Genomic DNA, 115,343 nt, shown 5'->3' with positions numbered 1-115,343 from the left:
AAGTTACTTTGCAAAAATAAACATCAATGTTCAGATACAGCCATACGACCACTCACTCATTTTGTCACAATCGATGAGTATTTTTCGGCATTAAACTAAAAATTTCTTTCGCAAAATGTGTAACTTTAGTTTAAAACCAATTGTTTAACGGACCCACTTATCAATACCGACGTCTTTTAATAGTTCCTCATGACAGCCTACAAAATCTTTAAAGTATCGACTTGGTGGTCGACGGCCACCTTAATTCGTCGTACCGAAAATACCCTCAGTGTAATCGAAGAGCAAGGACATGAAATTGTCACGGTTTCTTTTGGGGTAGATATCCTCATGCGACCTACTGCCTTTATTACCATTCGAATCAAAACATAACTTTATTTAAGGGCGAGCAATCGTCCTTTTTTATTGCTACGCCATTAGTTTTTTCGTGATTTTATTAGAAATTCTTTTAGCTTACGGCATATAGCTTAATGCCTATTGCAGGTAAAATTTCATTTTGCCCACTAACTTATCTCATTGTTTTCTACAAATCATTTTCCTACTTTTACCCCACTTGAAAAATCACTATTTATTCTTTTGAAAAGACTACTTTCTATATTTTTAGTATTATTACTTCTCTACAATATGGTAGGATTTAGCCTTCTATATTGCTGGGAAGAGTATGGAATGCCAAATTCTCAAGAGATAAATATTGAAGAATCAAGTGATTATTACTGGATTAAGCAACCATTACAGTTGCCTTATCAGAGTAACTGGAATGAGAGCCGCCCCATTGAAGGGAAAATCAAACATGGCGAAAACCACTATGATTTAGTAGAACAACGATATCAAAATGATACTTTATATACCCTTTGCAAGATAGACGATAACGCTCGTTTTCGCTTCATGGAACTGGCAGAACATATCACCAACCATGTCAAAGAGCATTCGTCACAAGCACCATCTGGAAAAAGTAGTTTTTTATTAAAGCATTTTTTGAAGGAATATGCCTCTCTTCAACGCTATACAATTTTGTATGTTTTGGAGTGGTCAAGCCCTTCCATGCGCATTTTTCACCAATATCAATTATCAGAAGGTTATTTCAACAACACCTCTCCCCCTCCTGCCGTAGTTTGTTAATTTTCATATAGTAATCACGACTTGGTATCTCAATATCAAGCCCAATGACCGTATTCTTTATGTTGATAATTAACCCAGCTTGTGAAATACAAGCCTAAAAAACTATAGCCATGGATTTATCCAATACAAATACCCAAAACACTACCGTACAATGGTTGAATAGAATTGCACTTTTTGTTGTCTTCTTCTGGTTTGGTACGCTGAAGGTAGTAGGCGTATCTCCTGCAGAGCAAATCGTTAGTCAGCTACATGCTTTGACCTTAGCAAGGTATATTTCTATCAATACATTCTTGCCATTTTTAGGGTATTTAGAATGCTTTATTGGCATTATTTGGTTGGTACCTCGACTTACCAAATTGGCATTTTTCTTATTTTGTTGCCAAATGGCAACCACTTTTTTACCCTTATTACTCATGCCTAACGAAACATGGCAATCTCTATTTGCATTAAGTTTGCCGGGTCAATATATCATCAAAAATGTAGTTCTAATAGCCTCAGCTTACACTATTTATCATGCTGAAGGTGGACAACGTATAAAATTAAGTCCTTTGTCAGTAGACTAATATCCAAAAACAAAGCTCTCATATCTATTGATTTAGAATATGAGAGCTTTGAACAATTAAGTCAAGTTACATCTGCTAATTTTTTGAAGGTCCTCCGCCTCCACCATTTCCTCCATCATTGGACTGTATGGCTTGTTTTACGTTTGTGTTGCCAAAATTATAGGTAAGCGAAATTCTAAATCTACGGTTGTCCCAACGATAAGTTCCTACGCCTGTGAGCGTTGCGGTCTCAACATTATTTCTGTAACTATTAAAGTTGAATGGATCTTGAACTAAGAATTTCACGGTAGCTTTTTTGTCCCAAAGCATTTTTTTCAAGCCAAAATCAAGACCTCCTTGTGGTTTTGATGTTTGGAAGCCCCATGTTTCACCTGAGCTGTACCAACCCGAAATCTCACCAGAGAGTGTCTTGTTTAAGGTAAAAGTATGCTGCATATAAGCACCATGATAGAGTTGACTAATATCTACAACTGTACTTTCTCTTTTATAATTATAGACATTGATACCTCCCCAATAATTCAAATTTACACTCCACCATTTTGTTGGGTTAAATGGTACTGAGGCATCAACACTCCACCAGCCAATTTTGCCATTGACATTTTCCATCGACTCACGAATGACACGACGACCTGGAATCAAGACTGTGTCAACATCAAAAACTTCAGTTGAAAACTGATTAACAGATACATAGTTTAAAGAAAAACTGTATTTGTCTTTAATCGTATTGGTCAAACTAACCGTGTTATTGAGCGATGGCAAAATGGTTGGGTTACCTGCCACATAGCTTTGTGGAGAGAAAAATCTTTTGAAAGTATTAAATACATCATCGTTTGGTCGGTTAATGCGACGGCTATATCCCAACGAAATGGCGTAATCTTTCGAAACCTTTTGGTTTAGGGTTAATGTAGGGAAAAGGTTCAAATAATCTTGCTGGGTCAATTTATTCCCTTCTCTATTCAACCCTTGGTTATTGGTTTGTTCAGCTCTCAAACCAGCTTGTAAGCTTAAGCTTTTAGTCAACTCACTGTTTATCATCACATAACCCGCCGAAATTAACTCGTTGAACTTAAAGAATGAACTCACCAAAGCTCCATTGTCACGGAAGTTGTCGCTAAAGTCATTGGTCTTTTTCGAATAACTAGTCTTAATTCCTGTTTCTATTTTAGTTTTAGCCGTAAGTTTTTTGATAAAATCTGCCTTCAAAACAAAGGTTTTATTATTGGTAGGAAATAGTATCTGGTTGTTTGCCACAGAAGGATTAGCATCGTTTTGTGTGGTAGTAGTCACAAATCTATCATCCCAACTTTTCGAGTTCAAAATCACGTCAAAATCAACCGTCAACTCTGTACCTGAAGTATCAATTTTCTGCTTGAGATGAGTATTAAAAGTATAATTATCAAAAGTCGCTTCACGACTTCTATCCATCTGCAAACTTTGGCGTATTGCTTCCGATACCGATTGCTGATTATAAGAACGATTCATGGGGCTAGAAGTATTTGCCCACTGTCCAGAAAAGCCAACGGTTGTTTTTTTCGACAAATCATAGTCAAAACCAATTTTGGCACTCAAGTTTTCAAAACTCCCTTTTGCCAAACCCGTAATTACCCTTTTTTCTAGTACCGATCCCGTTGCTGATAGAAAGTTTTGGACTTGGTCTTCGGAGTTATACCAAGCTGTGTATTGTCGGTTGATATTTCCAAAAATAACATATTTTTCACGACGAGAATTAATCGTAAGTCCTTGTCCATTTTTTGGCAAACCACCGATACCCTTATAGTGGCTGTATCCAGCGTTGAGGTCTAAGATATAATTTGTCCCAAAGTTTTTACCTTTTTTTGTCTTAATATTGATAATACCACTCGAACCAGAAGCATCAAAACGGGCAGAAGGGTTGGCAATAATTTCAATTTTTTCGATGTCCTCACTTTTGAGTGTTTTCAAGAAATTGGCCAACTGTTCATCAGTAAGGTAGGTTTTGCGGTCATCAATCATGATGAGCACGCCATCTTTTCCTTTAAGCTTGATAGTTTCGGTATTACGGTCTACAGTTACACCAGGCACTTTTTCCATTAGCTCCAACCCATTGAGCCCTGTCGCGGTTGGACTAGCCTCTACGTTCATAATCATTTTGTCACCATCACGCTCAATCAGTTGTTTTCGAGCAGTTACTTGCACTTCGCCCAAAGTTTGAGTTTCGGCTTTGAGTTGGATGATACCCAAATCCAATGCTTTTGCAGATTCGAGGTTAATTACCTGATAGGATTTCTGGAAACCTACTGCTGACACTTGCAATAGATAGGCTTGAGGCTTTAATCCAGAAATTTCAAATTTTCCATCTACATCGGCAGCTTCACCTTTCACTAGGCTCGAATCTTTTGTGTTTAATACCAAAATATTGGCAAAAGAAGCTGCTTGTTGTTTGTCATCTACAATTTTACCTTTAATCTGTCCTAAGCTTGAATAGGTTATAAAGAGGCTTAGCATTAAGTTGATGAGGTTTTTCATTATTTAGAGAAGTTTAATTTCTCCAACAGACGCTTAAGCTTGGACATATGTTGCATTGGTTTCGGTAAAATTTTACGTCATCCTCAAGAATATCAAACAACCCTTTAGAAATCAAAGCATTATTTTTTTGAAATAGAGCATAAAAAATAGTGCAAATAAACAGCCTAATACCTTTTTTCGTATCCTCTATCTCTTAAAAACTAAAGAACTTCCTTTGTTTTATTGCCACCTAAATTGAGCCTAAATTTTAGGGCTACGGTATAAAACGACTGTTTTTCGAAGCCTTCTGTTGGGTTTTCGCCAATGACATAGTCAAAACCAATTTGGCTCATTTTCTTCCCATCAGCAGAAGTAAAAAATGTATAATTGAGACTGGTATTTAAAAACTGCTGCGTACTATTTTTCACATCCGAAACCGTTTGGTAATAATTGTAGCGGTATTGCCAGTCGAGGGATAAGTCCAACTTTCCTTTTAGACTATTGTTGGAAGGATAAAACGTAATATCCGTCGAAATACGCCCGAATGCTCGATATATGTTACCTGCGGAAAGACTATTGTCAGCATAGGTACGATTTTCGTTTTCGATACCGATATAGGGCGTGTACACAAAACTCAGTCTACTTCCAAGACTCACAGGGTGGTTGGGAATCCAAAAATATTTAGGATTCATATCCTTAAATGCAAAAACGGGTGTCAAATAAAAGTTACTTTGAAAAGAAGCATTTTGCTTGATTTTATCCTCCATAAACTTGAAAGATTGTACCAAAACTGGAGACCATTTTTTGTGCTCCAAGCTATTCATTCGCCATTCGGTTGCCACACCCCCAATCCAAACACTTTGAGGCTTGTCAATCAAGGTATTTCGATGAAGCTCCATGTACGGTATTACCGACACTGTACCTTTGGGATGGTGATAAGCGCTATAACCAATGGCCATATCCAGCAACCAAGACGCAGATTTTTCTTGTGGTTTGGTAAATGTGATAACAGCAGGTTTTGCCCAATCTTCTTTCGTTTGAAAAGATTTTCGAATCGTAAAACGGTCCACGATATGGTTTTGAGCTTGGGTAGAAAAATGAGCCGAAATACCACTTAAAACGATAATTAATAAACGTAAATTTAGTTTGTTCATGTGCAACGCAATTTTGGAAGATTCTGGGCAATTGCGTGATTTATTAAAATTTCCTTAAAAATGAATTGATAGACTAAAACGAAAAATGAGCAGTTGATAAATCACTAAAAATTCTCCATGTTTCACAAATCTATCTTCATAAGATACAATTACCCGATACCTCAATACCTTCTTTTCTTGAAAATACAGTTGCTAGGTGGATTTGGCAAACCCCAAGGTACCTTTTAATATCTTTCACTATAAATTTTAAGCCCGCTTTAAGTGAGATTAAGAGGGAATCAATGTCTTCACCTGAATCTTATATTACTTCCAAAATCACATAAAAAAGAGCTTTCACCACGAAGTAAGAATTATTGATAACAAAGTATTGGTGGACATCATAGTAGTTAGTAGCTTCAAACCGATATTACACGATTTGAAAGACATTAATCAAACATGTTTTAAAACTATCATACCAAATGAATCGATTCTTTACAATTCTATTACTTATGGCGGCCTTTTACACACAGGCACAAAATGAAGTTGATTTGATGGATACAACCAGAGCAAATTTTTCTACCAAAAGTATTCCTCAGCTTAGAATAAGCATTGGGGTACCGTCTTCTGGTTGGGAGTTTATTTCTTTTCCACGGTTAGAATCATACTTAGAAACCTACAATGCTAAACCTAATTTGTTTTGTGGATATATTCCGCTACAAGTTAACTTGCTATACAATCGCTTTAAATTTGATTTAGGTATCAATTACAGTACTACGGGTGGAGACAAATCTTATGGTTCATTTGTAAGTAAATCAAGTGCCAATACAGCAACATTTACCTTTGGATATGCTTTTTTGGCTGATCGAAATAATTACTTTTACCTTGATGGAGGAATCGGATATGCAAGCTATAATCAGTACATCACGAGAGTAAAATCTTCCAGTAGCAATATAAACTACCCATTACCCAACACCATAGGTCAAGGAGTAAACTTCACTCAAAATCAACCATTTATAGACTTTGGCATCGAGTATTTTAATAGAACACCTCAAAAGTCAGCAGGAAGTTCTATAAAAGCAGGATACAGGCTCGGGTTAAGTAGTACTCCTTGGGAACTAAGGTATAGCCCATCTCAAGATGGATTGCCAAGTGATAAAATCTCCAATTTTTATATCCAAGTGATGTTACATTTTGGGCATAAAAAACTTTGATCAATGAGTATGAGCTTTTACATAAAGATATTTTACACATTAGTATGGGCTAGTTTGAGATTTACCAGCACAGATACACCCAAAGCAAAGTTATTTATTTTGCGGGAAAGAGAGTTTTGGGGAAGTAGTGTTTCGATCATCATTCAGGGTAAAAAAATCGCAGAATTATCACAAAACAGATATATCGAAATTGAACTCCCTGCAGAATCTACGGTTATTGAAATATCGAGAAATATTCAGGAAAAAATAGAGGTCAAAGCGGTAATTAAGCTTGAAGCAAACAAAACCTACTATCTAAAAGTGTATCGAGAATTAGATTATTTCAAAGACCAGTTGATGCTTGGTAGGTTAGGTACACAATCAGCCCTCCAAGAGCTCAAGCACATGAAAAAATATGATTTCTCTGCAATACCATAGAATCCATGAATCCAAAAATCACCAAAAAGATTAGCTATTTTGCACCGATTGGTTTAGCTCTTTATTGGCTTATTCTTCTGAAAGCATCCGCTATGCCTGAATCCAAAGAAGGTTTCATTTTGCAAAGTGGCTATATCAAATACCTATTGGGCTGGATTAGTATCTTCTTACTGTCAGTAGGATTAGCCTATGTTCATTATAAATGGGTTTTCCTTAAAATTGTCTATCATTATTCTCCTGCTATCCGATACCTATGGAGCTCTTGGGTATCTGTGTTGGTGTGGCTTATTTTTGAGTTATTACAATTTCGCACTGGGCACTTTGGAGGATATATAGATGAAAATATTCTCATTAGCCTTCTCGTACTCATTTTGATTCTATTGGTAGCATATATAGGTGATTACATACGAACCAAACAGCTTCAAACAAAGTTACTCCAAAGCAAGTCCGAGGCAGACCTTCACGCATTGAAAGCGCAAATCAATCCTCATTTTTTGTTCAATGTTCTCAATACGGTTTATAACCAAGCAAGTCTTGAAGAAAGTCCTAATACCGCTGATATGATTCTGAAAATTTCGGATTTACTAAGATTTTCCATTGAGGAAGCTCCTAAAAATAAGATTCCTTTAGAAAAGGAAATCTCTTTTTTACAGAATTATATCGATTTACAGAAAACTAGGCTTCCGAAAAGTCCAAAAATTGAGCTAGACTTTCAATGGGAAATTTCTCCTAATAAATTCGTCGTTTCTCCTATGCTATTAATGCCCTTAGCAGAAAATGCTTTTCGCTATGGTCTCAGTCTATCACATCCCTGCTACATTCGCCTTTCTGCTATTTTAGAACAACAAACTTTGAAGTTTTCAATCGAAAATAGCAATTTTGCTGTTGGCCGAGAGGGACTTGGCACTGGTCTCAAACAAGTCCAAGAAAGACTCAAACTTGAATACAATAATCAAAATGAGTTTCATATTCAGAAAAACGACAAAACCTTTAGTGTTCAGTTGAAACTAAATCTTGGTAATTAGGCTAAAGATATTTGGCACACTAAAACCTATAACATTTCTTATGAACTGTATTATCCTCGATGACGAACCAGCTGCCGTTGCTATTCTTGAAAGATATATTCAAAAAGTACCCGATTTTCAGCACCTTCAGTCCTTCCACAGTCCGACAGAAGCATTGGCCTTTATAAAACAGCAGTCAGTTGAATTAATATTTTTAGATATCCAAATGCCCGATTTGTTGGGAACTGAACTTGTCAAACTTTTGCCTAAAGGAACACAAGTAATTTTTACTACTGCCTTTTCAGAATATGCAGTAGAAGGATTTTCTTTAAGAGCAGTAGACTATCTCCTAAAACCAATAAGCTTCCCGAGATTTCTGGAAGCCTGTAACCGTGCGCTAGAAAATAGGACTCAGCGTAATTCTACAAATGATTACATATTTGTAAAGGATGGACATGATTGGATAAAAATTATTTGGAATGATATCCTTTTCATTCAGTCAGATGGAAATTTACTTTATATCCACGAAAAAGATCGAAAAGTAATTACTAGAATGCCTTTGAAAGATATTATTCCTCAACTTCCAGTCGGTCAATTCACTAGAATACATAAATCCTATATAGTTTCTTTTACTGCTATCAAACGAATAGAGCGTCATCAATTACATGTTCAAAATGCAATCATTCCAATTGCAAACTCTTACAAGGATACCTTGGAAAAGCATTTTGGTTTAAAATAACTTTCCCAAGATACACCTAACATCTACCTCTTTGGTAAATCTTTCATTGCCTTTTCTATCCAATATTTTTGGGGGTCATGCAGTATTACTTGTGGGCTAAAACCTGTCTCATCAATTGGATGTTTGATGGTCCAAGAAGATTGACTGATTGGGATATACAGATAATAGTTACGATATGGCAACTCTGTACGATTTGACATACCTTCATAATCCATCATTCCTAAGGTATGCTGTCCATAGGTGACAACTTTTGATGATTGTTTTAGCAAATAAAAAAAGTATTCGGTCGAGCTCCCACAAAGCTCATCGAAGAGCACAGCCACTTTTTTAGGCTTTTGACTGACTGAATCTAAAGGGAACTGTACACTAGGAATTGAGTAGAATTTTTTAGTAGTCTTGGGCAGTTCCTCATAGGCTTGTCGATAAGCCTGCATAATCGTATCAGGGAAGTATTTGAGATATTCTTTGGGCAATTCTTGTATCACATAACCTGACAAATCGTTGCGTTTATGCATCACATTTTCGGGGCTAACCCTCAATTGGCTCTTTTCTTGACGAATAGGATTAGTCATCAGGTAGGGCAAAAGATGAACCCAGCCCGATTCACCTCCTCCATTTCCTCTCAAATCTAAAATCAAATAAGGGTGTTTGATAATATCTTGATGATACTGCGCCACTAAGGATTGAATGTACCCATCATTATTACCAAAACTAGGAATTCTGATATAAAAAAAGTCTTTGTTCAATGACTCAAAATGAACGCCCTGTTGGTGATTTCGCCAAGTAGAAAGTTCTTTAACCTCTTCCGTACTAGCCTTTTGAGGGGCTATTCGTGCCCAAATATTAAAATTCCAGATAAACAATAGATTTCCTTTGGTACTAACAGGGATATCATTGGACATAAAGGTATCAAACAATTCGGCGTACCAATGTTGGTTCTTTTTCACTAAAGTAAAATAAACAAATCCCTTTGGATAGGAATCTTTTCCCTCTAATTTGAGTGCTTTGTAAACATTTGGGGCGGTATTGACTATCGCAATTTTGGTAGTACTGTCTTCATTAATCCATACGCCTTCCCATAAGTTGAATTTGTTAACAAAGGATTTGGGGATGGATAAAACGACACTGTCATTGGCTGATTTTTCACGATAACTAAAGCTAAAATGCTTGTCTTTAAAGAACCTTACATATTGCTTCAGAATCCCAAAACAGGCTTTGGGATTTATCTCTTGCTTGGTTTTTTCCAATAGTGAGGTTTTGAGTTTTTCATAGACAACACCCTTCTTGGCACTTACTTTAGAGGGGAAGCCCGCATAATTTAACTCAGTTTTTTGAATCATCTTTTGCAAATTCTCTTGGCAATTACAACTAATTTGAGCAAACAAACCAAATTCTACCCCAATTAATAGGATAGCCAAATAGTATAACTTTTTCATAGGTAGTTTTTTTAGAGAAAACAACAGGATTTAGATTTTTATAAAACAAAAAAATAACATTTTGGCTCAAAAAACAATTGTAAAGTTTAAGGTACAGACTCAAAACAATCAGAAAAGTATTCTATGAATGCCAAACAAGATTAAACTTTTCGGCTGGTTATTATCTTTTTCGGAGGAATGAACGTAATTTTGTAAATACAATTTGAAGAATTGTGGGTTTACGATGCCTATCAACTCAAAAGTCATCGCAAAAGAAACAACAGATAAATTAAACGAAACGTGAAAAACATTCGTAATTTTTGCATTATTGCACATATTGACCACGGCAAAAGTACTCTAGCCGACCGTTTGATTGAATTTACTAATACTGTTCAAAAGCGTGATATGCAAGCACAGCTTTTGGATGATATGGATTTGGAACGTGAACGTGGTATTACTATCAAGTCGCACGCTATCCAAATGAATTATCAATACGGCGACGAGAGTTATACTTTTAACCTCATCGACACACCAGGACACGTTGACTTTTCTTATGAAGTTTCTCGCTCAATTGCTGCCTGCGAAGGAGCGTTATTGATTGTTGATGCTTCACAAGGTATCGAAGCCCAAACGATCTCAAACCTTTTCTTGGCCTTGAATCATGACTTGGTAATTATTCCAGTTTTGAACAAAATCGACCTTCCGGGGGCGATGCCTGAAGAAGTAAAAGACCAAGTAGTAGACCTTTTGGGTTGTGACCGTGACGAAATTATTCATGCTTCAGGAAAAGAGGGTATTGGTATCAAAGATATCTTGGATGCTATCGTTGAGCGTGTACCTGCCCCTAAAGGTAACCCAGATTCTGAATTACAAGCACTCATCTTCGACTCGGTTTTTAACTCATTCCGTGGTATCGAGGTAATTTTCCGTGTATATAATGGTACTATCAAAAAAGGAGATAAAGTAAAATTCGTAGCCACAGGCAAAGAATATACCGCCGATGAAATTGGTACACTCCGTTTTGATAAAGAACCTAAATCAGAAGTAAAAGCTGGTGACGTAGGCTATCTGATTTCAGGTATCAAAGATGCTAAAGAGGTAAAGGTTGGTGATACCATCACACACCGCGACAAACCTTGTTTGGATATGATTCAGGGTTTTGAAGAGGTAAAACCAATGGTATTTGCGGGTATTTATCCTGTAGATACAACCGAGTTTGAAGACCTTCGTGATGCCATGGAGAAATTGCAATTGAACGATGCATCTTTGGTGTGGGAGCCCGAAACTTCTGCTGCCTTAGGATTTGGTTTCCGTTGTGGTTTCTTGGGTATGTTACACATGGAAATCGTTCAGGAGCGTTTGGAACGTGAATTTGACATGACGGTAATCACTACTGTACCTTCGGTAAAATTCAAAGTAAATACTACAAACGAAGGTGAAATTTGGGTATCTGCTCCTTCCGAATTGCCAGATCCTAACAAAATCAATAGTGTAGAAGAACCTTTTATCAAAGCGCAAATTATCTCGAAATCTGATTATGTAGGTTCGATTATGAAGCTTTGTATGGACAAACGTGGTATTCTCAAAAATCAAATTTACTTGACTTCTGACCGTGTTGAGTTACAGTTTGATATGCCACTTTCTGAGGTTGTATTTGACTTCTTTGACAAATTGAAAACTATTTCTCGTGGATATGCTTCATTGGATTATGAATTCAAAGGTTACGAAGAAAGTGACATGGTAAAGCTTGATATCATGCTAAATGCAGAACCTGTTGATGCACTTTCGGCGATTGTACACCGTGAAAAAGCTTACGAATGGGGAAAACGTTTGTGTGAGAAATTAAGAGAATTATTACCTCGCCAACAGTTCGAAATCGCTATTCAGGCAGCAATTGGTCAAAAAATCATTGCTCGCGAAACTGTTAAAGCGCTTCGTAAAGACGTATTAGCAAAATGTTACGGTGGTGACATTTCTCGTAAACGTAAATTGTTGGAGAAGCAGAAAAAAGGTAAAAAGAGAATGCGTCAAGTAGGTAACGTAGAAATTCCTCAAGAAGCATTTATGGCTGTATTGAAATTAGACTAACATGAAGGTGGAGTTGTGAGTTGTGAATGATGAATGTTTTTCAAAATTTCCTTTTCTTTACAAACGACAAAAGCTCAAACGTAAGTTTGGGCTTTTGTCGTTTGTATACTACCGATTTAACCAGTATTCACCTAACTTCACTCATATACTCATCCAATCTTTCTCATTCTTCTAAGTAATAATTCCTTCTATCTTGCTATCAATCAAAACCGTAAGCAACATGGAAAAGTTAACTTTAAAAAAGCAGCTTTTTGAAAAAGCAATTCAACAGCAACAAACTTTAGTGAATGATATTCAAAAACGTCTTTCTGACTTAAAAGAAAGCATTACATCCTTGGAAGTCGGTAGCTTTGGGGGAAGTGACGATGCGCGAAGAGAAGAAGACGTTGAGGATATTCAGCAAGAAAAAATCCATTTAGCTAACGCCAAAGCAGAGCTAAATAAACTTGAAACTTTGTATCAAGTTTTGCAAATCGATTCGAAGGTCAATGTGGGAAGTATTGTCAAAACAGAGCTTTTCAATTTTATTTTTGCCATAAACATGCCACAAATTGAAGCAAATGGCGAACGATATATGCTAGTATCAGAACAAGCGCCAGTGTTTAAAGCATTAGAAGGAAAAACCCTTGGAGAAGAAGCACAAATTAATCGGCACCATTATACGATAAAGGAGATTTTTTGATCCATTATGTGTTAAACTCCTTTAAGAACCTAGTTCGAGACTTAGTCTCGGACTAGATTTTGTTTCAGTTTATAAACTATTTAAAAAATAAGTCCAAGACTAAGTCTTGAACTAGTCTTGTTTCCCTACCTTCGTTTTCCCTTCCCAAGGTACACTTTCTTCATCACTGCATCACCTACACCAGTCCGAAAATGGCTTTGCTCATAGTAGTTCTGATAAAAACTGGTCAACCCATTTTTTCCTGTAAAATCATAAACTCTTTGAGGAAATAACTTTTGTAATATCGCCAAGTCATTAGGGTGAAACTTAACTTGTTCGTACAATGGGCTCAGAATTATTTTGTAGTTAGTATGATGCTTTTTGAATATGTTGGCAATTTCTTGAAGCATTTTCTCCTGACGATATTCGATTATCGTCGACTTATCTATCTTCTGCCCTTTTCTTTGATAAAACACTTCCTTTTTTTCTTTATAGTACTCATCTGGATGTTGACTTACTAAACGCTCTTGAAAAGGCATATAAATTGTATTATTCCGAGTATCATAGAAAATAGGCTTTTCTTGAATAAACCCTTTCATCCAACTCTGGTATCCAAATAATTGATACCCATAAAAGCGAATCCAAAAGTCAGGTTGGATATATGCTTTAAAAAATAGCCACTGAAAATCTCTCATAGATTCACCCGATACCGCTGGATGCTTGATATAAAGATGCGAATCTACATTGCTACTATGCGTAAAAGTACGGTCGTGACAAATAAGGAGTAGGACATTTTTAAGTGGAATACCTTGCTGATCTAACCATTTGATTTTGGTATAAATCCCGTAAATAGACTCATTTGAAGCATCAAAAAGAAAAGGTTCAGCGTCTTGAGGCAAATACTTTTTCCAACGAGCTGGCTTAAATGCCATCGTTCTAGAACTCCCAAAAATGAACGAATTGTAATGATGATGAGGGTTATTACGAATAAACGTTTCGGTAGAAACATAGTCTCTATTGGGAACAATCACAGGTTTTGAAAAGTCCGCATAAGTACGCAATACCTTGAAGGGATCGAAATGCCAATATCCCAACAGAAACAAACAGCCTACAACAAACGGAACAATCGAAAACTTGAGAGTAGTCCTAATAAATCTACGCATGAGAAAGGAAATACCAGTGCCTTAAATTTTGTAAAGCACTGGTAATGAAGTATATTATTTCTTTTTCTGTTTCTTTTCACGAGCCACCATTTCTTTTGGTTTCTTCTCCATTTTGATTGGATAGCCCAACAAATCACGAATTACCACCGAGGCACAAACACCACCAAACGCCGCGGGTATATAAGAGATTGTTCCATAAGCAGACTTCTTAAAGTTGCTGCCATCTGTTAGCATCAATGAATCATCATCGTGTTTTTCTAAAGAAAAAACTGCTTTGATACCCGAACGAATCCCTAATTTACGCAAACGCTTGCGAACTAGCGAGGCCAAATAACATTGACGAGTTTCAAATAAATCTGCCGTGCGAAGCAAGGTTGGGTCTACTTTCCCTCCTGCTCCCATCGAACTTACAATTTTAAGACCTTTATTATAAGCTGTACTCAATAGTGTCAATTTAGGGGTAATGGAATCGATACAATCCATTACATAATCAAACTGATTTTCGCTCAAAAGCTTTTCGGCGGCTTCTGGAGATAAAAATTCTTTGATAGTAGTTAGCTTCAACTCTGGATTAATAGCCAACAAGCGTTCTGTCATAATATCGGCTTTGGGCTCGCCGTGGTTGGTTGCCAAAGCAGGCAACTGACGGTTACGGTTGGACGGGTCAACTACATCACCGTCGACAATTGTCATCGTACCAACACCCGAACGCGCAACAAACTCGGCAGCAAATGAACCTACGCCACCTAAGCCCACTACCAAAACGTGAGCGTTTTGTAATTTCTGAATTCCTTCGTCTCCAACCAACAATTTGGTTCTACCAAGCCAAGCTAAATCACTCATTTTTTATTGAAAATATCTTATTAGTAATGTCTTAAAGTTCTTCTCTGATCTGATAATCAGTAGTTCTGTCGGAATTCATGGTTAGCAATTCGCCAATAAAACCAGCCAAAAACAGTTGAGAACCTATGATTATGGCTACCAATGCCAAATAAAACCAAGTGTTGTCAGTGATATTTCTGAAAGGAATATGGTTAGCGATGCTGTAAATTTTATCACCTATCAAGTAAAGTGTAATAAATAAGCCCACCAAAAATGAGAATATTCCTAAACTACCAAATAAGTGCATTGGGCGTTTTCCAAACTTCTGAACGAAGGTAATCGACAACAAATCGAGCAGTCCATAAAGGAAGCGTTCGATACCAAACTTGGTCGTGCCATATTTACGAGCTTGGTGTTGTACCACTTTTTCGCCAATTCTCGAAAAACCATTCCAGTTTGCCTGAACAGGAATATAGCGGTGCATTTCTCCATAAAGGCGAATCGTTTTGATTACCTCCAATTTATAGGCTTTCAGACCGCAGTTATTGTCATGCAAATTGATACCCGACATCCATTTGATGGCCGCATTGTACAATTTAGTCGGAATCGTTTTAGACAAAGGATCAAAGCGCTTTTGTTTCCATCCCGAAACTAAGTCATAATCCTCGACCTTAATCATGCGATATAATTCAGGAATTTCGTCGGGACTATCCTGCAAATCTGCATCCATTGTAATAACCACACTTCCTTGTGCCTTTTGGAAACCTACATGTAAAGCAGCGGATTTACCATAATTACGACTAAATGAAACGGCTTTGATACGAGGATTTTGAGCTACCAATGATTTTAACACCTGCCAAGAGCGGTCTTTACTCCCATCATTGACAAAAATCACTTCGTAGGTAAACTGATTTTCATCCATCACACGCTCAATCCATGCACAAAGTTCAGGCAGAGATTCCTCCTCATTATATAGTGGTACTACAATCGAAATTGCTAACATAATTTTGTTTATTAGAAATGTTACCGCACAACTCGATAACGAATGATAGACAGTGTCTTTATCAAAAAATCAAATAATACTCTTTTAATAATGCGCTAAACTGCGCTGTGTACTGTTCTTGAGCGTCTTTTATGAATAATTCAGTGTTTTCCAAAAACACAGACGCAGTTCCATATTCAACGATAACTCTAAGAATTTTCGCACCTTCACGATGGCGAACAGTTAATTTTTTTTGAGGGAAAAATCCCTTTGATACGGCCAAATCTTCGAGCACTTTCGCCTCGTAGGCTGGTAATAATACTGCAAATTTACCAGAAGTTGTCCGTAACCTAAGCACCGAATCCAAAAGTTCTTCAAAACTTAAAGTTTCGGTATGATGTGCCTGATTTTTTTGCACCTTTTCAGACTTCAAATGATTCTGATAAAAGGGCGGATTAGACACGATATAATCATATTTTTTATCAGAAGAAAAATCCTGTATTTTTCCAAGAAATACCTCTACCCTATCCCCCCAATTACTTTCTGCAATATTACTTTTGGCTTGTTCAAAAGCTGGTGTATCCAATTCTACAGCATCAATGCGGGCAGTGCTTCGTTGTGCCATCATCAACGACAATAAACCTGTTCCTGCACCAATATCTAAAATATTTTCAGCCTGAGCAACATCCACCCAAGCGCCCAATATACAAGCATCGGTAGACACTTTCATGGCACACTGGTCTTGGTGTATGGTAAATTGCTTAAAATGAAACATAATATTTAATTGTGAATGTTGAATGAGTGAATTGTGAATGACTTGCAGTTATCAAAATAAAAATTCAATAAATAAAATCACCTTGTTTCCCTTTGTAAAAGTTCCTAAAAGCCGATAAAAAGATTAATCTCATAGTGCTCCCTAGACAATGAGCTGTAGATATTAGGCAAAATGTATTAATGATTTTCCTTGTCTCTTCTACTAAAGAAAAAATAATTCACCATTCACTAACTCACCATTCAAGATTTATTTCCTTCCATAATCTGCGGGGTTTTCGCCCCAGAACTCAGTTTCCCATTTGAGAACTTGATTGGAATATGTATTATTTTTTAACCAAATTAGAGCTCTGTCGACTAGTCGAAAAAGCTCTTCGGTTTTGGTATTTCGTTCTAAATTTGTTTTTATCGCTTTATTTCTGACCCAGCTCAAAGCCGTTTTTGAGTCTGAGTAAATAGGCAAATCAGAATTGTGTTTTTGCAAGAAAGACAAACCATGTACTATAGCTAAGAATTCTCCGATATTTACAGTTCCTTCAGGAAATGGCCCCATTGAAAAAAGTACCCTTTTGGTAGAGGTTTCTACTCCTTGATACTCCAAAATACCGGGGTTACCAGAGCAGGCAGCATCTACAGAAATACTATTAGCCAAAGGTTTTCCTACATTTTTCTTTGTTACCGCTTTGGCGCCAGTCGCCCCTTGTTGCACAGACTGCCAGTAGTTTCCCTTAGCAGCTTTCTCGGCTTCCGCTTCTGTATCAAATGATTTGTACTGTGCTCCTTCAAAGCCCTTTACGGCCTCCTCAGTCTCTGCCCATGAAGAAAAAACACCTGTTTTTCTTCCTTTCCACACTGCGTAATATTTTGCTTTTTTTGCCATTTCTCCTAAAAAACCGTGAAGATAATCAATTTTCGGCTTTATCTCGAAAGAATCAACATGCTTAAGCATTTCGGATTTGGGATTTCTGATTTCGGAAATACAGAAAACTACTTTTATTTTTTACAAGATATAGCAAGAAAAAACTCCCATATCCGAAATACTCCCTTCATACACAACTAATTTCAGCAAGATATCCTTTGACTTTTGCTATAAAAAACACAAAAGTGTCGAATGCCGATTTTAGTTAATTAATGTTAAATAAGCGTGCCGAGCTCTCTTTGCTATTGCTCTTCTAAAAATCACCTTTTAGCTTTGTTCAAAATTTAACACCGTTTACATCATGAAAAAACTCATTCTAACCTGTTGTGTTGCCGCGTTGTGCGCACTTTCTTTTACTTCAAAAGCACAGTTCGACCCTAATACAAAATACTGGCAGCTAGGTGGTTCATTGGCAACTAATAACACCACATTTGGCAATCTTGGAAGGGAGGGTTTACATAGTAACTCCATTTCATTAAATTTCAGAAAAGGGAAATTTGGAGAAAACAATGTAGCAAAAGGTTGGCTTTTAGACTATAGTCTTTTAACATCCTCAGGTTCAACACTTAACACGACCTATTATCAGCATCGTTTTGGAGCAGGCTATTTTGTTAGCAAATTTCAACCAATCACTCAAAATTTAGCCTTGTTTGCTGAAGCCGTTGGCAAAGCACAATACCTATACAATACCTCAAAAGGAAGCACTGGCACTGATGGCTGGGCTGCAACGATTGAGGGTAATGTTGGGCTACGCTACAGTATGAAGAACAAATGGTTCTTGGATTTAGGAACAAACGTAGGGACGCTTCAATATCAAAGTATGGGTGATGTAAAGAACTTTTCTGGTGCGATTGTACCAAGTGTTGGCACTTTCAAAATATCTATTGGCAAGACTTTTTAGATCGTAGATGTTACTGGTTAGTAGTATATCAGTTATTGGTAGATTTTACCAAAGTAGATATAAAGTGTTTCAATTCTATCTATACATTCATTTCAGAGACTATTATTTGTTTTTTATACAAAGTAAAATATTACGTTTATTCTACACCGTTTTGTTCATTTAGGATTGTTTCGCACTAAGAAACGAGTAATATAGAAGAGCGCTCTGCCATAGGTAGAGCGCTCTCTTTCTGTTAAAGTTTTGTTAATTGACTGGATATATACTAAATGATTCTTACTTTCGTACAAAATTTTTAACACCATTGACATTATGAAAGCAATTTTTCTAACCTGTTTGACTGTGATACTACTCATGGTCCACAATTCATCTCAAGCGCAGTACGAGTCAGGCACTAAAAACTGGCTTGTGGGTGGTTCTCTTAGTGGGACTTTTGCCAACGCATTTATTTCTTCGCAGACTGGACATGTTCAAAATTTGAACATTTATTTCAAATCGGGAAAATTTAGAGCCAATAAGGTTTCCAAAGGCTGGTTAGCGGATTATACGCTCATGTGGAATGAATCGGGTAATAACTTTAAATATGGTACACATAGTATTGGAGCTGGTTATTTCATCAATAAATTTCAGCCTCTTAACAAAAATATAGGCTTATATGCTGAGGCTATTGGTATGGGAAAATACCTAATTGCCAGATCAAGCCAAGGATATAAAAATGATGGTTGGGGTGCTTCCATACTAGCCAATGTAGGATTAAGATATCATTTTAAAAGTAAACTTTTTCTAGATTGTAGTGCTAACATTGGCTCTGTAAATTATCAAAGTACAGATTTACAGGTTAAAAATTGGGAGACTTTTTCTGTAGGGTTATCTCCCACTATTGGTTCTTTCAAAATTGCTATCGGTAAAACACTCTAACCTAGAAAAATCATGAAAACGTTACAATTTAGTTTATTAGTTATATCGATTTGTCTACTATCTAATTTCTATAGCTTTGGACAATACAGTGAAGGCAAAAAATACTTAGAAGGGTCTTTAGGAATAGGAATAGTTAGTTTAAAGAACTCCATTCACAGTGATGCTTTATCTTCTAACTTAAATCTTACTTACGGAAAGTTTGTAACAAAATCAAAAGCTCGTTTCTGGACTTTTGGATTTAGCCAATCTACATCAGAAAAGGGGTTTGAAAACATCCAGAAAAATTCAGAATATAGATTCTCACTAGGTTTAGGAAATGAATATTACAAACAAATATTTGGGAATTTAGGTATTTATGGAAGGCTTCAAGGAAATCTTTATGCAGGTAATACCTCCAGAACAATTAACGATGATTTTACTCCATCTAACAATCAGGAAAACAACACATTCTCCTCTGGGGTAACTTTTAGAGGTTCTGGAGGTATAAGTTACTTCGTTAATAAAAAATTAGCACTCGTTGTACCGATTGTAGGTTCAAATTTATTTGCGCTAGAATATAGTCAATCAAAAAATGTAGCAATGATGTACTCATCAAGACTTAGTTATATTTCCTACAGTATTTCGCCTTATATCTATCTTGATCTGGGTATTGGAATTCGGTATGTATTCTAAAGAAAACATGAGTCATCCCGAATTTTAAGATTGGGATTTTTTATAAGGATTTATCAAAAAAGCGTTCGAAAATTATTTCTCGATCGCTTTTTTTGATGCTATCATGCAAAATTTCACTTGGCTTCAGACGCATTTAGACGAAAGCATTGCGTCTCTACTCATTCAATCACCAAATTTGGGAGGACTCATGCTTCATCAATTCTATCAATTTTCCTCCTCTTTCAGCACTCGAATATCCGCAATCAAATTTTCTACATCTGTGGCTAAGGTACCATTATAGATTCCACGAATTCGGTTTTGGGAATCTACCAAAATAAAGTTTTCGGTATGTAAAAAATTGTTTTCGTCTTTTGCTACGCCCAAATTTTCATCCGCAAAATAGGATTTTCTTGCCAAATCATAAATCTGTTTTTTATCTCCTGTCAACAAATGCCATTGCGGCAAATTTATATTTTTTGCCTTTGCATATCGTGCCAAAACCGCTACACTGTCACGATTGGGCATAACACTGTAGGACATAATTCTGACTGAACTATCTTGGGCATACGCCTTTGCAACCTTTTGCATACTATCCATCAATCGAGGACAAAGACTTGGACAGATCGTAAAGAAGAAATTGGCAACATGAATTTTACCTTTTACAGTATTCAGACTTACCTTCTGCCCTGCTTGGTTTTGAAAACTAAAATCTGCGATATGATGTGTGACACTGTCGGAATTCCAAATAGTGGTAAAATCTGCTGAATTGTAAAAAGGAATTTTCACCTTCTTTTCTGGCGTTGAACAACCTGAAATAAGCAAATTTAGGAGGACAACAAGAGTGATTTTATTCATTATAATCCCGTTTGAAGTTTTTCGTTTTCGCCCATACAACCTTTGGCACCTAATAATCCAAATCTTCTTCCCTCAACCACCTCAAAATTGGCTTTGAGCTTTCCATTTTCATACCAAAAACTTTGTCTTCCTGCGGGTTGACCTTGTTTATTATAGTGACATAAGGAAAAAAGCTGTCCACTCTGATACCATTGCTTATGTTCACCAACAGGCATATCTTCCACAAAATGATAATCGAAGCGTTTTTGACCATTTCCCCAAAAAGCAATATGATGCCCAAACTTTTGATTATTCTGATAAAAACGTTTCTCTGACAAACGTCCATTTTCATACCATTGTGTTTCCCATCCTTCAAGCTTTCCTTGATTGTAAACTCTTTCCGAAGATTTTTGATGGTTTGGGAAAAAGGTATCGAGCACGCCTGAAAAAGGTTTTCCTTGATAAAAAAGAATATCCTGTTGATATGAAAAAGTCTTATCATCCCACTTGAAATGTGGTTGCGATTTTTCACAAGTGAACAGCAAAATATGACTTAAAAAGAGAAATAACCAATGGTAAAATTTCATAGTCAACTTTATATTAATAACAGTTTTAAACTGCTTAAAAAGTAAGTCCAAGACTAAGTCTTGAACCAGGAATTTTGATAATCACAGCCATACATTCACAATTCATCACTCACCATTCGCAACTTCTACTGACTAACTGTCCCTGCTGTTCCATAAAAACCTGAGCCATTGATATAAGGATCGGCGTCGGTGATATGATAGTGATAAACGCCTTTAGGAAACTCCGCTGTCGCGTGTGAATGTCCATGATAAGTATCCAAATCAGCATTGGATACCGCCTTGCCATTTTCTTGAGGTTCATATACTGGAAAACCATCGAGTAGAAACCCGAGAAAAGCTGATTTTCCATTTTGAGTAGTCAAGTAAGCAGGTTCCTGATGATAATGGTATTGCCCTGTCAGTTGAGGATGCCCCAAGTATTGATCAAAAGAATTAATCTCATTGGTCAAAGGCTGGTTAGGCCCTGCGTATTGATTAAAAAATGGAACACCATTGAGCGACACACCAATGGGACCTAAAGGCGTGGAAGCGTGCGTGCTAGCTTTCGCTGGATGAAGCGGTATTTTAAACACTAAATTCTGTGAAGATATACGATTGGGGTTCAGGTTAAATTTAGTATTGGTTCCGTTATAAGCTTCATATCTTGCATCTGTTGATTGAAAATACGGGCTTTTATGATTGGGAATACCATTACTTTTTATCACCATATAATTTCCCTCGACCGTAACTGATAGGCCTGAATTCGAAAACTTAGCCTGAACCACAGAAATGTCCACATCCGATGTCGTTGTGGTACCGTCGGGAGTTACCGAAGTGGTATTGTCGCTTTTACAAGAAAACATTCCTATAAAAGCCAATACGAACAATTGCTTTTTCATAGTTTTTAATAGTTAGGGCAAAAGCTTTTTGCCAGTTTGAGTAAACATAAGTTGATGTTAGCCTTCGGCTTCAGTTGAGGGTATTCGGAAAAAATTCATTAGAACAATTTAAAACTGCTCGCCTAGTGTCTGACATATCAACTAATAATTCAACATGAATAGTTATCACTATCTCGGTGGTCTTGATACCTGCTCCAATACTTCAGCAATCATATGATCAAGCGTCTTTTTTTGCTCAGAATTACAAATGCTATTTCTTACTTTTCGGAAATGCTCAAAATTGATTTTCTCCTGTTTAGCGATAAGATTTGCAATCTGATTCTGTTTTTGAGTAATTATCGAATCATTTTGCGACAAACCTTTACTGTACAAATCTCTTTTGGCTTCTTGTATGGCCTGATGAAGCGAGTCTATCTGCTGACGATGTTCATGTATGAGCACTTCATAGGCCTGTTTTTGATTTTCGTCAAAGTTCAACTTTGATTCCAGCACATGTTGAAGGCGCGGACCATTTTGAGGAGCTCCAAACGGCGGATGAGGAAATGGTGCTCCACCTCGGGGATGTCCCATCCAGATAACAACCAGTAAGGCAATATTCATGATTACCAAACCAGCAAAGACCCATGGCGAAATTGTTTTCATAAGTTATTCGTTTAATACATTATTCGTAAATCGATATTATCCCAGAATTTATTCCCAACTCAGTACCCAAATCCGACCCTGACTGTACATCCTTTGTGTTTAAGTTATTCCAAAGTGTTAGCATATTGAGTACTAGTAGAATCATTGCCAGACTCATTCCAACGACCTGCCAAACTTTTGAGATCGCTCCCTGCGTTTGGTTTGCTTGCATTCGATGTTGAATCTTCGCAAACAGAAATGGATTGTCGTTAGCCCGTGCTAAGTCGTCCAAACTCGATAATGTTTTATCTATTTCATCAGAAGATGTTTTCATGCTATTAAAAATCTTGATTATAATAATGTTGTAATTTTTTACGTAAACTCTGATTAGCTCTAAAAATCAAAGACTCTACCGACGCCAAAGTAACCTGCATAACTTCCGCAATTTCTTGATAAGGCAAACCTTCTATTTTATGTAAGGTAAAAGCCACTCTTTGCTTTTCTGGTAGGGTTTCAACTTGCTTTATGAGTATGCTAGCCCTTTCTTTATTTTCCAAGGTTAAGCCTGGGTGCTCCCAAGTAGGAATATCAGGCATTTCTGAAGAATCAGACCATCCCATAATAGACAGAAAATTCCCCCAGCGTTTCTGCCTTTTTTGTTTTCGAATATAATCCAGTGATTTGTTCACCGCTATTCTATACACATAAGTACTTAATCTAGACTCATGCTTGAACCCTTGAATTGATTCAAATATTTCAATAAAAACTTCTTGCGTTAAATCCTCAGCCTCGCTGGAATTTTTGACAAAACCCCAGCATGTATTTAATACTTTGTTCTGATATTGGTCGACAAAGTATTTGAATGTCAGCTGGTCAGCCTGCTGAAGTTTTTTGACAAGTTCTTTTTCAGTCATAGATTAAAATTTCCAAGTGATTTGGTATTTGGGAATTAGACGTTATATTTAGGATAAAACTTGCGGTTCAAACCTTAAATTTTTTCTATAACCTAAAACCCCATTCGATTAATTACAGCCCTCATTTTTGATTTTTTCTTATAATTTTTGAATTATATCATCATTTTAACACCTTTAATCAGATTTTTTTGCATTTCGTCGATTTATGAGATAGATTTAAAACTTGTTATTTGAAAAAATCAAATGCTTTATCAATTTTTTAAATTTTTATAAACAACTATTCTATGAGACAGTTCTATCGATTCTTCATGATTGTAACACTACTTTTCACAAGTATTTACGCACAAGCACAAGGTTTAAAAGGTAGTGTAAAAGACAGCAAAACAGGCCAAGGAATTCCTGGTGTATCTATTAGCGTACAAGGACGTACTACTGGTACAGTATCAGATGGTAATGGTAATTATGTATTAAAACTTCAAGCTGGTACCTACACCATCAAAGTAAGTGCAGTCGGTTATCAAGTAGTTACAGAAAGTGTCCAGATTGATGCCAATGGTACAAGTAAAAACTTTAGTTTGGTAGAAAGTATTTCTTCTTTGGAAGAAGTTGTCGTGACGGGTACACGTAGCGAAGGTCGTACTAAAATCGACACACCAGTGCCTGTAGATGTTATTCCACTTTCGCAAGTAACCAATAATGTAGGGCAAGTTGACATTAATCAAATCTTGACTTTTGTTGCTCCATCATTTCAATCATCTCGTCAGGCCATTTCGGATGGTACTGACCACGTTGACCCTGCTCAATTACGTGGACTTGGACCAGATCAGGTATTAGTTTTGGTTAATGGAAAAAGAAGACACCAATCTTCGTTAGTGAACGTAAATGGTACGGTAAACCGTGGTACAGTTGGTACCGACATGAATGCGATTCCTGCTACAGCCGTTGACAAAATCGAAATTCTTCGTGATGGTGCTGCAGCACAATATGGTTCTGATGCTATCGCAGGTGTTATTAACATCGTTTTGAAAAAACAAACAGGTTTGTCAGGTAACCTTTCAGCAGGCGAATATGTGACTTCTTATGCAAAAAATTATGCCGTTAATTTCAGTAATGGTTTGCCGAAAGATGTATCTGTTCAAGATGGTTTTACGGGACAACTTGGTTTGAACTATGGTATCAAATTAGGAGACAAAGGCTTTTTGAATATCACAGGTGAATATGTTTCGAGAGGTCGTACCAACCGTACGGGTACTTACACGGGGCAGGTATATCCAGCTGTAACAGGTCAAACAGATGACCAAATTATCGCAAGCAAAGGGCTAACTCGTGATGCTTTTGATATGCGCATTGGTAACTCTGAAGTAAAAGGTGGCGGTATTGTAGTTAATGGTGCTTTACCAATCAATGATAACCTAGAAGCTTATGTTTTTGGAGGTTACAACAACAAAAAAGGGAATGCTGCTGGTTTTTACCGTTATCCAAATGGTGTTCCAGCTGCAGTTCGTACAGGGGTATTTGCGCTATATCCAAATGGCTTTTTACCTGAAATTACTTCAGATGTAACAGATTTGTCGATTGCGGCAGGTGTACGTGGTAAAATTGCTAAAAACTGGAACTTTGATTTGAGTAATGTTTATGGAAAAAACATCTTTGATTATGGTGTTCAAAACTCTATCAACTATTCTCAAGTTGGAAGCGTAAGCACTCCACAAACTTCGTTTGATGCAGGAGGAAATACATTTTCACAAAATACGACCAATTTTGATATGAGTCGTAAATATGGAGATATCCTAGAAGGTTTGAACGTAGCTTTTGGAGCAGAATATCGCGTTGACCAATTTGGAACTCGTGCAGGTGAAGAGGCTTCATACAAAAACTATAATACCAGTTTAGGTGTGGCTGCTGGGTCACAAGTATTCCCAGGCTTCTTGCCTTCAAATGCAGGAACTCACTCTCGTAGCAACGTTGGTGTATATACCGACCTAGAATTGGATGTCACTAAAAAATGGGTAGTTTCAGGTGCTTTGCGTTTAGAAAACTATTCTGATTTTGGTAGCACGGGATTGAAATATAAAGTTGCTACTCGTTACAAATTATTAGATAAATTAGCTTTGCGTGGTGCAGTGAGTACAGGATTTAGAGCGCCATCTTTACAACAACAGTATTATTCAAAGACAAATACTTTGTTCCAGACAATCAATGGTGTTCAAACGCCAGTAGAAAGTGGTACATTCCCGAATAGTAGTCAGCCAGCGAAAATTTTCGGTATTCCTGAGTTAAAAGCTGAATCTTCACAAAGCTACAGCATTGGTGCTACAGCAGAATTGGGTAAATTGGAAGTTACAGTAGACGCTTATCAGATTGATATTAAAGACCGTATTATCTTAACCAATAACTTCACCGCAAATGGTAATGCTACTATTGCCGCTCAATTGGCTCAAGCTGGTGCAACTACGGTTAACTTCTTTACCAATGCAATCGATACTCGCTCTCGTGGTGTGGAGGCTGTTATAGCTTATGCCACTCGTTTGCCACAAGGACACTCTTTGAAATTTACGTTAGCAGGCGCATTTATCGACAACGAAGTAATCAAAGGCGCTGATGGAAAACCAGCTATTAAAGCTACTCCAACATTAATTGAAACAGGTCAATTAGGCAACTATTTCAACCGTGAAGACCAAAGCCGTATCGAGGTGGCAAGTCCAAGAAGTAAAATTACAGGTACGGTAAATTATAAGTTTGGTAAGTTTGGAGCCATGCTTCGTGCGGTGCGTTTTGGAGAGGTTGTTTATTTAGACCCAACAATGTTGAGCTCAGCGAACTTTGTAGCGAATGCTTTCAATAACAACAATAAAGAGACTTTAGACCAAACTTTTGCACCAAAAATTACAACAGACTTGACATTAAACTATCAAGTAGCAAAAGGAATTAACCTTGCTGTTGGAGCAAACAATATTTTTGACGTTTACCAAGATATCCATACACATTCGGGCAACATGAGTGCTGGTCGTTTTGTATATTCTCGTCGTGTTCAACAATTTGGATTTAACGGAAGATATGTATTTGCACGTTTAAATTTCAATTTCTAATGATGAGGTTATTTGTTAAGTAGGAAGAGGTTATTAGTTAATAGTATATTGGTTATTTGAAGATATTCATAATCAAAATGTTATATCCAAATTACACCTCAATACTGATTATTTATCTTTTCTATTACTTAATACATTAAAATCATAAAGGCAGAATTCTATTTTCCTAGACTATCGCATTCTCATTAAAAAAGGCGTTCGAAATTAGTTTTTCGAACGCCTTTTTTTTACTATCATGCTAGATATGACTCGGTTTGAGACGCAATCATTGCGTCTCAACAGTATAAATACATGTAAAAATATCTCAAAACTCATCATTCAGAACTATCCTATTCTAGTTTTGATAATCTTGATAGCAATCGCCAAAAGAATTACCCCAAATACTTTTCTGAGCACGTTTGTACCTCCCTGACCTAGCATTTTTTCAATCCATTCACTTGAGCGAAGTACTATATAAATAAAGATCAGGTTGAGAAACACCCCTATCAAAATGTTGATTTCATCATACTGGGATTTTAAAGAGAGAATAGTCGTCATTGTACCTGCTCCAGCGATAATAGGGAATGCTAAAGGCACAATCGAAGCAGCTTTTGAACCTGAAACTTCTTCCGATTTAAAGATATTTCGTCCTAAAATCATTTCGAGACCAATCAAGAAAATAATCAATGCTCCAGCAATGGCAAATGAATTAATATCGACACCAAAAAGACTCAATATAGATTTTCCGACATACAAAAATGCAATCATAATACCGCCCGACACCAAGGTGGCTTGTTCTGGGTGAATATTACCTGTTTTTTTACGTAAATCAATAATCACAGGAATCGACCCAAGAATATCGATAACAGAAAACAAAATGAGTGAAACAGAGAAAATCTCCTTTAAATTGAAATTCATGATTTGGCAGGGTTTAGTTGATGAAAAAGTAGAAGTAATATTTTAGGTTTCGGCTGTGGGCTATGAGCACTCGGTAAAATATTCTTTATGAAATGATCAATATATTTTTGCCTTCTGCCTACAGCGTATGGCACAATATTTTTTTAAACTGTTACAACCGCTTTGTTAGGTAAATGTAATAATAACTGCTCTCGCAAAGCCAAACGGTCGGCCTCAGAAATCGCAGGAAAATTGGCGATACGAAAGGTGGTATCTTTCCATGCACCATAGCCATTGCCTAATGTTATCCCTTGCGCTTCCATGATTTGCTTGATATGTTTGACTACAGCTGGTTGAGCTTCAATAGCCAATACCGTATCCGAACGTAATTCAGGATTGTGCACTAAAGGCTTTACACCACCATGTGTTAGATCGGTATCAAAATGTTCTTCAAAAAAATCGTACCATTCTTTTGCTTGAGCCTCTATCCGTGCGGAAGTTCCTGAAATATCTGGTATTTGCTCTAAAATCTTTGATAACAAATAGATTTCCAGCACATTGGGCGTATAATGAGTCTGATATTTTTTGAAATTATCATTCATAAACAACAAACTATTATAGTACTTTCGATCTCCAATCGATTCCGCATATTGCAATGCTCTGGGTGAACATACCATTACGGCCATACCAGCGGGTAAACCAAAACATTTTTGCACAGAAGCAAACCAGATATCTGCTGACTGCCAATCTAACTCAACACCTGCCATCGAAGAAGTCGCATCTACCGCAATAAGAGCGTCAGGGTATTTTGCTAAAATAGTATTCCATTGCTTCAAATGAGTTCCGTTAGAGGTTTCATTGTGAGTCAAACACACCACATCAGCATCGGAGTCTGGCAATAATATCTCTTCTATCGACTGTTCATAATCATACACAACTCTTGTTACTTGTGGTAAAATACGTCCTGCATATTCAGCCCATTTGTCGCCAAACGCTCCATTGTATAGATGTAAACTATGACGTTGAGTAAGCGATTGGGCAATAATTTCCCAAACCTCCGTAGCCGAGGATACAAAATAAATGGTATAATCTTCGGGAATATGTAGTTTTTGGTGAAGTAACTCTATAGCCGAGCGGGTAATCTGCATACAAGTCTGACTACGGTGATTGATACTAAGCACGCCCTCGTCAAAGGCTTGTTTGAGATAATGCTCAACCACTGGATAAACTTTGGAAGGTCCTGGATAAAATGTAATCATCGTAGTAAGGCCGTTAGTGTGGAGAATTGGGAGTTCAAACAAATTTGACCATTTCGGATATCGAATGCTAGATTTCGGAAGTTTAAAGCATTTTTTAAATTTCCGAAATCAGCAATCTCAAATCCGAAATAGTTCAAAACCAGTCGTGCAATCCTAATGTGAATCCATGAGTGATGAGTTTGGAATTCATCACTCCTATTTTCCATTATAAAAATGTTTGGATAGCAAAATCGTATCCTCTTAAGCCAAAGCCAATGATAATTCCGATACAATTTTTGCTCAAAAACTATGGTGACGGTACTCTTCACGAGCATGTACATTTGAAATATGTACCTCTACCGTTGGCGTTTTTACTGCTGCAATAGCATCTGCTAAGGCAATAGACGTGTGTGTTAGTCCGCCCGCATTCAAAACGATTCCATCAAAAGTAAAACCTACCTCGTGGATTTTGTCGATTAAAGCACCTTCATGATTTGACTGAAAATAGTGCAAATCTACAGGACCTTCATACTTGTCTCTTAGTATTTCAAAATACTGCTCAAATGTTTGGTGACCGTATATCTCTGGCTCACGTTTTCCCAACAAGTTCAAGTTAGGACCATTCACGATTAAAATCTGCTTTTTTGTCACAACAGTATCAATTTAAAGTTAAAAATGTAATCAGGCCTTGAAAAAGCTCCATCCAACCCGCCTGATTCTACGAATATGCCAAATATTGATTAGCTTCGCAAAATACAAGTAAAATTATATTCTAAAACAAAGCCTCAAACTCGCTAGTTCATCAATACCGCTTTGTTTTCACTTATTTTGGAAGTATCAAGATGTGGCAAATTTATATAAAAAACTTCAAAAACTACCTTACACTCGAAAGGGCACTTTCAGAGAACTCCATTGAGGCGTATATCCGTGACGTTAGCAAATTCTGGGAATATCTCGAAATCACTCACGAAGACGCCCCGTCAGTAACGGAGGTTAGCGACAAGCATATCTTCAGCTTTTTTCAGTATATCGACGAATTAGGACTAGAAGCCACTTCTCAAGCCCGTATGTTGTCGGGACTCAAAGCTTTCTATAAATACCTTGAAGTAGAGGACGTTATCAAACAAGACCCAACACTTCTGATAGCCTCGCCCAAAGTTGGCAGGAAATTACCTTCTACGCTCAGCTATCCCGAAATTGTACAAATGCTGGAGACCATCGACCTCTCCACACCTGAAGGTACTCGCAACAGAGCGATGCTAGAAGTATTGTACAGTTCAGGGCTTCGCGTGTCAGAACTGGTAGACTTAAAAATTTCAGAGTGCTATTTTGACATTGGTTTTATCAGAGTTCGAGGAAAAGGAGATAAAGTAAGGTTAGTGCCAATCGGCAGAGATGCCATGCACTACACCCAGATTTACATGGAAGAAATCAGAAAGCATCAGCCAATTCAGACTGATTTTTCAGACCATCTTTTTTTAAATCGCCGAGGGAAAAACCTTACCAGAGTGATGGTGTTTTTGATTATCAAAGATCTAGCCATGATGGCAGGTATTCAGAAAAATATCAGTCCACACACCTTTCGGCATTCTTTTGCAACCCATTTGATTGAAGGTGGCGCAGATTTAAGGGCTATCCAAGAAATGTTGGGACATTCAAGCATTACAACCACCGAAATATACACACACCTCGACCGAGCCTATCTACAACAAACCATTGTAGATTTCCATCCGAGGAATAGAGGGTTTAGGTAGTGAATAGTAGAATATTTTCTACTTTGTCGGAGAAAACTCCAACAAAGTAGAAAAACTACATTATAAGTCATAACTTTATTCCTCCAAATTAAATCTGCAGGATGAATTTAAACAGACAGACTATTCAATAAAGCTAACTAATCATCAAAGAGAAGTTACAATGTATGTTTAGGAACTACTAATATAATAGAAAAATCGCATCCAGATTAGATATCCCCAACATGTCAAGTTGATCTTTTGTATTAATTTAGATTCTTACCCAGTTCCACTTTTTATAAATCTATTTTTTTTTGTAAAATGAGTTTGGTATTTCTTTTTCAATAATTGTGTTCAACTGAGCTTCCAAGAAATACTCAAACCTAGGTTTTGAAGGAATTATAAATACTTGTGGTGAAAACTCATTATTTTCGACAGTAAGTTCATAAGTTTCACCCGAATATAGAAGAATAAGATAATCAATTTTTCGATATTTTTCATCTTTAAATCCAGTGTTCAAAATATATTTGAATATACAATCTGGTAAATAACGAGATCTTACTGTCTCTAATTTCGAATATTTTGCGTCTAAAATGATGGTTGTATCCACATATTCATTTCTAATATTAATTATATAATCAGGAGTATAATATGTACCTCTTTTCTTGTCTATTCTCACTAAATTGGTTAAAATACTTGGGTAGTGATAATTGTAATAAATATCAATTGATATTGTGTCGCTTTTGAATGAAACTCTATCTATAAAATTATCTTGTCGATTTGATTGTTCTCTTACCTCGAATAAATCGATATTCAATTTATTTTTGAAAAAATTGATAATTAGATGAAAATTATAGAACTCATAAAGTGTACTCAACCTTTTAATATTTAACAAACTTAATTCACCATCAAATACAAACTTGTAATTAAAAGTTTCTTGAATTTTTCTGAACGCTTCTCTGTAGAGACTATTTTGAAGAAAAATGTTAGTAACTCTTGGTTTTTCTACCTTGGGTTCCACGCCAACAAAAATATTACAATATCTGTTATAGAGACCTTCGATTTGTTTTTCCAAGGAATTAGCATCCTTGAAAAGCTTTAAAAAGGGAGTTTTTTTTAAATCTCTAAAATCAACATAATTTCCATACCCATATGTATAAGTATCTATTGAAGAGTCTATTATCTTTTTAAGATGCTTTAGATTTGAAAGCATCTTTATAAAAGCACCCAAAAGAATTTTATTTTCATAAGTACTAAAGCTTTCTACACTTTTTTCAGTATCAATTCTATCCAGTATTCCATATTTATTTCCAATACAAATTGAATCAGGTAATCCTGCATAAGATTCATCAAAAATCACAGAATCAATATTGCCTAAAATCCAGTTAATGGAATATTCTGAAATATCTCTAGGGGAGTAATCTATTGTACTAATTGTATTTCTAAGCACAGAATAAGGCGTATTACAAAAAGCAGGGTAAAGTCTCTGAAAAAATCATAAAAACTATTGGCGAAAGTCAATAGTTTTGAAGTGTATTCATAATTATAGCCACTATTTAATATCTTAGAATTAATTGTACTTTTAGAAAAAAAATTTTCAAAAAGTTTATTTTCGCAATTCCACAAAAATAAAAGTATGTTCTCTATTTCGACAATATTAAATTTTTCAATAAGAATATTAAATTTGAAAACTTCATTGTTAATATTTAATGATGCAAAACCAAAATAGTCTTGAAAAAATCTATTTGCTTCTTTTGAGTATATTGAATTTTCAGTGACAATATAATTTTTTCTTTCAATCTCTAAATCTTCAATGAAAATAGAAACGCTATCAATATCAATTTTACTATAATTGTTATAATAAAATTCATACTCTCCAAGCTCATTCACAGTATACAACTCATTCACAGGTAAAACTTCCTCTCTTACCTTGTTGACAACTTGATATAGTTTAAACATTTGATAGGGTCAAAAAATAGTTGAAATTATCTTGAAAAACTTCACCCTCTTCTCCTCTCTGAATTATGTCTGTCAAAATCCTAGAAGATATATCATATTTATTCTTGTCTAATATATCTTTTAATTCGTTCAACTTTGCTTTTGCAGATGAGCCCTGAACTCTAATTAATGGAAGAAGTCGTTGACTAATACAATAGTCAAGTGGTTTGTTTTTTTCATACATTATTGTATTAGCAATTTTGCAATATTGCTTTATACTTATTTGTACTCGCGGGCTAATATATATTTTTAGCTCTTCAAATTTTCTCTTTATATCATTAAACTCTCTATCGAAAGTCTCATCCATTGATATATCATGCTGATCAGAGAAATCAATTAAACCAAATATATCTATACAGTCTCTGAATGATAAATTAATATTACTTATGTCCATACTTGTAAGCCTATTTATATCCAAAGACTTATTATTATCCATTCTTATAATATTAGTTCTATCAATAACTCGTGGGGAAAGCTCTTCTGTTGTCTGGTCATAATTGATCGTTCCAATAAACCTAAGATTATTCGGATATTCAAGAACTTCGGAATCTCCTAGATTAATTTTCAAATAGTTATTCTTACTTGCATAATTATCAGTTAAATTGTAAAAAACCGACCAATAGTGTTCAAGCGGGCTAAGGTTTGCCTCGTCCAATAACACATATGCTAACGGAGAGTCCATAAAGATCTCTCTCTCTCTCTCCCAATCTAATTGTTTGAGTAAATTATAAAGGTTTGTGGGTGACGCATGAAACAATTTTGAAAGAGGGTTTAAAAATCCAATTAAATCTTTTTGAGATGTCCATCCTCTACTTACAGCAACCTCCCTAATTCTCTCTCGAGGAGTCAAAATATTGATTAGCAACCTTACTAAGGATGTTTTACCTGTTCCTGGTAAACCTGCAAATAATGTAAGAGTATTCTGATGGATTGAAAGAAGTATATTATCTAAAAAATGAGAATCTATTCTTCTATTGTTTTTGTTTAAAATTGTAAGAATATTTTCTTTTAGATTTTTGTATTTTTCAAATTTACTAAGATTTTCTCCTGTTGATTTTACAATTTGGAAAGATGTAAAACTATTCAATGGAGTATGAGATTCTCCAAATATTTCTCTTCCACTAAGTATATTATAGTGTTGATTTTGCATTAATAACTCCTTCAACTTTAAATGAGCCGATTTTTGCTCATTCGTAAACTCATCTTGTAATGTTTTTATCCCACTCTTCAAAGAATTTTCCTTCTCCTCCAAGTATTTGATAAGATTTTCAAGATTTTTAATCTTTTCCTCTTTTTTATTCCTTTCTATTTCAATTTCTGTATCAAGACTTGCCTTCTGCTGTTCAAGCCTCTTTATCTCTGATTCAAGGTTAGTTTTTTGCTCTTTTGCTTTTTCCTCTATAAATTTCTCAATATGTGTAATTTCATCTCTCAAACTTTTCAAGTCTGTATCAACTAATAAAATTTCATTCTCTGTTCTGTTCTTTTGATCAAGAACTTTCTCCAGCTCACTTTGAAGAGAAAGTTTTTCGAGTTTCAAATTGTCAATTTCAGTCTTTAGTTCAGTAATTTCTGGAAAAACTTTTCCTATATCTATTTTGGAAATCACTTTGGTTTCCGCTTTTTTCAAAAGCCTTATAATTCTCTCACTTTGCTGAGTACTTTGGACATAATTGGATGAAATAACCTCTTTCAATGTACTCAACAATACTTTTGTATTTATCTCAGAATATTGTTCAGGGTGGCTGTAAATATCAAGTTCAAACTCATCGATTAAATCATTATCAGTAACAAAATCTAATTTCTCAATAATTTGCAATTCATTAACTTTTGGGATATGTATACGTCTTGTTATATCATTCACCCTAAACTCAATAAATGAATCTATTTCAAACTTATACTTTCCAAATTGTTTCCATAGACTCTTTTCCACAATAAACTCTCCTGAAGTATCGGTATTTTTTACTTTGAATGGCCCTATTAGAGCATCATTCTCTAAAATAAAAAAAGAGTTACTAGATTGGATATAACAATCTTTAACTAATGAGTGTAAAGCTTTTTGCTTTAACTCAAAAACTCCATTTTCTTCAGTAACTTTTCCTTCAAATATTTCAATAATCTCATTCGGTCCAAAATCATGTATATTCGTGTAAAATGTAATACATTTAGGGAATGTAGAGTTATCAGTATACTTTTCATTTTTTATTATAGTACCAGATGATATCTTTAATAGCTGTTGTGGGGAATATTTTTGTTCCAAATCTGGTGTTTGATGTAGGGCTTTTGTTGCCAAAACTTTTTCCATCTCCTCGTCCAAAATATCATATATTTTTCCTTTATCGTTATAAAGGATGGTAAATAAGTTCGAATTCGGATATTCTTGATCTTTCACTACTAATACATAATTCATATCAGAATATTTTCCAATAAAGTCTTGATAACTAAACTCTTTTTCACTCAGCTGTCCTTTTTTCATAATTCTTCTAGTCCTATAATAGTTATAAAAAATGTTTTATAATGTAAAACGGTCTTCAATCTACAAATAAAAAATAATATTACACGAATAGTCTATACGTGTAATAAATATTTTCGCCTTTGTTGGAGTTTTCTCCAACAAACTTGCGTAAGCAACAGCCATACTCTATATGCCGATCAAACTCTACTGATTGCTGACGCGTTTCTCGTTGGAGATAACTCCAACGAGGGCAATAATTCTTGGTATTTTCGCCTTTGTTGGAGTTTTCTCCAACAAACTTGCGTAAGCAACAGCCCTACTCTATTTGTCGATCAAACTCAACTGGTTGATGACGCATTTCTCGTTGGAGATGACTCCAACGAGGGCAGAATATCTCCAACTAGAGCAATTTAGACGTAGCCGTGCTACGTCTCTACATCAAAACCACATTTTCCTCCTCCAACTGGGTATATTTCCAACTTTTTGGACTCTATAAAGATAGAAAATGCGCGGAGTGCCCTAAGGCATGACAGTATTTCTTACGAACAACCATAATTTTAATCCCAGACCAAGAAACTTATGGCTTTTGAGGCCATTTTCTAAAGATTAATTAACTATATTAATAACTATGTCACTTTCTAAACTATCTGTGCTTGTTGGGGCATCCTTGGGTTTGTACTCATTTATTCACCAGCCAGCACCTACCCCAACCTATTCTTCTGAGGTTTTTACAAAGGTGGATACCTTAAACCGTCCTGACGAAAATCGTTTTACCAAAACTGTACTATCTAATGACCTCAACGAGCCTATGGAATTGGCAGTTGCGCCTGATGGTCGTGTGTTTTTTGTAGAGCGTGCAGGTAAATTTTATGTGTATGAACCTGTCAAAAAGAAAACTCGTCTGTTGTATGATTTTCCTGTAAAAGCGGTCGATAAATACCTAAATGGGATGTTGGGGATGACAATTGACCCTAATTTCAAAGAAAATCACTATCTGTATTTCTTCTATACGATTCAGGATAAAGAACAAACTAGACAACGTATTTCCCGTATCAAAGTTGATAGCGAAAGTAATCTTGATTTGGCTAGCGAGCAGTCGATTATCGAGTTTCCGATTGATTTGGAGGTGAGTGCGCACACAGGAGGCTCACTGGCTTGGGATGCTCATGGCAACTTATTTATTTCAACAGGTGATAATACTGTTCCGTTTGAGTCGAGTGGACATGCTCCTATTGATTCTCGTGAAGGACGTATTACGTTTGATGCACAGCGTTCGGCAGGAAATGCCAATGATTTGCGTGGTAAAATTCTCCGTATTCATGTCGAAAAGGATGGTTCTTATACTATTCCAGAAGGCAACCTTTTTCCAAAAGGCACTGCTGGTACTCGTCCTGAAATCTATGTAATGGGTTGTCGCAATCCTTACCGTATTTCGGTAGACCCAGCAACTTCGATTGTGTATTGGGGCGAAATTGGTCCTGATGCAGGAAATGACGGTGTGCAAGGTCCTAGAGGTTATGACGAAATCAATCAGGCAAAAAAAGCAGGTAACTATGGTTGGCCATATTTTGTAGGAGATAGCAAGCCTTATCATCAATATGATTTTGCGTCGAAAAAGGTAAGTGATTTGTTTGAGCCAAACGCTCCGATCAATAATTCGCCAAACAATACAGGTATCAAAAACCTTCCTCCTACACAAAAGGCGATGATTTGGTATCCTTACAACAAATCGGCTGAGTTTCCAGAATTGGGTGTCGGTGGGCGTTGTGCGATGGGTGGTCCTGTGTATCATTATGATGCGAAAATTGCGAATAAAAGTAAAATGCCATCCTATTACGATAAATCTCTTTTTATCTATGATTGGATGCGTAACTGGGTATTTGCCGTGAGATTAGATGAAAATCAAAACTACCAATCAATGGAGCAATTCATGCCGAAATCGGGTGATTTCCGTCGTCCTGTAGATATGGAAATTGGTCAAGATGGTTGTATGTATATGCTCGAATATGGCTCGGTATATGGTATAGATAACGAAGATGCACGTTTAGTAAAAATTGACTTCAATGGTGGGAACCGCGCTCCAGTGGCAAAAGCGATTACACAAGATACAATTGGCTTGGCACCTATGACAGTACAGTTTAAAGCTGATCAAAGTGTTGACTATGATAAAGGAGATAAGCTTTCTTATTTGTGGAAATTTGAGGCAAACAAAACTTCTACGGAGATCAATCCAAGCTATACTTTCAAGAAAAATGGTATCTATAAAGTATCATTAACCGTAAAAGATCAAGCTGGATTGAGCAATACTCAAACTTTAACTATTAAGGTAGGAAATACACTTCCAGACGTGGCAATTTCTACAGACGAAAACAGTACCTTCTTTAAGGCAAATGCTGGCAGTTTAAAATATGCTGTAGATGTGAAAGATCAAGAAGACAAAATGATTGATCCAAAACGTGTAAAGGTAGTTTTGAATTATATTCCAAAAGTGAGTAGAGAACCACAAATGGGTCACCAACAGTTGACTTCTACATTTAGCTTAGGAAAATCATTGATTGCGGGTTCTGACTGTAAAGCTTGTCACCAACTCAATGCACCTTCAGCAGGTCCAGCGTTTAAGGAGGTTGCTAAAAAATACCGTGATGACAAAACCGCTATTGCCAAATTAGCCAATAAGATTATTACTGGTGGTGGAGGTCTTTGGGGCGACCGTGAAATGAGTGCGCACCCACAACTTTCAAGAGAAGAAACTACTGAAATGGTGAAGTATATCCTTTCGTTGGGTACAGAGCCTGTTGAAAACCGTATTGCGCCAAAAGGAACAGCATCTTTGAAAGAACACGTTGGCAAAGAGCAAGAAGGTCGCTATGTAATTACTGCTTCGTACACAGATAAAGGTTCATTGGTAGCTCCAGCAGGAAAACCCAAAACGATACTTGCATTGAGTAAAACTGCGACTTTGGTATTGCGCCCGAATCGTGTTTATGGTGCCGAAGCCGATGAATTACATAATCTTGGTCGTCAAGACAAGCGTTTGGGCTTTATTCACAATGGCTCATATTTTGTCTTGAAAAATATCGATTTGAAAGGTATTAGTGAATTAACCTACAAATTCTCGTCGAGAGACAAGGCGGCCACGGTGGAAGTTCATACTGGTTCGCCAACAGGTCCTGTGATTAGTACATTGTCGTATAACCCAACCGGTGCATGGGATAAGTACGCCGAACAAACTGCGAGTATTCAATCACCAACGGGCAAACAAGATTTGTATTTTGTCTTTACCAAAAAAGATACGCCAAACAAAGACTTGTGTAGCCTTGAATGGATTGAGTTTAAGTAATGTTGTAATTATGAGTTGTGAATTGTGAGTGTAAAAATTTGATAATTAACAATTTACATTCAAAATTCACAACTTTTCTGATTACTTGACAAAAGTAAAGGTCTCTAGTTCAAGACTTAGTCTTGGACTCATTTTTTTAACAGTTTAAAACTGTTTTGGTAAAATTGAGCGACGAACTGACAACACTTGAATGCTTCAATTTTATTTTCTCCACGAAGCAGTTGAATTGTATTTTGCGCTAATGCTTATTAGAAATTCTGTTTTACAAAAATTAAGGATTACGTCCACGTTTCCGAAATCAGAAACCCCAAATCCACAATAGTTTGATTGATCTATCGCCTTGTTGACTAACCATTGACAAGGCGATTTTTTATTTTGAAAGAAAAAGTATCCTTTACCCTTTTCACACAAACCATAAGAGAGCATTTTATTATGTTTTAAATTAAAATCTCTGCGTTTGTAATTTAAAAATAATCTCTACCTTCGTAATCTCAAATCAAATTAATTTCCTTTTCAATTCACACATTTCATTATGAAAACCCAACCTACCTTGAAGCACTTGATGCTTTGTACCTTATTGTTATTATCATTTAGTTCGTTTTCTTTTTCTGGAATTACCATTTCAAAAGACAGTACCCGTGCTTGGATTGTACAACTAAGCAGTAGTCTGCCCGCAGGTTCTGATACTACTTTGCCAAAATGGATTCGTGATGGTCTCAGCGAAAGTATTCTAAAAGGTACTTTTGACACGACTTCAAACAAGCAAAAACTTTACTCAGACCTAAACAATGCCTTGAGTATTTACCACAGAAAGGTAATTATTCGTAACTTCGATTTTCCTGGCCTAGCTAATGGGTCTTATCAACCTAATGGTTTTTCACAAGGAACGCAGTTTGCTAATTTCAAGGTAAAGTTACCAAGTGGCAGTTTTGACCCAGATTTTGCGGTAAGCTATGCGCCAGATGTGATGTCTTTTGTGAACAACACCGCAAGCTTGGAGCAATTACCAGAAGGGACAAAATTGTATAGAGTTTGTAATGATGGATGGGATCAATTTACAGGTGGCTATTGGACACGTACAAAACCAACATCCATCTCGGAAGTAATTGGTGGAACTGCTGTTCAACCAGAATGGAATAGCTTTAAAAATATCGTGGAATATACCGTTCCTGCGGGAGGTATCTGGGTGTGGAGAGGATTAGCGGCAGCACAAAAACTCTCTAACAATTTAAATATTGGTCAACCATATTTAGCAGGTGGAGGTGAACAAATTCTTATTCCACTTGTATACCGTAGATTAAAGAAAGCAGATGGAAGCTTTGATTTTAGAGCCATCAATCCTGCTATGCAAAATAGAATCGTAGTATTACCAGCCAACGAATTACCATGGAAACGTTAACTCCCGTGTATCTGAGATTGCTCAAAGCCAATTTCGAACATTTAGTTCAGTGCTTCACTGAGCAAGAATCACTTACTGGTCAAACAGGTTTATTATTAAGACTGAGAGCAGAAGATATTTTATCAAACTCATTGAGTCAAGCCTTATCGACACCAGAGGTAACCAACGAAAATCTTCAGTGGGTTCAAGAGGCAGTAACTACTTATTTGAGATTTTACCCTGAAAATATTACCAGTAGTAATCTCGCAACCCTCGATGACGAAATCGATATGATACTTCACAGAATTATGGAGATAGCAGAACACTTAGAATGATGAATTGTGAATTGCGAGTTGTGAATTATCCTTTGTCCTTGCCTAAAATAGGTTGCCTTTGAGGCAAGGACAAAAAAACTCCTCAATCAAAACTCCTCAATCAAAACTCCAAACTCAGCACTCAAAAAAACTCCTCACTTAAAACTCCAAACTCAACACTAAAAAAATACCCCCTCGTCCATATAGATGAGGGGGATTTTTATTATCATTCAGTTTTTCACTTATCTACTTCTATTTTACGTCCCAGAAAATCTTCGCGTCACGCGTATCTTTTGCTGAAACTGCGCTATAGTTCGGGTTAAATGTACGCTCACGACCAGGGTAAGTCAATCTGTTTGGAGGCAATGCAAATCCTGAAGTATTGTCCGCTACAAAAGTCAACTGAGGATATTTTGTGCGACGCAGTTCAGACCAAGCTTGTACCGATTGCATAAAGCCAAATTGTACCCATTTTTGTGTCCAAATCAAGGCTAATTTTTGAGCCGAAGAACCAGCATATTTAATCGTTGAGTTTGCCAAAAAGTCATTTACAGCTGCGGCAGATGGAGCCGCCAATTTTGGAGCTGTGCTATTGCTCAAATTGTTCAAAGCATAGTAATAAGCAATTGATTGAGCTACACCTTTATTGTAAGCCGTAGCCGCATCAGTTGTAGTTCCCCAACGCTCATACGCTTCTGCTTTCAACAAATGTGTTTCGGCAGAGGTAAAAATTACGCCAGGCAATTTGCTGTTATACACAAACGTAGCTGAGTCAAGTACTGCATATTTACCGTTGGTGATATTAGTCGCTTGGTCAGTTGAGTTCAAGTCTAAAGGCATTGCATAATAATCAGCATTGGCTACCCATTTGCTACCATCCTGACGACCGCCTTTGTCATAAATTACAGCAATACGAGGGTCATTCGCAGGTTTTAACACTTTGTCCAATAAGAACGAAGCACCCAAATGGTTGTTTGACTCATAGAAAGCATTGCGCAAATTGTCAATATAAGTCGTTACTGGGTTCAACAAAGCATTGTGAGTTGTTTCTTCCAACAAAGGATATTGCGTTGGGTTATTCAACATTTCCAATACCTCTGCTTTTGCTTTAGCTTCATCTACGAATGAAATACGCATTAGAGCACGCAAACGCAAAGAGTTGGCCAAACGACGCCATTTTGTAATATCGCCTTGGAAAAGAATATCTTGTTTTTTGAACGAACCAGCCGTTACACTGCTCAAATTCGCCGTAGCAAAGTAGTTCGAAGCATCTTTCAAACCAGCAATTACGCTATAATATACCTCCTTCGCATCGTCGAATTTTGGCGATGTAATCGAGCCATTTAAGTTCAACATACCTGCTTCAGAAAATGGAATATCACCCCAAAGGTCAACCATTTGAGCAGTTTGCTCCAACATGGCTACTTTCGCTGCATTCACAAATACGTCCGCATTTTGTTTTTCTGCTGCAGAAAGTTTAGCATATTGTTTTTCTATTTCACGATAATGCGCCAAAGGACCGCTACCGTTACCATTAGTTGTATAAAAATCACCCCAACGTTGCTCGGTATATTGCGCTTGTTCGCGGTAAATAAATTTATCGTTGGTATAAGAAATTACTTGAGAAAATACCCCTGCGTGAGTCAACGCAAAAGTACGCATATCCCAATATTTTGGATAGATACGGTCGTTGTTGAGAATTTGGGTAAAAAATTTCTCAACAGATGGAGTCGTAGTCTGTTCTGGGTTGAGGTACAAGTCACCGAGTTGGTCTTTACAGCTACTCAAAGTAGCTACAATCGCTAACATTGCACTTATTTTGATGAATGTCTTTTTCATACTTTTCTAAATAAAATGTCTGATTGGTTGATTAAAAACTAGCGTGTAAAGCCACACCAAAGCTACGAGTTGCCGCTGTTGAACCTTCGTCGATACCTTGACGGTTCCAGCTAGTACCAATTGGTGCTTCTGGGTCAAGATTTTTCAAAGTACGGTACAAGTAGAATAGGTTACGACCAATCAAAGACACACGAACATTTTGCAAACGCAATTTTTGAGCTACCGCCGAAGGCAAAGTATATGACAAAATTGCTTCACGAACTTTTAAGTAACTGTTGTTATAAACGGAACCATTTTCATACCAACCTGACGAACCCCAAGTGTAAGTGTTCATGTAATATGAAGCAGCATCGATAATCTTAGTATTTTTCTCGCCACTTGCCGTTACACCATCTAACAATACACCATCATGGTATACTTTACCACCGTTTGGCGCAGTTGCTGTGTGGCTTGACAACAATACGTTGTTTCCACTACCGTCAACATAATATGGTAAACCACCGTTTTCGGCATCACGATATTTCATTGTTGATTCAAACATACCTGCACCTGTTGCATACAACAATGGGTTTGAAACCAATTGTCCACCGATACGGTAATCCATGTTGATGTCTAAACTGAAGTTTTTGTAGCTAAATGAGTTCAAGAAACCACCTACTAATTTCGGCATCACGTTACCTACTTTTTTGTAGTCAGAAGTCAAAGTATATAGACCGTCTTCAGAGATAATAAAGTTACCTTTTGAGTCTGTTGCACGCACGTGAGTGTAAATATTTCCTAAATAATCACCTTCGTCAGCTACAATTTTGATAGCAGATTGATCAGCATCATAAGCCACTAACTGAGGAATACCTTTTGCCAACTTCTCAACTTTTGTACGGTTAATAGCAGCATTGATACGAGTATTCCAAGTGAAATCACGTGTTTTGATAGGAGTTGCATAAATTGATGCTTCCCAACCGAAAGAACGAAGCTCACCAACGTTTGCCAATACCGAACTAGCACCTGTACTGGTAGGAATAGACGTTTGAAGGATTTGATCTTTGATACGGCTGTTATAGTAAGTAACATCAAAACCTAATTTGTTTTTGAAGAATTTTGTTTCTAAACCAAATTCATTTTCAAACTTTTGCTCAGGTTTGATATTGTCATTACCATAGCTAGAACTTGCTCTCAAAGCAGGAACTGCGCCATAAGCTGTTTGCAAAATCGTTTGAGAATAAGTTGTATTAGCTACATACAAAGGGGGTGCATTACCAACAACACCATAAGAAGCACGGATTTTACCGTAGTTCATAAAGTTCGGCATTTGGAACGCATCCGAGAATACAAAACCAGAGTTTACCGAAGTATAGAAATAGCTGTTATTGCCTGCTGGCAATGTTGAAGAGTATTCCTGACGAGCTGTACCTTCTACAAACAACATATTTTTATAAGCTGCGTTCAAAGTACCCAAGTAAGCAAACTTAATCATTTCTCTACGTGAAGCACTAGCATTCAATACGTTCGTAGAGTTGTTCATACTAAACCAGTTCTCGATTACCAAGCCACCATTTGTACCAACTGATTGGTCATAGTATTTTTCCTGACGACCTTGTACACCAGCAGAAGCAGACAAATCAAAATCTGTATTCAATTTTTTCGCGTAAGTCAACATCGCATCGCCATATACGATTGAGTAACGACCACTAGCTACACGGTATTCACCAGTACTATTTCCTGAGTTAAATAAAGCGGGAAATTCGTTGTATTTCTTTACTTCAGTACCCAAACTAGTAAAGTCATTTCCTACACGACCACGCAAACCAAATTCATTGTTGATTTTGTAGTTTAAGGTAACAGAGCTTAATACACGGTCTTGGTTTTCGTCTTCGCTATTACGCAAAGCATTCCATAACAAATCCATAATATCGCCACCACGAATGTTGTATTTGAAAGCTTCTGAAGGATTACGTTCAGGAACGTTGTATGGTACATATTTGTATCCTTGTGACGTTTGATAATGATTCAAGAAGTTGTTCATATCCTCCGCACGGCTGTAAAAACCTCCATAGTTAGCTGTCACACGGTTGATTTGCTCAGGACGGTTATGCACTTTTGAGTTGATATAACTTACTACTACATCGGCAGTAACTTTATTACTCAATTTTACAGAAGAGTTTAAGTTGAAAGTATTACGTTTCAAATTACTTCCACGCATAATACCAGCATAATCTGTACCTGTGTAAGAAAAACGGTAAGAACCTTTGTCAGTAGCATTTGAGAAAGCAGCGTTCACCGTTGAGTTATAACCAGTCTGATAAAAATCATTGAAGTTATTTGGTTTTGCGCTATACGACTGCATAGTTCCATCCCACCAAGGCATCATTCTACCATCCATCTTAGGACCAAATTGTCCATAAGCTCTAAAGTTCACTCGCTTAGAACCACCAGGATTTGTGATAAAACCTTCCTCGTTGGCACCAACTGCCAAGTTAGTAGCACGGTCATAACCAGGACCATATACATTCTGATATTGAGGCGTAAATGCCACACGCTCTTGATTATACGTGTAGTTTAATTCAACGCCTAACCCTTTGCCTTTTACACCCGATTTTGTGGTAATAACAATTACACCATTCGAAGCTTCAGAACCGTAAAGGGCTGTTGCTGATGCACCTTTCAATACTGACAAACTAGCAATATCGGCAGGGTTAATATCCAAGATACCATTACCACGAATACGTTGATCATCCCAATAACCGCCGTTATTCAAACCATTTGCACCTGCTTGGTTAAAGTCACGAATTACGATACCATCCACAACATAAAGTGGTTGTGTGTTGTAATTCAAAGAGTTAACGCCACGTACTTGTACGTTTACGGCTGAAGTTGCACCACCTGGCGCCGTAGAGATTTTAACACCTGCTACTTTACCGTACAATGCCGAAGCAAAGTTGGTATTACCCGAAGCGGTAATTTCCTTGCTAGAAACCGTACCAATTGAATAACCAAGGGCTTTTTGTTCACGCTTGATACCTAAGGCCGTAACAACCACCTCATCAAGATCTTGAGAAGTAGATTCCAAAACCACGTCGATGGTTGTACGTCCCGACACTTCAACGGTCTTTGTAGCGAAGCCCAATGATTGGAAAATCAAAGAGGCATTTTTAGCAACTGAAATGGTATAATTACCCGAACCATCTGTTACTGTACCTTTTGTGGTACCTTTCACTAAAATACTTACGCCTGCTAGGGCTGATTGATTGCTATCCACGACCTTTCCTTTGACTACCTGCTGAGCCATTACGAACTGTCCAGTCAAAATCAAGAGTGTAGCAAATAACGTAGTAAAAATTTTTCTACATGCTTTCATTGTTAGGAATTAAAATGATGAAAATTGAAAATTGGAGCTCTGATTGAGCGAATTTGAAATAAATAGTTTTAGAGCGTTACGGAGAAAAAGCTTCCCTCCTTTCATTGTTTTTCATGGTTTAAATATGGTAAGTTGATGCGGTTTTGAAATCTTTTTGGCTATTAGTATTGAAAGGCTTAGTTAGATTTCGCAACCAAATTAATAAAATAAATTATTAAATATTAATTTCTTGTAAATTATTTTAATAATAAGTTTCGCAGGAAAAATACTCACCAAAAGCAAGATAATTCCAATAAAATATCTTCAAAGTAGAATTTTCAGGATAAAATCAATTGCAATTTAGGTTAAATGAGGAATTAAAAGACCATATATATTTTTAAAATATTTTATTAATAATTTTTAAAAACATCTCAATTCATTATCTTAAAAACTCATTTTCAGATAGTTACACAATACTAAATACTACCTTCATAGGCTTATTGGTGATTGGTTTTAGCTTTTAATGCTTACCTCAAAAAATTCCTCCAAGAATACAACAGAAGTCGTATACTTGGAGGAATAAGAACTTTGATATGTCGCTAATCCTAAGGATTCATTCCATTCTTTTTCACTTTCAACTCATCTGGTGCGTCTTTGGTGTAAGTATTAAAATTAGGATTGTAGGACTTGTCAAAGAGATTTTTCACTACCTGTAAATCTACCGATGTCTGTGGATTAAACGCCGAAGAGGCCATATACTGCTGCAAGCTATAAGCTAATTGGCGAGCTACGGGTCTTGTATCTAAATTCCAACTAAGGTCTGCACTACAAATCAATAGCTTTCCTTTGCCCACTTTTGCCTCCACAATTAAGCCCAACGGTCTATTCAAAAACCAAGTATCTATGGGTTGAACTACAGGTTTGAATCCTTTTGGAAATTCATCTAACAGCATCACCTGTGTTTTATTGACTAATTCCCACCACTGCACGTTGGCGTGAAAATCTGTAGGAAACGATTGGAAGGCTGGATGTTTAGGATCACAGACAAAACCCAAAGTATGTGGTGGGCGCATTTTGAACCATGAGGTATTCCAAAAAACAGGTTGTAGATAATTAACGACTTCTTTCCCCCTTTCAATTTTCCCAGCAGCCTGTAAAAAGACCTTTCCTCCTTTTTCCAAAATCTGCAAAGCTTTTTCATCTAAACTATTACATGAATAAACTTCCTCTGATTTTACAGCTGGCAAAGTTTTTGGATATACCCAAAACGCCCACTCGTTCTGAATTGAAGAACCTTTGATAGACGCTTTAAGTAATAGTTTTTGTGCTTGATTAATTTGCTGAGGATTAAACGTAATTTTTCCAACTGACAGGTTATTCCCAATAACATAATCTGCGGGCTGAAACTCACCTGCTTCCACAGGTTTCCCTTCTGAATCAACAATTTGCCATGCAATTACTGCTTTTGACAAGGCTTTTTGTCCAAAATGAAACAACTCAATTGGTATTTGAATACTTTCATTTTGCTGAAAAACAAATTTTGGGAAACGAGTTAAAATAACTGTTGAGTCACAAAATTGACGGAACTCTTTGGCATCGATATAGCCTTTTTCCTCCCAAAAACTATCCAGCAAACCAACTAAAGCGGTTCCTTGTCCTGAATAGTCGTTGAGTCCGAGCATCTGAAATCCTGCCGAAAGTGGCGTTCTAAATGCCATTTCCATTTCGTGCTTGTAACTAATAGCTTGTAATTTTCCAGAAGCCATAAAGAAATCTTTGCCCCTATCTGCCATTCCTCTATCCTTCAAATCTTCTTGAAAAAGTTCATAGTTACGAGCTTCATACAAACCTTTGTACTTTTTGATTTCATCAAAATTAGGGAATACACACCATTGACCTAACTCGTGAGTAACGTAAGGGACTGTAAAGTTTTTGACCTTATCTCCAAAATCAGCACTGCTTGAAGGGAGCTTATCCCAAGGCAAACCGCGTGGTCCCGACTTAATCATATATTCGTTTGCAGGAACTAATGGCCAACTCATAGCTACCGAAGCACCTGTATATTTACGACGAGGGTCCTTCGCTTGCCAGTATTTAATGAACTTTGTCAAATAATCTACCTGCTTTCCTCCTCTTGGTTCATTGCCGTAAGCCAACATACAAAAAGAGGCATAATTACCATAAGCTTTCGCCATGCGGTTGGTCTCGTCCATGATATACTGATCAATCGGGTGACCATCGCCCAAAGACGAACCGTGATTTGCCCAACTTGGCCCTTCAGGTTGTAGATAAATACCCACTAAATCGGCAGCAATAAAGGCAGCTTCGGGAGGACAATACGAATGAAAACGGAAGTGATTTAGTCCATAGGATTTGGCTTTTCTGAAGACTTTCTCCCAAGATGCCACATCCATTGGTGCATATCCAGTCAAAGGAAACTGGCAATTTTCAACCGTTCCTCTCAAAAATATTGGTCGTCCATTTATCTCAAAACGAGTTCCATTAATGGCAAAATCTCTCATGCCAAACTGAACATCTCTTACCGATTGTACACCTTCCTTAGTAGAAACTTGTACATTTAACTTATACAAAGCAGGTACATATTCATCCCAAGTCAGAAAATTGTCACCCATTGGTAATGTGTAAGCTAAGGTATTACTACCTCTCTCTGCCTTAAAATCTACAGCAAGCGGTGTGACTGAATGTTGTTTAGTGGCATTAAAACTTTTAGCAAAAAGGTTAATTTTTCCCGAAACTGTAGCTGGCAGATTATTTTCTAGTTGAATGACTATTTTAGCAAGTTTTTCCTTCACATTCGGGTATACCTGCACATCTGAAAGCCACACCTGTCCTTCGGTACCCAATTCCATCTTGCCAACAATGCCATTCCAGTTTCCTTGCGTGTGATCTGTAATACTGTGAGAATCCTTTCCTACGTTGATTTCTTTTGTCTTATTGTCAACACGAACTGTTATCGTATGCTTGCCAGTACTGAGTTTGCCTGTTAAATCATAAACATGGGCTACACAAAGAGAATTTTGCAGTCCTATTTCCTGATTATCAATCCACACGCGCGTTTCGTAATGTGGACGTTCAAGATTTAGCCAAATACGTTGATTTCTCCAGTCAGACGGAATAGTAATATCTCTTTGGTACCATGCACCGCCTACGTAATGTTTTTTAGGAGTAAGCCAAAAGGGGAATTTTGGGCGAGGACCTTGGCGATACTTTGCCATGCGAGGATTAAAATACCACGAACTATCATATATACTACCCGTCCATTGGGTCTGAAGTGTTACTGCATTTCCTTTGCCATTTTCAAGCATGGAGCCGGGTAACTTTACCTTGTCTTTTAGTTTTTGAGAAAACCATTTTTCTTGTACGCCTTTATCCAAGGAATCAATCGCAAATCGCCATGTTCCTTGTAGATTAAGTTTTTTTGATTGTCCTATCGAAGCGAAACTTATCAGGACAAATGATGCAATGAATAGATTTTGGAGGGTTTTTTTCACGGTTAAAATGGTAAGTTATACAAATAAGAATAGCTTAGTAGTATAAAAAATCCTAATAAGCCTAAACTATCAAATATAGCTTCCAAATGTCTTCACTCCATCATGTATCATCCTGATGATTGTCGATTTCCTGATTCAAGACTAAGTCTTGAACCAGTCATGTATAGTTCGAGACTTTGTCTCGGACTCACTCTTGCTTCAGTTTTAAAACTGTTTAAAAAAATAGATCCAAGACTAAGTCTTGAACCAGTTATCTCTTCTGCATTCTTCAATACTTTTTCATTCAAAAGACTTCATATCAAGCCTTTTTTAAACGAGGCTTGATATATTGATGATAAAATTCTGGATAAAATCTAAAAGCATAAATAAACGGGTGAAGTACATTAACTTTTAGTTCTTTATACAAAATTACTTGTCCTATGATAAAACCTATGATACTCGACACTAAAGTTGCCCTCGCTGCTCCCATCACCCCTTGCGAACTGATCAAAAAATAGTTCATCGCAATATTCAAACAAGCTGAAAAAACTACCACAGAAAAGGTCAGTTTTGTTTTTCCGATAGAGTCGATTACAATACCAAATTGACGACCAAAAGGTACAAAAATGCAATACAATAACGTGATTTTCAATAAAGGAATCGAGTCATCGTACTTTCCTCCAGCTATAATATTGACAATTAAATCTGAAAATAAATACAGAAAAATAATCGCTGGAATCACCAATGCTAAGATTGTTCCTACCGATTTTTCATACAAATAGCGAACACCATCGATACCCTCCTGCGCACGCTTGGCACTTTGTGGAAATACAATGGTAGCGATAGAATTAGTAGGTATTTCTATCAGATTGGTAATTCTTACTGCCACATTAAATGCCCCCGAAGCCACAGGAGAAAGCATAGCTCCAAGCATCATTTGGTCGATAGTCCCCGACAGAATAGAGCTTACCGATGTACCGAAGGTATATTTTCCAAAATGAAATAATTTACTAATCCATTCTTTGTGTAACTGTCGATCCAATGTCAAATGTTTTCTGGCATAGCTATATCCGATTAAGGTCGCAATTACAACCGCCACAATTTGAATATACACTAGGTACGCTAATGGTATGGTAAACTTAGTAACGAAGCAAACCAGAATAAATAAAAATAGTACAGCCTGACGCACAAAGGTGGTAATGAATACACCATTGAAAGCTAAATGCGCTTGCTCGACGCTATTGAATATGGCTAAAACTCCTGAGAGTAAAAACGTGATATTATGCACATAAAACATCGGCTCCAGCTCAGGCGTATGCCACATTACACTGAGAAAATGTGAAAAAATTAGATTCAGCAATACACAAAAAACCGAAAGCGATGCACTAATTGTTACCGAAGCCGTAATAATTGGGGTTTTCTCTTCGGGTTTCGCACCTGATAAAAATTTTACTAGCGCATTCCCTATCAAACCATTACGAATTACCTCTAAAATAGAAGTGGTAGTCATAAAGAGCGTCCAAGCGCCAAACTGATTTTTGTCCAAAACACGTACCAACATATAAAATCCTCCAAAGCCAAAAAGTACGTTTGTCAAACTTTGGAGAATATTCAAGAAACCAGATTTTAACCAATAGTTATTTGCCATACGGTTATGATTTTACGTAATGTTTTAGCACAAAGTCTCTAGCCTCTTCATTGGTTTTGGCGTGATAAATCGTAGCTCCTGAAAGTTTAGGAAAAAGTGTTTTGAAACACCCGAAATGATGCTCTGGTCCTTTTTTAGATAAGATTATATTAGAGCCTTTAAAACAACTTGCCAAGGCTGCTGTGCCTCCATGAATTGAAATAAACTTCTCACAATTGGCATACACAGATAGCTGGAAATGGTTGTAATTTCTCGCTTTAATTTTATTTTCTTTATACAAATCCTCCATCAAAACTACTTCAGGATGCGTTTCTGCCAACCATTCGTAGTCATTGAGTTCGTAAATATCGCTGGTGTCATTGGTAATATTCTGAGGGCGTGGGCGGTTGTAAAGAATGGTATAGTCTTTTTTCAGGTGACTAATCATAAAGTCCAAATCTTCGATACTATAAAAACTAATTGGAGGACCTCCCCATTCCATATTGTATCGATTGGCAATCATCAACATTGGCTTGTCATAGACGTAAACATCATTCTTAAAGTGCTCTTTATAAGGTACTTCAAGCCATTTCGTCATATCATAATCCTGACTATAGAGTACTCGTGGAAGTTCAAAATTATAATTACCCTCGTTGGTTCTCACATCAAAGACTTCTTCATGATGCGGAGAAAAGAAATACATTTCTTTCGTAAACAAAGCACCTTTGGTACTTTTTAAGGTACCATTTTTAAAATGCCAATAGGCAAATGGAATTGTAAATTCTAGTTCAGGGGCAAATTCTCCTTGAAACTCTATTTCTTTATATGGCTTTCTGAATACATAGTCCTGCAACACATACTTCCACTGCGTGAGCTGACACCGATATGTGTGACGGTAATAATATCTAACATATGGCGTCATTCGTCCGTGACGAAGTAAGACAATCAAGCTCAGAAATTTGTTAAGGATTTTTTCAAACATAAGTACATGGGTTGAAACAATATAAAGAATAGTTAGGTCGCTGCTTTCTTGAAATATCAATTTGTCCAGAAAAACACCTATCAAGGATTATGCCGAAAGAACAATTTCTTTTTTTAAATATAGAAATTAAATGATAAATAAAAAGCCACAAATGTCACTTTTTTAAGTTTATGCAAAAAATAACAGCCTTTTTAATTCAATTTTTAGCAAAAAGTATTCCAACATTCAAGTACACAAACGCTAAATTGTTTAAATGTATTCTTATTCCAACATTTAAGCTTTAATACCTTAACTTTACAGTTTTAACTAAGCTATATCTTGTAGCAGATTATATATTAACATTATGATTCGATTCAACAAACACAAACTCTATTCTCTCCTTACACTAACCTTAATAAGTTGGAGTACATGGGGACAAAAATCAAGTTTTGACCTAATTCCGCTAGGCGTAAAAGGTGGTACCGACGAAAGTAATATGTCGTGTTATATGCTCGGACCAAGTGGTTCGGAGCAATTTGTGGCCTTAGACGCTGGAACAGTTTACGCTGGTTTACAAAAAGCCGTAGAGAAAAAAACATTTACTTTATCGGCTTCGCAGGTGATGAGAAAATACATTAAAGGTTATTTTATTTCTCACCCACATCTCGACCATGTTTCTGGACTTATCATTAATTCTCCTGGCGACACTGCAAAGAGTATTTATGCTACACAAAAGTGCATGACTATTATGCAAGAAAACTATTTCAATGATAAAACTTGGGTAAATTTTGGCGATGCAGGTGTTGGTGTCCTTTTGAAAAAATACCATTATGCCACTTTACCACTCGAAACAGAGGAAAAGATTGCAGGAACAGACATGACAGTAAAAGCATTTTCCTTGAGTCATATAGAGCCTTTTGAGAGTACCGCATTCTTGATAAAACACCAAGATTCTTATGTTTTATATTTGGGAGATACAGGACCCGATGAATTAGAAAAAGCTGGAAAGTTGAAAAATCTTTGGAAAAACGTAGCCCCATTGATCAAAAACAAGCAATTGAAAGGAATCCTCATAGAGGTTTCGTTTCCCAACGAACAACCAAATCATCTACTGTTTGGTCACCTAACGCCACAATGGCTTATGAAAGAAATGAATATTTTGGCAGACCTTGCAGGAAAAGAAAATCTCAAAGGCCTAAATGTTGTTATTACGCATTTAAAGCCTCCAGCTGTGAACGAGCAAAAAATTATTGAACAGGTAAAAACGCAGAATCCACTAGGCTTAAATATCATTTTTCCACAACAAGGAGAAAAAATTAAATTATAGGAATGGGTTTCGGATTTTAGGATATATACCATCCATAGACTCACAATCCGATACAGAAAGCCCTACAGCCCCGACAGAGAAAAGCCTGATTATTATACTTTTGTAACAAATTCAAAAACTAAAATTCAATTCTTTATGAAAAATCTACTTGTAGGATATGCTTGTTTATCAATTATATCTGTTTGTTCTGGATTCTCCTGCAAAACTAATGGAGGATTAGAACCAACTACAGAAATTACTACCGCAGATACGCAACCAAAGATCAAAACTAATATCATTGTCAACGACAAGGATATTATCTGGGGAATGGACTTTCTTCCTAGTGGTGACTTACTTTTTACAGAGAAACAAGGTAAATTTTACCGCTATTCGGGAGGAAAAACGACCGAACTTTCGGGAGCGCCTACGGATGTATTTGTAAAAGGACAGGGTGGTTTATTAGACTTGAGAGTACACCCTCAATATGCCCAAAATGGTTGGATTTATGCGACTTATGTAAGCAAGGGTTCCGATAATGGCTCGCAATTAAATTTGATTCGTTTCAAACTCAGCGGTGATGCTATTACTGGTACTGAAACCATTTTTAGCACTCCTGCCACCAACACGATGTACAATCACTATGGTAGCCGCATCGAGTTTGACAATAAAGGATTTTTGTTTTTATCCATTGGTGAAGGTGGTGCAACAAGTTATGGTGGTGCCGAATCGCCAAACATGAATGCACAAAATATAACGATTCCTTGGGGAAAAGTTCACCGCATGACAGACGATGGTAAAGTTCCAAGCGACAACCCAATTTTAGAAGGAAACACTGCTCCTTCTACAGTTTACTCATTCGGTCACCGCAACCCACAAGGTTTGGCTTTTAATCCAACTACACAAGAAATTTGGGAATCAGAGCACGGTCCTCGTGGTGGCGACGAAGTGAATGTGATCCAAAAAGGCAAAAACTACGGTTGGCCTGTAGTATCTTATGGTATCAACTATGACGGAAAAACGATTTCTAAAGCTCCTGCAAAAGAGGGTGTCACACTTCCTCAACACCAATACACGCCATCTATCGGAACTTGTGGTATCGCATTTTTAACAAGCGATAAATACAAAGGTTGGAAAGGGAGCTTATTCGTTGGTGGTTTAGCTTACCAGTATTTGAGTCGTCTCGAAATCAAGGACGGAAAAGTAGTGAAAGAACAGAAATTATTGGAAAGTATCGGTCGTGTTCGTAACGTAAAACAAGGTCCTGATGGCTTAATATATATTTCTGTAGAAGGTCCAGGACGCATTATCCAGTTACTTCCTGAATAATTTCATCTCTAATTTAGTGAGTTGAGATTGAGGGAATGAGTGATTATTATCCTGAGATATAGTATAAAAAAAATGCGTTCGAAAAGCTCTTTTCGAACGCATTTTTTGATTAACTGTTATGATATTTCTAGCAAGGTATCCCAAAATACAGAATGACTTCTATTTGGGTATTTAACCATTTTCAAATCAACACACCTTCAAATTTTCAAATTACTTCGGTGCTACTTCTCCCAAATAAAAGCTTGGATGAGGCGGTTGGTTATAGCCTGAATTTTGCCAAGCAATAGCAACTCGATATTGAGCATCGTGCATCAAAGTTGGCATTTTATAAGTTGTTGGAATAGTAGTCGTAAAAATACGAAGAGCTGAGCTATCGCTTTTTTTCAATACTACCTCCTCACGCCAATCGCCAAACAAATCTGCTGAAACGGCAGGTGTTGCTTTTGTACCGTTGTTAGAAGAGCAGCCTTCGGCTGTGAATAGACGTACCAATTGTCCATTTTGATAATCCCATTTATCTACATGATTTCCGTCCAGTAACTCACGTGTTAAATCGCCATCCCACCAAACCGCAAAGTTCATAGAACGAGGTCTGGTAGCACTAATCTGATTTCCTTTACAGTCATAAAGCCCTCCTACCGAGCCCCAAACCTCGTATCCATAATGAGTAGGATCAATATCAGCCGCCATACAACGTCCAATATCCTTGCCTTCACCTGATACACCCCAAAGAGGTTTTCCTGATAAAGCTCCTCTAAATTCCATTCCATATTCTCCATACTTAGCAGGCTCTTCATGGCACTGCCAAAGCTCTAAGCCTTTTATGGTAGGGTCCATATCCGACACGTGCAGGGCATCGCCATGACCAAGGCCATTGGCGTAAAAGCTCTTACCATTAGAGGCAATAACCGATGACCCACTAATTACCTCTTGTTTACCATCACCATCCAAATCGGCAATACTCATCTGATGATTTCCCATACTTCTGTGGGCTTCATTTCCAGCATCGTTAGAGTCAAAATTCCAACGCATTTTGATTTTACCTTTCTCAAAATCCCAAGCAGTTCTAACCAATCGAGTATAATAGCCACGTCCTGTAATCAAACTTGGATGTTTGCCGTCGAGATACGCCACTGCTGAGATAAACCTATCTACTCGGTTGCCATATTTATCTCCCCAAGCTCCTACCTCGCCACGCTCAGGCGTGAATGGCACAGAATCAAGAATTTTCCCTGAGACTCCTTCAAAGACTGTCAAAAACTCAGGGCCATTTAAGATATATCCCGTTTCATTACGATAATCGGCTTTGGCATCTCCTATGATTTTCCCAAAAGCATCTGTCGTTCCATCCGCAGTTTTACAGGCAATTTCGGCTTTACCATCTCCATCAAAATCAAAAACCATAAACTGGGTATAGTGCGCCCCAGCACGAATATTTTTCCCTAAATCTACACGCCACAATTGCTTCCCATCCATACGATATGCGTCTAAGTAGACGTTTCCTGTATAACCTTTTTGAGAATTATCCTTGGCATTAGTCGGATCCCATTTCAAGACAATTTCATATTGTCCATCGCCGTCCAAATCTCCTACCGAACAATCCGAAGCCGTGTAAGTATAGGGCTTACCATCGGGGGTAGTACCTCCTTCTGGCATTTTAAGGGGTATTTCTATAAAGTTTTGAGATAAGACTTGGGTATAAATAGACTTTTGTTCTTTGCCATTGATAACAGCACAAAGACTGTATTCACTTGACTCGATTCCTGTGCTGTCTACCCAATTGGATACCCTTGTAATCGGACTGGTGTTTAATTTGGTTTTTCCTCCGTAAATATTAAAAGCCAAATTTTTGGCATCGGTACCAAGGATTCTCCAACTCAAAAAAACAGATTTTGGGTTGGTACGCACAGCGACCAAACCTCTATCCAAATTTTCGAGTTGATACTGAGCCATCACACCCGAAGATAGCAGCAAGCCCAAAGCAAAGGGCAATACTTTACTTACGATTTTTTCATGAAATAAATCAGGTTTATTGGTAAAGAAATTAGTGAATATTAGTAGTAAAATTTTAGCTCAAACGGAAAACGAAACAACTGGAGGTAGCATATTTCCCTCCTTGCATAGCGGTAAAAAGATGGGTAAGCTTGCCATTTTGCATCAGCAATTGAGGGCGTTCAAACCTGCCATAACGCTTAAGATGCGAAGGTGCTGGTGGTTCGGTAATATAGGCTTCCGCAGGAAAAAAAGATACGGTAGGTTCGCTCCACTTCTTTCCATTTTTCGACTCCATAAACAAGCCTACTTCATGGTTAAAATAGCCCATATCACGGGTAAGCATTTTGAATTTGCCTTTTTCCCAATACGTAAAAGCATCTTCAACTTGGGCATTATTGCCTTTTTTCGAAAAATCTACAATGGGATTACCTGCATACTTGGTGTAAGGTCCCATTAAATTTTTGGCAATTGCCAAACCGTATTTTCGATTACCTCGAATAGCGCCTTGAGCTTCTTGGTATTCTTTGGTATTCCAAGATTTGTAGTACAACCAATACTCACCATTCGGGTGTTTAATAAAAGAGGGGTTTGTGGTACAATGGTCATCCCAAGCGCCTTCGATACCCGCTTCCAACAGCGGTTTATCATAGCGAGTCCAAGGGCCATCGAGGCTTGGCGCTGTGGCAATACCAATACGCTTAGTATCTGTCTTACCGTTGGAATTACCCATGTAAAACAAACAATATTGGTTATCAATAAATTGAATATGAGGATTATGACAGGTAGTAGCATCCCAAAATCCTTCGCCTCTTGGAGCAAGAATAGTACCAGTGACTTTAAAGGGAGCCGTAGGAGAATCAGCAATAGCATGAGCAACTTCGGATTTATGAATCCAACCACCCATTTTGTATTTTTCAGGCCATCTTGAAAAGAAAACATGTACTTTCCCATCTGGAGCCATAATCGGCGAAGCACACCAAACGTAATAGCCTTCTATTTCCAATCGACGACCAACTGGTTCAAGGTGCTTGACAAAATCGGATAAAGGCAAAACCTTAGTTTTGGGTTTTCCAAAGCTAAATGTAGTCAATGGCAAGACTCCCAAAGAAGCCAAAAAGGTTCTTCTAGAAAGCATATTGTTTAGAGATAAATATCAATTTTTAGATCAGGAAATTGGTAGTTGTGAGTTAGGGTTGTATACTAGGATTATAAAAACTGATTATTTCGGATGTGGGATTTCGGAAGTATAAACTTCTATATTTTGTAAAAAAATAAAAGTATTTTACTCTATTTCCGAAATCAGAAATCCTAAATACCTAATTGTTGGAAACCCTCCGTACAGCTCTAACTCACAATTCTACACTCACGAATAACGCTATATAACCTAAAGATTGAATTGATATATTTCTACTAAGTAACGGCTCAAATAGAAGATTTTTTCAGAAAATAAATATCACAAAGGGTATCCTAATCGTGTTTCTGTGAACTCAATTTGTCGACAGGATAGCCTTTTGCTTTACATCTCGCAATAATGTCATCTAACTGTTTTTGAGGCATATTCTTTTTACGACTCATGATAAACAAAAATTTATACTCAGGATGTCCCACCACCACATAAGAATAATCTTCGGGAAGTTCGATAATCCAATAGTCCACTCGGTATGGCCATAGAAACTGCGCCTCTAATTTGGAGTTATTGGTGTTAGCTACAGGAAAAACTTTGGATTTTACGGAATGAACTTCTTCATCATTCCCCTTTTTGTAGGTAGTGACTACATCAAAGTAGCCCTTCGTATTGAGTGTATAATACCCAGTGGTTTCGCGGGTATTACGGTCAAACATGGTGGGTAAAGAATACAGTGAATACCAGACACCGCAATAGCGTCTCAAATCAACTTTCTCAACGGTGACATTCGGTACTAAATTAGTTTTCATTAAAAACAAAGTAAAGGCAAGTATGTATTTCATAAGTTTCTCGTTTTGGAAAAATACGAAAAACTCAGCCTTTTAGATTTTGTTTTTTTCAAAACCTCTTATCATTTATCAATTTTTTGAGACGAATATCACATTACTAATCAAAAAACTCATTATGAAAATTGACTAAAAACACCTCGTGAGTAGCACGCGTAATACCTGTATAAAGCCAACGAACAAAATCCTCATTGATTTGTTCATCAGTCAAATAGCCTTGTTCTACAAACACGGCATTCCACTGCCCACCTTGCGATTTGTGGCAAGTGAGCGCATAGGCAAACTTTACTTGCAGCGCATTGAGATAAGGGTCTTTACGAATTTCGGCAATACGATCTTTTTTGTTTGTAATATGCTCATAATCCAAGGCTACCGAGTCATACAGTGCCTTACTTTCGTCTTTATTCAGAGAGGGGTTATTGGAATACAGGGTAGTCAACAACACTTTTGCTTCGATTTCGGGATGGTCTTCATAATCGAGCAAACGAAGATATAAGGTTGCAAAACGGAAGCCGTGCATTTCTTCCACACCCCGAATTTTCATAACCTCCACAAAATCACCGTTAGCCAAAAAGCCCGCTGGAGAGTCATCCCCCAACCAATGATAATTATTTCGTACAATCATCAACAAATCTCCAACCGAAAGCTCATCATCCAAAGCAAAGATTTGTTGGCGAATATAGCGGTTATAAAGAACAGCAGTCTTGTTCGAGCGTGTCAGGATAATCGTATTTTCTCTCCCAAATTTTCGGTAAGCATAGTTAAGCCCATCCTCCAGCTTTTCGCCAGTCATTTTATAAAAATCTCGATATCCTTTAGTCACAAAAGAGATTTTGGGCTTATTCGTACTCAGAGTACTTCGGAGTTGGGTGGCATTATACAAAATCCCAGATTCGGCATCCTGACGCATTACCTCGGTAAGTTCTTGCTCCAAAACACCCAAGTGAAACTGTCCTTCCATATAAACTTTTTCAAGCGCAGGCGACATGAATTTTCCAACGGGAGGCAACTGTGCGGTATCCCCAACAAAAATAATTTTGTTCCCATTGTAATCTAACTCAGGATGCGTAAACACATATTCCATCAAATCGGTGAGTAAGCCTGCCGTACCAAACTCAGCATCGTCCGAAATCATGGACGATTCATCAATGATAAAAATGGTATTGGTGGCATAGTTATTTTGACGCTGAAACTCGAGGCTCCCTGTATATTGGTTGGCTACTTGTCGATAGATTTTTTTATGAATCGTCAAGGCCGTCTTTTTCGAATAATTGGACATCACCTTTGCCGCACGACCAGTGGGCGCCAGCAACACCGACTTATAACCAAACTTGGGCAATACTTTGATTATAGTCGAAATTACCGTGGTCTTTCCTGTACCAGCATATCCTTTTAACAAAAAACACAATGGGCCAAAATCGTCGGTATTGAGGATAAACTTTTCCATTTTCTGAAAAAGTTCAACCTGTCCAACGGTTGGTTCAAAGGGAAATTTTTGTCTTAATAAAAACGAAGGTGTTTTTTGTTCTTCTGCCACGGCAATTATTGAGTGAATTATGATTGAGTAATTGAATGAATGGTGTTTTTTCAAACCTTAAAGACTGATGGCAACCTCATGCGACAAATCTCTGAAAGTATTGATTAAACAGACTTTCTCAAAATGCTTCAGGTCTTCAATCCTTATCGCTTTTTCTTTTATTTGATGCGTATCCAACAAATATTGTCGTTTTGTACCTTTCAATAGTGGTGTGTTGGGCGTAAACCACTGTTTTCCATCCCAAAATGCCAAATTCGCAATAGTGGCATCTGAAACCCAACCATTTTGAGTAATAATCAACTCATCTGCCTCTGGGTTTTCTTGAAGTAATTGGGTAAAAGCATCTCTTTCCAACCATTTGATAGCATAGTCAATCGGTGGCGCTTCAACTACTTTAATACTTCGAATATTTTTCCATTGGTAGGGGATAAACTGTATTTCCTCGATTTCTTGTTGGTACACTACTCTACAACGCACAATGCCATTCTGATGTTCAGCTGGAACAACCAACGTTGAAGCTAAATCTATGACGTTATCACACTGCCAAAGTTGCTTTCGGGCGGCGTTCATACGTGCTTGATGATAAGATATTTGCAATATCTCACCATTTTGTATCTGTATAGTTTCTAAAATTCTCATATTCTTCTGTAAATTTAAACTACTTTTTTTAAATAGATATTCCAGATTTTGCATAAATAATTGATTCAGAAATGAAAACCTTAGATGATTTGCTAGTCTTGGGCGACCCTCGACTCTATGAGATTTGTCAAGAAGTGACCAAAGAAGAACTACCATTAGTGAAAGAATGGGTCGCCGACTTACATCATGTTATGCAGGAAATACGGGAAAAGTACAATTTTGGTAGGGCTATCGCAGCACCTCAGTTGGGCATTATGAAGAGAGTTATTTATATGAATATCGATAAACCTGTAGTGTTCATTAATCCAGTTTTAGAAAATCTCAGCGAAGAACAATTTGAGCTTTGGGATGATTGTATGAGCTTTCCTCGTCTTTTGGTCAAAGTAAAGCGTCACAAAAGCCTAACGATTCGTTATTTGGATGAAAATTGGCAAGAGCAAATTTGGGATATGCAAAATGATTTATCAGAACTTCTCCAACATGAATACGACCATTTGGATGGTATTTTGTGTACTATGCGAGCTATCGATAATAAGTCCTTTAAATGGAGATAGGTAGTAGTGCTGAATTATGAGTGATGAGTTTTGAGTGTTTTTTTTGATTACTAATGTTTTATCTCATAATTAATTCAACTTAATTCTGCAAGATTAAGTAATAGTGGCGAATTGTGAGTTGTCCTAGCCTAAAATGCTACATTCATAATCAAATAAATTTAATATTACTTTCGATGAAATATATTCTTTCTTTGCCCATTTTTAATCATACTACTCAAAACTTCAAGGCACTATTGATGTTGGCTTGGAGCTTTTTTCCTTTTATTACAATCTTACTTTTTGTTGATTCTCCATGGTTTGCCCAAAACATTTTTGACGGTAGGTATCTCGCTGATATACTGACGCTTTCATATTTTGGTTTACTATTTCATCACAGCGATGCGCATTTGCGAAAATTGCTTTTCGTGATGATTTTTTGTCATATTTAGGCGAGTTAATTTTCTGTAATGGTGCAGGAATGTATGATTATCGTACACCTTATGTGCCATTCTATGTCCCATTCGGTCATAGTATCGTATATGCCACGGGTTATATCTTCGCACACACCCAATGGGCAGCACGACATGACAAAGCGTTAAGACCTATTTTCATAGTCTTTTATGCAGTCGTTTTTTTACTCGTTGGATATTATTGGAACGACTATTTTTCATTGTTATTTGGGCTATTATTTTTTGTATTGGTCAGACGAAAAAGATGGCAAAATGTGTATTTTTTCATTGGGATAGCAGTTTTTACAACCGAACTCATCGGTACCTATTACAACTGCTGGATTTGGCGCCCCATTACCTACGGAGGATTAGCCACTGCCAACCCTCCATTAGGAGCGGTATTTTTTTATGGTGGAGGCGATGTACTTTTGGACAAAATTGTTTGGTATTATGAACGAAAAATACAGCCCGCTTTAACCTAAAATTGCTGATTTTCGATGGTTCTGAAGGTAAGATTAATTCTTGGCTTTTTTACTTTTTTAGTAGGTGGCAATCGGTGCATCCAAAACGTTTGAGTGGTATCTTTCATCACCAGTAAACTTCCATGTTCTAATAACATTTCCACTTTCTGGTCGGTATGCTTATGTTTGAAAGCAAATTTTCGTTCAGCGCCAAACGTAATTGAGCCAATAGCACCATTTCTTTTCAAATCGATTTCATCATCGCTATGCCAAGCCATGCCTTCGTCGCCAGAATGATAGAGATTGAGCAAACATGAATTAAATGTTTCACCCGTTGCCGTTTCGATTCTATTTTTGAGCGTCAATAATTCAGGAGTCCAAGTCAGAGCTTCTTTGGTAACTTTTGAGTACGTATATCGAAAAGGACTATCACCATACCATGCTACTTTTCGTTTGGTAATAATCTTTTTACCAAACATCATTGCTTCATCATTTCTCCAATCAATGGTATGCCAGAGCTCTTCGAAAAAGGTATTAGATTCCTCCTCCGAAAAAAGTTTACCATAATAGTTGACCACCCCATCTTGAGGAAGCCAATTGTACTGATAATCAGACTCATTATATAAAAAAAGACTCATGTAAGTTGTTGGTTTTATAAAGCAAATTTTATGAATAATCTTTGTCATCCTACCCGAAAATTGCTGAATTATTTTTCCTCCAATACCTAATTATAAGTATTTAAAGAAAATACATAATTTCTTGACTAACTAACAAAAATCATTTGCTTCTAATTATCTTTAAGTATAAATTTATATCCAATAAGATATTGCTTTCAGGCATCAGTTTGACGAGATTTGTAAAGAATTCAAAGGATAACTGAAGAATTTTCGCCATAAAATTTAAAATCTGTAATATTTTATTATTTTTCAACAGCTACATCATTTGAATTCCAATCAACTTTTCTTGCCACAATTTTAATTAGTCAAATTTCCTCTTCTTGCAAATTGCTAGGATAAAATCTATTGTAGGTATCGCCATTACCTTCTCATAGAGTTTATTTCTAGAAAAGAAAACCATAACATCATTTTATCACTGTACATCTCGCCTAGGTACTTATTAAATTGTCCGTTTTTAGAATATTTTAAAACCTTGTTTTTGACATTATTAAACATTCACCTTAGGCAATTAAAATGAAGAGAATTGTTTTAAGCTTCTACTTTCAAATTAGTTGCTTTCAAACACTTATGTATTAAATGGTTTATCTAAAAAAAAGTGATAATTATTCGATCTCGCCAACACTCGAACCTAGCGAAAATAATGGATGCGAGTACGTATTTGTAAAACAAAATAACTTATATGTAAAGATGCCGTATAAGAATTTAGTTTTTGCAAAAAGCTCAGGCAACTATGTAGAATTGATGACCAGTGGTCAGAAAAGGTACATGCTAAAAACAAGTATTCAACATATAGCAAACTCATTGAATGATGACAGAATTATACGAATTCATCGCTCCTATTTAATTAATATTGAACACCTTATTGAATTTAGTACTCAGGAGGTCACATTAAGTAATGGGTGCATTTTGCCAATAGGGAAACACTATCAAGAAAACTTTATTAGCCTTGTACTCAAGTGTCCAGTACTTATTTAAACCTTATTTTAAACTATTTTGATTTGATACTTTTTTCAATTTAACACACTATTTATACTTGACAAGTTAGAACACATGAAATCCGAACTATTAAACCTAGCTTTTCTCACTACGATTGTTCTCGTTGTGAGTATAATTATTGGTATGCTCTACTACTTTAAGATGAAAAGTAGAACCACTGTCAAAAATCAATGCCCTTGCTGTCATCAAAACTATGGACAGCGGATTCAAACCCCTTTTGTTTATGATGCCTTTCGCACAATATTAAGCATCCCTATAAAAACCTATAAATGTTTATCTTGTAACTCTATTTTTTTTGTAAAGTAAATATTAACGTATTATCAATAGGGTTAGAGATTGGGCTACAGGGTTATGTCCTGCTGTAGGATGTCAGCTCTTTGGATTCGATTTTTATTGGTCATAACTTGTGGGAATAATCAAACCCAAATTTTATGAAATCAATAGCTCAATTTTCTATTTACTGTTTTTTAACATTTATTATTACGCTCTCAACTGTATCTGCCCAATCCCCTAAAAAAACCTCTGGAAACCCCATTTTTGAAGGTTGGTATGCCGATCCCGAAGCGGTCATTTTGAATAAAGAATATTGGGTTTTCCCAACGTTTTCGGCCAAGTACAAAGACCAAATTTTCTTTGATGCCTTTTCATCTAAAGATTTGGTCAATTGGAAAAAATACCCTAGAATCTTAGACACCACTGCTATCAAATGGGCAAAAATGGCGATGTGGGCTCCTTCGATAGTAAAAAAAGGTAAGCAATATTTTTTGTTCTTTTCGGCAAATGATATTCAAAGTTCTGAGCGTAAAGGATTTGGAGCAAACAATCCAGACAAAGATGATAAGGTGGGCGGAATCGGTATTGCCGTAGCCTCTAAACCCGAAGGTCCTTACAAAGACTATCTTGGTAAACCTCTTATCAATCAATTTTACAATAAAGCGCAACCCATTGACCAAGCAGTTTTTCAAGATAAAGACGGACAATATTATATTATTTACGGCGGTTGGGGACACTGTAATATTGCCAAACTTAAACCTGACTTTTCAGGCTTGATGCCTCTAGAAAACGGTGAAATGGTTAAGGAAATCACCCCAAAAGGCTATGTAGAAGGCCCTATAATGTTTATCCGTAAAGGCAAATATTATTTGATGTGGTCGGAAGGTGGCTGGACTAATGGCACCTACAAAGTGGCTTACGGCGTAGCAGATTCTGTTTGGGGACCGTTTGAGAAAAAATCTACCATCTTGGTGGCAGATGAGAAAGTGGCAACGGGTGCAGGGCACCATTCGGTGATCAATACTCCCAAATCTGATGATTGGTACATTGTGTATCACCGTCGCCCTATTCCCAATCTCGACCGTGATCATCGTGTAGTATGTGTTGATCACTTGTACTTTAACGAAGACGGTACCATCAAAGATGTAAAAATGACCTTCGAAGGCGTTGAACCTAAGAAATTGAAGTAGGGATTTTTTTTATAAGGGAATTTAGTGAGTGAGTAATTGAGCGAATGAGTGATTATTTTAATCTACATTTTCTGGTTTAGACGCAATGCTTTGCTTCTAGAGATTAGTCAGCAGGAATTTTAGCAAAAAAAAGGCAGTTGAAATTAGTTTTTCGACCGCCTTTTTTGATTTACAACCATTAAATGCCTACCGTTTAAGCAACTTGTAATTCTTTGAACCTTTATTCCTAATAGGGTGCGACTTAAGTCGCACCCTATTAGGAATAACTGAGATAGGCTACTTTATCAATCTCAACAAGAGCAGGTCTTATTTTCAGATAATCTAAAAACTCAGGATGGCTTGTGTTAATATTTTATGACTTACATACAGCCAATATTAAAAGAGTGATATTTTCAAACAAATTAGACACTCTTCACTAATGCCTGACCCCTAATACCTCATGACAGCAACCTATCCCTCACCTCCATCAATGCATATCCCAATAGATTTTCGCCCTCCCACTCCATTGGATTTTCGACGTCTGGATGGTCAGAAGCCATGCCAATGCCCCAGATTGCATCTACAGGGCTGGCCTCCGCGATAACTCTGTTATTAGTAGTCAATAAAAATTCTTTTAAAGCGCTGTCTTGTGAAAATTTATAAAAATTACCCTCAACAACAATATCAAATTTATGAGTATCCCAAATCTTTGCATCAAAGTTTCTCACCAAGCGACCTAACTTTTTAGCTTCTGCGGGGCTTTTAGCTTTTAAGATTTTTTCGGCTGTATATTCATCTTGAAAAAGTCTGGCTTTATGTACCATCATCCAATGCTCGGCGGTTATAAAAATCTCTCTATTGACCTCAAATGGCGACTGCCACCATTGACTAAAACACGATTTAGAAAGACTTCCATCTTTTGAAGGTTGATGACCCCAGAAAAATAGATATTTGATTGGCTCTCCGTAGTTGTACTTTTCACAGAGCCATTGTTGATTGTATTTCATAGTTATCATTTTGGTTAGAAAATCAAAAATAGTAAAATTTAAGGAAAAACTATCAACAAAAAGAGAGGATAGACTCTCTCGAATCTATCCTCCTAATCTGTTTTTCAAAATAAAAAGCTTTCCAAAATTGTTAATTAACGCATTTCAGCAGCATAAATCCCTGAAGTTGCATCTTGTTTAAAAGATCTTGAAATCCAGCCTCCACCTACAACATCATCTCCTTCGTAAAACACCGCCGCTTGACCAGGAGCAATACCCGATACTGGTTGATGAAAGTCTACTCGGATTTTTTCTCCTTCTTGAATAATTTTCGCTGGTGTACCTTGATCTTTATAACGAACTTTGGTGATGGTTTCTAACGTATCTGGGATTGAGGCGTACTTCGACAAATTCAATTGTCCAACCCACATACCATCACGCTCCAAATCTTTGTCACGTCCCAAAACTACCTCGTTAGTTTCTTTACGAATTTCTGTCACAAAAGCTGGATAGCCTAATGCAATACCCAAACCTTTTCTTTGTCCGATGGTATAAAACGGATAGCCTTCATGTTTGCCAAGTACCTTACCGCTGGTATCCACAAAGTTTCCACCACGAACTTGATCTTCTAAACCTTCCACACGACGTTTTAAGAAGCCACGATAATCGTTATCTGGCACAAAGCAAATTTCATAACTTTCAGATTTGTTGACCAAATCCATAAAACCACGTTCTTTTGCCATTTCTCGAATGGTATTTTTGGTCAAATGTCCCAAAGGCAACTTGGTACGAGAAAGACTTTCTTGCGAAACACCCCACAACACATAACTTTGATCTTTCCAAGTATCAACACCCTTAGAAATCACAAAACGTGAATTTTCTTCACGAATATTGGCATAATGTCCTGTTGCAATAAACTCACAATCAAGCTTATCTGCACGACGCAGAAGCGCATCCCACTTGATATGCGTATTACACATCACACAAGGGTTTGGCGTGCGTCCTTCTAAGTATTCACCCGTAAAGTGATTAATCACATAGTCACCAAATTCTTCTCTAATATCAAGGATATAATGTGGGAAACCCAACTCTACAGCAATGTTACGGGCGTCGTTGATGGAGTCCAACGAGCAGCAACCTGTTTCTTTCTTGGTACCACCTGATGAGGCATAATCCCATGTTTTCATGGTCATACCTACTACTTCGTAACCTTGTTCGTGAAGCATTACCGCTGCCACCGAACTGTCGATACCGCCACTCATGGCGACTAAAATTCTTCCGTGTTTACTCATGTTTTCGGCGAGGATTCAAAGTCCTCCGTTGTTTCTAAATATGATTTTCGAATAGTGATTAGATAAGAGTTGTAAACCCAATAATGGTACTTATCAAAGATGAGTAACCTCTCCTAACCAAATATTCTTTTGCAAAAATACAATATTTTTCTAACACCACGGCTAGCTTTTTGGTTCTGAGTTGGTCAAATTGTACTTTTGCAAAAATTCAAGGGTAAACGTTTTGCTCTACAAGAAGAAAACAATTATGTTAAAAACTATCGTTAAGGTTTCGGAGGTAAATAATTTATCAGATGCTCGCTACTGTGCAGGAATGGGCGTTGAATATATTGGTTTTTCAATGGACAATGTTCCTTTTGAGAAATACAAAGAAATGAGAGGTTGGCTTGCAGGTGTTCAAATCGTGGGTGAGACCAGCTCGAATAATGCGTTGCATATTCAAGAAATGGTAAGCACTTTTTTACCAGATGCGATTCAAATTTCAGCTAATTCGGGCAGTGATTTGCCAGATTTGGATGCTTTGAAAGAGTTGAATTTACCCATTATTCTCAAAACTGATTTTGCAGAAGCTAATCTTCCAGCCTTATTTCAATCGACTGCGGGATATGTTACTTATTTTTTGTTAGAAAATTCTGATGAATTTACGCCAATAGATGCTATCACAAATCAAATCGAAACTTGGGCAGCGCAATATCCTATTCTTTTGGGTTTTGGCATTACAGAGGACAACGCCAATCAATTATTGGAAGAAGTAGGATTTAAAGGCTTGGCATTGAAGGGTGGAGAAGAAATTCGCCCGGGTTTTGCTAACATGGATGAGTTAATCAATATTTTGGAGGCACTAGATGATGATTTCTAGGCAAACAACAAAGGTTTTGAAATTTGAAAACACCGTACACATTTTCAAATTTCAAAACCTAACATTTAATTGCATTTAACAAAGCAGGAACACTTATGGGTTAGTAAGTAATATTTTCTGTGCGTATATTGCCTTACTACGAATCAAGCATATCAAAATTTTCTTACTTAGAAAACTTTTTTTCTTTGTGAGTGCTACTCACTGAATAGGAAAGGTAGAAACCAATTCCTAATAATACAAGGGCTAAGATAACTACTGACATTTTAGATAGGAGTGAAAAAGAGTGTGAAAAAATCTCTAATTTGATACAATGACAATTGTGAACAGGCTAACCCTAATCGAATTGTAATATTTATACGATTTTTCTATAACAAAGTAACAAAACACTCTTAAAAAAGCCTATATAAATTGTTGAATTTGAGTAAACGGCTCCTCACCTAACCAATTGATAATCAAACCATCTTTCTCCATTTTCCGAAAGTATGTCATTTGCCTTTTTGCAAATTGATGAATTGCTACATTCAATCGATCAAACATCGTCTGGTAGTCTATTGCACCTTGCAGATATTCCGTAATCCATTTATATTCCAAGCCATAAAATATCAATTTGTCAGGACTTACGCCTGTGTCGAGTAGTACTTTTACTTCTTCCACCATCCCTTGTTCAAAACGCTGTTGCAAGCGTCTAGTAATTTTTTCTCGACGTAATTCTACAGGTGGATTTAGTCCAAAAATGATGGAATTAATCGCTTGCTGCTGCGGTAATTCAAACTCAGGATGTGCCTGAAGATACGTTCCTATTTCAATGGCTCGGATGGTGCGTTTGTGCGTAGAGGTATCTGCTTTGGGCACCAAAGCAGACAATGATTCAAACCGTTTTAAGAGTTCTTCATGACTCAAAGGAAGTAAGGTAGCACGAAATGCTTCATCAATTGGCACAGCAGTATATTGAAAACCTTTTAAAACTGCTTCCAAATACAAGCCACTTCCTCCGCAAAGAATGGCAATTTTACCACGACTTCGGATATTGTTATATGCTTTTTGAAAATCCTGTTGAAATTGAAAAATATGATAGCTTTCACCAGCATCCACGATATCGATCAAATGATAGGGGATATTTTTATTGTATGTAGTATACTCATCCAAATCTTTTCCTGTTCCAAGATTCATTCCTCGATAAACTTGTCTTGAATCTGCACTAATAATTTCGGCATCGAGCAGGGAAGCTAATTGTACCGCCAGATGGGTTTTGCCAGAGGCAGTTGGTCCTAATATGGTGATTAGTTCATATTGCATAAAATAAAACCTTTCTATTCTTTACAAAGTGTTTTTATGTACTTCAAACTACCAGAGTTGACTATCCTAATCCAACCTTGGGATTTCAATTCTTCTAGTGAATATTGTTGCAAAATACGGTTTTCGGGATAGCGTTCATAAGTTTTTGAATTTACCCAATAATAGGTAGCTATTTCAAAATCAACCACTTGTCTGAATCCAAGAACATGATAACTCCGTCCGTCAGACCAATCTTTGTCAGCATAACTCATGATATCATCTGGTTGGTTTTCATGCATAAAAGCCTTCATAAGTTTGTCCATTCCTCCTACCACAACATATCCTTGCAATGAGGCAAATCGCAGTAATTCATACGAACGAAAATCTTGTCTATCACCCCACTTCATGGTTCGAGCACCACTAAAACTCGCTACGGCAATCAGTGCATTTTCGTGAGAAGGAAAATTTTCGCCCAAGTATTTCTGGATATATTGTTTTTTGAGAAAAAGTCCATATTTAAGCTTAGCTTGCGTACTTCCTTGTAAATGATGTGTATTGAAGAACGATTCCATCAAAGGTTTATCAATTCTGGACACCACACAATGACGCGCATGTAATCTGGTAAAAAAGCCTAATACACTACGAATTCTTGCCTTGAGAAGTGCTTGCTTGGTGTACCATAAATCTTGCCAAAGACAAATGTATTTGTTACCCGTAGTAGCTGCCAACTGGCTCAATTTGGTACCATAAGATTCCGAAAGTGGTTTTTGCTCCCAATCGTAAATATCAAAAAGAAGAAGTTTTATATTTTTGGTCGGAAAATATATCAAAGGCAAAATCTGTCCTTCCAACTCCTCTACGGTTTTTTCAAAAGGAATTCCCTGCAATTCGAGCCATTGAGAAAGCTCATCAATCCATTCACTATCTGCCATTTTCATTTTATTTTGCCACAAAGATAGTCAATCCTATTGTCGTAAGTTGATAGATGTTACTAGTTAATCGTATATCTGTTATTTGTAGGTGCTTAAAACATAAAGAATGTAGAATTATGATTATAAGCTCCTATCATTTTGCCATGGTTGGAGTTTTCTCCAACGACTCTTGCGTTAGCAACAAACCAAAGATTACTTGTATAATTGAGCAAACTTAATGCTGTCGCATATTTGTTGAAAATAACTCCAACAAAGGCCAAAATACAGTTTTACGATTTGTTTAATCATTCCTCGTGCTCATATTATTTTGTAATAAAAATAGAGAAGGCTTTTTTCTAAATACATTTTAGAGCAAAAAGATACATAAATGCAAAAAATTCATAATTTTGTTAACAGTACCTATTACTAAGCTTAATGTTTTGATTAATTATCCGCCAATTATTAATTTATTCATCTTAGTGTACAGAATTATGCGCATAATCATAAAAATAATATCTTTTTGGAGTCTTCTTGTCTGTTATTCTTCCTATTCACAGAACTGTAATTGCGATATTACCATAAGCAAAGCAAATTATTTTGACCCTTCTAATTTACCAGTAAAGCCCGGACAAACTGTATGTTTTAGCGCAGGTAATTATACCGAAATTCGATTTAATAATATCAAAGGAACCGCCACACAACCTATCAAAATCATCAACTGTGGTGGAAAAGTAAACATCACTGGGTATAATGTGGGGGTTTTATTTTCGGACTGTAATTATGTTCAATTTTTAGGCTCAGGCGATGCTACTGTGAAAGAAGGTTTTGGGATCAGTGCCACTGCCGATGCATCCATGGGGATCAAAATAGAAGGAACCAGTAGCGATATCGAGGTAGCTAATACAGAAGTGTCACATGTGGGCTTTGCGGGAATCATGGTCAAATCTGACCCTTTTTGTGACCAAAGCAACTGGGAAGGGAATTTTGCGATGTTTAATATTTTGATACATCATAACTATATTCATGATACAGGCAGCGAAGGCATGTACATTGGTAGTTCGTTTTGGAATGAAGGTCAGGAAATCACTTGTGATGGTAGCAAAACTTTAGCTTGGCCTCACCTGATTTATGGTTTAGATATACATCATAATAAAATATTGAGAACCGCCGCCGAAGGAATTCAGTATGCGTGTGCACCCGATGCAAAAGTCCACCACAATGAACTTCAACATACAGGCTATAATCCATTTTCAGTATATCAAGTAAATGGCATTCAAATCGGAGGTGGTGCAGGAGGAGACTGCTACAACAATATTATTCATGATGTCAACGGCACCGGTATTATTATGCTGGGTGGTTTGGGAAATCAGCAGGTATATAACAACCTAATTTACAATGTGGGTGGGAATGGTATTTTTTCAGATACCCGACCGCGTTCTTCTGAAAATACCTTCGTTCGAATTATGAATAATAGTATCATCAGTACCAAGGGAGAAAGTATTAAACTGTATAGTAATATTCAACAATATGAAGTATACAATAATTTGCTGCTCAAAACGCCAACCAATCAATATATCAAAACCAATACAACCGTAAAATCTATAGTCTCGAATAACTTTACTGATAAGTCCATCGACAACGCAAAGCTACAATATTCCAACGATGACAACTATAAGCCAAGACTTTCCTCTCCATTAGTAAATGCAGGAAAAGATCTATCTTATCTTCGAATCAGAACTGATTTAACAGATACGCTTCGACCGATTGGCGGCGCTTACGATATTGGTTGTTATGAATATACGGGCAACTGGACAGTTGATGATTTCATCCCTGTTCAAGAATTACCAACCTATCCTAATCCTTGCAGTTCAATTCTTTTTGTACGCTTGGAGGCAGAAAGCCAATTTTTCAATGTGAAGATTTATGATGGTGCAGGAAGACTGGTGCAGGAACACGAAAATATGATTGCAGAAAACAACCTTCTTCCCCTAGACATGGCAGAGCTATCCCCTAATCTTTACCTGATTTCGGTCACTCCCGCTACAGGAAATGCTAAAATTGCTCCAGTCTATCGTGGAAAAGTGTTGAAGGTACCTTGATTCTTCATTTATTGAATGGAGATTGAGTGATTTCATTTTTTTGATATCTCTATTCCAGCGGTAGAAATGTATGGCTGAAATCCAAATCAAAATCACTCATTCTCTATATCCCCAGTCAATTTGAATACCTACCAAAGGTATGTTCATACAAGCAGCTACCCCATCTAAACCTCCTGAGTGTTTTCCTTTTTATACAATGCAATTTTGCGATATAAATCGTCAGGATTAAAAGGCTTGGAAATGTAATCATTCATACCCACCGAAAATGCTTTATCCTTAATATCAAGCATGGCTGAGGCTGTTAAGGCAATGATTGGAATCTGCGCGAATCTATCATTACTTAACGCTCTGATACTTTTGGTTGCCTCATAACCGTCCATTTCAGGCATTTGTAAATCCATCAAGACCATATCATAGTCTGATTGTTGTACCATTTGAACAGCGAGTACGCCGTTTTCGGCAACATCGCTTTCAATATCCCATCGCTTAAAGAATTGTTGTGCTACTATAATATTTATTCGATTGTCATCAGCAATTAATAATTTAAGTCCTTTCAAACTTGGGTGTTTTTGGTTTGTCATATCAGGTTCAGTACGTTTTTTAAATTGGAATGAACTATTCTTCAGACGAAGGTCAAAATAAAATGTTGATCCTTCCCCTGGAGCACTTTCTAGTTGGATTTTACTGCCTTGTAATTCCAACAATCGCTTCGTAATGGTCAACCCTAGTCCAGTGCCTCCGTATTTACGGGTAGTTTCTGAACTGGCCTGCGTAAAACTGTCAAAAATAGAATCCCATTTGTCTTGAGGTATACCGATTCCTGTATCTTTCACCTCAAACGTTATAGTGGTCGAATCTGCATCTTTTTTCAGAATTGATGCCGAAATCGTAACACGTCCATAATCTGTAAATTTCACCGCATTGGAAACTAGGTTAGTCAGGATCTGACCTATTCTCACCGAATCTCCTTTTACCGCCTCAGGAAGATCATCCTCCATCAACAGTTTCAACTGAATCCCTTTATCAATAGCCTTTTGCAATAAAGCAGCTCGGATATTAAGCAATAAATCTTTCAGGTTAAAATCAACTTCTTCGAAAGTAATTTTACCTGCCTCTATTTTGTTAAAATCAAGAATATCATTGATTAACACTAATAAATTCTCTGCTGAAAACTTCAAAATTTTCAAGTATTCAGCTTGATCCTCTCGCGCATTTTGCATCAACAAATGTGTAATTCCAATCACAGCATTCATTGGTGTACGTATTTCATGGCTCATCGTTGACAAAAACTGTGTTTTGGCAACTGCCGCTTGTTCTGCCTCCTCTTTGGCGAGAATAAGTGTATTTTGGGCCTCAATTTGATCAGTAATTACATCAATACAAATGATAATTCCACCTATTTCACCTGCATCCATATACCACGGACGAACATCCCAGCGTATCCATTCTTGCTTGCCATCTGTACGAGTAAAGGAATCACTTTCAGAATGATGAATTTCTCCCTTCAAACACAAATCATTAATCTCTTTCCATTTTTGGGGAATATATGGCAAAACCTCGTAATGATTTTTTCCTACCAAATCTTGTTCTTTAATGAGCAAAGAATCTATCCAATGCTGACTGTAAGCGATATAATTCAATTTGGTATCAAAGATTGCTATAGCAGCAGGCGTATTTGTAATAAAGCTGGCAAACTGCTCTTGCTTAATTAATATTGCTTCTTGGTCTTTTCTTTCTTGCGTTATATCCAAGATAGCACCAATAATTTTATCTACTTTCCCGCTTTCAGAAATGGTTGGTTTTCCGATTTTTCGTATTACCTTCTTTTTGCCATTTTGCAAATTAATCAGAAGCTCAATTTCAAACTCTTCTTCAGTTTGAATAGCCTGCTCTAATACCTGTTGGTAATGTGCCTTTGCACTTTCATCTATCCAATCAAGCGGATTGATTTTGGGGAAACTAGAAACATTTTCTATTTCAAATATCTCACAAGCCGCCGACGAATAAGTATTAGTATAGGTTGACAAATCCAGCACCCAACTTGCCGAATGAGTGAGTACCTGCGTTTCGGCGAGTAAAAGTTGCGTATTGGCAAGTTTTGCCTCCGCTTTTTTTCTTTCAGTGATATCATGCCATACCACCAAAAGTGCATCTTTCTGATTTAATCGAATGGGATTGAGTGTTACCTCAGCCAAAAAAGTTGTGCCATCAAGGCGCTTGTGTAGCCACTCAAAACGATGATACCCATTTTGACGCGCCAAAGCATCCATCTTTTTAGACTTTTCAAATGAGGTAATACCATCAGGTTGAAAATCAGGTGAAAAATGAGCTGGATGATATCTCAAAAGCGTCGCCTTGTCGTCGCATCCTAGCATTTGGACTGCAGCTGCATTACAATCAATAATACCATTTTCATCAAATACCAAATGTGCGTCAGTCGATCGCTCAAATATCACATTGAGGCGTTCGTCAAATAACTTAAAATCAGTAATATCTTGTATGATGCCAAATACTTTTGTCGAGGATATGGTAGCGCTTTTTAACTCTGCAATAATTCTAAACCAACGCCCAGTTCCAAGGCTTTTATTTGCCTCAAACTCTAGGGTAAAAGTACTGTAAGAGGGAGATAAAGCTTTGACATTGCGTTCGAATGAAAGAAAATCATCGGTTTGAGCAAAAATACCCTTCAACCCTTCCCAATCCACCCGAGCTGATGGCTGATGCAAAATCTTAAGAGCGGGATGATTGAAATAAAACCAATTTTTGCTAAGATCGAATTCCCAGGCACCACTCTTGCCTAACTGCGACGTATGTTGATAGAGTTTTTCTTCCCTTTGAGCACCCAATAGTTGTAAAGTTTCTTCTGTAATGTCGATAAAACTACCGACTACAGCTTCAACTGAAAAGTCGTTGAGGAGGTTTCTGAATCCCGCACGAACATATCTAACTTCCTGATTGGGTAGTTTCAAGCGCCATTTGAATGAAATATTTCGAGGCTCAATCGTTTGAGATAATTCTTCGAATGCGTTTTGAAAAGCAAATAAATCCGAAGCGGACAGGTAGTCATACCAAAAAACCTCCGAAGCGTTTAATGTTGCCTCGGGGGGATATGCCAGAAGATTGAGAAGAGTAGGATTACATGAGTTCAGATTGGAGCTTGCATCCCAAAGCCAATATCCAACAAATGTATCCTCAAATATATGATTTACCAGATTTTGCATAAGCAACTGTCCACAAATAATCTTAACGGTTGGAAGTTACTATTTGAAGCTGCTTGTATGTGTCTATGTAAATGACGGCAAAGAGAATCATAATAGTAAGGCTAGGATATAACTATCTCATTTTCAACACAATAATTTTAGTTAAGTCAAATATGAGAATTATAAAAAAAACTGCAAAAATCATACCAAACAAAAGTTAACATTTGGTAATAAAAAATCATTTTTGACGATTAACCCTACAATACAACAATCATCCTCTGTTTAATGACAATTGATTTGAATATTCTCCTAAAAAGATTCTGGATGAACTTTATTTTTTACGCTTGTAACAAGAAAGGTATACCGCGTTACTACGATGCCCTTTTTCTGTAATCGTATAATATTCTGCAAGGTCCTGAGAAAAACTTACCGCCTCCCCTTGGGACTCTACTTCATAAGGCAGTACGGTTGCAGGATGCTGAAGTGCTTGAGCAATGGTTTCGTTAGGAGATTTTTTCCAGTAGAAAATATTTTTATAGTTTTTGACCAAAATTTCATCCCCTCTATTCGAAACAGTACCTGAGGTGATAAACAAATCTTGTCGTGAAGCCTTATCGTCTGTAGGTTTTTCTTTTGAAGCATTCAAAATTCCAACAAATTCGGCCGTATTCACCTGTTGAGTAGACTGCGGATATTTGAGACGGTAAATATGCTTTTCAGCTTCTCGGTTTGAAATAATAAAAATATCTTTTGTAATAGGATCTATTAGTAAACATTCGGCATCTTTTCTACCATCAGGGTATTCAAATTCAATGGTCTCAATCTGGCTTACCGTCAATTCGGGCTTTTCGGCCATGATTGGTTCTTTAAAACGATAAATAAATTTTGTAGAATGCCATTTAAAATTATCCCCAGTATCCGAAATATAAATTTCTGAAGAAGTGCCGTCTTTAACCACAGCAATATCTTCCCAATCACGATTTTTGATACCCTCTAAATGAAGTTTCTGAAACCCATTCCCTTTGGCATTTATCAAAAACAATACATTGTCGCCTCCGCTATCATTGTGTACCCAAAACTTATGTGGATTTTGGTAAGAGGCAGCCAAGCCAGAGGCTTCATCAATCTCTTGATTTTCAATCCAATATTTAATCGGAGTATTTACAAATAAGGTTGAATCACTGATGGGTAATTTTACCTCACGATGCACTTTTTTCTCACAGGCGATACAGGCAATGACAAACAGTATTGGTAAATAAAAACGACTTTTCATGAGTATGGTTAACAGTTTACTAAAGACTAAGCAACCCAATTTTGGCAGCGTGGGTAAAAATATCCTTAAAGATAATTAGAATTCTTGAGTTGTAACGAGTAGGCTGATTAAGCGGGAGGATATCAAATAAAAGAAGTTCGTTTAAAGCACTAAGAATAAAATATAAAGTTCTATTTATCAAAAACTTAAGTTAGTAAGTAATCGTGCAGAATTAGATTTAAGTTATGTGTTTAGGGACAAGGCAACAGGCACAAGGCACAGAGTGTTAAAGTGTTTTTTATTGCCCACAGTCATGCTTTTTTCCAAAACCCACCGCCGAAAGCCGATATCTGAAAGCCCCAAGCATAATCTTAAATTTTATTTTGCCCACTAACTTACTCAAAATAAAATTTAAGATTGAGCTTTGGGTGGTGGGCTTGGGAAAGAAGAACGCTATAGGTGCGAAAACCAACAAAATAAATTGCAGTCTTTCGCATCTATAGCGTTCTATATAATAATTTAGAAAAACACCTAGCCTCAATCAAATTATCTCCCCATAGAGCAGATGAAAATGATTGATTTCTAAAGCACTTTTCTGGACACTGATATATTACTGTTTTGTTTTGGTCTTCGTATTGGAAGTAGACGCAGGCTTGGTTGTTGCTGCTTTTTTAATGATAATTGGCTTAGCATTGATAGCACCCAAACTTCCCACTTTAGGAGTAGGTTCTTCTTTGGGCTTAGGTAAATTTACCCTTGTCAAAGTAGCCCTTGGGTCAAGTTTTTCACTTTCTGCAGCATTGGTTGATTTAGATGGCGCAGCCACAGCGTTGTTTTCTACTGGTTTGGCAGGAGTTGCTGCCTTTGTAGTTGTTGGTACTTTTTCTTCAGAAATCCCCTTTGCTGAACGTATACCATCTTTTTCTGGAAATGTTCCAGGCTTTGGCTTTACAAATGGACGTGCACTTTCTGTTTTTTGTGCAGTTGGGGTTGCAATTACCGTAGGTTTGGTGCTGTTTACTGCTTTTTCAGACACTACTCCCGTACTTACTGAGGCTTTACGTTTATACAAAACGTTTTCCCCTTGCAATGACTCAAAAATTAGATCTGTAGCCAAATTCATATACATGATTTTTTCCCTAGCTACAATCTGGTTTGTTTTGAGATCGATAACACGTAAGACAATACTACTGTTAGGTTCAATCAGAAGCTCAGAACTCTCCTTGATTGCGGTACGAATACCCTTCACTATCGTATAAATTTCATGATCAGGAATCTTATAAACCCCATGAAAAGTCACTTTAGTTGGCTTATCATTTGTCGCTTGAACGACCGTATTGAAGGCAAATATAGGTTGGGTGATAGACAATACTGCCAAATGGGCTGCTAGGAAAAGTTTTTTCATTATAATACGTCTGTTAAGTGGTCGAAAAGAATCCACCAGTTTTAAAAGTTATAACTAAGTATGGCATTTTAAGGGTTCATGCCTTTTACTCAAAAGTTCTTATTAATAATTACGGTTTGCCTTGAAAAAGTGCTTATTACCAACGCAAATTGTATATTTTTGTTGATAATCAAAAATATATTGCTTTCGTCATTAAAGTTCGCTTACCACTCCTTTGGAGCAATAAACCAGTCTTTGTTTTATTTTAACCGTCAATCTATACGATATACTTTAAAAAACTACTATGAAACTCCCCGCTCTCTTTACCCTAAAGGGATACCTACGTCCTGATTCACTCGACAATACATCTGTTTGGAAAAGCCTTGGATGTATTGCTGTAGTTCAAACGATCTTGGTTGCTACTTTAGTAACGTTATTCAGTCGTTTAGATTGGATAGTTTTTGAAAAAATTACATTACTAGGCTTCAAATTACCATCATTTTGGCTGATTGCAAGCATCATTATTTTTACCACATCACCATTACTATTCGTTTTTCATAAAGCAAGTTCTTGGTTTCCATGGAGTATTATTTTCTTTGGTTACTTCGTTGCCGAACTCTATCAGTACGAGCTTAATGCTACTGCGTCACATCCCGCATGGATATTTCATTTTGACAAATTTGCTTTCTGGCTTCCTGACCATTTTACCAAAATCGTATTTACCGTTCTCTCTTTATCCAAAATCACTAGTATTCTTACGCTATTTTTAGCTCGTTTGGTGGCTGGTATCTTGTGGGGGACACCTATCGTAAAAGGTGCTTCAAAAGAGCAATTTGAGCAATTATTCGGAAAGTCATGGGCTACAGAAACGATTGCAAAACCTAAGCGAGATATCGGCTTTTGGCTATTGCGATTGGCAGGATTTGGGTATTTAGGCTTTTGGGGCATTTTAGCCTTAGGACAGCTCGGGGCAAGTCCTTGGCCAGATTCCCTTCAATACATGATTAATATGGGAAATGCCAATTTAGCTTTGTCAATGAACACGTACATCAAAGAATGGCTTATGATTATGCTCGCCTTCTTGGGTGCTTATAACATTGCATTACGCTATTATGTTTGTGTCGTATTGGTAGCTGGTCATTTATTTTCGACCCTGTATACGCTTATTTTTTACCTAAATCCATCAAGCACTATTAGTTACCGAGACTACCTGCTTACTTCTACTTTTGTAGAGGGAAGCTTGCTCTCAATTTTCATATTTGTCATGGTCAAGTACCGTGCCAACCGAGGCGATTTTAAAGCAATAAAAGAGATTCCAATAAACTTTTCGATTCCGCTTACTCTACAGAAAATAGTCTTCACTGGACTTACTATTATCTGTATTTTAATAGGAATGAGTATGTTGGCATTCCGCATTTGGGGAAATCCCACAGAGGGTTGGGGACTTATTTTTTCGGCTCCAGATCCTATGTTGGGCAATACCATAACGTTGTTTGTGTCATGGGCAGCAATTAGTATTTTGTTAGTCAACAGAATTTCTCTCAGACAGCATTTTACCAATCTCATCATATTCCCGATGGTACTTGGAGCTATTTTAGGCTTGGTTTGGATTATTTTTGCTGAGGTAAAAGTCATAAATCAATATGGTATATTCGAGCATATCGATTGGTATTTAGGACTTTATGCTTGTGTGTTTTTGCTCATTGCAGGATTGTTGGCCTTTCTTCGTAAACTTTACTATAAAATTGATTGTGGAATCAATACCTTAAGTCCGTCGGCAACAGATAATATTCGTGCGCTTGTGCAGGCTTTAGGGGCAGAACAAAATCAATTATTGGGTGACGAGAAAAATCTTTCCTTGATTACCAGCTCAATTGATCAATATATTTCTGGTATTAAAGGTAGAAAACGTGGTATTCTGAATGTGCCTTTTAGTTTGTTGGAACATATTTTCAATACACTTTTTGGCATGAAACCACCATTTTCGTCCATGAATCGTGATGAACAAAGGTACTTCTTGAATCATTATATTTTCAGAAATGAATGGCAACGAAAATCTTCAAGTGTACCTGTAATTTCGGAATTTGCGTATCAAATCGGACTTTCTTTGAATGCTTTGACACAGTTTGCTTTTTACACCAACGCCAATGTCAGACATTCGATTGGCTATGTACCTGCCGATGCACGAGACCGCTTGCAAAGCAATGGCGCTTTATTTAACCCTCCATTTCATGAAGTTGCTCCATTGCCAAAATCGCCTAACGACACCAACAATTACGAACAAATTCAGGATCTCAAAATTCCTGCGCCAAGGGTTTCTACGCCCACGCATGAAGCAGATTTGCCAGAAGAAGTTGATTATCTCATCATAGGTTCGGGAGCAGGTGGTGCTAGTGCTGCCTATCGTTTGGTTGAATGTATCCAAAAAGAATTTACGGATGCTTCAGGGAAAATAGATGAGCAAAAAGTGAGGGAAGCGGCTAGTAAAATAGTAGTAGTTGAAAGAGGTAGCCGCTTACAACCACGTCAAGATTTTCAGGATAATGAGTTTGACATGATGAAGAAAATCTACAAAGAAGGTGGTCTTCAACAAACAAACCAGTTTACCATGACGATGCTGCAAGGCGAATGCGTGGGAGGCACAACAGTGAGTAACAATGCGGTATGTTTTGAAATGCCTGAGTCAGTGGCAAAAATTTGGAAGGAGGTCTATGGTATCCCGGTAGAAGAAATTTTCAAGGAATACCCGACGATAAAAAGTGAATTGAATGTAAAACCACTGAATCCACTCGGTATAAATGAAATTGTAGCCGAAAAATTTAGAACTGGCGTCGAGGAGTATAATCAAAACCCTCCTTTGGGGGCTTCCAAACTTACAGAACCAAAAGTCTTGGAAGTAAACCACTTAGAAAATATTGGTGATGGCAACTGGAATTTGGGCAACAAAAAACTACGCAAGCGTTCGATGTTGGAAACCTATATTCCGTGGTCAGAAGCTTGGGGGGTGAAAGTAATTGCTAATTGGACTGCCTTACGTTTACAAAAGAATGACACGGGCACCAAGGCGAATTCTGTACTCTTACGTGCCGACAACGGTGCTATTCGTGTTGTGAAAGTCAATAAAGCCGTTATTATAGCTGGTGGGGTTATTGCCTCGAGTCATTTTTTGATGCGTAGCGAGCTAGACAATCCACAAATCGGACAGCAAATCAGTTGTAATTTTGGGATGCCACTAGCTTTTGAGTTTGATGAACCTATCAAAGCTTTTGACGGAGAACAAATTACCTTATACAGTCATAGCGAACAACCTGATAGTAAAGTTGTGTTTGAGACCTATTTCAACCCTCCTGCGGCTTTTGCGTTGGCTTGTATGCCTTTTGTTTTTGAGCGTAGAGATGATTTTATGAAAAATTATGACAAGCTTCTGAACTTTGGAGGGCTTATTGGTTCGGATGCTATGGGGAGTATTCAGCCTAAAGCCAATATTCTGAACGGACAGGCTTTTGATTGGACTTTGAGTGAAAGTGATGTCGAAAACATCAAATATGCGATTGTTACGCTGGTAAAACTTGGTCAAGCTGCTGAAGCAAAAAAGGTCATTATTCCTACCAAACCTGGCATTTTACTCAATCTTCAAAATAGTAATGAGGTCAATGATTTTATCCAGCATTTTGAAACCTATCCTTTACAATTGACAGACTTGTTTATGGGCACGGCTCATCCACAAGGAGGAAATAAAATGGCGAGTCAACAACATTCTTATGAGAGGGTAGTTGATGAAAATTTTGCGGTAGTTGGATTGGACAATGTATATGTTGCCGATGCTTCTGTATTTCCTACCAGTATCAATGTCAACCCTCAACTGACTATTATGGCGATGGCTTCGTTGGCTGCAAAGAAGATTTTTGCCAAACACCGTTAGCGTATTTCGGATATCGGATATTTGATTTCGGATTTGAGAGAAGCTTAGGTTTTTCTCAAATCCGATTTTTTGTTTTTAAGCATTAATCTTACGTCTGCACTCAACAATCTACTTAACATCCTTATTTTAAACTAAGCGTATTTCCCTCCTCTTCACGATATTGCCCAGTATCTCCTAACATTTCCTTAACAAAAGGCACACAATCCTAATATAGCCTTAATTCTTAAGTACAATTCTCCTAAAACTGCGATAATAATTTTGTACCCAAGTTTCTTTAACGGACATACAAATAAATTATTCAAGATGAAAAAGATTTTTACTTCTATTCTTATCGCTGCAACTTTAGCGAGTTGTACCACCACCGAAAACGAGTTTTTTGTTAATGAAGATGCTGCTACTTTTGCAGAAGTAGGCTCGATTGATATTGGAGAAACAGGTGCAGCAGAAATCTCGGCTTATGATCCTCAGACAAAACGCTTGTTTGTCGTGAACAACAGTACCGTCAATAAAATTGATGTTTTGGACTTTACTGACCCTAGCAATATCAAAGTAATTTCTTCTATACTAATTGCGCCTTATGGTGGTTATGTAAACAGCGTTAGCGTAAGCAATGGTAAATTGGCTGCAGCTATTGAGTCTACAGACAAACAAGCGCCAGGCAAAATTGTGGTATTTAACACGACAGATTATAAAGAGATCAAATCGATTACCGTTGGTGCATTGCCCGATATGGTTACTTTCTCGCCAGATGGCAAATTTATCTTGTCGGCTAACGAAGGTGAACCAAATGCAAGCTACAGCAATGACCCTGTGGGTAGTATTTCCATTATTTCAGTTGACGAGAACTATGCAGTTACAACCCTTGACTTTGCAGGATACGAAGGGCAACTTACTGCTTTGAAAGCAAAAGGCTTCAGAGTCTATGGGCCTAATGCAAGTTTGGCAAAAGATGTTGAGCCAGAATATATTACTGTTTCGAGTGACTCTAAAACGGCTTGGGTAACTTTACAAGAAAATAATGCGATTGCTAAAATCAGTATTGCCTCAAAAACCATTACTAATGTATTTCCGTTAGGTTTCAAAAACTACAATGTGGATGGCAACGAAATCGACCCTAGCGATAGAGACAATACCATTGCTTTTGGAAAGTGGCCAGTAAAAGGCATGTATCAGCCCGATGCTATTGCCGTTTATGAGGCGGGTGGTGTACCGTACTTGTTTACAGCAAATGAAGGTGATGCCCGAGAATATGATACATTTGTAGAAACACTCCGTATAAGTAACGCAAAATTAGATGCGACTGCTTTCCCGAATGCTACAACACTTAAAACTGCCCCAGTGCTAGGACGCTTAAATATCACATCAACGTTGGGCGATACCGATGGAGATGGCGATTACGATGAGTTATATTCATTAGGCGCTCGCTCATTTAGCGTTTGGAATGGTAACGACGGTTCGTTGATTTTTGACAGCAAAAAAGAGTTAGATACTCAGTGTGCTACAGCGGGTCTTTATGATGACACAAGAAGTGACGACAAAGGTGTTGAGCCAGAAGGTATCGCAACAGGAATGGTAGGTAATAAAAAAGTGGTATTTGTAGGCATGGAACGTTCGGATGCAGTGGCAGTTTATGACATTACTAATCCAAAAGCGCCTGTTTTCTTGCAATTACTCAAAACTGGTGATGCGCCAGAAGGTGTTATGTTTATTCCTGCAAAAGATAGCCCGACCAAAAAGAGTTTACTAGTTGTAAGTAGCGAAAATGACGGTGTAATCAAAGTTTTCCAACCGAAGACCATTATGTAGATTTTATGAAATGGATTGCGGCAATCAGTTATCCGCAATCCATATCTTAAGAGAGTTTTTTATAAGCCAATATAGCCAATAATCCGAAAAGCAAACAACCTATTCCTATAATTGCATACTGCCAGATTTTGGGAAATAGCACCACCTTCCCCGAATCTCCGATTAAGACTATACCACTCCAGTAAAAGGGCACATTAGGGTTAAAAGGTTTCCTGAGATAATCCAACTGAGCTTTTTGTAAAGCAATATCTTTTTCATAACCATCAGAAAGATACTTATAGAACAATTCCGTGATTTGATAGGTAGCATTGTTATCTACACTCCATAGGGTTGACACGGTACTTGGAACGTCCAAGTTAGCAAATCCTCTGGCAAAACTCATAATTCCTTCTCCTGTAGCATTTTTCCCAATATTGGTTTGACACGCAGACAACACAACCAAATTAGCCTGTAATTGTGGTAATCGTTGGAGTTCATTTAGGCTAAAAACAGAATCTTGAAAATAAATGGTTGACTCTGTTGAATCGGCCTTCCCATGCGTAAACAACTGAATTATATCATAGTCGGCTATATCCTTCTTAAAATTTGCTTTTGAGGCTTTATGATAGGTCAGCAGCGTTCCTGTAAAATAGTTTTTCTCGATATGCTCAAGTGTATGGTCTGAGTTAAATAGCTTAGCAACCCCCAATTTTTCATCAAAATTGACGGGTGCAACTCCCAATAATTTCGTTCGACCGATATTTACTCGATTAGTATTTTTGAAAAAAACATTAGCAGAATACGCATAGCTAAAACTATAATCTTTTATCAAAAATTCAGAAACGCGCCAATCAGGCAATAGCGACGCCATCGAAACAAAGTAGTTATCGTGCGAAACAATTACGCGTCCTTTAGGTAGCTGAAAAGGCTCAAAAATATGCTTGTATAGCGCATATGAAATCTTTTTGAGGTAGTTAAACTCCTTTTTGGTTGCGGTATTTCTACAAGTCAATAACTGTTTTTGATAGATATTGACCGCATCAAGATATGATTTGAGCGCAATCTTTTTTAGTCTTACCTGTGCTGATGTTACCGAAATAGCATACACTGCTTCGTTGCCAACAAAGTATTCTAAAAAGGATTGATCATTAGCTTTAAGTTTTTCTTGAAGCTCTTTGAGCGAAATATAATGATGGTTATACTTGAGTTTCTGGTAAGCTGGATTTACTTTTTCTGTCGAGTCAATGAGGTTGTTTAATTGGTCTTTATAGGCCAAAAGCTTACGATTTAGCTGTTGGTAGATCCCACTCTTGGTATTCAGCTTTTGGAGCTGCTCCTTCATGGATTCTATCTCAAACTGGATTTTTTGCTTTCTTACTTTTACTTCATAGGGCAACTGATCATTGGCTTCTAAATCCTTTAAGGCATCGAGAAGAAGAATGGCTCGACTCTTTTCAATAAAATAGAAAGCCTTTTCTACATCTTTTAATTTGAAGCTTACTTCAATCGCTTTTTCATAAAAATAATGGGTATTTTCTCTCCAGAATAATTTAGAGTTAATTTCCGTATGTTCTTTACGCATACGATCAATCAGCGTATCTGCTTGTAATTGAAAATATTGTACTTTTTTTAGATTTCCATATTCTAAGGATAACCGAATACGGTAGTCAAACCAGTACAAGAGATCTGATTTTTTGCCTTCATAAGTATCTACTACCGACTGATACCCAAGTGCGTTTGCTGCTTTTTGAATATAAACCTCAGATTTTTTTAGTTCTTTTTGTTGTCTAAAATTATCCGCTTGATGCAGATAATATTTACTTTTTTCATAAGCTACAAACGAGTTTTTCTCAAACAACTTGATAAGTTCATCATACTGATTAGTAGATGCTTGATAGTTACCTTGCTTTTGAAAACAAGAAGCAAGCATATTATCTGCTTCTAAATTTTCCAGATTATGCTTTAATCGTACCGCAACTCCTTGTGAATAATATTCCCTTGCTTTAGCAAAATTGTGATTTCGATAATAGTATTCACCCAAATTGGTAAACACATAGAAATAGAACATTTTCTCTTTATAGTTGATACTCGCTTTGCGTAGCTTCTCTCCCACCTCTGTGATTTCTTTAATGGGAGCATTTAGCTTCACTTTGGCATTCATCAAATTGGTTAATAATCCTAAGTATACTTCGACATCGCCTTTTTGATTGACTTTATCAATACCCTTCGTACACCATTCGATAGCCTCTTGATAAGAACCATCCTCCACCAGAATGCGTGAGTATAAAATCCAACTTTTATCAACAAATTGAAAATCTCTAATTTTGTTTTTTTGGAAAATTAGTTTGCGAGTAGCCTGAATATCATGAAAAAAATACCACTGATAAAAAGCATGGATATACCAAACATAAGCCCACTCCTTATCAGGCAAAGACCCTAGCTTTTCCCAGCGCTTTGCTCTAAATACACATAGTTTGTAGGCCTCTTCATACTTTTTCTGTTTTTCTAATTGTAAAAAATATTTTTCTGATTTTTTATAATATAAAAATTCTTGGTCAATACTTTGAAGCGGCGTCTTTTTCAAATTTTGCTCAAATGATTGAACCTCTTGAATCAAATGTGTATTTACAGAAAAGGTAAAGTAAGGCCAAAGAAAACTGATAAAAGCTATTAAAAAACGTACTATTTTGCTCATATAATCCTTTTTCAATTGATAACTCATTGAGTTATCTCGAAAGATAACAAAGATTAAAGAGATATACGACAGCTACAAACAAAAAAGGTTATACCAACAACAGTGTCAGTATAACCAAATACTCAAATTACACATTAAATTATAGTTACCACAAATTTATGACTAACGAGGAGGAGGTGCCAGCGAGCCCGAACCCGTGCTTCCGCCAGTAACACCAGTACCGTCTTCGTTATCAACAAGTAGGTGAAGGAAGTTCAAATTTTTGATAGATGAACCCGCTGTAAGCTTCACAAAATGCGGGTGTGTTCGGAGATATTCTTTCTTTTCTGTAGAAGTTTTTGGCACATAATTATAACGATAATTAAGTGGTGTTTCCAAGAGCTTCGCCAGCGTCATATTAGGGTCTATTTTCTGAAAAGCCGCTAATATGTTTTTATAATTAATATGGTATTCAATACAAATCTCTTCGCCCATAAACATCAAACTCAAATCCATAAACTTCGTTGTCCAAGTTTGACCACCGTCTGCACTAAATTCTACAAAAGTGTTATATCGACTGTCGAAGCCCCAAGTTTTTACTTGTTGAAACTTCATAAAAAACTGTGAATTAGGTGATTTAGGAATCAAGAAAGTGTTTTTTTGAACAATCTGAACCTCATTTTTGGGGTCTGGTTTTACGTATACATAAGATTGATTAAGAATACTATAAAACTTTTTGGCGTTTGCCTCTGCAGCCGCTCCCATGTTGGATGGAATTTTGTCCCCAGAGGGAATCAAAAATGACTGTACATTGTCTACACCAAATCCATCGTATGGCAGGTAAGCAGTTTCGACATAGTCTTGGATATAACTCGGGCAACAACTTTGCCCTGTTGCTTGGAAACTCATCCAAGCGAATAGAAAAACGAAGGTTAATTTAAAGGTTTGAGATTTCATGTACAGTAGGGTAAGTTAGTTACAAAAAAGTATTCTAGATAAAAGCTGGGAGAACTAAAACAATACTTTATCATCTGGTATTCAAATACTTACTCAGAAATCCTGTCTATCATGTAATGGTAGTAAATATAATCTTTCGGGATATTGGATTGTAGAAATTTGAGTTACTTTTTTGAACCCTATTTTATAAAAATGAAGGCTTTTTCAAATATTTCCGAAATCAGAACTCTCAAATGGTTTTAAAACTTAGGTACACTTCTAACTTACCAATCAGCACTTGTACTTAAGGTTTTCAGATATCGGCTTTCGGCGGTGGGCTTCGAAAAAAGCATGTTTTTGATTATTTTAAAACTCTTTGCCTACTTCTTCTTGCCTCGAGCCGAGGCATATAATTTAAACCTTATTTTGCACTATTACCTAATGCCAAAAGCGTATCAATATTCAAAATAACACATAATGTATTGATAGTCAAATTTTTACATTCAAAATCCACAATTCACCACTAATACTTAGATAGACACCCCCCAGTCATTAACTGAGGGATGTACACGATTACCTAACCACTAATTTAATTGTTGTATTTTCAATGATTTTCTTCAGAATTCCAGAAATCTGAAACCTGTTTTTCAAATAATGTTTTTTTGCGTCTCGCCACTCCGAAACGGTGTCCATTGGTCATTTCAACTTCTTGGTCAGAGCGTTTATAATTACGGATATGATTGAGATTGATGCAATATGAGCGATGAATACGGCAGAATTCACCGGATTGAATATGATTCGTGATGTCTTTGAGTGTGCGTGCACACAAAACTTTCTTACCATTGGAGAGATAGATAATTGTATAATTTTCATCTCCTTCGAGGTAAACAATGTCTGAATAATCAATAGCAACTTTCTTTCTATCAATATATAATTTTGAATGTGTCGAGGTATTAGTATTCATAAGCTTATAAAGTTTTTTGGAACTGGGATGATTCGTACTGATTATTTGTGTTTGTGTTGGTTTTCATAAGCATTAGTCGTAGGATATGAAAAGAGGTAAACATGAAGAGTAAAAAAAAGTAAACATTTCTAGAGAAAAATTTCGAACACACTGATAATCAGGATATAAAATTTTAAAAAAAGTTTTTAACACAGAATAATTTAACACTCCTACTCTAGTGTAAATCCCTTCTTATTGATACGCCAATTACCGTTCACTTAATCGAATGAAAATACTTAGAGCATGTACTGAAATTTGATTAAATTTCAAAGTTCAAAACACTAACCTTTGGGTTATTGAGCCATACCCGAATAAGCTATGATTTCTTTTTCATTCAAGAAGTTGTCCGACCAAGACCTTGTGGCAGGATTACAAAACAATCCCTCACAGAATCGTCGGTACGAAAACATCCTCTACGAACGATTTATGTATCTTGTTGATGTAGGCATTAAAAGGCATCATCTAGCACAAGATGAGGCCATAAGTGTGTACTCTGATACCGTTTTGGCGGCCATCAAACAAATCAAAGAGCAGCGATTTGAGCAGCGCTCGGAGTTAAAGACATTTATTTTTCAAATTTTTTCAAATAAATGTGTTGACCATTTTCGAAAAACCACGACTAATAAAGCATCTGTGCATCAAGCCGTAGATTTAAGTGATTTTTCGGCAATTATCCCTGATAATCAAACGATTCTTCAAAAGTTAATCCAACAGTCTGAAATCCAGTTGATTTATCAAAAATTGGCCTTAATAGGTCAAAAATGTCAAGATCTACTAAAGCTCTGGAATGAAGGATTTACTGATGACGAAATCATGAATACCTTGGATTATAATAGTACTGATGTTGTAAAATCATCTCGTCAAAGATGTCTGTCAAAACTTAAAGATTTAGTACACAATTCCACCCAAGTATGAGCAATCATTTAGCATACATTGAAGATTTTTGTGAAAACCGACTTTCTACAGAAGAAAATGCTCACGCAAACCAGCGAATACAGCGTGATCCTTCTTTTGCCAAGGATGTGGCTTTCTATTTGCAAATGCGACACCTATCTGATTTAGAACGAAAAGAACGCCTTAAAGCTTTGTATTTTACGATTAAACAAAAGCAAAGAGGTAAGATTATCAAGTTCGTCAGTGTTGCCGCCGCAGCCGTTGTTATGATTATTGCAGGTATTTTCTTCGTCAACCAATCACCTACTTCCGAAGAATTTGCCCAGCTTTATGTAAAGGAAAACTTGAGCACTTTACCCACCTCGATGTCTAATCAAAACGATATGCTTTCGCAAGGGGTAAACTGCTATAATGAAGGAGCTTATGAAAAAGCACTTGAATTGTTTAAGCAAATCAACAGCAATCCTCAAGCGCTTGAATATCAAGGCTTATGTCATTTGCAACTCAAACAATATCCAAGTGCATTGAGTATTTTTGAGCAAATTGCGAAGAATAACGAGCTATTGGTTAATAAAGGAAAATTCTATGAAGCCATTACTTTATTGCAGATGGGTCAGAAGGAAAAAGCTAAAAGTATCTTAGTAGAAATTACAGAAAGTAACGAAGATATTTTTGGAAAACAAGAAGCGGAAGAGTTATTGAAAAACTGGTAAAAGGCTATTTACTATCTTCGATCACAAGGATTACAACTATCTTTTTCAGCGAGCCGTTGCATGCAACGGCTCTTTTTTATTAAGCTTCCATATATCAGAAGTTAGAACTCTTCAATAGTTTTTGACTCCATTGTTGTTGTCCAATTTGCAGTTTTAGGATATAGGTACCCGTATTAAGCTTTTGATTACCCATATCCCAAACCATTTTTTGCTCTTGATTGGCTTTGATACTTATGCTTTTTTGAGCTAATTCTTTTCCTTCACTACTACAAAATACCAATTGGGCATCTCCTCCTACTGCTGACATAATATCCACATTAATTTCTTGTTGAAAAGGATTAGGATAAGCTTTGATAAAACCTTGTTTTTCACCTTCTAGACCAGTAATTGTGACTTTTTCTTTAAAAACAAATTCTATTACAATGGCTTTCGAAAAGATTGGTAACGTCAATAATCCTCCGCTCAAAACACTGTTAAAATTACTTTGAGTAGTTGTTTCTCCAGTCAAAACATTCCAAAATTTAAGGTCATAAATGCCTGCTGTCAAGGTGGTCAAATCTATTTTTATACCTGAAATACTTTCCTTGTTTTGGTTATCATAAACCATCAAATAAGCTCCTTTATCGGAGGTTAACCCTAAAGTAGTCAAACTCGAATTATTGGTATTGATGGCAGGAGTCCAATCTTTGAGATTTTTTTCTTTTACGAAATCTTTACTTTGTAAAAACTTAGCAGGAATTGCGAATAAGTTTGCCCAATCTGCTGATTTATAGTTATCCCACAACCACATCAAATGTGGAACTCGCGACAAGATGCCCGTCCAGATGGCAATTCTCTGGGTGTCAAAAGGCACATCAGCGGTATTTACATCAAGTCCATACTCTCCATTGATAATCCCTGTTTTTGTGAGAGTTTCTTTAAAATGCTTATCTTGTTGATTTTGAACTGGTAGCAAATTGGTATTGTATAGGTGATACTGCACATTATCAAGTCCCACAAATTTATCCATAGCCACACATTGCTGGTCGTCGGCACTGGTAGTTACGACATGATTAAAAGGGTCTACAGACTTGATATACTGACTCATTTCGTCATGCCAAGTCAATACGCCCGTTTTCCATGCGGCAGACTGATTGGGATGGTTTCCTGTAAATTGTACCTCATTGAATAGTTCCCACGCATAGACATGGGATGAATAACCCCAACGAGCAACCACATAGCGAAATAATTTCTTGATTTGTTGCTTGGCAGTGGTGTTATAAAAAAACTCTTCTGCTTTGTTTAGGGGGCCACCCAATGCAGCATTGTATGGGTTGTCACTCCAATTGGAATTAACATTTTCTGAAAACATTCCATGTTGTAAAAGTGTCAATTGCAATCGAATATCCCGTTTTTCGGCATGGCTCAAAATTGAGTCTTGCATGGCTGCGGCTTGTTGGCTGTACTTGCCTAATCCGCCAGTATAACCATCGTTTTTCCATTCAAGTGCTTGACGGTTGAATGGCACTTGCCAATATCGAACAAAGTTGGCACCTGCATTGGCTAAGTTTTCAAAAATAGTAAAATAGTTCGTCTGAGAATCCCAAGCTACATTAATACCTAAAGGAAAATAAGGTTCACCTGTTTGATGTCGATAATGCTGTCGTGAGTCGCTATCTCTTTGAATAATTCCTTTTTGCGAAGATGATTTCACTGTAAAAATATAAGGGAAAGTACTTTTTTGTCCCTGTGCATCCTTCAAGGTAAATACCACTTGGTGCAGTCCAATCTGGTTCGAGGCATATCGCCAACGCCAAGCCTGCTGGGTAGAATCTACTCGCCATTGCGAATTTTTATAATAGCCTTTTATCCAATAAAAACAAGGAACGGTTTGTTTGCTCCCATCAGGACGAGTAACGACCGCATCGACTGTTACCTCATCAGGATTATAGGGATTTGTGTAATCTTTGAGAGATACCAACTCTGCCTCTATTTTTTGATTTGTTTCAAAAGCACTATTTAACCAACGAGGTTCGCTCAAAGCCTGTGTAGGGTCAATGGCATAAATCTGTAGGGTTTGTTTAGCCAGCAAGCCAAGGGTATTTGTCACCGTCAATTGCGCTTGGTAGTTACCTGATTTATTAAAGGTTTTAGATACTTGTTTTCCACTTAGCTGACTTCCATCCGAAAAGCTCCAAACGAAGTTTAACGGTAAAGCATTTACATCATAAGATTTAGAAGCATCAAATGCTATGCTCTGTCCGACTTGTACTTTCGAGTTTACTTTCGATAAAATTATTACTGGCTCATCGTTGGGAGATGCACTATTATAAAGCTTTAATTCGTCAAAATACGCCTCCGCTTCTGCCTCATTATCAACAGATAAGGCTAATTCTATTCTATCAAAATCCTGATTTGGCACTTTTGACAAATCATATTTCCCTTGTGTCCAAGTATTAGGATTTGGCATAAAGGCATATTCATTGACCCAATTTTCAGTCAGCACGGTATTTCCATTCCACAATTTGAGATAGACACGTCCTTTGGTCGAACTTCTTACCCATAGACTTAAGACATCCTTTGTTTGTGTATTGATTTTTTTATCAAAAGTAAAACTGACAAACTTCCAATTGCCTGCTTCCTTTTTATAGTAACCTACCTTATTAGTCGTATTCATTTGCTTGTCAGGATTAGCTACGACTTTGGCATCTTTTCCATAATAAAAACTAGGAATTTGCCCGCCAACCTCAAAATTGGCAATAGTTTGGGCAAAACCTTCGGTAAGGGCTAGTAAAATGACTAGTCCGAAAATGAATAGTTTTCTCATAAAATTTTACGAAAAAATAGAGACGTTGCTCCCAACGTCTCTATAACAGATTTTTATTTGAATTTCACCCCTTCGGTCACGCCTTTCCATTGGTCTGTACGGAATGGGCAAGCGGGGAAACCCTCTTGATTGAACAGGTTAGCATCTTCGGGTGCATCTGCCCAAGCATAACGCACCGATGCAGGTTTTGCGCCTTTTGGATGGTAAACTAGTACTTTATCTCCCTGAATTTCGGCTTTTGCGTAGTAAAAAACTTTGTCTTCACCTGCAATTTCAAAACCTTTCAAGTAACCAAATTTATCTTTTATCATTAAGCCTCCACCTACATTTTTGAAAGAAATTGTTGCCTTTCCTTTCTCAAAATTAACAGAAGCATACATAGGCCCAGCCGAAACGATATTCAACCCGTAGGTATTTTTAGTGCCTCGGCAGCTAACCTTTTACCAACATCTTGTTTGTTGGTTGGATGAATATCTTTGGGATTACCAATATCCGTTGTAACAGCCATGCCTGTTTTTGGCAGGCTCAAAGTCATCATTTGGGCTTCTCTCAACTCTGCCCAACCGCTACCTTGATTACTATTTTGGTAAGGCCCATAACTTGATAATTGTACGAAATAGAAAGGAAATTCATCGTTCCAAAGCCTGCGCCAATCATTGATTAATAGAGGAAATGACTTACGGTACTGATACGAGCGCCCCGCATTGGTTTCGCCCTGATACCATAAAGCTCCTTTAATCGCAAATGGCAACAATGGTGCTATCATGCCATTATAGATGTAAGTTCCAATATTATTGCTTGAATGTGCAAATGTATGCTCCTCGGCAAAAGATGGCATTAATTTCCAATTGCTACCACCGAGTGCAATTTTCTGTTTTTCGGAACTCACATACAAATCATCTGCACTTCCCATCATGCCTACGCCATACCACGAAGGATCGATGGTTTTGTTCATTTTAATCATGAGACTATTGCCCCCTGATTTCCAAGTATTGGCAGGAACTACAATTTTACGAACTCCTTTCAAAATACCAGAGAAAACGAGCTTTCCATTGATATACACTTGATTTTCTGAAAAACTTTCAGCCAAACCTAAAGTAGTTACTTCACCAATCATTTCGGCTGGAATTTCTACCGTTTTAGCGATAAATCCATTCCCACGCCAAGCCCAGATACCTTGCCAATCCCATTGACCAATCGCATTTCCTGTAAGCCATTTAGAAAAATCATAGCCAGCTTTTAGATATTGCTGTTCATCGGCAAGTGAGATAGGTACTTTCGCATTCCCTAACAGTTTTTCCTTGATGCTTTCTTCCAAACGTAAATCTGCCTCTTGCCAATTTTTTGGAAGGTTTTGGGCATAAGGTTTCAATTCATCAAACGTTTCCATTCCTTCTTTGCTAATCCAACCTTCAACCTGTGAACCGCCCCACGAGCTATGCAATAGTCCAATTGGAACACCAGTTTTTTGAAATACCTCACGTGCAAAGAAATAACCAACAGCCGTAAAATCACCAACATTCTGGCTATTACATACTTTCCATTCACCAGTTTTTAGGTCGATTTGAGGTTGAGTTGTAACTTCATGTTCCACAAAAAAATGGCGTATTTTAGGAAAATCAGCGTTCTTTTTTTCTTGAGAAAAATTATCAGCTTGCTTAACAGGCCACTCCATATTTGATTGTCCAGAACAAAGCCATACATCACCAATTAGTACATCTTGTAAGGCGATTTTTTCTGCGCTACCTTGAACCTCTAAAGCGAAAGGACCTCCCGCCTCCAAAGGCGAAAATTTTACCATCCATTTACCTTCTTGATTAGCTTGGGCTGTTTGCTTTTGTCCTGCAAAAGTCAGTGTGACGGACTCATTAGGTTTTGCCCATCCCCAAACAGGAATTGGCTTTTGACGTTGTAAAACCACATGATCAGTAAATACTTTGGCTATTTTGAGTTGAGCCAACAGGCACTGGGATGTTAAGAGTAGACCAAAAAGAAATAGTTTTTTCATAGAATATTTATCGGGTAAGATTGTTTGGGGAAGTTACTAGTTAATTGGGTATCCGTTATCAGAAATGAGAACCAGTGTTTCACCATCGCTGATTTTTGGATAAACATAAAGCTAGCACATTCTTTGAATTTATTTATGTTATTCTGCCGTTATCCGCTTGATTAATTCCATGCATGCACGTGCATTGTGATAAGGGCACTTCCAAAAACCAACTTTATACTCAGCTTCCATCAAACTTCCATCTTCATATCTTCCCCAAACCCATTCACCTTGTTGTGTATCAATAAGGTTTTTCTGGATGAAAGTCCACGTATTTTTTACGGCATCAAGAAATTGGGCGTGCTTCGTCAACTGAAACGCATTATAAAAACCAACCATTGCCTCGGCACTTACCCACCATTCGCGATGCATATCAGCATGATGCGACACAAGATCATATTCATGAATCAGACTACCATCGGATTGAATGGCGCGTAGGCTGGTGTTCGCCATTAGGACAGCTTTTTCTTGGAAAATATCTATCCATTTTTGCTTACCCAAAATCTCAGCAGACTCCTGCAATAACCAAGCAGCCTCGATATCATGACCAAACGATATAGCAGATGATTGAATATGCCATTCTGCATCGAAAAACAAATTCAAATGACCTTTAGGGTTGATAAAATGTTTATTGAAAATCTCTAACAAATGCTCAAGCTTTGAAGCCAATCGGGTATCCTTCCAAACCAAATATAGAGATGCATATGCCTCGATGATATGTAAATGTGTATTCATCGTTTTGGGATCGTTTCGATCTTTTTCACTTAACCTCAAGTCTGTTAGAAGTTGCCAATCTTGTGAAAAAGCTTCCCAATAACCACCATTGACAGTGTCAAAACTATATTTTTCGATAATTTCAAAAAGTGCAATGGCTAAATTAAGCGACTCCTGATGTTGTGTTGCTTTATAAAAACTTGCAAAAGCATACATCGCAAAAGCCTGTCCATAGATTTGCTTTCGAGTACTCGAAGGGTTTCCAAGAGCATCCACAGCCCAGTAAACCCCTCCATGTTGAGTATCCCAAAAGTGAGCTTTCAGATAGTCAAAAGCACGTTGAGCCAAAGTAAGATACCTTGGCTCGTGGGTAAAATGGTAGGCTTCTGAAAAAGTCCAGAGAATTCTGGCATTCAATACTCCTCCTTTGATGGCGTTGGGGTCTATTTGCCCTTGGTGGTTCATTTTTCCAATAAATCCACCATTTTTTGTATCTACGGTATTATTTTCCCAAAAAGTCAAAATGTTTTCTAACTCCTGAGATAACTGTTTTTTCAATTCAAGCATTTACAATAGTGTTAGCTTTACTTTGTTATGATGTTTGGTTTTCTAATGGCATAAAGTCTTATATTATTAGTTACCAGAATGATTAAATCACTCAGATATCAGTGACAAACCGTAATTGTATCTTGTTGATTATGAATACAATCCAACAACCGATACACAGTTAACTAATAACTTCATTTTACTCACCACTAGAAAACCAAATCTTCCTTACTAAATTAAAACCGCTTGATTTGATTCAATCAGTTTTGTTAAGGTTTCTACAGAAGCTGCCGAACGGAAACCATCCTCTGGCGTATTTATCACGTAATCTAATAATTGCTCAATGGTAGATATAGCTACGTGCATACGAGTGTCGGAGGAAGCGTAATAAATAAAAACCTTTCCATCTTCATCGGCAATCCAACCATTCGCAAAAGCCACATTGGATACATCCCCAACTCTTTCTTCGCCTTCTGGTGCGATAAAATAACCGCCAGGTTTATGAATTACTTTAGTCAAATCCTTCAAATCTGTCAGAAATACATACAAGACATAACGCAGACCAGCGGCAGTATTACGAACGCCATGCGCCAAATGAAGCCAACCTTTTTCTGTTTTGATTGGTGCTGGTCCTTGTCCGTTTTTCACCTCATAAACCGTATGATAACGTTTTTCGTCTACGATAAACTCTTTTTCAATCACTGCATTTTCCATAGAATCGGCATAACCAAAGCCAATTCCTCCCCCTGTTCCTGCCTCGATGAAACCATCTTGTGGACGTGTATAAAAAGCGTATTTGCCATTCACAAACTCAGGATGAAGTACCACATTGCGCTGCTGAGGCGAAGGGGTAATCAAATCAGGTAAACGCTCCCATGTTTTGAGGTCACGCGTGCGAGCAATACCGCATTGGGCAACTGCTGAAGATTCATCACCGATTTTGGCATTTGGGTCTTTACGTTCGGTACAAAACAAACCGTAAATCCAGCCGTCTTCGTGCTGAACCACACGCATATCATACACATTACCGTCAGGATTTTCTGTTTCGGGCATGGTAATCGGGAAATCCCAAAATTTGAAATTATCAACCCCATTCGGACTTTCGGCAACTGCAAAAAACGACTTACGATCTAAACCTTCTACACGTACTACCAACAAATATTTATCGTCTAACTTAATAGCCCCAGAATTGAATGTTGCATTGATTCCAAAACGTTCCATCAAAAACGGATTGGTTTCGGGATTGAGGTCATATCGCCAAAAAATTGGTGTATGCTGTGCTGTCAGGATGGGATATTGGTACCTTTTATAAATACCATTTCCAAGCTTTTCGGGTTCATTTTCTCTGGTTATTAACGCTTCGTAATTTTGTTGAAGTTGCGCTAATCTTTCTTGAAACAATGCATTCATTTTCTTTCATTTATATTTGTTAATACCTCGTAAAAACGTTATTCGTTAATTGTACACTAGTTGGTAGCGATAGTTCCCTCCACTAATCTTCGATTAAACGCCCTCATTTCCAATTCTTTTGTAGACCTTGCATGCAAGGTCTCTACGGATTAATCCTCTAATTTATCCCACCATGTTCGTTTTAGGATAAAACTTACCACCAGCATGATGCCCAAATCGATAGCCAAAGCCTCATGCATTCCTAGTACCCAATACATAGGAAGTAAGGTAAGGCATAATTGAGAAATGATGCCCAAAACCACGTTGAAGGCATCTTTTTTAAAGTTTTTATTAGCCTCAAAATCAGGATTTTCTACCTTGACAGCTTCTAATACAGGCTGCCAAAATCCCCAAGGGTTGACAGTTGTGTAAAATTTCTTCAATACCCTAGCGTCTGTTGGTGGAGCTGCCAAAGTGCCAAGAATAGAGGCAGTCAAAGAAATTACGAATAACAATGGCCACCAATACAATGGTAAACCTGTGGTAAAATAAGGCATCAATAAGGCTGCAAAAATTCCTGCTGCCATCCCCCAAAAGAAACCATTGGCATTGAAACGCCACCAATACCATTTTAGGCAATTAGCAGCCACATAACCTCCATACAATCCGCCGACAATCCACTGCAAAATGTCATTGACACTTTTGGCCATAAAGCCTAATACAATCCCTATAATTACGACGACTAAGCCGACCAGATAATTCATCTGGATAGTCTTTTTGGTACTAGCCTGTGGGTTGATGTGCTTCAGGTAAATGTCATTAACAATATAGGCTTGAGCTGCATTGAGGGTACCGCTAAAAGTTCCCATAAAAGCACCCATCAAACCCGTGATTACCAATCCCAAAATTCCAGCAGGCATGAAGGCATTGATCGTTCCTGGCAACAATAACTCAAAATCATAATTGCCCGTGGCATCTTTTACATTGAGTTGAGCATAATATAAAAGTGCCAAAACCGTCAAGCCTATAATCATCGAATAGCGGATAGGCAATAAAATGATACTGACAAAGCCCGTCATTTTACTCGCCTCTTTTGGACTCCGGGTACTCAAAATCTTTTGCATATCATAATTTGGCGCTGGACCTGCCAACGAAGCAAAAACGCCTTTGAGCAACATCATGGAGAAGAATATTCCGAAAATACCATATCCATCCGATTCTATTTTTTGGTGTACTTCGGGCAAAATAGGCTTCCAATCTAATCCAAGTTCCCAGCCAAAAAATGGCGTTCTCCAGCCTTGAGGCAAATGGAGGGTTTGACCTTGCAAATGGTCCATTGCAATAAAAGCAATCGCCAAACAAGCCAAAGTCATAATGCCATATTTAATTACATCGCCCAATACTATGCTGTGCATACCTCCCAAAACTGAATAGAAGGTGGCAATAATAGTGAATACAACACCATAAAAATGAGGAATATACTGCGCTGGAATATCAAAAGGAACATAGGGCTGTACAACTTCCCAAGGAATAAAGATTTCAACAAATTTTCCTAACCCTACAAACCCATACGCCAAAAAACCAAAGCAACTAATAAGAGCAAAAGCAATGACAATGATTTGAGATGCGTGTACGCCTTTTCCCTCCGAACCAAATCTAGTAGTGAGCCATTCGGCTCCTGTGTTGGCATTGCTTCTTCTGAGCCATTTGCTCAAAAACATCATCATAAACACCTGATTGAACGAAGGCCAAAGCCAAGGAATCCAGATACTTTTGAGACCATACACAAAACATAAACTCACCATCCACATTGTACCGCTGATATCAAACATATCGGAGGCATCGCTCAAACCAAGCATATACCAAGGCAAGGACTTCCCTCCCATCAAATAACTATCTTTATTTTTCTTGGCTTTATTTTTCATATAAAAGCCAATGAATATCATGGTTAAGAGGTAAGTAAGTAATATAAGTATATCGATTAACTGTAATTTCATTCTCGTTTTTTGATTCTTTGAGCATGGCTTTTATAAGCCACGCTCTATTTAAAGGGATAGGAAAAGATTTTATAAGAATATCAACTAAACACTTTGTTCTGGTGAAAATACTATTTCAAAACCTTCACGTCTTTACTAAATAAGGTCTGAGGTAAGTTGTAAAATTTGATAAAATCAGGGGCGCTTGTATGTCCTTGATAAGGGCTATAAAAATGGTCGGGGCGACCGTTTCTCCAAACCAACATATAACTTAAATGGGAATCCTTTATCGTTTCCCAAACGATGGATGTCCACCAGTTATCGACCGTAATTTGTTCAAGTCCCATTTCGGTAATGGCCGTTAACTTATGTTTTTTGTTTGCTATTTCTTCCAACGTATAAACCATACGAGATAACTGCTTTTTGAACTCATCATTAGACTTAGGCGCATCACGATGATAATAGTCAAAGCCTATCAAATCTACCATATCATCGCCAGGATAACGTTCCAAATAATGAGCTTGAGATTCAAATCTGTCGGTCGAATAGGCATACAACAAATGATGTAACCCTTTGATATCTTTCAAGTATGAAACCGTATATCTCCATATTTTTTGGTATTGCTCAGGCGAGCAAAAGCCAGCACCCCACCAAAACCACGAACCTGTATGCTCATGAAATGGTCTGAAAAGCACAGGAATAGGCTGCCCTTTAGTATCTTTCAATGAAGCCAAAAAGTTGGCAACTTTATCCAACCAAGAATTATACGTTTGTAAAGCCTTTGGGTCTGAGAAGATTTTGGCAATTGTAGAGTCTGCCTTGTCCCAAGACGTTTTATTGGGGTCGGTAGGATTATTCAAATGCCAAGAAATTGTATTGAGTCCTCCTCGTTGATGTGTATTCTGAATATCCTGACGGATTTTGTTGAAAGGCACGCCATCGAGATTACTTACAGAGTCAAATTCTATTTTTCCTAAATCATAGCCTATTACCGCAGGAAAATCCCCTGTAACTGTTTTTACATCCGAGCGATTAGCATCGCCTATCCAGCGAGTTTTATCAGCGTTGAGCCCATAAGCCAGAGCATCTTGCTGACCAAACATGATACCTTTCTGACGTAATTTCCAAAGTTGTTGGTAGAGATGACGAGTCGCTAGAGTAGCCTTAGCATCGATGGGTGCCGATTGGCTAATTCCCGAAAAATGGATGGTTAATGTTCCAATCAAGAAAAATAAACGCTTGTACATAAACTAAAATTTAAGTTGAGTGAAGAATGATTGGGCAAGTTACAGCCTTTTGAAGGAATACATGCCCAACATTACTGCATTAACCATTTTTTTCGGTTGATATAGATTGATATTCTGAAAGGGTTCATTTTGACATGCAGAATTAAAATAGATGACATCAACAATAGATTTTCATCTCTCTTCTTATTCCACGAGGGTACTTATATTGTATTCAGTATTTCGGAAAAAAAATTACTCTATTTTCTCTCATTGACTAATACAAAATTACACTTCAAATAGAACCAATATATAATACAATTTTATCAATCTATAACACTGAAAAAACAATTCAGAATAGTAAAAGGAGTTTTAATGAGATAATTTCAGCACATAAATAGTAATTTTTAATTTTTATATTTGATTATTTGGTGTAAAAACAAAGAGATTTTAAATAATACCTTTTTAACACTTTTAGAAAACAAAATAGACTAAATATCAAAAAAGCCACCCCAAAACTGAGGTGGCTTTACTATTTGAATAAAGATAAGTTTAAGCTTATTTCACCAAAAGAATATTATCGAAATAAATCGTTTTACCATCGTCATGGATTTGAAATACGAAGTCATTGATCACTGGCATAGTCAAAAACCCTGTAGCTGGAATCTTAAAGTAAGTCCAAACATTGGCAGGAATCGTTACTACTTTGTCGGTCGCCCAGTTTACTTTGATAGAAACCTGACGGTCTATATCAGCTCCTTTTGCCCAGAATGTCAAATAGTTTACTCCTGCTGTGCTAATACCTGCACTTGAATGTAAGGCTAGTCCTCCCCAAGAACCGTTATAGGCGGCTTCAAGCGAGCGGGTTCCTGTCCAAACATTTTTGGTAGAAGCCGTAAAGTCACCGCCCCATGACCAATTATCGATACCATCTGCAAAGTTATCTTTGAAGAAACCATAATTGTTATCGACACTTACCAATTCCTGTTGGGTAGTAATAGTACCAGACGAGTTCGTAATCGTAAGTTTGGAACGTGTCGAAAAAGAAGCAGGCATTTCAATCACCATTTGTTTTTTGGTCTTAGCAATCACTTTTGCCTCTGCTGTTGAGCCTGCCAACAATACTTTCGTTACATCGTTAAGGTTATTTCCTTTTACCGTAACCTGTGTACCTTTAGTAAAATCGGTATTTGACAACTCGGTTACGATTGGTAAAGCAATTACCTTGAAAGGAACAGCTACAGATTTACCATATTTATTGGTAAAAATAATCTTTTGAGTACCCCCAAAAGCCGTATCTGGTACCCGAAAAACAATGGCATTATCAGTATTAAATGCAGGATTGAGTCCAGCAGGAACGTTGCCATTGTCAAAAACAATCGTTCTCATTTCACCCAAACCAGAACCTGTCAAGGTCAATACCGACCCCCCAGAAGCCGAATCAGGGGCTAATTTATCAGCCACAGGCACAGCATTTACAGCATCGTCGCTTGTACAAGACGATAACCATACCGTTCCTGTAACAAAGAGTGCTGTAGCTATTTTGAAGAATGTATTTTTCATATCAAAAAAGATTTTTAGTATTTGTCAAGCGGGTAATCAAGACTTTATGACCACTTGCCTTACCCTTTCAGCTATTACTTATAATAAGGAATTGCTGGTTCTAATAATTTTGGATTCGAAACCGTTTCTGCTTGTGGAACAGGCAAATACAGTTGAGAGGCAGAAGAAATAGATACTCTCATACTGTTGATCGTTCCATTGCCGTTGTAAGTTCCACGTTCTTGACTCGCCAACATTTGTTTGGCTTTATCAAAACCTTGGCGCTGAATATCAAACCAATAATCTCCTTCAAAAGCAAATTCGACACGGCGTTCTTTCAATACTTGGTCTTTGGTCAAAGAGGTTACTGGAGACAAACCTGCACGGGTATGTACTTTGTTAAAAGCCTCCAAAGCAGAAGCATCTGTTGTGCTTGTACCTGTTCCTATAGTTGCCTCAGCATAAATCAATAAGACATCTGCATAGCGTAACAAATAAGTACAAATGTCGGTAGATGTGCCGTTGACATTCTCACCATTTGAACCTGGACCCACGATATATTTTAGCGCATTTGAACGAGTTGGTGTTTTAATTTTAGTTGCATCGTCGGTGCTACTTGTCCAAGTAGTGTCATATTTAAAACCATTCGGAAAGTTCACATTTGTCCAATCTGTACGAGTAAATCCGTGTTCCATCACTGACCATCTACGTCTTTTATCTCCTGATTCATAAGAGTTTAGCACATCTATCGAAGGAATAATAGCTGACCAGCCTGCTCCTGTCGTTGGCTTCAATAATGGCGCTGGACCGACATACGCTTGGATAGGGTTACCAATAGAATATCCCCCTGCTGCCAACCATTGTAAGGCAACCAATGACTCTGGGTTGTTATTCATTTTTGAACTGGTAAACATCGCACCATAATCCGACACAAGACTGTATCTTTGAGAACTCATTACTTCAGCTGCTTTTGCTTTGGCGTTGGCATAATCCTTCATATACAAATACACTTTTGACAACATCCCTTTTGCTGCATATTTGGTCACACGCCCAGCCTGATAAGAAGCATCAGGAAGGTTTTGTTCGGCATATTGCAAATCTTCTACAACAAAACGTAGCACATCTTTTTGCAAATAACGAGGTACTTTATAGTCGCCAGAATTGGCTAATGCCACTGGATCAGAGATAATAGGCACATCACCAAATACACGAGCCAAATAGAAATACGCCATTCCACGCATAAAACGAGCTTCGGCTACTCCTTGAGTCAAAAAGCTAGGGTCAGCAACTTGTGATTTTTTCTGTTCGAAAGTTTGAATCAAAACCGTTGCGTTACCAGCTACTTTGTAAAAAGCATACCAAGAACGAGACACCTGTTCGTCGGTAGACTGTACCGTAAAGTTGGCAAATGAATTGTATTTGGGGTCTCCAGTGTACATATTCCCACTCAAAACCTCACCAATGGCATGGTAGGCTTTGTCTTGCCATTCGTACCAAATTGTGTTATACAACAAACCCGTTGCTGCATTTACTTGTGCCGCTGTAGTGTAATAGGTATCCAAAGTCGGCCCATTTTGCGAAGGTCTGTCCAAAAAGTCTTCTTTACACGAAGACACCAGTCCAGAAGCGGCTAATAATAAAGCGATTATATTTTTTTCATCTGAAAATTCAAAATTAAAATTCAAGGATTCTGAGTCTTGAATGATTTTATCAAAGAAAGAACTACGTTTTTCTATACAAATCATCCAACATTTTAACTCTTACTAGAACTCGAAATTACCTCCAATGGTGAAAGTACGAGGGTTCGGATAGTGACCATCGTCTACGTTCATATAACGAATATTGTTATTGAACGAACCAAGTTCTGGGTCATAACCTGTGTACTTGGTGAAAGTGTATAAGTTTTGCATGGACACATACAAACGTGCATTGGTCAACTTCGCTTTTTTAATCAGGTCTTTTGGAAGGTTATAGCCAAACGAAACATTTTGGATACGTAAGAAAGAACCATCCTCCACAAAACGGTCAGACACACGGAAGTTGTTATTATGCCATTGGTTATAACGAGGTAAAGTAGCATTGGTATTGGTAGAAGTGTATCTATCCAAAACCGTAGACAACTGGTTCCAGTAAGGATTCGTCATACCTTCAGTCAAACGACGAGTGTAATTCAAAATCTGTCCGCCTTGGCTACCATTTAAGAAAATCGAAAGGTCAAATCCTTTGTAATTAAAGGTGTTTGTGATACCGTAAGTAAAATCAGGATTAGGATTTCCGATGATAGTTACGTCTTTTGAATCTATTACACCATCGCCATTTAAGTCTTTATAACGTACATCACCCAACCAAGTACCTGTTGGTTTTACATCCAAACCTTGTTTTGCACCGTCTTTATTTAAGTCTTCCATTGTACGGAACAATCCATCTGTTACATAACCATAGAAAGTACCTACTGGCTGTCCTACCATGGTATTCGTTACCAAAACGGCATCTCCATACTCTTTATATCCACGAATTGAAGCAGAAGCATCATTCAATTCGTTCAGGATATTGTTGTAATGAGAGAATACAAAATTAGTTTTCCAAGAAAAACCATTTTTCTGAATATTATAAGTCGTCACACCAATATCAATCCCTGTATTGGTCATTTTACCAGCATTCGTCCAAGGCGAGTTAATATCGTTCCAAGCCGTTCCTAAACCCGAAGAAACAGGCAATTGCGTTTGTAGCAACATATTGGTTGATACTTTTTTGTACACATCCAATGTCACATCAACACGTTTATTCAACATCGAAAGGTCTACTCCACCGTTATAAGTCACCACTGACTCCCAAGCCAAGTTTGGATTTCCAACGTTTTGTGGAATCCCCCCTGCACCATAAGGCGCTGTTGAAAACAAGCGAATATTGGTCGTGTAAAGGTTGTTTCCTCCTACACCCGAATTACCTACAGCACCTACTCCAGCTCTTAGTTTGAGATAACTAATCAAATCCCATTTTTTAGCAAATGTCTCTTCCGAAACTGTCCAACCTACCGATGCAGCAGGGAAATAGCCATAACGTTTGTTTGGTCCAAAACTAGCAGAGCCATCACGACGAAGTGAAGCACTAATAGAGTAACGATTGTTGTAAGTATAGTTGACACGACCAAAATAAGACTCCATTGCCCAAGGGTATTTACCACCACTAATCGACTGTGTTGTACCACCTTCCCCAGCATTCAAGGATTGTAAATTTAAGGTCAAATTTTGGCGAGAGGCTGATACCTGATCATAGTTAGATTCAGAAACCTCATGACCTACAACTGCATTTACCCAATGTTTTCCAAAACCTTTATTGAAAGTCAAATAGTTTTTCAAAGACCAATACAAGCTTGTACCACGGTCTTCTACTAATTTACTTGGCGATAGAATAATCAAACCCGTGTTGTCATTACGCACATAAGGTTGAAAGGCTGAGTTTTGACTCATGGTAAAGTCATAGTTCAGTTCGTTACGTAAATTGAGGTAATTGGTAAAATTGAGTTCTGCAAAAATATTTCCAAAAGCTTTAGTTTGAATAGCCGTTACATTACGCATTTCTGCCAAAGCCACAGGGTTATTGGGATTCCCGAAAGTTGAACCGCCAATCGATACTACCGATGCATATTGTCCATCAAACCCACGCACAGGCGAAGCAGGGCTATTGTACAAACCTACGCTAATCACCGCATCTGAACCGTCGGTTAGTGTTATACGTTGGTTCGAACGAGATAGGTTCACACTAACTCCAGCCTTCAACCAGCTCTTTACTTGTTGGTCGATACTGGCACGCAATGCAAAACGCTCGAATTTAGAACCGATAACCGTACCCGTTTGCTCAAAGTTATTTAAAGAGAAATAATACGTTGTCTTATCTGAACCACCCGAAAATGCCAACTGATGATTACGAATATATCCTCTTTGGAAAATTGCATCTTGCCAGTCGGTACCACGACCTAATACTTTTGGATTTTTGAATTCGCCCAAAGTATCCAAATTGCCAGCACCACTATTACGAATTTCTGGAACTAAAGAGTTGAAATAATTGGCGTATTGTTGTAAATCCATCAATTTCAAACGTCTTGGCACCTCTTGCATTCCGTAATATACATCGTAAGAAATTTTACCCTCACCACTTTTGCCTTTTTTCGTAGTAATCAAAACTACACCATTGGCTGCCAAAGCACCATAAATAGCCTGAGCAGAAGCATCTTTCAAAATATCAATTGATACAATATCATTCGAGTTTAGCGCAGCCAATGGACTTTGCACCGACTGACCAGCCATACCGCCCAATTGGTCTTGCGAAATACTACTTCTACCACTTAAGATTGGTACCCCATCTATAACATAGAGTGGTTCGTTACCATTCACACTGGTAATACCACGTACACGCACCGATACTCCACCACCTGGCTGTCCACCATTACTTGTTACCGTTACACCTGCTACTTTTCCTTGCAAGGCTTGGTCTACCCCAGGAACGGGCAAGTTCTTAATGTCTTTTTCACCAATCGAAGCAATCGAAGATGTTACTTCATTTTTCTTGGCAGTACCATAACCAATTACCACGACTTCTTGTAGATTTTTGTTGTCGGCAATCATGGAAATATTGATAGTAGAACGACCATTGATTGCGACCTCAGTAGGTTTGTATCCCACAGATGAAAACACTAAGGTTTTACCAGAAGAAGCCACTTTGATGGCATACTCACCTTTGACATTGGTGGCTGTTCCACTTTGGACATCTTTGACCCTTACAGTTACACCGGGCAATGCCTCACCAGACTCATCGGTTACCTTACCCGAAACTGTTCGTTGTTCCTGTGCCAAAGTAGACCAAATGCTACTCAAGAACAGAAAACAAAAGAATAGTAGTTTTTTCATGTTCATTATTATCTGAGAATAAATTATTGATATTTTAACATGACAAAATTATATACCTCTAGCACGAACAATATAGTACTATTTTATCCAATCATAACATTAAAACTACTCTTTACGAAATCATAATAGACTTATTCTAACATAAACTTAAAAAAAACAGGACTATCAACGAAAAAACACAAATTATTATCTATTTTTGACAAGATTATTTAGCAATTGAGCTAGCCATTTATCAATACTTTTTTATCTTTTTCAAACTATATTATTATCCAAATAATCTTTCTTTTTCCTTAAAATTATGACTAAAATTATCCGAGAAATTACTCCATTGACACAAAGTGATTGCTTTACCTTTTTTTCAAGGGTAAAAAAAGAGTTTAACTTTCCCCTACATACGCATGAGGAGTTTGAAATAAACTTTATCATGAATGCCAAAAATGCCAAACGAATTATTGGTGACCACTCCGACAATATTGAAGATTTAGAATTGGTATTGGTTGGTAGCAATCTCCCACACGCATGGTTCACACATCAGTGTGAAAGTGAAGAAATTCATGAGGTGACTATCCAATTTCATCGAGATTTATTTGATGAAAAATTCTTGAAAAGAAATCAGTTAAGTTTTATCAGAACACTTTTAGAACGTTCGTCAAAAGGTATCTTATTTTCACCCGAAACAGCCCAAGCCTTGAAGCACCGTTTTTTGAATCTACATCAAAAAAGTGGCTTTGATTCTGTTCTCGAACTGATGTCAATTTTACATGATTTGTCTATTTCGAGAAATATGCGAACGCTCTCTAACACCTCCTTTTCGAACGACTCACTATCCTATAACAGTCGTCGTATCGAAAAGGCATTTGAGTATATGCAGTCGAATTATGACAAGAATATCACACTCGAAGAAATGGCAAAATTAGTAGGTATGACTGAAGTATCTTTTAGTAGATTTATCAAAAAACGTACTGGAAAAACCTTTGTAGATAGTCTCAACGAAATCCGTATCGGTCACGCCTCTCGCTTGCTGATTGATACGACACATACTATTGCTGAAATATCCTACCAAACGGGTTTCAATAATTTGTCCTATTTCAATCGTGTTTTTAAGGCTCGAAATAGCTGTACGCCAAAAGAATTTAGAGAAGATTTTTCTGGTACAAGAACCTTTATTTGATTTCGGATTGGGGATTTTTGATTTCGGATTGAAATTGCTTTTCAAGACACTACTGGTTCAAGACTCTGTTTTGGACTAGATAAAAACATATTTTTTCCAAAATCAACAATCCAAAATTAGAGATATACGAAGGAATTTAAAAACTCAGATATTGTTTGTTGGATTTCGGAAGTGTATGCTTCTATATGTTGTACAAAATAAAAGTGTTTTGCTTTGATTCCGAAATCACAAATCCCAAATCCGAAATTGTTGAAAATCCTTCGTACAGCCCTAATCTAAAATTGTAGTGGCTCTCTAAGGCTTGACTTGGTATTCAAGTAATCTTAAAGGAGAAGTCATTCCTGCTTTTGTAGGAGGAGCTTGTTGCATTAGGGATATAATTCCAGTTTGTTGAAATAGGGCAACATCAGCCTTAGGCTCAAGAATACTGATATTTTGAGTATCTATGCCAACGATTTTCCATTTTTTCCAAAGGCTTTCACCGGTCGCTTTCAGTATCACCAACTCCCCTTTTTCAAAATAGATAGGATGTGTCGTTTTCTCGCTTGCCGATTGTCGGTAATAAAGAAGATACAACTCGTCGCTGGCATCAAAAAGTATCTGCGGACGAGTACCTGCTTGCGCAATGATAAGTTTCTCATACCATTTGCCATTGGTATCTCGCCATAAATGATAGTAACCACTGGCTTTTCTATCCCAAAACTCTCCTTCTTTAAAAGGCTTATTCGGTAATTTGCTCCAGTACACTACATGAATTCGCCCCTTTGAGTCTACTGCCTGCGCCTGCTGATTCATCAAAGACTGTTTACGATTAATCGTTCGAATAATCGAGTGTTTGGATTCTAGATTCATCAAGAGACTTGAGTCTTGATGAGCAATTATTTCACCACGATTATTTTTCCATGACTTTCCCTTGTCTTTACTGAAAGCGTAGACCCAATCATGGTTTGCGCCTTCAGCTTTTTCACGCCAAGTAAAGGTGGCATAAAGCACACCATTTTTGTCATAATCCCAACCATTATAATAGGCATTTCGAGAACGACTATTATCCAAATCATCTTCAAAATAGCCATCTGCACTATCAATGGCATGACGTTCTTGCCATTGGGTCTGTTCCGCATTGTAAGTCGCCATCCAAGTTTGCCCATCACCACTTTTACCTTTTCTGTAAAAAAGTTGCAGATTTCCATCGGGCATAGACTCAAAACTTGGATAGCTTACCTCCTCTATTTCTTCATCTAATTGATGCGAAAGCGGTAAAAACTGGCTTAGTTTCCAAGATGTTTTTTCAGGAAAATCTAATAAATATTTTTTCGAACGGATATAGTTAAGCGTATTATTGTGATGGTCGAATGCGATATGAAGCGTTCCGTCTTTCTGGCAAAAACCCAATGAAATAGTATTATGAGCATCGTCCTTACTTAGGATGTAAGGGAAATTAAGAATATCTATTTTGTTGGTCCGAAGGTTTCTCCGAAAAATACTGAGCTGACGATTGGCGTTATAAAACCCTCCATATTGAAATCCCTTAAAAGTAGCCAAAGCCTCCTTTTGAAAAGCCTGTCCATTGATATTCATTCCATAGTCACCTTGAACGGTTAGTGCTTCGGAGTCTAACAAAATAGAGCGAATTGGATTGAGCTTTGGTTGAGCTATACTTTTTCCAAAAATCAGAAAGAGTAGGAGAAAAAGACTTTTGATAAAATATTGGCGGTAAATCATCGGAATATAAGGCTTAAGATGTAGCTACAAAGTAGGTGTTTTTAGTGGGAAATAATAGAGGTGAAAGGAAATAATCTTTAAAAATTCAATAGTATGCTCCCTTGTTTTAAAACATATCTGCTTGCTATAATCCAAAAGCTACCCTATTTTTCATCTATTTATCAAAAAAGGCGTTCGAAAAACAAATTTCGAACGCCTTTTTTGATACTATATTTCAAAACGACCCGCCACCTCTTGAGAATCCGCCGCCGCCTGGAGGGCCATCAAATCCTCCTCCACGAGACTGCTGATATTGTTGAGATGATTTGCGCATATCTTCACGGCGCTTTAGGTATTTTTCATATTGTGCGGCAGTTAACACTTCACTCATTTCACGATCTTTATCTTTCATGAGTTTGTCCATAATCTCCCTATTTTTCTGCATATCCTTTTCCGATGGTCGCCCATCCTCAGAGGTGTTTCTTGCTCTAGAACGCATTTGTTTTTGCATAAAATCCGTTTGTGCCAAGGCATATTTCGTCGAAATATCTGTTACTCGGTCAACCTGATCAGGATTGAGTTTGAGCTTTTTCTTCATCCACTTTACTTCCTGTTCTACCATTTTTTCTGGGTCTGGCGGCTCAGGAGTACGTCCTTCAAAATCTGGACGCATACCACCTCCCCCGCCTTGCGGAGGACCTCCGCCAAATTGGGCTGAGGTTGTCAATGAAAAACATAAAGCCGCAATAAAAGCAAAAGCACCAAGTGTTTTCTTCATCATTTTCATGGTTATTGATTGTTAGCCCACCGAGTTTTGGAGTTTATCAACCTCGACTTGCACGCTTTGTCGAGGTTTGTTTTTGAAACTCAGTAGATTGTTTTTATGCTAAATCAACGCCACGATTGGCACACTATGATGATGTCTGATACACTTGGTACTTTTTTGTAGAAAAGCCTTAAAAATCTGTCTATCTATTGACTCCACTCAGTGGGAGTGCGATCCCAACGATGTCCTTTTAGTTCTTGTAAAAGCTGTTCAGAAAGTCCTTTTCCATCACTACAACCCATATTAGACTCCACATTACGGATTTTTCTCATCCCCGGAATCGTTGTAGAAATATCTGGATTACTCAAAATAAAACGAATCGCCATTTCGGCCATACTCATCCCCGCAGGAATCAATGGACGCAAAGCATCGGCATGGTCTACGCTTGAATTGAGGTTTTCAGGAACAAAATAGGTCGAGCGCCAATCTTCTGCTGGGAAAACGGTTTCCTTCGTCAAATTGCCAGTCAACGTGCCTTCGTCAAATGGTACACGAGCAATCACAGCGATATTTTTTTCACGACACAATGGCAACAAAGCATCCTCTGGATTTTGGTCAAAAATATTATAAATCACCTGAACTGCATCAATCAAATCTGTCTTTAACGTCTCCAAGCAGTTGTTAGGTTCCCAGCGGTTGACACTCAAGCCCCAAGACAATACTTTTCCGTCTTTGGTCAATTTGGTAATTGCTTCTTTCCACTCGTCATGCTGTGCCCAAGCGTCCTCCCACACATGGAATTGCTGCAAATCGATAGCCTCCACCCCAAGGTTTTTCAAGCTTTTTTCGGTGTATTCAACGATATAATCCGCAGGAAAAACGTCAGCGATATTGAAATGTGCTTTCGAAGGCCAAATTCTGTTTTTAGGTGGAATTTTTGTAGCGACATACAACTTTTTCTCAGCATGTCTCTTGAGTGTTTTATTCAAAATCTCTTCACTCAGACCATCACCATAAGCCCATGCTGTATCAAAAAAGTTACAGCCCAATTCAATAGACTTATCCAAGGCATTGTTTACCTTTTGTTCTTCCGAACCTGTCCAGCCAGCCATACCCCACATACCATAACCTACCTCGCTCACTTGCCAGCCTGTACGACCAAATTTTCTGTATTCCATATTCAAAGTATTTTGATTGTATATCAATACCTCAAATTTCTTGGATTTTTTACAGAGTTTATGAGAAAGTAGAAAGGTTTATTTACGAAATCGTTTTCGAAAGAAGTTGAGTAGATTCTCTAGGAATAATTTCCGAATGAAGCATTATAGACTGAAAACTCAGGGTTTTCTTTGGTTTTTCAATTTGTGTAATGAGCAATTCTGTGGCTTTTTCGCCCATTTCTTTAGCAGGATGCTTTACTGTAGTTAGAGTGGGACTCAACACTGTAGCTAACGGAAAATCGCAAAAGGATAATACTTTCAACTCTTGAGCAATTGTAAGACTACCCGACTTACAAGCCAACCACAAAGGCGTCACCAATTCCTCGACCGAGGCAATAACTCCATCAAAAGACTTTTCTCGTAGTAATTGAAAAAAAGTAGCATCCGAAATTTCTTTGGGTATCTCTACAATATGGGTTTCGGGATTAACGATATTTTTTTCTGAAAGCGCTTTTAAAAAGCCTTGTTGACGAAGATTTAAAGTAGAATTAGATATCCCATTCAACAAATAACCAATTTGTCGGCAACCACTTTCCCACAGATGATGTACCGCTTTGTAGCCCAACTCAAATTCATTCGTTACAACCTTTTGAGCCTGAATATCCTGTGGAACGCGATCGAAAAACACTAGTGGAATATCTTGAGATAGGAGATTTTGGATATGCGAAAACTCCTGCGTTTCGAGTGCTAAGGACATCAAAAGCCCGTCTATGCGTCCCAATTGCAAGTTTTCAAGAATCATTTTTTCTTTTTCAAAACTCTCATTAGATAAATAAATCAGGACATGATATCCCTTTACACGTGCCACCGATTCGATACCCTTGATGACCGAAGCAAAAAAGCTATTTCCTACCTCGGGAATAACAACCGCGATAGTTTTGCTTTTGTTATTGCGCAAGCCACTCGCATGAGGATTGGGCGAATATTGATATTTTGTGGCCAACTCCAATACCCTACGCTTAGTTTCCTCACTAATTTCATGGCTATCGTTCAAAGCCTTCGAAACAGTACTTGTCGAAACATTAAGCTCTTTGGCAAGGGTTTGGATATTGATTTTGGTTTTCAAGGGGTGAGTGGTAAAAATTTGTTCTTTCTAAAAATGCCCTCAAAAATATCTGAGGGCATTTTTACTCAAAATTTTAAAAAGTCAGCCTACTTTCCAATACAGAATTTAGAGAAGATATTAGCCAATAAATCATCCGTAGTGATTTGCCCTGTGATTTCACCTAGGTGATGGAGCGCAAAACGAATGTCTTGTGCTAGGAAATCGCCTGTAATACTGTTTGATAAACCTTCTAATACGTGGTTCAAAGATTCGCTAGTTTGGAGCAAGTGCTGATAATGACGGAGGTTCGTCACCACGGTATCTCCTGCTTTGATTTCCTTGGTTTTGACTTTTTGAACCAATGTTTTCTGTAAGCTTTCGATATTCTGATTTTCAGAAGCAGATATCCAAATGATGGCAGGATAGGCTTTTTCAAATGCCTGTTTTTGAGTGATGCTGAGCTTATCTTGCTTGTTACCCACCAATACATAAGGTGCATTGAATGAGGCTATTTGGTCTTCAATTTCTTTCATACTGATTTCTGAAGCATCAAACAAATAAACAATCATACTGGCTTTTTCCATTTGTTGCAGTGTGCGCTCTACTCCTATTGCCTCGATGGTATCGTTAGTTTTGCGTAATCCTGCGGTATCAATCAAACGGAAACGAATACCTTCGATAAATAACTCATCTTCAATAACATCGCGGGTAGTCCCTGCGATGTCCGAAACGATGGCTTTTTCTTCATTCAATAGTCGATTGAGCAAGGTTGATTTACCAGCGTTAGGTTTACCAACAATTACTGTTGGAACGCCATTTTTGATCACATTTCCCATCTCAAAACTTTCAATCAAAGGTACTAATACACTTTGAATTCGATGAATCAGCTGACGCAAATCGTCACGGTCGGCAAATTCTACGTCTTCTTCACCAAAATCTAGTTCTAGTTCGATAAGCGATGCAAAATGAATCAATGATTCACGCAATTGTGCGATTTGTTTTGAAAATCCTCCTCTAATTTGATTAATGGCCGTTTGGTGCGACGCCTCCGAATCTGATGCAATCAAATCTGCTACCGCTTCGGCTTGTGCCAAATCGAGTTGTCCATTCAAAAATGCACGTTGCGTAAACTCCCCTGGATTGGCCAGGCGAGCACCATTTTTCAACAAAAGCTTAAGAATTTTCTGAATGATATAATCAGACCCATGACATGAAATTTCGATGGTATCTTCCTTAGTGTACGAAGTGGGTGCTTTAAAAAGCGATATGAGTACTTCATCTACAATCAAATTTTGATCGTCACGAATGGTACCAAAATGAATGGTATGTGAAGGTTGTTGATGAAGATTTTTACCTTTAAATATTTTTTGAACTACGTCGATGGTCTGAGGACCCGATACCCGAATCACTCCGATGGCTCCTACTCCTTGCGCTGTGGCTAATGCACAAATGGTATCTTGATTCATGAATGCGTTTTTAATCGTTTGGTATGATTGCTTTTGCTAACCATAACGCAAAGTTAAGCATAAAGGGTTTCTTATCATACCAAACGATTCTGCCAAAATCTTAAAACAAAGATTGTAGCTTCATGGCAATAGACATATCGCCTGCAATTTTGATTTTCCCAAACATCACTGCCGTCATCGGATTGAGCTTGCCTGTCATCAATTCTGCCAAATCACTTGCTTTTACCGAAATAGTACACTCAGCAGGCGCATCGGTATTAGTCACCACGCCATCCGCTGAAATATGGATATTTCCTTGGTCTGTTGCAAATTTAATAGAATTCCCTAATCCACCTTTTTGAGATGCTAGGCTAGAGATTTTGTCAAAAATTTCTGAAAAGTTCATTTGTATATATGATAAAAGGTATTGATTGCTTGAGAAATAAAATTATTATGCAAGCATACGGATTTTTATTGTAAAATCAAAATGGAGTGGGTAGAAGTGTAAAAGGCACAGAGAAGGCACAAAGTGGCAGAGGCACAAAGGCACAAAGGGATTTCCAGTCTAATGGCGGAGGCATCGAGAAGGCAGAAGTGCCATCGTGCCTTTGCCACTTTAAAAAAACACTTTGTCCCTCTGTGCCTCTACCACTTAAAAAAAACACTTTGTCCCTCTGTGCCTATGTGCCTTTGCCACTTCAAAAAAAACACTTTGCCACTTTGTGCCTCTGTGCCTTTGCCACTTCAAAAAAACACTTTGCCACTTTGTGCCTCTGTGCCTTTGCCACTTCAAAAAACACTTGTCACTTTGTGCCTCTGTGCCTTTGCCACTTTAAAAAAACACTTTGCCACTTTGTGCCTTTGCCACT

At 37.4% G+C, this 115,343-nt stretch carries 86 protein-coding genes and 1 pseudogene; 30 read left to right on the top strand and 57 right to left on the bottom strand.

What is annotated here, in order from left to right:
• Positions 1 to 189: 189 nt before the first annotated feature.
• From BWI92_RS14545 to BWI92_RS14535, 3 genes are all read left to right on the top strand, one after another.
• A complete protein-coding gene (locus tag BWI92_RS14545; RefSeq protein WP_095163986.1) occupies positions 190 to 369 on the top strand; it encodes a hypothetical protein in 180 nt (59 codons plus the stop codon).
• 252 nt (positions 370 to 621) lie between these two features.
• Positions 622 to 1,116, top strand: coding sequence for a hypothetical protein (locus BWI92_RS14540; RefSeq protein ID WP_141234793.1), 495 nt, complete (start codon positions 622 to 624; stop codon positions 1,114 to 1,116).
• A 110-nt stretch (positions 1,117 to 1,226) separates the two neighbouring features.
• The gene (locus tag BWI92_RS14535; protein WP_095163984.1) at positions 1,227 to 1,679 is read left to right on the top strand and encodes a hypothetical protein; all 453 of its coding nucleotides are present in this window, start codon (positions 1,227 to 1,229) and stop codon (positions 1,677 to 1,679) included.
• Between the two features lie 75 nt (positions 1,680 to 1,754).
• Here the strand turns inward: BWI92_RS14535 and BWI92_RS14530 are convergent, their stop codons facing one another.
• The gene (locus BWI92_RS14530) at positions 1,755 to 4,184 is read right to left on the bottom strand and encodes an outer membrane beta-barrel protein (protein ID WP_095163983.1); all 2,430 of its coding nucleotides are present in this window, start codon (positions 4,182 to 4,184) and stop codon (positions 1,755 to 1,757) included.
• A 200-nt stretch (positions 4,185 to 4,384) separates the two neighbouring features.
• Positions 4,385 to 5,317 (bottom strand): hypothetical protein, encoded by a 933-nt coding sequence (locus tag BWI92_RS14525; RefSeq protein WP_095163982.1) that lies wholly within the window; start codon positions 5,315 to 5,317, stop codon positions 4,385 to 4,387.
• A 458-nt stretch (positions 5,318 to 5,775) separates the two neighbouring features.
• Between BWI92_RS14525 and BWI92_RS14520 the strand changes: the two genes are divergently transcribed.
• From BWI92_RS14520 to BWI92_RS14505, 4 genes are read left to right on the top strand one after another with little or no spacing between them, the layout of a single operon-like run.
• The gene (locus BWI92_RS14520; protein ID WP_141234792.1) at positions 5,776 to 6,507 is read left to right on the top strand and encodes a hypothetical protein; all 732 of its coding nucleotides are present in this window, start codon (positions 5,776 to 5,778) and stop codon (positions 6,505 to 6,507) included.
• Positions 6,508 to 6,516: 9 nt separating this feature from the next.
• Positions 6,517 to 6,924, top strand: coding sequence for a hypothetical protein (locus tag BWI92_RS14515; protein WP_141234791.1), 408 nt, complete (start codon positions 6,517 to 6,519; stop codon positions 6,922 to 6,924).
• A gap of 5 nt (positions 6,925 to 6,929) precedes the next feature.
• The gene (locus tag BWI92_RS14510) at positions 6,930 to 7,949 is read left to right on the top strand and encodes a sensor histidine kinase (RefSeq protein ID WP_095163979.1); all 1,020 of its coding nucleotides are present in this window, start codon (positions 6,930 to 6,932) and stop codon (positions 7,947 to 7,949) included.
• Between the two features lie 40 nt (positions 7,950 to 7,989).
• The gene (locus BWI92_RS14505; RefSeq protein ID WP_095163978.1) at positions 7,990 to 8,667 is read left to right on the top strand and encodes a LytTR family DNA-binding domain-containing protein; all 678 of its coding nucleotides are present in this window, start codon (positions 7,990 to 7,992) and stop codon (positions 8,665 to 8,667) included.
• A gap of 23 nt (positions 8,668 to 8,690) precedes the next feature.
• Here the strand turns inward: BWI92_RS14505 and BWI92_RS14500 are convergent, their stop codons facing one another.
• Positions 8,691 to 10,103 (bottom strand): S41 family peptidase, encoded by a 1,413-nt coding sequence (locus tag BWI92_RS14500; RefSeq protein WP_095163977.1) that lies wholly within the window; start codon positions 10,101 to 10,103, stop codon positions 8,691 to 8,693.
• Positions 10,104 to 10,382: 279 nt separating this feature from the next.
• On the opposite strand from BWI92_RS14500, the gene lepA reads away from it, so the two are divergent.
• Both lepA and BWI92_RS14490 read left to right on the top strand, forming a co-directional pair.
• Positions 10,383 to 12,170 (top strand): translation elongation factor 4, encoded by a 1,788-nt coding sequence (lepA, locus tag BWI92_RS14495; RefSeq protein WP_095163976.1) that lies wholly within the window; start codon positions 10,383 to 10,385, stop codon positions 12,168 to 12,170.
• Between the two features lie 220 nt (positions 12,171 to 12,390).
• Complete coding sequence (locus BWI92_RS14490) at positions 12,391 to 12,852, top strand: hypothetical protein (protein WP_095163975.1); 462 nt, start codon at positions 12,391 to 12,393, stop codon at positions 12,850 to 12,852.
• A 125-nt stretch (positions 12,853 to 12,977) separates the two neighbouring features.
• Here the strand turns inward: BWI92_RS14490 and BWI92_RS14485 are convergent, their stop codons facing one another.
• The 5 genes from BWI92_RS14485 to BWI92_RS14465 form a co-directional block, all read right to left on the bottom strand.
• Positions 12,978 to 13,994 (bottom strand): hypothetical protein, encoded by a 1,017-nt coding sequence (locus BWI92_RS14485; protein ID WP_095163974.1) that lies wholly within the window; start codon positions 13,992 to 13,994, stop codon positions 12,978 to 12,980.
• 54 nt (positions 13,995 to 14,048) lie between these two features.
• Positions 14,049 to 14,837 carry a ThiF family adenylyltransferase gene (locus tag BWI92_RS14480; RefSeq protein WP_095163973.1) on the bottom strand — a complete coding sequence of 263 codons (789 nt, stop codon included), beginning with the start codon at positions 14,835 to 14,837 and terminating at the stop codon, positions 14,049 to 14,051.
• A gap of 31 nt (positions 14,838 to 14,868) precedes the next feature.
• Positions 14,869 to 15,819, bottom strand: coding sequence for a glycosyltransferase family 2 protein (locus BWI92_RS14475; RefSeq protein WP_095163972.1), 951 nt, complete (start codon positions 15,817 to 15,819; stop codon positions 14,869 to 14,871).
• A gap of 61 nt (positions 15,820 to 15,880) precedes the next feature.
• Complete coding sequence (locus BWI92_RS14470; RefSeq protein ID WP_095163971.1) at positions 15,881 to 16,573, bottom strand: tRNA1(Val) (adenine(37)-N6)-methyltransferase; 693 nt, start codon at positions 16,571 to 16,573, stop codon at positions 15,881 to 15,883.
• 246 nt (positions 16,574 to 16,819) lie between these two features.
• A complete protein-coding gene (locus BWI92_RS14465; protein ID WP_310588906.1) occupies positions 16,820 to 17,518 on the bottom strand; it encodes a ribonuclease H family protein in 699 nt (232 codons plus the stop codon).
• Positions 17,519 to 17,789: 271 nt separating this feature from the next.
• On the opposite strand from BWI92_RS14465, the gene BWI92_RS14460 reads away from it, so the two are divergent.
• The 3 genes from BWI92_RS14460 (at position 17,790) to BWI92_RS14450 (ending at position 19,976) form a co-directional block, all read left to right on the top strand.
• Positions 17,790 to 18,389, top strand: a complete 600-nt coding sequence (locus BWI92_RS14460) for a hypothetical protein (RefSeq protein WP_095163970.1) — start codon at positions 17,790 to 17,792, stop codon at positions 18,387 to 18,389.
• 309 nt (positions 18,390 to 18,698) lie between these two features.
• Positions 18,699 to 19,304 (top strand): hypothetical protein, encoded by a 606-nt coding sequence (locus BWI92_RS14455; RefSeq protein ID WP_095163969.1) that lies wholly within the window; start codon positions 18,699 to 18,701, stop codon positions 19,302 to 19,304.
• A gap of 12 nt (positions 19,305 to 19,316) precedes the next feature.
• Positions 19,317 to 19,976: a hypothetical protein gene (locus tag BWI92_RS14450; protein ID WP_095163968.1), complete on the top strand. Its 660-nt coding sequence runs from the start codon at positions 19,317 to 19,319 to the stop codon at positions 19,974 to 19,976.
• A 204-nt stretch (positions 19,977 to 20,180) separates the two neighbouring features.
• On the opposite strand, the gene BWI92_RS14445 is transcribed toward BWI92_RS14450, so the two are convergent.
• The 6 genes from BWI92_RS14445 to BWI92_RS14420 all read right to left on the bottom strand — a co-directional run bounded on the left by BWI92_RS14445 (position 20,181) and on the right by BWI92_RS14420 (position 23,789).
• Positions 20,181 to 20,810, bottom strand: coding sequence for an SCO family protein (locus BWI92_RS14445; protein ID WP_095163967.1), 630 nt, complete (start codon positions 20,808 to 20,810; stop codon positions 20,181 to 20,183).
• Positions 20,810 to 21,376, bottom strand: a complete 567-nt coding sequence (locus BWI92_RS14440; RefSeq protein ID WP_095163966.1) for a toxin-antitoxin system YwqK family antitoxin — start codon at positions 21,374 to 21,376, stop codon at positions 20,810 to 20,812. Before BWI92_RS14440 ends, BWI92_RS14445 begins: the two co-directional genes overlap by 1 nt.
• A 125-nt stretch (positions 21,377 to 21,501) precedes the next feature.
• Positions 21,502 to 22,254: a YHYH protein gene (locus BWI92_RS14435; protein ID WP_095163965.1), complete on the bottom strand. Its 753-nt coding sequence runs from the start codon at positions 22,252 to 22,254 to the stop codon at positions 21,502 to 21,504.
• Between the two features lie 168 nt (positions 22,255 to 22,422).
• On the bottom strand, positions 22,423 to 22,896 hold the full coding sequence (locus BWI92_RS14430; protein ID WP_095163964.1) for a Spy/CpxP family protein refolding chaperone: 474 nt from the start codon (positions 22,894 to 22,896) through the stop codon (positions 22,423 to 22,425).
• A gap of 19 nt (positions 22,897 to 22,915) precedes the next feature.
• The gene (locus BWI92_RS14425; RefSeq protein WP_095163963.1) at positions 22,916 to 23,209 is read right to left on the bottom strand and encodes a hypothetical protein; all 294 of its coding nucleotides are present in this window, start codon (positions 23,207 to 23,209) and stop codon (positions 22,916 to 22,918) included.
• 4 nt (positions 23,210 to 23,213) lie between these two features.
• The gene (locus tag BWI92_RS14420; RefSeq protein WP_095163962.1) at positions 23,214 to 23,789 is read right to left on the bottom strand and encodes an RNA polymerase sigma factor; all 576 of its coding nucleotides are present in this window, start codon (positions 23,787 to 23,789) and stop codon (positions 23,214 to 23,216) included.
• Between the two features lie 284 nt (positions 23,790 to 24,073).
• Between BWI92_RS14420 and BWI92_RS14415 the strand changes: the two genes are divergently transcribed.
• Positions 24,074 to 26,878: a TonB-dependent receptor gene (locus tag BWI92_RS14415; protein ID WP_095163961.1), complete on the top strand. Its 2,805-nt coding sequence runs from the start codon at positions 24,074 to 24,076 to the stop codon at positions 26,876 to 26,878.
• A gap of 324 nt (positions 26,879 to 27,202) precedes the next feature.
• Here the strand turns inward: BWI92_RS14415 and BWI92_RS14410 are convergent, their stop codons facing one another.
• The 3 genes and pseudogenes from BWI92_RS14410 to aroQ form a co-directional block, all read right to left on the bottom strand.
• On the bottom strand, positions 27,203 to 27,775 hold the full coding sequence (locus BWI92_RS14410; protein WP_095163960.1) for a MarC family protein: 573 nt from the start codon (positions 27,773 to 27,775) through the stop codon (positions 27,203 to 27,205).
• 143 nt (positions 27,776 to 27,918) lie between these two features.
• Complete coding sequence (locus BWI92_RS14405) at positions 27,919 to 29,013, bottom strand: aminotransferase class V-fold PLP-dependent enzyme (RefSeq protein WP_095163959.1); 1,095 nt, start codon at positions 29,011 to 29,013, stop codon at positions 27,919 to 27,921.
• A gap of 205 nt (positions 29,014 to 29,218) precedes the next feature.
• Positions 29,219 to 29,643: pseudogene (aroQ, locus tag BWI92_RS14395) on the bottom strand (type II 3-dehydroquinate dehydratase).
• A gap of 191 nt (positions 29,644 to 29,834) precedes the next feature.
• On the opposite strand from aroQ, the gene xerD reads away from it, so the two are divergent.
• Entirely contained in the window at positions 29,835 to 30,746 is a 912-nt protein-coding gene (gene xerD, locus BWI92_RS14390; protein ID WP_095163957.1) for a site-specific tyrosine recombinase XerD, read from the top strand.
• A gap of 280 nt (positions 30,747 to 31,026) precedes the next feature.
• On the opposite strand, the gene BWI92_RS14385 is transcribed toward xerD, so the two are convergent.
• The 3 genes from BWI92_RS14385 to BWI92_RS14375 are packed head-to-tail and all read right to left on the bottom strand — an operon-like array spanning position 31,027 to position 35,196.
• On the bottom strand, positions 31,027 to 32,172 hold the full coding sequence (locus BWI92_RS14385; RefSeq protein WP_095163956.1) for a hypothetical protein: 1,146 nt from the start codon (positions 32,170 to 32,172) through the stop codon (positions 31,027 to 31,029).
• The gene (locus BWI92_RS14380; protein ID WP_095163955.1) at positions 32,145 to 32,681 is read right to left on the bottom strand and encodes a hypothetical protein; all 537 of its coding nucleotides are present in this window, start codon (positions 32,679 to 32,681) and stop codon (positions 32,145 to 32,147) included. The genes BWI92_RS14385 and BWI92_RS14380 overlap by 28 nt, the downstream gene beginning before the upstream one ends.
• Positions 32,674 to 35,196: a hypothetical protein gene (locus BWI92_RS14375; protein WP_095163954.1), complete on the bottom strand. Its 2,523-nt coding sequence runs from the start codon at positions 35,194 to 35,196 to the stop codon at positions 32,674 to 32,676. Before BWI92_RS14375 ends, BWI92_RS14380 begins: the two co-directional genes overlap by 8 nt.
• A 607-nt stretch (positions 35,197 to 35,803) precedes the next feature.
• On the opposite strand from BWI92_RS14375, the gene BWI92_RS14370 reads away from it, so the two are divergent.
• The 3 genes from BWI92_RS14370 (at position 35,804) to BWI92_RS14355 (ending at position 40,228) form a co-directional block, all read left to right on the top strand.
• Positions 35,804 to 38,515, top strand: a complete 2,712-nt coding sequence (locus tag BWI92_RS14370) for a PQQ-dependent sugar dehydrogenase (RefSeq protein WP_095163953.1) — start codon at positions 35,804 to 35,806, stop codon at positions 38,513 to 38,515.
• A 532-nt stretch (positions 38,516 to 39,047) separates the two neighbouring features.
• The gene (locus tag BWI92_RS14360; RefSeq protein ID WP_095163951.1) at positions 39,048 to 39,914 is read left to right on the top strand and encodes a hypothetical protein; all 867 of its coding nucleotides are present in this window, start codon (positions 39,048 to 39,050) and stop codon (positions 39,912 to 39,914) included.
• Positions 39,902 to 40,228, top strand: a complete 327-nt coding sequence (locus BWI92_RS14355) for a hypothetical protein (RefSeq protein ID WP_095163950.1) — start codon at positions 39,902 to 39,904, stop codon at positions 40,226 to 40,228. The genes BWI92_RS14360 and BWI92_RS14355 overlap by 13 nt, the downstream gene beginning before the upstream one ends.
• A gap of 231 nt (positions 40,229 to 40,459) precedes the next feature.
• On the opposite strand, the gene BWI92_RS14350 is transcribed toward BWI92_RS14355, so the two are convergent.
• The 5 genes from BWI92_RS14350 to BWI92_RS14330 all read right to left on the bottom strand — a co-directional run bounded on the left by BWI92_RS14350 (position 40,460) and on the right by BWI92_RS14330 (position 51,480).
• Positions 40,460 to 42,046 carry a SusD/RagB family nutrient-binding outer membrane lipoprotein gene (locus tag BWI92_RS14350; protein WP_095163949.1) on the bottom strand — a complete coding sequence of 529 codons (1,587 nt, stop codon included), beginning with the start codon at positions 42,044 to 42,046 and terminating at the stop codon, positions 40,460 to 40,462.
• 31 nt (positions 42,047 to 42,077) lie between these two features.
• Positions 42,078 to 45,401 carry a SusC/RagA family TonB-linked outer membrane protein gene (locus tag BWI92_RS14345; RefSeq protein WP_095163948.1) on the bottom strand — a complete coding sequence of 1,108 codons (3,324 nt, stop codon included), beginning with the start codon at positions 45,399 to 45,401 and terminating at the stop codon, positions 42,078 to 42,080.
• A gap of 584 nt (positions 45,402 to 45,985) precedes the next feature.
• Positions 45,986 to 48,892 carry a sugar-binding domain-containing protein gene (locus tag BWI92_RS14340; protein WP_095163947.1) on the bottom strand — a complete coding sequence of 969 codons (2,907 nt, stop codon included), beginning with the start codon at positions 48,890 to 48,892 and terminating at the stop codon, positions 45,986 to 45,988.
• Positions 48,893 to 49,190: 298 nt separating this feature from the next.
• Complete coding sequence (locus BWI92_RS14335; protein WP_095163946.1) at positions 49,191 to 50,519, bottom strand: flippase; 1,329 nt, start codon at positions 50,517 to 50,519, stop codon at positions 49,191 to 49,193.
• Positions 50,520 to 50,523: 4 nt separating this feature from the next.
• On the bottom strand, positions 50,524 to 51,480 hold the full coding sequence (locus BWI92_RS14330) for a hypothetical protein (RefSeq protein WP_176464430.1): 957 nt from the start codon (positions 51,478 to 51,480) through the stop codon (positions 50,524 to 50,526).
• A 343-nt stretch (positions 51,481 to 51,823) separates the two neighbouring features.
• Here BWI92_RS14330 and BWI92_RS14325 point away from each other — a divergent pair, with 343 nt between their 5' ends.
• Both BWI92_RS14325 and BWI92_RS14320 read left to right on the top strand, forming a co-directional pair.
• Positions 51,824 to 52,786 carry an MBL fold metallo-hydrolase gene (locus tag BWI92_RS14325; RefSeq protein WP_095163945.1) on the top strand — a complete coding sequence of 321 codons (963 nt, stop codon included), beginning with the start codon at positions 51,824 to 51,826 and terminating at the stop codon, positions 52,784 to 52,786.
• 135 nt (positions 52,787 to 52,921) lie between these two features.
• Positions 52,922 to 54,091 (top strand): PQQ-dependent sugar dehydrogenase, encoded by a 1,170-nt coding sequence (locus BWI92_RS14320; RefSeq protein WP_095163944.1) that lies wholly within the window; start codon positions 52,922 to 52,924, stop codon positions 54,089 to 54,091.
• A 210-nt stretch (positions 54,092 to 54,301) separates the two neighbouring features.
• On the opposite strand, the gene BWI92_RS14315 is transcribed toward BWI92_RS14320, so the two are convergent.
• The 5 genes from BWI92_RS14315 to BWI92_RS14295 all read right to left on the bottom strand — a co-directional run bounded on the left by BWI92_RS14315 (position 54,302) and on the right by BWI92_RS14295 (position 60,233).
• Positions 54,302 to 56,071: a rhamnogalacturonan lyase gene (locus BWI92_RS14315; RefSeq protein WP_229363126.1), complete on the bottom strand. Its 1,770-nt coding sequence runs from the start codon at positions 56,069 to 56,071 to the stop codon at positions 54,302 to 54,304.
• An 88-nt stretch (positions 56,072 to 56,159) separates the two neighbouring features.
• Positions 56,160 to 57,221, bottom strand: a complete 1,062-nt coding sequence (locus tag BWI92_RS14310; protein WP_095163943.1) for a glycoside hydrolase family protein — start codon at positions 57,219 to 57,221, stop codon at positions 56,160 to 56,162.
• A 332-nt stretch (positions 57,222 to 57,553) separates the two neighbouring features.
• Positions 57,554 to 58,054 (bottom strand): lipocalin family protein, encoded by a 501-nt coding sequence (locus BWI92_RS14305; RefSeq protein WP_095163942.1) that lies wholly within the window; start codon positions 58,052 to 58,054, stop codon positions 57,554 to 57,556.
• Positions 58,055 to 58,157: 103 nt separating this feature from the next.
• On the bottom strand, positions 58,158 to 59,594 hold the full coding sequence (locus BWI92_RS14300) for an ATP-dependent RecD-like DNA helicase (RefSeq protein ID WP_095163941.1): 1,437 nt from the start codon (positions 59,592 to 59,594) through the stop codon (positions 58,158 to 58,160).
• A 57-nt stretch (positions 59,595 to 59,651) separates the two neighbouring features.
• Complete coding sequence (locus BWI92_RS14295; RefSeq protein ID WP_176464429.1) at positions 59,652 to 60,233, bottom strand: aminotransferase class IV; 582 nt, start codon at positions 60,231 to 60,233, stop codon at positions 59,652 to 59,654.
• Between the two features lie 71 nt (positions 60,234 to 60,304).
• On the opposite strand from BWI92_RS14295, the gene BWI92_RS14290 reads away from it, so the two are divergent.
• Both BWI92_RS14290 and BWI92_RS14280 read left to right on the top strand, forming a co-directional pair.
• On the top strand, positions 60,305 to 60,787 hold the full coding sequence (locus BWI92_RS14290) for a peptide deformylase (RefSeq protein WP_095164164.1): 483 nt from the start codon (positions 60,305 to 60,307) through the stop codon (positions 60,785 to 60,787).
• Positions 60,788 to 61,202: 415 nt separating this feature from the next.
• Entirely contained in the window at positions 61,203 to 61,697 is a 495-nt protein-coding gene (locus BWI92_RS14280; RefSeq protein WP_095163938.1) for a hypothetical protein, read from the top strand.
• On the opposite strand, the gene BWI92_RS14275 is transcribed toward BWI92_RS14280, so the two are convergent.
• Complete coding sequence (locus BWI92_RS14275; RefSeq protein ID WP_095163937.1) at positions 61,694 to 62,314, bottom strand: alpha-ketoglutarate-dependent dioxygenase AlkB; 621 nt, start codon at positions 62,312 to 62,314, stop codon at positions 61,694 to 61,696. The two genes, BWI92_RS14280 and BWI92_RS14275, sit on opposite strands and share 4 nt — an antisense overlap.
• Before the next feature lie 615 nt (positions 62,315 to 62,929).
• Here BWI92_RS14275 and BWI92_RS28865 point away from each other — a divergent pair.
• Together BWI92_RS28865 and BWI92_RS14265 are read left to right on the top strand one after the other, a co-directional pair.
• Entirely contained in the window at positions 62,930 to 63,328 is a 399-nt protein-coding gene (locus BWI92_RS28865) for a LytTR family DNA-binding domain-containing protein (RefSeq protein WP_095163936.1), read from the top strand.
• A 452-nt stretch (positions 63,329 to 63,780) separates the two neighbouring features.
• Positions 63,781 to 64,812 (top strand): glycoside hydrolase family 43 protein, encoded by a 1,032-nt coding sequence (locus BWI92_RS14265; protein WP_095163935.1) that lies wholly within the window; start codon positions 63,781 to 63,783, stop codon positions 64,810 to 64,812.
• A gap of 437 nt (positions 64,813 to 65,249) precedes the next feature.
• On the opposite strand, the gene BWI92_RS14260 is transcribed toward BWI92_RS14265, so the two are convergent.
• Together BWI92_RS14260 and mnmA are read right to left on the bottom strand one after the other, a co-directional pair.
• Positions 65,250 to 65,798 (bottom strand): NADAR family protein, encoded by a 549-nt coding sequence (locus BWI92_RS14260; protein ID WP_095163934.1) that lies wholly within the window; start codon positions 65,796 to 65,798, stop codon positions 65,250 to 65,252.
• A gap of 134 nt (positions 65,799 to 65,932) precedes the next feature.
• Entirely contained in the window at positions 65,933 to 67,069 is a 1,137-nt protein-coding gene (gene mnmA / locus BWI92_RS14255; protein ID WP_095163933.1) for a tRNA 2-thiouridine(34) synthase MnmA, read from the bottom strand.
• A 247-nt stretch (positions 67,070 to 67,316) separates the two neighbouring features.
• On the opposite strand from mnmA, the gene BWI92_RS14250 reads away from it, so the two are divergent.
• Positions 67,317 to 67,928 (top strand): N-(5'-phosphoribosyl)anthranilate isomerase, encoded by a 612-nt coding sequence (locus tag BWI92_RS14250; protein WP_095163932.1) that lies wholly within the window; start codon positions 67,317 to 67,319, stop codon positions 67,926 to 67,928.
• A gap of 399 nt (positions 67,929 to 68,327) precedes the next feature.
• On the opposite strand, the gene miaA is transcribed toward BWI92_RS14250, so the two are convergent.
• Together miaA and BWI92_RS14240 are read right to left on the bottom strand one after the other, a co-directional pair.
• Positions 68,328 to 69,224 carry a tRNA (adenosine(37)-N6)-dimethylallyltransferase MiaA gene (gene miaA, locus BWI92_RS14245; RefSeq protein WP_095163931.1) on the bottom strand — a complete coding sequence of 299 codons (897 nt, stop codon included), beginning with the start codon at positions 69,222 to 69,224 and terminating at the stop codon, positions 68,328 to 68,330.
• 14 nt (positions 69,225 to 69,238) lie between these two features.
• Positions 69,239 to 70,135, bottom strand: coding sequence for a hypothetical protein (locus tag BWI92_RS14240; RefSeq protein ID WP_141234789.1), 897 nt, complete (start codon positions 70,133 to 70,135; stop codon positions 69,239 to 69,241).
• A gap of 470 nt (positions 70,136 to 70,605) precedes the next feature.
• Between BWI92_RS14240 and BWI92_RS14235 the strand changes: the two genes are divergently transcribed.
• A complete protein-coding gene (locus BWI92_RS14235; protein ID WP_141234788.1) occupies positions 70,606 to 72,213 on the top strand; it encodes a right-handed parallel beta-helix repeat-containing protein in 1,608 nt (535 codons plus the stop codon).
• Positions 72,214 to 72,377: 164 nt separating this feature from the next.
• On the opposite strand, the gene BWI92_RS14230 is transcribed toward BWI92_RS14235, so the two are convergent.
• The 3 genes from BWI92_RS14230 to BWI92_RS14220 form a co-directional block, all read right to left on the bottom strand.
• Positions 72,378 to 75,434: a PAS domain-containing hybrid sensor histidine kinase/response regulator gene (locus BWI92_RS14230; RefSeq protein WP_095163928.1), complete on the bottom strand. Its 3,057-nt coding sequence runs from the start codon at positions 75,432 to 75,434 to the stop codon at positions 72,378 to 72,380.
• Positions 75,435 to 75,744: 310 nt separating this feature from the next.
• The gene (locus BWI92_RS14225; RefSeq protein ID WP_095163927.1) at positions 75,745 to 76,686 is read right to left on the bottom strand and encodes a hypothetical protein; all 942 of its coding nucleotides are present in this window, start codon (positions 76,684 to 76,686) and stop codon (positions 75,745 to 75,747) included.
• Between the two features lie 589 nt (positions 76,687 to 77,275).
• Positions 77,276 to 78,070, bottom strand: coding sequence for a hypothetical protein (locus tag BWI92_RS14220; RefSeq protein WP_095163926.1), 795 nt, complete (start codon positions 78,068 to 78,070; stop codon positions 77,276 to 77,278).
• 283 nt (positions 78,071 to 78,353) lie between these two features.
• On the opposite strand from BWI92_RS14220, the gene BWI92_RS14215 reads away from it, so the two are divergent.
• Both BWI92_RS14215 and BWI92_RS14210 read left to right on the top strand, forming a co-directional pair.
• Positions 78,354 to 81,971, top strand: coding sequence for a GMC family oxidoreductase (locus BWI92_RS14215; RefSeq protein WP_095163925.1), 3,618 nt, complete (start codon positions 78,354 to 78,356; stop codon positions 81,969 to 81,971).
• Between the two features lie 303 nt (positions 81,972 to 82,274).
• The gene (locus BWI92_RS14210) at positions 82,275 to 83,777 is read left to right on the top strand and encodes a choice-of-anchor I family protein (protein WP_095163924.1); all 1,503 of its coding nucleotides are present in this window, start codon (positions 82,275 to 82,277) and stop codon (positions 83,775 to 83,777) included.
• A 46-nt stretch (positions 83,778 to 83,823) separates the two neighbouring features.
• On the opposite strand, the gene BWI92_RS14205 is transcribed toward BWI92_RS14210, so the two are convergent.
• From BWI92_RS14205 to BWI92_RS14195, 3 genes are all read right to left on the bottom strand, one after another.
• The gene (locus tag BWI92_RS14205) at positions 83,824 to 86,451 is read right to left on the bottom strand and encodes a CHAT domain-containing tetratricopeptide repeat protein (RefSeq protein ID WP_176464428.1); all 2,628 of its coding nucleotides are present in this window, start codon (positions 86,449 to 86,451) and stop codon (positions 83,824 to 83,826) included.
• 162 nt (positions 86,452 to 86,613) lie between these two features.
• Entirely contained in the window at positions 86,614 to 87,387 is a 774-nt protein-coding gene (locus BWI92_RS14200) for a hypothetical protein (protein WP_141234787.1), read from the bottom strand.
• Positions 87,388 to 87,970: 583 nt separating this feature from the next.
• On the bottom strand, positions 87,971 to 88,330 hold the full coding sequence (locus tag BWI92_RS14195; protein WP_095163921.1) for a LytTR family DNA-binding domain-containing protein: 360 nt from the start codon (positions 88,328 to 88,330) through the stop codon (positions 87,971 to 87,973).
• Between the two features lie 357 nt (positions 88,331 to 88,687).
• Between BWI92_RS14195 and BWI92_RS14190 the strand changes: the two genes are divergently transcribed.
• The gene (locus BWI92_RS14190; protein ID WP_229363124.1) at positions 88,688 to 89,284 is read left to right on the top strand and encodes an RNA polymerase sigma factor; all 597 of its coding nucleotides are present in this window, start codon (positions 88,688 to 88,690) and stop codon (positions 89,282 to 89,284) included.
• Positions 89,281 to 89,976: a tol-pal system YbgF family protein gene (locus BWI92_RS14185; protein WP_095163920.1), complete on the top strand. Its 696-nt coding sequence runs from the start codon at positions 89,281 to 89,283 to the stop codon at positions 89,974 to 89,976. The genes BWI92_RS14190 and BWI92_RS14185 overlap by 4 nt, the downstream gene beginning before the upstream one ends.
• 94 nt (positions 89,977 to 90,070) lie before the next feature.
• Here BWI92_RS14185 and BWI92_RS14180 read toward each other — a convergent pair whose 3' ends face one another.
• The 10 genes from BWI92_RS14180 to BWI92_RS14140 form a co-directional block, all read right to left on the bottom strand.
• Positions 90,071 to 92,782, bottom strand: a complete 2,712-nt coding sequence (locus BWI92_RS14180; protein WP_095163919.1) for a PKD domain-containing protein — start codon at positions 92,780 to 92,782, stop codon at positions 90,071 to 90,073.
• A gap of 53 nt (positions 92,783 to 92,835) precedes the next feature.
• Positions 92,836 to 93,186 (bottom strand): hypothetical protein, encoded by a 351-nt coding sequence (locus BWI92_RS28255; protein ID WP_229363122.1) that lies wholly within the window; start codon positions 93,184 to 93,186, stop codon positions 92,836 to 92,838.
• Positions 93,183 to 94,790: a sialate O-acetylesterase gene (locus tag BWI92_RS14175; protein ID WP_229363120.1), complete on the bottom strand. Its 1,608-nt coding sequence runs from the start codon at positions 94,788 to 94,790 to the stop codon at positions 93,183 to 93,185. The genes BWI92_RS28255 and BWI92_RS14175 overlap by 4 nt, the downstream gene beginning before the upstream one ends.
• A 138-nt stretch (positions 94,791 to 94,928) precedes the next feature.
• Positions 94,929 to 96,110 (bottom strand): AGE family epimerase/isomerase, encoded by a 1,182-nt coding sequence (locus BWI92_RS14170; RefSeq protein ID WP_095163918.1) that lies wholly within the window; start codon positions 96,108 to 96,110, stop codon positions 94,929 to 94,931.
• Between the two features lie 210 nt (positions 96,111 to 96,320).
• Complete coding sequence (locus tag BWI92_RS14165) at positions 96,321 to 97,499, bottom strand: glycosidase (RefSeq protein WP_095163917.1); 1,179 nt, start codon at positions 97,497 to 97,499, stop codon at positions 96,321 to 96,323.
• Positions 97,500 to 97,648: 149 nt separating this feature from the next.
• Complete coding sequence (locus BWI92_RS14160; protein WP_310588905.1) at positions 97,649 to 99,403, bottom strand: sodium:solute symporter family protein; 1,755 nt, start codon at positions 99,401 to 99,403, stop codon at positions 97,649 to 97,651.
• A 182-nt stretch (positions 99,404 to 99,585) separates the two neighbouring features.
• Positions 99,586 to 100,701, bottom strand: coding sequence for a glycoside hydrolase family 26 protein (locus tag BWI92_RS14155; RefSeq protein WP_095163915.1), 1,116 nt, complete (start codon positions 100,699 to 100,701; stop codon positions 99,586 to 99,588).
• Between the two features lie 534 nt (positions 100,702 to 101,235).
• Entirely contained in the window at positions 101,236 to 102,240 is a 1,005-nt protein-coding gene (locus tag BWI92_RS14150; protein ID WP_095163914.1) for an IPT/TIG domain-containing protein, read from the bottom strand.
• 74 nt (positions 102,241 to 102,314) lie between these two features.
• Complete coding sequence (locus BWI92_RS14145; protein ID WP_095163913.1) at positions 102,315 to 103,964, bottom strand: RagB/SusD family nutrient uptake outer membrane protein; 1,650 nt, start codon at positions 103,962 to 103,964, stop codon at positions 102,315 to 102,317.
• 18 nt (positions 103,965 to 103,982) lie between these two features.
• Positions 103,983 to 107,126, bottom strand: a complete 3,144-nt coding sequence (locus BWI92_RS14140) for a TonB-dependent receptor (RefSeq protein ID WP_095163912.1) — start codon at positions 107,124 to 107,126, stop codon at positions 103,983 to 103,985.
• Between the two features lie 298 nt (positions 107,127 to 107,424).
• Between BWI92_RS14140 and BWI92_RS14135 the strand changes: the two genes are divergently transcribed.
• Entirely contained in the window at positions 107,425 to 108,297 is an 873-nt protein-coding gene (locus BWI92_RS14135) for an AraC family transcriptional regulator (RefSeq protein WP_095163911.1), read from the top strand.
• 294 nt (positions 108,298 to 108,591) lie between these two features.
• On the opposite strand, the gene BWI92_RS14130 is transcribed toward BWI92_RS14135, so the two are convergent.
• The 6 genes from BWI92_RS14130 to BWI92_RS14105 form a co-directional block, all read right to left on the bottom strand.
• Positions 108,592 to 110,019, bottom strand: a complete 1,428-nt coding sequence (locus BWI92_RS14130; RefSeq protein WP_095163910.1) for a BNR repeat-containing protein — start codon at positions 110,017 to 110,019, stop codon at positions 108,592 to 108,594.
• A gap of 214 nt (positions 110,020 to 110,233) precedes the next feature.
• Complete coding sequence (locus BWI92_RS14125; protein ID WP_141234786.1) at positions 110,234 to 110,779, bottom strand: hypothetical protein; 546 nt, start codon at positions 110,777 to 110,779, stop codon at positions 110,234 to 110,236.
• Between the two features lie 191 nt (positions 110,780 to 110,970).
• Positions 110,971 to 111,942 carry an aldo/keto reductase gene (locus tag BWI92_RS14120; protein WP_095163908.1) on the bottom strand — a complete coding sequence of 324 codons (972 nt, stop codon included), beginning with the start codon at positions 111,940 to 111,942 and terminating at the stop codon, positions 110,971 to 110,973.
• An 82-nt stretch (positions 111,943 to 112,024) separates the two neighbouring features.
• Positions 112,025 to 113,050, bottom strand: a complete 1,026-nt coding sequence (locus BWI92_RS14115) for a LacI family DNA-binding transcriptional regulator (protein ID WP_095163907.1) — start codon at positions 113,048 to 113,050, stop codon at positions 112,025 to 112,027.
• An 86-nt stretch (positions 113,051 to 113,136) separates the two neighbouring features.
• Positions 113,137 to 114,495, bottom strand: coding sequence for a tRNA uridine-5-carboxymethylaminomethyl(34) synthesis GTPase MnmE (mnmE, locus tag BWI92_RS14110; protein WP_095163906.1), 1,359 nt, complete (start codon positions 114,493 to 114,495; stop codon positions 113,137 to 113,139).
• 100 nt (positions 114,496 to 114,595) lie between these two features.
• Positions 114,596 to 114,880 (bottom strand): SCP2 sterol-binding domain-containing protein, encoded by a 285-nt coding sequence (locus tag BWI92_RS14105; RefSeq protein WP_095163905.1) that lies wholly within the window; start codon positions 114,878 to 114,880, stop codon positions 114,596 to 114,598.
• Positions 114,881 to 115,343: the final 463 nt, after the last annotated feature.

It is taken from the genome of Flectobacillus sp. BAB-3569, from assembly GCF_002270355.1.
Taxonomy (GTDB): Bacteria; Bacteroidota; Bacteroidia; order Cytophagales; family Spirosomataceae; genus Flectobacillus; species Flectobacillus roseus.
The sequence above is the reverse complement of the archived record's forward strand: the minus strand, read 5'-3'. Positions and strand labels throughout refer to the sequence as shown.

Excerpts from the sequence above, each read along its gene's own strand:
- mnmE (WP_095163906.1), bottom strand. The coding sequence starts at position 114,495 with ATGAATCAAGATACCATTTGTGCATTAGCCACAGCGCAAGGAGTAGGA.
- BWI92_RS14380 (WP_095163955.1), bottom strand. The coding sequence starts at position 32,681 with ATGTTTAAACTATATCAAGTTGTCAACAAGGTAAGAGAGGAAGTTTTA.
- BWI92_RS14535 (WP_095163984.1), top strand. The coding sequence starts at position 1,227 with ATGGATTTATCCAATACAAATACCCAAAACACTACCGTACAATGGTTG.
- BWI92_RS14500 (WP_095163977.1), bottom strand. The coding sequence starts at position 10,103 with ATGAAAAAGTTATACTATTTGGCTATCCTATTAATTGGGGTAGAATTT.
- BWI92_RS14375 (WP_095163954.1), bottom strand. The coding sequence starts at position 35,196 with ATGAAAAAAGGACAGCTGAGTGAAAAAGAGTTTAGTTATCAAGACTTT.
- BWI92_RS14260 (WP_095163934.1), bottom strand. The coding sequence starts at position 65,798 with ATGAAATACAATCAACAATGGCTCTGTGAAAAGTACAACTACGGAGAG.
- BWI92_RS14415 (WP_095163961.1), top strand. The coding sequence starts at position 24,074 with ATGAGACAGTTCTATCGATTCTTCATGATTGTAACACTACTTTTCACA.
- BWI92_RS14410 (WP_095163960.1), bottom strand. The coding sequence starts at position 27,775 with ATGAATTTCAATTTAAAGGAGATTTTCTCTGTTTCACTCATTTTGTTT.
- BWI92_RS14230 (WP_095163928.1), bottom strand. The coding sequence starts at position 75,434 with ATGCAAAATCTGGTAAATCATATATTTGAGGATACATTTGTTGGATAT.
- BWI92_RS14105 (WP_095163905.1), bottom strand. The coding sequence starts at position 114,880 with ATGAACTTTTCAGAAATTTTTGACAAAATCTCTAGCCTAGCATCTCAA.
- BWI92_RS14210 (WP_095163924.1), top strand. The coding sequence starts at position 82,275 with ATGAAAAAGATTTTTACTTCTATTCTTATCGCTGCAACTTTAGCGAGT.
- mnmA (WP_095163933.1), bottom strand. The coding sequence starts at position 67,069 with ATGAGTAAACACGGAAGAATTTTAGTCGCCATGAGTGGCGGTATCGAC.
- BWI92_RS14240 (WP_141234789.1), bottom strand. The coding sequence starts at position 70,135 with ATGGCAGATAGTGAATGGATTGATGAGCTTTCTCAATGGCTCGAATTG.
- BWI92_RS14420 (WP_095163962.1), bottom strand. The coding sequence starts at position 23,789 with ATGACTGAAAAAGAACTTGTCAAAAAACTTCAGCAGGCTGACCAGCTG.
- BWI92_RS14425 (WP_095163963.1), bottom strand. The coding sequence starts at position 23,209 with ATGAAAACATCTTCTGATGAAATAGATAAAACATTATCGAGTTTGGAC.
- BWI92_RS14155 (WP_095163915.1), bottom strand. The coding sequence starts at position 100,701 with ATGTACAAGCGTTTATTTTTCTTGATTGGAACATTAACCATCCATTTT.
- BWI92_RS14140 (WP_095163912.1), bottom strand. The coding sequence starts at position 107,126 with ATGAAAAAACTACTATTCTTTTGTTTTCTGTTCTTGAGTAGCATTTGG.
- BWI92_RS14490 (WP_095163975.1), top strand. The coding sequence starts at position 12,391 with ATGGAAAAGTTAACTTTAAAAAAGCAGCTTTTTGAAAAAGCAATTCAA.
- BWI92_RS14310 (WP_095163943.1), bottom strand. The coding sequence starts at position 57,221 with ATGCTTTCTAGAAGAACCTTTTTGGCTTCTTTGGGAGTCTTGCCATTG.
- BWI92_RS14295 (WP_176464429.1), bottom strand. The coding sequence starts at position 60,233 with ATGAGAATTTTAGAAACTATACAGATACAAAATGGTGAGATATTGCAA.
- BWI92_RS14510 (WP_095163979.1), top strand. The coding sequence starts at position 6,930 with ATGAATCCAAAAATCACCAAAAAGATTAGCTATTTTGCACCGATTGGT.
- BWI92_RS14335 (WP_095163946.1), bottom strand. The coding sequence starts at position 50,519 with ATGGCAAATAACTATTGGTTAAAATCTGGTTTCTTGAATATTCTCCAA.
- BWI92_RS14225 (WP_095163927.1), bottom strand. The coding sequence starts at position 76,686 with ATGAAAAGTCGTTTTTATTTACCAATACTGTTTGTCATTGCCTGTATC.
- BWI92_RS14125 (WP_141234786.1), bottom strand. The coding sequence starts at position 110,779 with ATGATGAAGAAAACACTTGGTGCTTTTGCTTTTATTGCGGCTTTATGT.
- BWI92_RS14460 (WP_095163970.1), top strand. The coding sequence starts at position 17,790 with ATGAAAAAACTCATTCTAACCTGTTGTGTTGCCGCGTTGTGCGCACTT.
- BWI92_RS14480 (WP_095163973.1), bottom strand. The coding sequence starts at position 14,837 with ATGAGTGATTTAGCTTGGCTTGGTAGAACCAAATTGTTGGTTGGAGAC.
- BWI92_RS14265 (WP_095163935.1), top strand. The coding sequence starts at position 63,781 with ATGAAATCAATAGCTCAATTTTCTATTTACTGTTTTTTAACATTTATT.
- BWI92_RS14440 (WP_095163966.1), bottom strand. The coding sequence starts at position 21,376 with ATGAAATTTTACCATTGGTTATTTCTCTTTTTAAGTCATATTTTGCTG.
- BWI92_RS14185 (WP_095163920.1), top strand. The coding sequence starts at position 89,281 with ATGAGCAATCATTTAGCATACATTGAAGATTTTTGTGAAAACCGACTT.
- BWI92_RS14435 (WP_095163965.1), bottom strand. The coding sequence starts at position 22,254 with ATGAAAAAGCAATTGTTCGTATTGGCTTTTATAGGAATGTTTTCTTGT.
- BWI92_RS14470 (WP_095163971.1), bottom strand. The coding sequence starts at position 16,573 with ATGTTTCATTTTAAGCAATTTACCATACACCAAGACCAGTGTGCCATG.
- BWI92_RS14350 (WP_095163949.1), bottom strand. The coding sequence starts at position 42,046 with ATGAAAAAGACATTCATCAAAATAAGTGCAATGTTAGCGATTGTAGCT.
- BWI92_RS14430 (WP_095163964.1), bottom strand. The coding sequence starts at position 22,896 with ATGAAAACAATTTCGCCATGGGTCTTTGCTGGTTTGGTAATCATGAAT.
- BWI92_RS14455 (WP_095163969.1), top strand. The coding sequence starts at position 18,699 with ATGAAAGCAATTTTTCTAACCTGTTTGACTGTGATACTACTCATGGTC.
- BWI92_RS28865 (WP_095163936.1), top strand. The coding sequence starts at position 62,930 with ATGGTTTATCTAAAAAAAAGTGATAATTATTCGATCTCGCCAACACTC.
- BWI92_RS14325 (WP_095163945.1), top strand. The coding sequence starts at position 51,824 with ATGATTCGATTCAACAAACACAAACTCTATTCTCTCCTTACACTAACC.
- BWI92_RS14215 (WP_095163925.1), top strand. The coding sequence starts at position 78,354 with ATGAAACTCCCCGCTCTCTTTACCCTAAAGGGATACCTACGTCCTGAT.
- BWI92_RS14360 (WP_095163951.1), top strand. The coding sequence starts at position 39,048 with ATGAAAACCCAACCTACCTTGAAGCACTTGATGCTTTGTACCTTATTG.
- BWI92_RS14195 (WP_095163921.1), bottom strand. The coding sequence starts at position 88,330 with ATGAATACTAATACCTCGACACATTCAAAATTATATATTGATAGAAAG.
- BWI92_RS14320 (WP_095163944.1), top strand. The coding sequence starts at position 52,922 with ATGAAAAATCTACTTGTAGGATATGCTTGTTTATCAATTATATCTGTT.
- BWI92_RS14160 (WP_310588905.1), bottom strand. The coding sequence starts at position 99,403 with ATGAAAAATAAAGCCAAGAAAAATAAAGATAGTTATTTGATGGGAGGG.
- BWI92_RS14345 (WP_095163948.1), bottom strand. The coding sequence starts at position 45,401 with ATGAAAGCATGTAGAAAAATTTTTACTACGTTATTTGCTACACTCTTG.
- BWI92_RS14505 (WP_095163978.1), top strand. The coding sequence starts at position 7,990 with ATGAACTGTATTATCCTCGATGACGAACCAGCTGCCGTTGCTATTCTT.
- BWI92_RS14290 (WP_095164164.1), top strand. The coding sequence starts at position 60,305 with ATGAAAACCTTAGATGATTTGCTAGTCTTGGGCGACCCTCGACTCTAT.
- BWI92_RS14525 (WP_095163982.1), bottom strand. The coding sequence starts at position 5,317 with ATGAACAAACTAAATTTACGTTTATTAATTATCGTTTTAAGTGGTATT.
- BWI92_RS14515 (WP_141234791.1), top strand. The coding sequence starts at position 6,517 with ATGAGCTTTTACATAAAGATATTTTACACATTAGTATGGGCTAGTTTG.
- BWI92_RS14475 (WP_095163972.1), bottom strand. The coding sequence starts at position 15,819 with ATGTTAGCAATTTCGATTGTAGTACCACTATATAATGAGGAGGAATCT.
- BWI92_RS14120 (WP_095163908.1), bottom strand. The coding sequence starts at position 111,942 with ATGGAATACAGAAAATTTGGTCGTACAGGCTGGCAAGTGAGCGAGGTA.
- BWI92_RS14445 (WP_095163967.1), bottom strand. The coding sequence starts at position 20,810 with ATGAATAAAATCACTCTTGTTGTCCTCCTAAATTTGCTTATTTCAGGT.
- BWI92_RS14150 (WP_095163914.1), bottom strand. The coding sequence starts at position 102,240 with ATGAAAAATACATTCTTCAAAATAGCTACAGCACTCTTTGTTACAGGA.
- BWI92_RS14465 (WP_310588906.1), bottom strand. The coding sequence starts at position 17,518 with ATGCTTAAGCATGTTGATTCTTTCGAGATAAAGCCGAAAATTGATTAT.
- BWI92_RS14530 (WP_095163983.1), bottom strand. The coding sequence starts at position 4,184 with ATGAAAAACCTCATCAACTTAATGCTAAGCCTCTTTATAACCTATTCA.
- BWI92_RS14520 (WP_141234792.1), top strand. The coding sequence starts at position 5,776 with ATGAATCGATTCTTTACAATTCTATTACTTATGGCGGCCTTTTACACA.
- BWI92_RS14205 (WP_176464428.1), bottom strand. The coding sequence starts at position 86,451 with ATGAGCAAAATAGTACGTTTTTTAATAGCTTTTATCAGTTTTCTTTGG.
- BWI92_RS14180 (WP_095163919.1), bottom strand. The coding sequence starts at position 92,782 with ATGAGAAAACTATTCATTTTCGGACTAGTCATTTTACTAGCCCTTACC.
- BWI92_RS14235 (WP_141234788.1), top strand. The coding sequence starts at position 70,606 with ATGCGCATAATCATAAAAATAATATCTTTTTGGAGTCTTCTTGTCTGT.
- BWI92_RS14355 (WP_095163950.1), top strand. The coding sequence starts at position 39,902 with ATGGAAACGTTAACTCCCGTGTATCTGAGATTGCTCAAAGCCAATTTC.
- BWI92_RS14450 (WP_095163968.1), top strand. The coding sequence starts at position 19,317 with ATGAAAACGTTACAATTTAGTTTATTAGTTATATCGATTTGTCTACTA.
- BWI92_RS14275 (WP_095163937.1), bottom strand. The coding sequence starts at position 62,314 with ATGAGTCTTTTTTTATATAATGAGTCTGATTATCAGTACAATTGGCTT.
- BWI92_RS14540 (WP_141234793.1), top strand. The coding sequence starts at position 622 with ATGGTAGGATTTAGCCTTCTATATTGCTGGGAAGAGTATGGAATGCCA.
- BWI92_RS14175 (WP_229363120.1), bottom strand. The coding sequence starts at position 94,790 with ATGAAAAAACTATTTCTTTTTGGTCTACTCTTAACATCCCAGTGCCTG.
- BWI92_RS14405 (WP_095163959.1), bottom strand. The coding sequence starts at position 29,013 with ATGATTACATTTTATCCAGGACCTTCCAAAGTTTATCCAGTGGTTGAG.
- BWI92_RS14190 (WP_229363124.1), top strand. The coding sequence starts at position 88,688 with ATGATTTCTTTTTCATTCAAGAAGTTGTCCGACCAAGACCTTGTGGCA.
- BWI92_RS14330 (WP_176464430.1), bottom strand. The coding sequence starts at position 51,480 with ATGTTTGAAAAAATCCTTAACAAATTTCTGAGCTTGATTGTCTTACTT.
- BWI92_RS14250 (WP_095163932.1), top strand. The coding sequence starts at position 67,317 with ATGTTAAAAACTATCGTTAAGGTTTCGGAGGTAAATAATTTATCAGAT.
- BWI92_RS14370 (WP_095163953.1), top strand. The coding sequence starts at position 35,804 with ATGTCACTTTCTAAACTATCTGTGCTTGTTGGGGCATCCTTGGGTTTG.
- BWI92_RS14545 (WP_095163986.1), top strand. The coding sequence starts at position 190 with ATGACAGCCTACAAAATCTTTAAAGTATCGACTTGGTGGTCGACGGCC.
- BWI92_RS14145 (WP_095163913.1), bottom strand. The coding sequence starts at position 103,964 with ATGATTTGTATAGAAAAACGTAGTTCTTTCTTTGATAAAATCATTCAA.
- BWI92_RS14165 (WP_095163917.1), bottom strand. The coding sequence starts at position 97,499 with ATGAATGCATTGTTTCAAGAAAGATTAGCGCAACTTCAACAAAATTAC.
- BWI92_RS14200 (WP_141234787.1), bottom strand. The coding sequence starts at position 87,387 with ATGAAATCTCAAACCTTTAAATTAACCTTCGTTTTTCTATTCGCTTGG.
- BWI92_RS14305 (WP_095163942.1), bottom strand. The coding sequence starts at position 58,054 with ATGAAATACATACTTGCCTTTACTTTGTTTTTAATGAAAACTAATTTA.
- BWI92_RS14220 (WP_095163926.1), bottom strand. The coding sequence starts at position 78,070 with ATGAAAAAACTTTTCCTAGCAGCCCATTTGGCAGTATTGTCTATCACC.
- BWI92_RS14170 (WP_095163918.1), bottom strand. The coding sequence starts at position 96,110 with ATGCTTGAATTGAAAAAACAGTTATCTCAGGAGTTAGAAAACATTTTG.
- BWI92_RS14130 (WP_095163910.1), bottom strand. The coding sequence starts at position 110,019 with ATGATTTACCGCCAATATTTTATCAAAAGTCTTTTTCTCCTACTCTTT.
- BWI92_RS14135 (WP_095163911.1), top strand. The coding sequence starts at position 107,425 with ATGACTAAAATTATCCGAGAAATTACTCCATTGACACAAAGTGATTGC.
- BWI92_RS14485 (WP_095163974.1), bottom strand. The coding sequence starts at position 13,994 with ATGCGTAGATTTATTAGGACTACTCTCAAGTTTTCGATTGTTCCGTTT.
- miaA (WP_095163931.1), bottom strand. The coding sequence starts at position 69,224 with ATGCAATATGAACTAATCACCATATTAGGACCAACTGCCTCTGGCAAA.
- xerD (WP_095163957.1), top strand. The coding sequence starts at position 29,835 with ATGTGGCAAATTTATATAAAAAACTTCAAAAACTACCTTACACTCGAA.